82 protein-coding genes, 8 tRNA genes, 3 rRNA genes and 4 pseudogenes (1 of these 97 only partly in view) are annotated in these 115343 nt (G+C 43.5%); 50 read left to right on the top strand and 47 right to left on the bottom strand.

Annotated elements, in window-relative coordinates:
- Positions 1-129: 129 nt before the first annotated feature.
- The gene (gene ala / locus ACSAZL_RS05600) at positions 130-1110 is read right to left on the bottom strand and encodes an alanine dehydrogenase (RefSeq protein WP_440948789.1); all 981 of its coding nucleotides are present in this window, start codon (positions 1108-1110) and stop codon (positions 130-132) included.
- 226 nt (positions 1111-1336) lie between these two features.
- Between ala and ACSAZL_RS05595 the strand changes: the two genes are divergently transcribed.
- Positions 1337-2038: a DUF434 domain-containing protein gene (locus tag ACSAZL_RS05595; RefSeq protein WP_440947726.1), complete on the top strand. Its 702-nt coding sequence runs from the start codon at positions 1337-1339 to the stop codon at positions 2036-2038.
- A gap of 125 nt (positions 2039-2163) precedes the next feature.
- On the opposite strand, the gene ACSAZL_RS05590 is transcribed toward ACSAZL_RS05595, so the two are convergent.
- Positions 2164-3216: a tetratricopeptide repeat protein gene (locus ACSAZL_RS05590; protein WP_440947725.1), complete on the bottom strand. Its 1053-nt coding sequence runs from the start codon at positions 3214-3216 to the stop codon at positions 2164-2166.
- A 190-nt stretch (positions 3217-3406) separates the two neighbouring features.
- Between ACSAZL_RS05590 and ACSAZL_RS05585 the strand changes: the two genes are divergently transcribed.
- Positions 3407-3631 carry a hypothetical protein gene (locus tag ACSAZL_RS05585; RefSeq protein ID WP_440947724.1) on the top strand — a complete coding sequence of 75 codons (225 nt, stop codon included), beginning with the start codon at positions 3407-3409 and terminating at the stop codon, positions 3629-3631.
- A 352-nt stretch (positions 3632-3983) separates the two neighbouring features.
- On the opposite strand, the gene ACSAZL_RS05580 is transcribed toward ACSAZL_RS05585, so the two are convergent.
- From ACSAZL_RS05580 to ACSAZL_RS05570, 3 genes are all read right to left on the bottom strand, one after another.
- Positions 3984-4322, bottom strand: coding sequence for a hypothetical protein (locus tag ACSAZL_RS05580; protein ID WP_440947723.1), 339 nt, complete (start codon positions 4320-4322; stop codon positions 3984-3986).
- Between the two features lie 405 nt (positions 4323-4727).
- Positions 4728-5021 carry a hypothetical protein gene (locus ACSAZL_RS05575; RefSeq protein WP_440947722.1) on the bottom strand — a complete coding sequence of 98 codons (294 nt, stop codon included), beginning with the start codon at positions 5019-5021 and terminating at the stop codon, positions 4728-4730.
- Between the two features lie 233 nt (positions 5022-5254).
- Positions 5255-5644 (bottom strand): hypothetical protein, encoded by a 390-nt coding sequence (locus ACSAZL_RS05570; RefSeq protein WP_440947721.1) that lies wholly within the window; start codon positions 5642-5644, stop codon positions 5255-5257.
- A gap of 420 nt (positions 5645-6064) precedes the next feature.
- On the opposite strand from ACSAZL_RS05570, the gene ACSAZL_RS05565 reads away from it, so the two are divergent.
- Positions 6065-6847 (top strand): metallophosphoesterase, encoded by a 783-nt coding sequence (locus ACSAZL_RS05565; protein ID WP_440947720.1) that lies wholly within the window; start codon positions 6065-6067, stop codon positions 6845-6847.
- A 258-nt stretch (positions 6848-7105) separates the two neighbouring features.
- Here the strand turns inward: ACSAZL_RS05565 and ACSAZL_RS05560 are convergent, their stop codons facing one another.
- Complete coding sequence (locus ACSAZL_RS05560) at positions 7106-8293, bottom strand: tetratricopeptide repeat protein (protein WP_440947719.1); 1188 nt, start codon at positions 8291-8293, stop codon at positions 7106-7108.
- A gap of 921 nt (positions 8294-9214) precedes the next feature.
- On the opposite strand from ACSAZL_RS05560, the gene ACSAZL_RS05555 reads away from it, so the two are divergent.
- Positions 9215-9619, top strand: coding sequence for an FxsA family protein (locus ACSAZL_RS05555; RefSeq protein WP_440947718.1), 405 nt, complete (start codon positions 9215-9217; stop codon positions 9617-9619).
- A gap of 775 nt (positions 9620-10394) precedes the next feature.
- Here ACSAZL_RS05555 and ACSAZL_RS05550 read toward each other — a convergent pair.
- Both ACSAZL_RS05550 and ACSAZL_RS05545 read right to left on the bottom strand, forming a co-directional pair.
- Entirely contained in the window at positions 10395-11111 is a 717-nt protein-coding gene (locus ACSAZL_RS05550) for an LrgB family protein (RefSeq protein ID WP_440947717.1), read from the bottom strand.
- Between the two features lies 1 nt (position 11112).
- Positions 11113-11556 (bottom strand): CidA/LrgA family protein, encoded by a 444-nt coding sequence (locus ACSAZL_RS05545; RefSeq protein ID WP_440947716.1) that lies wholly within the window; start codon positions 11554-11556, stop codon positions 11113-11115.
- A gap of 278 nt (positions 11557-11834) precedes the next feature.
- Between ACSAZL_RS05545 and nifS the strand changes: the two genes are divergently transcribed.
- From nifS to truD, 6 genes are all read left to right on the top strand, one after another.
- Positions 11835-13040 (top strand): cysteine desulfurase NifS, encoded by a 1206-nt coding sequence (nifS, locus tag ACSAZL_RS05540; protein WP_440947715.1) that lies wholly within the window; start codon positions 11835-11837, stop codon positions 13038-13040.
- A 140-nt stretch (positions 13041-13180) separates the two neighbouring features.
- Positions 13181-13570: a Fe-S cluster assembly scaffold protein NifU gene (nifU, locus tag ACSAZL_RS05535; RefSeq protein ID WP_440947714.1), complete on the top strand. Its 390-nt coding sequence runs from the start codon at positions 13181-13183 to the stop codon at positions 13568-13570.
- A gap of 154 nt (positions 13571-13724) precedes the next feature.
- Complete coding sequence (mptN, locus tag ACSAZL_RS05530) at positions 13725-14705, top strand: tetrahydromethanopterin:alpha-L-glutamate ligase (protein ID WP_440947713.1); 981 nt, start codon at positions 13725-13727, stop codon at positions 14703-14705.
- A gap of 261 nt (positions 14706-14966) precedes the next feature.
- Positions 14967-15314, top strand: coding sequence for a peptidyl-tRNA hydrolase Pth2 (pth2, locus tag ACSAZL_RS05525; protein WP_048140301.1), 348 nt, complete (start codon positions 14967-14969; stop codon positions 15312-15314).
- Positions 15315-15463: 149 nt separating this feature from the next.
- Positions 15464-16714: a transglutaminase-like domain-containing protein gene (locus ACSAZL_RS05520; protein ID WP_440947712.1), complete on the top strand. Its 1251-nt coding sequence runs from the start codon at positions 15464-15466 to the stop codon at positions 16712-16714.
- A gap of 181 nt (positions 16715-16895) precedes the next feature.
- Entirely contained in the window at positions 16896-18212 is a 1317-nt protein-coding gene (truD, locus tag ACSAZL_RS05515) for a tRNA pseudouridine(13) synthase TruD (protein WP_440947711.1), read from the top strand.
- Between the two features lie 729 nt (positions 18213-18941).
- Here the strand turns inward: truD and ACSAZL_RS05510 are convergent.
- The 6 genes from ACSAZL_RS05510 to ACSAZL_RS05485 form a co-directional block, all read right to left on the bottom strand.
- Positions 18942-20327 carry an MATE family efflux transporter gene (locus ACSAZL_RS05510; RefSeq protein WP_440947710.1) on the bottom strand — a complete coding sequence of 462 codons (1386 nt, stop codon included), beginning with the start codon at positions 20325-20327 and terminating at the stop codon, positions 18942-18944.
- A 561-nt stretch (positions 20328-20888) separates the two neighbouring features.
- The gene (locus ACSAZL_RS05505; RefSeq protein WP_440947709.1) at positions 20889-21662 is read right to left on the bottom strand and encodes a hypothetical protein; all 774 of its coding nucleotides are present in this window, start codon (positions 21660-21662) and stop codon (positions 20889-20891) included.
- Entirely contained in the window at positions 21655-23931 is a 2277-nt protein-coding gene (locus tag ACSAZL_RS05500) for a M1 family aminopeptidase (RefSeq protein ID WP_440947708.1), read from the bottom strand. The genes ACSAZL_RS05505 and ACSAZL_RS05500 overlap by 8 nt, the downstream gene beginning before the upstream one ends.
- Positions 23932-23942: 11 nt before the next feature.
- Positions 23943-24809 (bottom strand): ABC transporter ATP-binding protein, encoded by an 867-nt coding sequence (locus ACSAZL_RS05495; RefSeq protein ID WP_440947707.1) that lies wholly within the window; start codon positions 24807-24809, stop codon positions 23943-23945.
- Between the two features lie 204 nt (positions 24810-25013).
- A complete protein-coding gene (locus ACSAZL_RS05490) occupies positions 25014-26888 on the bottom strand; it encodes an outer membrane protein assembly factor BamB family protein (protein ID WP_440947706.1) in 1875 nt (624 codons plus the stop codon).
- An 11-nt stretch (positions 26889-26899) separates the two neighbouring features.
- Positions 26900-27385 carry a hypothetical protein gene (locus ACSAZL_RS05485; RefSeq protein WP_440947705.1) on the bottom strand — a complete coding sequence of 162 codons (486 nt, stop codon included), beginning with the start codon at positions 27383-27385 and terminating at the stop codon, positions 26900-26902.
- Between the two features lie 281 nt (positions 27386-27666).
- Between ACSAZL_RS05485 and ACSAZL_RS05480 the strand changes: the two genes are divergently transcribed.
- Entirely contained in the window at positions 27667-28131 is a 465-nt protein-coding gene (locus ACSAZL_RS05480; protein WP_440947704.1) for a hypothetical protein, read from the top strand.
- 77 nt (positions 28132-28208) lie between these two features.
- Here ACSAZL_RS05480 and ACSAZL_RS05475 read toward each other — a convergent pair whose 3' ends face one another.
- From ACSAZL_RS05475 to ACSAZL_RS05450, 6 genes are all read right to left on the bottom strand, one after another.
- Positions 28209-28703, bottom strand: coding sequence for a DUF4013 domain-containing protein (locus ACSAZL_RS05475; RefSeq protein ID WP_440947703.1), 495 nt, complete (start codon positions 28701-28703; stop codon positions 28209-28211).
- Positions 28704-29173: 470 nt separating this feature from the next.
- Positions 29174-29311, bottom strand: a complete 138-nt coding sequence (locus ACSAZL_RS05470) for a hypothetical protein (protein ID WP_440947702.1) — start codon at positions 29309-29311, stop codon at positions 29174-29176.
- 389 nt (positions 29312-29700) lie between these two features.
- Complete coding sequence (locus ACSAZL_RS05465; protein WP_440947701.1) at positions 29701-29835, bottom strand: hypothetical protein; 135 nt, start codon at positions 29833-29835, stop codon at positions 29701-29703.
- A 309-nt stretch (positions 29836-30144) separates the two neighbouring features.
- Positions 30145-31749 (bottom strand): glutamine hydrolyzing CTP synthase, encoded by a 1605-nt coding sequence (pyrG, locus tag ACSAZL_RS05460; protein WP_440947700.1) that lies wholly within the window; start codon positions 31747-31749, stop codon positions 30145-30147.
- A 416-nt stretch (positions 31750-32165) separates the two neighbouring features.
- Entirely contained in the window at positions 32166-32918 is a 753-nt protein-coding gene (locus ACSAZL_RS05455) for a DUF7524 family protein (protein WP_440947699.1), read from the bottom strand.
- A 14-nt stretch (positions 32919-32932) separates the two neighbouring features.
- The gene (locus ACSAZL_RS05450; protein WP_292391131.1) at positions 32933-33115 is read right to left on the bottom strand and encodes a methytransferase partner Trm112; all 183 of its coding nucleotides are present in this window, start codon (positions 33113-33115) and stop codon (positions 32933-32935) included.
- 851 nt (positions 33116-33966) lie between these two features.
- Here ACSAZL_RS05450 and cooS point away from each other — a divergent pair.
- The 6 genes from cooS to ACSAZL_RS05420 all read left to right on the top strand — a co-directional run bounded on the left by cooS (position 33967) and on the right by ACSAZL_RS05420 (position 40183).
- The gene (cooS, locus tag ACSAZL_RS05445) at positions 33967-35841 is read left to right on the top strand and encodes an anaerobic carbon-monoxide dehydrogenase catalytic subunit (RefSeq protein WP_440947698.1); all 1875 of its coding nucleotides are present in this window, start codon (positions 33967-33969) and stop codon (positions 35839-35841) included.
- Positions 35842-35855: 14 nt separating this feature from the next.
- On the top strand, positions 35856-36371 hold the full coding sequence (locus tag ACSAZL_RS05440; protein ID WP_440947697.1) for a 4Fe-4S dicluster domain-containing protein: 516 nt from the start codon (positions 35856-35858) through the stop codon (positions 36369-36371).
- 627 nt (positions 36372-36998) lie between these two features.
- Positions 36999-37457, top strand: a complete 459-nt coding sequence (locus ACSAZL_RS05435; RefSeq protein ID WP_440947696.1) for a universal stress protein — start codon at positions 36999-37001, stop codon at positions 37455-37457.
- Positions 37458-37698: 241 nt separating this feature from the next.
- Complete coding sequence (locus tag ACSAZL_RS05430; RefSeq protein WP_440947695.1) at positions 37699-38637, top strand: nucleoside recognition domain-containing protein; 939 nt, start codon at positions 37699-37701, stop codon at positions 38635-38637.
- A 627-nt stretch (positions 38638-39264) separates the two neighbouring features.
- Complete coding sequence (locus ACSAZL_RS05425; RefSeq protein ID WP_440947694.1) at positions 39265-39459, top strand: hypothetical protein; 195 nt, start codon at positions 39265-39267, stop codon at positions 39457-39459.
- A gap of 271 nt (positions 39460-39730) precedes the next feature.
- Entirely contained in the window at positions 39731-40183 is a 453-nt protein-coding gene (locus ACSAZL_RS05420; RefSeq protein ID WP_440947693.1) for a universal stress protein, read from the top strand.
- A 245-nt stretch (positions 40184-40428) separates the two neighbouring features.
- Here ACSAZL_RS05420 and ACSAZL_RS05415 read toward each other — a convergent pair whose 3' ends face one another.
- The 3 genes from ACSAZL_RS05415 to lonB are packed head-to-tail and all read right to left on the bottom strand — an operon-like array spanning position 40429 to position 45204.
- A complete protein-coding gene (locus tag ACSAZL_RS05415) occupies positions 40429-41739 on the bottom strand; it encodes a TldD/PmbA family protein (protein WP_440947692.1) in 1311 nt (436 codons plus the stop codon).
- Position 41740: 1 nt separating this feature from the next.
- Positions 41741-43081 (bottom strand): TldD/PmbA family protein, encoded by a 1341-nt coding sequence (locus ACSAZL_RS05410; protein WP_440947691.1) that lies wholly within the window; start codon positions 43079-43081, stop codon positions 41741-41743.
- Between the two features lie 2 nt (positions 43082-43083).
- Positions 43084-45204 carry an ATP-dependent protease LonB gene (lonB, locus tag ACSAZL_RS05405; protein ID WP_440947690.1) on the bottom strand — a complete coding sequence of 707 codons (2121 nt, stop codon included), beginning with the start codon at positions 45202-45204 and terminating at the stop codon, positions 43084-43086.
- Between the two features lie 463 nt (positions 45205-45667).
- On the opposite strand from lonB, the gene ACSAZL_RS05400 reads away from it, so the two are divergent.
- Complete coding sequence (locus ACSAZL_RS05400; RefSeq protein WP_440947689.1) at positions 45668-46432, top strand: tetratricopeptide repeat protein; 765 nt, start codon at positions 45668-45670, stop codon at positions 46430-46432.
- Positions 46433-46523: 91 nt separating this feature from the next.
- Here ACSAZL_RS05400 and ACSAZL_RS05395 read toward each other — a convergent pair whose 3' ends face one another.
- Positions 46524-46964, bottom strand: a complete 441-nt coding sequence (locus ACSAZL_RS05395) for a hypothetical protein (protein WP_440947688.1) — start codon at positions 46962-46964, stop codon at positions 46524-46526.
- Between the two features lie 191 nt (positions 46965-47155).
- On the opposite strand from ACSAZL_RS05395, the gene ACSAZL_RS05390 reads away from it, so the two are divergent.
- Positions 47156-47353 carry a hypothetical protein gene (locus tag ACSAZL_RS05390; RefSeq protein WP_440947687.1) on the top strand — a complete coding sequence of 66 codons (198 nt, stop codon included), beginning with the start codon at positions 47156-47158 and terminating at the stop codon, positions 47351-47353.
- 320 nt (positions 47354-47673) lie between these two features.
- On the opposite strand, the gene ACSAZL_RS05385 is transcribed toward ACSAZL_RS05390, so the two are convergent.
- Both ACSAZL_RS05385 and ACSAZL_RS05380 read right to left on the bottom strand, forming a co-directional pair.
- Positions 47674-47928, bottom strand: a complete 255-nt coding sequence (locus ACSAZL_RS05385; RefSeq protein ID WP_440947686.1) for a hypothetical protein — start codon at positions 47926-47928, stop codon at positions 47674-47676.
- Between the two features lie 51 nt (positions 47929-47979).
- A complete protein-coding gene (locus ACSAZL_RS05380) occupies positions 47980-48189 on the bottom strand; it encodes a zinc ribbon domain-containing protein (protein WP_440947685.1) in 210 nt (69 codons plus the stop codon).
- 328 nt (positions 48190-48517) lie between these two features.
- On the opposite strand from ACSAZL_RS05380, the gene ACSAZL_RS05375 reads away from it, so the two are divergent.
- The 3 genes from ACSAZL_RS05375 to comE all read left to right on the top strand — a co-directional run bounded on the left by ACSAZL_RS05375 (position 48518) and on the right by comE (position 51883).
- The gene (locus tag ACSAZL_RS05375; protein WP_440947684.1) at positions 48518-48982 is read left to right on the top strand and encodes a hypothetical protein; all 465 of its coding nucleotides are present in this window, start codon (positions 48518-48520) and stop codon (positions 48980-48982) included.
- A 325-nt stretch (positions 48983-49307) separates the two neighbouring features.
- Entirely contained in the window at positions 49308-50558 is a 1251-nt protein-coding gene (locus ACSAZL_RS05370) for a cysteate synthase (RefSeq protein ID WP_440947683.1), read from the top strand.
- 161 nt (positions 50559-50719) lie between these two features.
- The gene (gene comE / locus ACSAZL_RS05365; protein WP_440948788.1) at positions 50720-51883 is read left to right on the top strand and encodes a sulfopyruvate decarboxylase subunit beta; all 1164 of its coding nucleotides are present in this window, start codon (positions 50720-50722) and stop codon (positions 51881-51883) included.
- A gap of 797 nt (positions 51884-52680) precedes the next feature.
- Here comE and ACSAZL_RS05360 read toward each other — a convergent pair.
- A complete protein-coding gene (locus ACSAZL_RS05360) occupies positions 52681-53997 on the bottom strand; it encodes a methanogenesis marker 16 metalloprotein (protein WP_440947682.1) in 1317 nt (438 codons plus the stop codon).
- A 415-nt stretch (positions 53998-54412) separates the two neighbouring features.
- Here ACSAZL_RS05360 and ACSAZL_RS05355 point away from each other — a divergent pair.
- From ACSAZL_RS05355 to ACSAZL_RS05320, 8 genes are all read left to right on the top strand, one after another.
- Positions 54413-54486: transfer RNA gene (locus tag ACSAZL_RS05355), tRNA-Val, on the top strand.
- Positions 54487-54632: 146 nt separating this feature from the next.
- Positions 54633-54707, top strand: a tRNA-Phe gene (locus tag ACSAZL_RS05350).
- 22 nt (positions 54708-54729) lie between these two features.
- A tRNA-Gly gene (locus tag ACSAZL_RS05345) sits at positions 54730-54801 on the top strand.
- A gap of 66 nt (positions 54802-54867) precedes the next feature.
- Positions 54868-54941: transfer RNA gene (locus tag ACSAZL_RS05340), tRNA-Val, on the top strand.
- A gap of 146 nt (positions 54942-55087) precedes the next feature.
- Positions 55088-55162, top strand: a tRNA-Phe gene (locus ACSAZL_RS05335).
- Between the two features lie 22 nt (positions 55163-55184).
- Positions 55185-55256 (top strand) — tRNA-Gly (locus ACSAZL_RS05330).
- Positions 55257-55795: 539 nt separating this feature from the next.
- Complete coding sequence (locus ACSAZL_RS05325; RefSeq protein ID WP_440947681.1) at positions 55796-55924, top strand: hypothetical protein; 129 nt, start codon at positions 55796-55798, stop codon at positions 55922-55924.
- Positions 55921-56133, top strand: a complete 213-nt coding sequence (locus tag ACSAZL_RS05320) for a MoaD/ThiS family protein (RefSeq protein ID WP_440947680.1) — start codon at positions 55921-55923, stop codon at positions 56131-56133. Before ACSAZL_RS05325 ends, ACSAZL_RS05320 begins: the two co-directional genes overlap by 4 nt.
- Before the next feature lie 505 nt (positions 56134-56638).
- Here ACSAZL_RS05320 and ACSAZL_RS05315 read toward each other — a convergent pair.
- The 3 genes from ACSAZL_RS05315 to ACSAZL_RS05305 all read right to left on the bottom strand — a co-directional run bounded on the left by ACSAZL_RS05315 (position 56639) and on the right by ACSAZL_RS05305 (position 60108).
- Positions 56639-57037 carry a transcriptional regulator protein gene (locus tag ACSAZL_RS05315; protein WP_048065665.1) on the bottom strand — a complete coding sequence of 133 codons (399 nt, stop codon included), beginning with the start codon at positions 57035-57037 and terminating at the stop codon, positions 56639-56641.
- A gap of 965 nt (positions 57038-58002) precedes the next feature.
- Positions 58003-59064, bottom strand: coding sequence for a cytochrome c biogenesis protein CcsA (gene ccsA, locus ACSAZL_RS05310; protein WP_440947679.1), 1062 nt, complete (start codon positions 59062-59064; stop codon positions 58003-58005).
- 24 nt (positions 59065-59088) lie between these two features.
- Entirely contained in the window at positions 59089-60108 is a 1020-nt protein-coding gene (locus ACSAZL_RS05305; protein WP_440947678.1) for a cytochrome c-type biogenesis CcmF C-terminal domain-containing protein, read from the bottom strand.
- A 313-nt stretch (positions 60109-60421) separates the two neighbouring features.
- Between ACSAZL_RS05305 and ACSAZL_RS05300 the strand changes: the two genes are divergently transcribed.
- Together ACSAZL_RS05300 and pyrE are read left to right on the top strand one after the other, a co-directional pair.
- Positions 60422-60949 (top strand): CDP-2,3-bis-(O-geranylgeranyl)-sn-glycerol synthase, encoded by a 528-nt coding sequence (locus tag ACSAZL_RS05300; protein ID WP_440948787.1) that lies wholly within the window; start codon positions 60422-60424, stop codon positions 60947-60949.
- A gap of 127 nt (positions 60950-61076) precedes the next feature.
- The gene (gene pyrE / locus ACSAZL_RS05295; RefSeq protein WP_440947677.1) at positions 61077-61640 is read left to right on the top strand and encodes an orotate phosphoribosyltransferase; all 564 of its coding nucleotides are present in this window, start codon (positions 61077-61079) and stop codon (positions 61638-61640) included.
- A 41-nt stretch (positions 61641-61681) separates the two neighbouring features.
- Here the strand turns inward: pyrE and ACSAZL_RS05290 are convergent, their stop codons facing one another.
- Positions 61682-61993: a carboxymuconolactone decarboxylase family protein gene (locus ACSAZL_RS05290; protein ID WP_440947676.1), complete on the bottom strand. Its 312-nt coding sequence runs from the start codon at positions 61991-61993 to the stop codon at positions 61682-61684.
- Positions 61994-63042: 1049 nt separating this feature from the next.
- Between ACSAZL_RS05290 and purD the strand changes: the two genes are divergently transcribed.
- The 3 genes from purD to ACSAZL_RS05275 all read left to right on the top strand — a co-directional run bounded on the left by purD (position 63043) and on the right by ACSAZL_RS05275 (position 65666).
- Positions 63043-64344 carry a phosphoribosylamine--glycine ligase gene (gene purD / locus ACSAZL_RS05285; RefSeq protein ID WP_440947675.1) on the top strand — a complete coding sequence of 434 codons (1302 nt, stop codon included), beginning with the start codon at positions 63043-63045 and terminating at the stop codon, positions 64342-64344.
- 123 nt (positions 64345-64467) lie between these two features.
- A complete protein-coding gene (argF, locus tag ACSAZL_RS05280; protein ID WP_440947674.1) occupies positions 64468-65376 on the top strand; it encodes an ornithine carbamoyltransferase in 909 nt (302 codons plus the stop codon).
- A 205-nt stretch (positions 65377-65581) separates the two neighbouring features.
- Positions 65582-65666, top strand: a tRNA-Leu gene (locus ACSAZL_RS05275).
- A 328-nt stretch (positions 65667-65994) separates the two neighbouring features.
- Here ACSAZL_RS05275 and ACSAZL_RS05270 read toward each other — a convergent pair.
- The 4 genes from ACSAZL_RS05270 to ACSAZL_RS05255 form a co-directional block, all read right to left on the bottom strand.
- The gene (locus ACSAZL_RS05270; protein WP_440947673.1) at positions 65995-67365 is read right to left on the bottom strand and encodes a monomethylamine:corrinoid methyltransferase; all 1371 of its coding nucleotides are present in this window, start codon (positions 67363-67365) and stop codon (positions 65995-65997) included.
- A gap of 770 nt (positions 67366-68135) precedes the next feature.
- Complete coding sequence (locus tag ACSAZL_RS05265; protein WP_440947672.1) at positions 68136-69236, bottom strand: hypothetical protein; 1101 nt, start codon at positions 69234-69236, stop codon at positions 68136-68138.
- Positions 69237-69440: 204 nt separating this feature from the next.
- Positions 69441-69728, bottom strand: coding sequence for a hypothetical protein (locus tag ACSAZL_RS05260; protein WP_440947671.1), 288 nt, complete (start codon positions 69726-69728; stop codon positions 69441-69443).
- A gap of 26 nt (positions 69729-69754) precedes the next feature.
- A complete protein-coding gene (locus ACSAZL_RS05255; RefSeq protein ID WP_440947670.1) occupies positions 69755-70822 on the bottom strand; it encodes a hypothetical protein in 1068 nt (355 codons plus the stop codon).
- A gap of 508 nt (positions 70823-71330) precedes the next feature.
- On the opposite strand from ACSAZL_RS05255, the gene ACSAZL_RS05250 reads away from it, so the two are divergent.
- The 6 genes and pseudogenes from ACSAZL_RS05250 to ACSAZL_RS05225 all read left to right on the top strand — a co-directional run bounded on the left by ACSAZL_RS05250 (position 71331) and on the right by ACSAZL_RS05225 (position 77549).
- Entirely contained in the window at positions 71331-72035 is a 705-nt protein-coding gene (locus tag ACSAZL_RS05250; protein WP_440947669.1) for a cobalamin B12-binding domain-containing protein, read from the top strand.
- Between the two features lie 22 nt (positions 72036-72057).
- Positions 72058-73446: pseudogene (gene mtbB, locus ACSAZL_RS05245) on the top strand ([dimethylamine--corrinoid protein] Co-methyltransferase).
- Positions 73447-73680: 234 nt separating this feature from the next.
- Positions 73681-75141: pseudogene (gene mttB, locus ACSAZL_RS05240) on the top strand ([trimethylamine--corrinoid protein] Co-methyltransferase).
- 32 nt (positions 75142-75173) lie between these two features.
- Complete coding sequence (locus ACSAZL_RS05235) at positions 75174-75821, top strand: methyltransferase cognate corrinoid protein (protein ID WP_440947668.1); 648 nt, start codon at positions 75174-75176, stop codon at positions 75819-75821.
- 610 nt (positions 75822-76431) lie between these two features.
- The gene (locus tag ACSAZL_RS05230) at positions 76432-76896 is read left to right on the top strand and encodes an NUDIX domain-containing protein (protein WP_440947667.1); all 465 of its coding nucleotides are present in this window, start codon (positions 76432-76434) and stop codon (positions 76894-76896) included.
- Entirely contained in the window at positions 76884-77549 is a 666-nt protein-coding gene (locus ACSAZL_RS05225; protein ID WP_440947666.1) for a nucleotidyltransferase domain-containing protein, read from the top strand. Before ACSAZL_RS05230 ends, ACSAZL_RS05225 begins: the two co-directional genes overlap by 13 nt.
- A 124-nt stretch (positions 77550-77673) precedes the next feature.
- Here ACSAZL_RS05225 and ACSAZL_RS05220 read toward each other — a convergent pair whose 3' ends face one another.
- Positions 77674-80832 (bottom strand): PAS domain S-box protein, encoded by a 3159-nt coding sequence (locus ACSAZL_RS05220; RefSeq protein ID WP_440947665.1) that lies wholly within the window; start codon positions 80830-80832, stop codon positions 77674-77676.
- 512 nt (positions 80833-81344) lie between these two features.
- A complete protein-coding gene (locus ACSAZL_RS05215) occupies positions 81345-84005 on the bottom strand; it encodes a PAS domain S-box protein (RefSeq protein ID WP_440947664.1) in 2661 nt (886 codons plus the stop codon).
- Positions 84006-84484: 479 nt separating this feature from the next.
- Between ACSAZL_RS05215 and ACSAZL_RS05210 the strand changes: the two genes are divergently transcribed.
- Both ACSAZL_RS05210 and ACSAZL_RS05205 read left to right on the top strand, forming a co-directional pair.
- Positions 84485-85291: an IS5 family transposase gene (locus ACSAZL_RS05210; protein ID WP_440945022.1), complete on the top strand. Its 807-nt coding sequence runs from the start codon at positions 84485-84487 to the stop codon at positions 85289-85291.
- Between the two features lie 227 nt (positions 85292-85518).
- Positions 85519-85812, top strand: a complete 294-nt coding sequence (locus tag ACSAZL_RS05205) for an antibiotic biosynthesis monooxygenase family protein (protein ID WP_440947663.1) — start codon at positions 85519-85521, stop codon at positions 85810-85812.
- A 159-nt stretch (positions 85813-85971) separates the two neighbouring features.
- On the opposite strand, the pseudogene ACSAZL_RS05200 reads toward ACSAZL_RS05205, so the two are convergent.
- Positions 85972-86130 (bottom strand): annotated as a pseudogene (locus tag ACSAZL_RS05200) (transposase); the annotation flags it as partial.
- A 148-nt stretch (positions 86131-86278) separates the two neighbouring features.
- Here ACSAZL_RS05200 and ACSAZL_RS05195 point away from each other — a divergent pair.
- Positions 86279-86461, top strand: a pseudogene (locus tag ACSAZL_RS05195) (IS630-like element ISMba10 family transposase); the annotation flags it as partial.
- A gap of 509 nt (positions 86462-86970) precedes the next feature.
- Positions 86971-88419: a saccharopine dehydrogenase C-terminal domain-containing protein gene (locus ACSAZL_RS05190; protein WP_440947662.1), complete on the top strand. Its 1449-nt coding sequence runs from the start codon at positions 86971-86973 to the stop codon at positions 88417-88419.
- Between the two features lie 99 nt (positions 88420-88518).
- Here ACSAZL_RS05190 and ACSAZL_RS05185 read toward each other — a convergent pair whose 3' ends face one another.
- The 4 genes from ACSAZL_RS05185 to ACSAZL_RS05170 all read right to left on the bottom strand — a co-directional run bounded on the left by ACSAZL_RS05185 (position 88519) and on the right by ACSAZL_RS05170 (position 101270).
- Entirely contained in the window at positions 88519-92070 is a 3552-nt protein-coding gene (locus ACSAZL_RS05185) for a PAS domain S-box protein (protein WP_440947661.1), read from the bottom strand.
- Between the two features lie 215 nt (positions 92071-92285).
- Positions 92286-94997 (bottom strand): PAS domain S-box protein, encoded by a 2712-nt coding sequence (locus ACSAZL_RS05180; RefSeq protein WP_440947660.1) that lies wholly within the window; start codon positions 94995-94997, stop codon positions 92286-92288.
- Positions 94998-95047: 50 nt separating this feature from the next.
- Positions 95048-98626 carry a PAS domain S-box protein gene (locus tag ACSAZL_RS05175; RefSeq protein ID WP_440947659.1) on the bottom strand — a complete coding sequence of 1193 codons (3579 nt, stop codon included), beginning with the start codon at positions 98624-98626 and terminating at the stop codon, positions 95048-95050.
- Positions 98627-99245: 619 nt separating this feature from the next.
- A complete protein-coding gene (locus ACSAZL_RS05170) occupies positions 99246-101270 on the bottom strand; it encodes a cache domain-containing protein (RefSeq protein WP_440947658.1) in 2025 nt (674 codons plus the stop codon).
- Between the two features lie 1517 nt (positions 101271-102787).
- On the opposite strand from ACSAZL_RS05170, the gene ACSAZL_RS05165 reads away from it, so the two are divergent.
- Positions 102788-103390 (top strand): adenosylcobinamide amidohydrolase, encoded by a 603-nt coding sequence (locus ACSAZL_RS05165; protein WP_440947657.1) that lies wholly within the window; start codon positions 102788-102790, stop codon positions 103388-103390.
- Between the two features lie 298 nt (positions 103391-103688).
- On the opposite strand, the gene rrf is transcribed toward ACSAZL_RS05165, so the two are convergent.
- The 4 genes from rrf to ACSAZL_RS05145 all read right to left on the bottom strand — a co-directional run bounded on the left by rrf (position 103689) and on the right by ACSAZL_RS05145 (position 108542).
- Positions 103689-103810 (bottom strand): 5S ribosomal RNA (gene rrf, locus ACSAZL_RS05160).
- 74 nt (positions 103811-103884) lie between these two features.
- A 23S ribosomal RNA gene (locus ACSAZL_RS05155) occupies positions 103885-106788 on the bottom strand.
- A 118-nt stretch (positions 106789-106906) separates the two neighbouring features.
- Positions 106907-106979 (bottom strand) — tRNA-Ala (locus ACSAZL_RS05150).
- Between the two features lie 85 nt (positions 106980-107064).
- Positions 107065-108542, bottom strand: a 16S ribosomal RNA gene (locus tag ACSAZL_RS05145).
- Together the 16S, 23S and 5S rRNA genes with 1 tRNA gene alongside form the textbook arrangement of a ribosomal RNA operon.
- Before the next feature lie 1137 nt (positions 108543-109679).
- On the opposite strand from ACSAZL_RS05145, the gene mtaC reads away from it, so the two are divergent.
- Together mtaC and mtaB are read left to right on the top strand one after the other, a co-directional pair.
- Positions 109680-110462: a methanol--corrinoid protein MtaC gene (gene mtaC, locus ACSAZL_RS05140; RefSeq protein ID WP_440947656.1), complete on the top strand. Its 783-nt coding sequence runs from the start codon at positions 109680-109682 to the stop codon at positions 110460-110462.
- A gap of 13 nt (positions 110463-110475) precedes the next feature.
- Entirely contained in the window at positions 110476-111861 is a 1386-nt protein-coding gene (mtaB, locus tag ACSAZL_RS05135; protein WP_440947655.1) for a methanol--corrinoid protein co-methyltransferase MtaB, read from the top strand.
- 331 nt (positions 111862-112192) lie between these two features.
- Here mtaB and mtaA read toward each other — a convergent pair whose 3' ends face one another.
- Positions 112193-113212, bottom strand: coding sequence for a methylcobamide:CoM methyltransferase MtaA (mtaA, locus tag ACSAZL_RS05130; protein WP_440947654.1), 1020 nt, complete (start codon positions 113210-113212; stop codon positions 112193-112195).
- Positions 113213-113556: 344 nt separating this feature from the next.
- Here mtaA and ACSAZL_RS05125 point away from each other — a divergent pair, with 344 nt between their 5' ends.
- The gene (locus tag ACSAZL_RS05125) at positions 113557-114081 is read left to right on the top strand and encodes an O-acetyl-ADP-ribose deacetylase (protein WP_440947653.1); all 525 of its coding nucleotides are present in this window, start codon (positions 113557-113559) and stop codon (positions 114079-114081) included.
- Positions 114082-114703: 622 nt separating this feature from the next.
- Positions 114704-115343, top strand: the 5' portion of a protein-coding gene (locus ACSAZL_RS05120) for a tetratricopeptide repeat protein (protein ID WP_440948786.1). It continues 4988 nt past the right edge of the window; 640 of the gene's 5628 nt are visible here — the first part of the coding sequence; the start codon lies at positions 114704-114706; the stop codon falls past the right edge of the window.

Raw genomic sequence — 115343 nt, 5'->3', positions numbered from 1 at the left:
TGGGTCCCGGAATAGATCAAACAGTCATCATACGCCATCCAAAAGTAGAAAGTGAAAGAAATCAGGGTCCGAAAAAATGGGAAATGTAAAAGGGAAACAGAAAAAGTAGAAATGGAAATAAAACAGGTTTCAGAACATCCGGACCTGCCTGCCAAGCCCTTCCCGGACTGCTCTCTCATAAACCATATGCGCGGTTGCTACATCCTGAATTGCAAGCCCCGTAGAGTCGAAGATCGTAATCTCTTCCTCGCTTGTCCTGCCGGGTTTGAGGCCGGCTATGACTTCTCCGAGCTGGGCGTGAATGTCATTTTCCGATATATAGTGTTTGGAGAGAGGTACGTTTACTTCCCCGGAATGGAGCGCCTGCACCATATCGTCGACAATGATCTTGGAGCGAAGGAGAAGTTCGGGGTCCAGTTCTTCTTTTCCCACAGCATCTGCACCTATTGCATTGATATGGGTCCCTTCCTTGACCCAGCTGGCTTTTACGATCGGTTTTCTGGTAGGGGTTGTCGTGACAAGGATATCACAGTCGCATACCTTTTCGATGCTTTCCTCATAAAGGATTTCACCGGGCACGAAGTCTGCCATTTCCTGGATAAACTGGTCACAGCTTTTCTTTGTCCTTGAAGTGATTTTCACAGTTTCGGGCTCAAAAACCTCACAGAGGGCTTCAAGCTGCGTCCTTGCCTGGTTTCCCGCTCCTATTAGCCCGATGACTTTTGAGTCCTTTCTTGCAAGGTATTTTGCAGCGGTTCCTCCGGCAGCTCCCGTTCGGATGTCGGTCAGGTAGGTCCCGTCCATAATTGCTACAGGAGCTCCGGTTTCAGGGGAGATGAGTATGATTAGCGCCATTACGGTAGGGAGGTTGCGCATGGGATTTCCGGGGTGGACGTTTACGATTTTTACGCCTGTAATGTCTTCTTCTTCAAGATATGCAGGCATAGTCCTCAGGTCGCCGTTGTAAGCCGTATAGTAAAGATAGGATTTGGGAGGCATCTGCACCTTACCAAGCCCATGCTGTCTGAAAGCTCTTTCCACTACCTGCATATCAGAATGCATATCAACAACGCTCTTTACCTCCTCCTGAGCCAGCCACAACACTTCCATACCAGAATCCTCCACCGGAGCCATAGACCTTCCTCACAACCGAAACGTAAGCTGGCTTTCAGCTGAAAACCAAGCTTAAATCGAATAAAACCGGAATAAAAACCGGCAAACAAACAGCCACATCGACTGCCGGACAGCACAAATTGCCGTTTTTATTCGCGCAAATAGGTATATATAACATATATCTTCACTCATTTAAAGAACTTCCTTCCTGAAAGGAGAAATTATGCAAGAGAGTTCTGATGCTTTTTCCGAGCCCACCCCGAAAGAAAAATTGCTGAAGCCTGCCAGAGACATCAGAAGCATTCTGCGCTGGGGTTATCCTAAATTTGCAACCATCCGCTTTGTGGCTGACCACTCCCAGCTCAGTGCCGAAGAACGGCATATTCTCACAAGGGTGATCATGCCCCCGGACAAAATCGTTTCCAGAATCAGGAAAAAAATAGCCTGCAACGGCATAAGGGACAGGGACCTCCTTCTGGACGGGTACAATGTCCTCCTCAGCGTGGATAGCCTGCTGAAAAAAGAGCCCATGTGGTTCTGCGACGATGGATATATCCGGGACACCCGCTACTATTTCAGCAAGGCGAAGCAGGCTGAAGATATAGAGGAAGCTCTGGACCTGATTCTTGAATTTTTCTCCGAAGCTCGTCCGAAGTCAGTAACCTTCCTGCTTGATGCCCAGATCAGCCGGAGCGGAGAACTTGCCGGCTTCATCCGCCGCAAACTTAAAGAACAGGGAATTCCGGGAGATGCACATACCTCAAAAACTGCGGATTTCGATCTGAAAACAGAAGGGGAAAACCCCGAAAGACAGCTTGTTGTCGCAACCTCCGACGGGATCGTAATCGACTCGGTCCTTCAGGTCCTGGATATTCCTGCCTGCCTCATGGAAAAAAAAGGAATTGAGCCCGTGAGGCTATACTGAATCAGGGATCTGTTAACCTGAAACCGTACAAACCGGGCTCCGTACCGGCCCGGAGCTGGACCTGACCGAACAGGTAAGCTCATTAATTTACTATCGACATTTAATTTGTTATCAAAAATAATTTATTACCAGGCATGTCGCCTGGAATACTCGGCTTGCCTGTAGATTTCTTCGGCTTCTGCGTACTGCCCTTTTTCTTTCAGCAGATCCCCGTATCCGCAGAGGCTTCCGAAATGTCCGGGATCGAGTTCGAGAGCTTTTTTGTACTGGACTTCGGCCTCGTGCCTGTGCCCGAACCTGGCAAGCAGCCCTGCGTATTCGCAGTGGGCTTCCACATCTCCGGGGTCGATTTTAAGGGCATACCTGTAGTGCACCCTTGCCCCATGGACAATCCCGTGTTCTGCAAGCAGACGGGCATAGTACAGGTGAAGTCTGGGGTTTTCCGGATCAGCTTTGAGGGCTACTATGTAGTAGGTTTCAGCTTCAAGTGGCTCCCCTTTTTCTTCAAGAAGGCGAGCGTAGCGGAAATTGGACTCCACATGCCCGGGGTCAAGTTCAAGCGCCCGGGAAAAATGGTAGTTAGCATCATTTATTTGCCCGCGCTTGTAAAGTAAAATCCCGTACCCGCAGTGAGCTCCCACATGCCTCGAGTCAAGGAGAAGGGCTTTTTTATACGCTTCTTCGGCGCCATCTGTGTCCCTGAGCCTGAAAAGCAGGCAGCCGTAATTGCAGAGCGTATCAATATGGAAGGGGTGAATTTCAAGGGCTCTTTCATACTGGGCTCTTGCAGCCTCAAGTTTCCCGAGCCTGGAGAGCATGGCTCCGTACCCGCAGAGAGCTTCTATATTTTCCGGGTTTTCATCAATCACCTCTTCAAATTCCCTGGCCGCAAGATCCCCAAGCCCCAGCAGAGAAGCTGTTTTCCCTGCCTCCATATGGGCATCTTCCCGCATTTTCCCGGAGAAAAGGGAGGCACATGCCCTGGCGAATACGTACTTTTCCCTGTACATCTTATCGTTGCCGAAAATAAAGGAAAGTTTCAGCAGGGTTTCTGGCGAAAGCGAGTGCTCACGGGAAAAAGAAATGACAAACTCAACGACATCATCGAGGGCACATTCATCTTCTGCAACCTTTTCGATTACATGAAAAACCAGCTTGTCTACGGCATCTATCTCCATGCCCAAAAACCTCCTAAATTTTACCTTTACAGTGAATTTATTTGGCAGGCTATAAATAAATACCCTTTTATATTCGTCCTCCACTAAATTTCAAGACATCATATGTCTTATAAATGTTTAATAATATTTATAAGAAAGATAAAAATATAGAAGCCTATGACAAACTGCGAAATGATCCAACCGTAGCACAGTGGCTAAAATAGTTAACAAACGACTAAAGACCGAGAAAGCATATCTGCCCAGCTTCCAGAAGTATGTTAATTTTACTGGCATGCCACCCGAAGAATTGCTTGCAGAAGCGGAAGCAAAAAACAACAAAAATAAGGCTATGCGTAAGCGGGCAATTGTGACCCGGAGGACTGATTCAGGTTTCATCTGGAGAATGAAACTAACTTATCCCCAAATTCTGTCCTGAGTGCAGTGAATGCCGTGAATAGTTTTTGTTCTGTAGTTCATTTTAATGACTCGGAATATGAAGCTTAATTAATTCCCGTTCTTTATTGGAGAAAGTACCGGGATCAGGAAGTCTGATAGATCGTTTTTACATTAAAGAACAATCAGGGTACAGGGGTTATTTGATTTTAAGATCGCTTCTAAGTGTTTCTGAAAGCCTGTAGAACTTATAATAATTCTTCAAAAAACAAACATGAAATATTCGAATTACAGGTACAAAAAATGAAAATGCTTGAGAGCATTTTCATGCCAAAGAGAAAAGGAGTTAAAAATTACGCGTATCATTAATTGTGCTTAACTATTTCGCCACTTGATTAATCAACAGAGTAATAACTTACATGATAATACTCATTATTCAGTTTTATATATTCAGTCCTGTTATCCCACATGATGTTAGCAAACTCCGTCATATTTTCATTATGATCAAAAGGGAGCTTAATATCTTTTCCTGGATTATTTATCGCTTCTTCGACATAGGGATATTTCTCGATATCTGCTAAACTGAATTCCACGTATTTTTCTGGCGTATCTTGAAGTTTATCCGCGCGGACATACATGCCTGCTCCAGGCTGATAAATCATCAAAAAGAAAATAAGGCATATTGCCAGAGCCGCAAAAGAAATAGCTGCTAAAGTTTTTGTCCTTGATTTCATTCAATAAGCTCTCCAAGCACGCTATGAAATAAAGTGCAGGATTTAATCCTGCACAAAATATTTTAAAAATGATTTCTGTTAGTTTCGATAGTTTGGTCACAGATTGTACACCAGTAATCTTCATCCATCAATCTGTCTCTTAGGGCATATTTTATGGAGTTCGGGTTAACTGGAAAATACTCTTGAACTCCATAAATTCCTCTTATCTAACTCCTTATAAGTTTTCTGGCCATTCCATTTAACTATCTGTTTTTCATAATTCTTTCGGGTCTAAAATTATTCCCCAGTCGTTGATTGTTCAATAGTCTGGACAGAAAATACACATATGATTACTCGGCTGTATTCATATTCCGTACTTTTATAAAAAGCAAAAGTAACACAAAATAATATCTACTAAGCCAATACTTACATTGATTTATAGTATTCTTGAACTACTTTGCAGCCCCTGGCTGCGAGATCATGCACAGGCTGGCACGATTCCCCCTTTTCCCCACAGAGCCTGTAAATCATTCCATTCATTGCGTGCATCCAAGTAGATGAAAATGTGACGTTTGCATTCGATGAGGTATCATAGTAGGCATACATCTTGCTTTCATAATTAAACTGCTCAGACGCCTGTGTATGGGGTACTCTGGCATTGACATTATACATGAGATTGTATTTGGGCATAGGAACCATTTCATTGCCCAGCGGGTTCATTGTGTCCATGGTCTGGTTAGAGAATATTAACTATATTAAATTATTTGAATAAATTAGAGAAGATAGTCTCAAAAAATAGGAGCCAGGAGAAGCAGGAAAGACAAAAACAGAAAAACAGTCCGGAAAGTTATCTTCCATTATTCTCGTCCTGTACCTCGCGGATTCCGGACAGACATGTCAGCCAGATGAAGCAACAAATTGAAAGCCAATGCAGCAAAGGTCCGATCACTAACTTAAACTCTGCTCACATGTAAACTGTACCTTGTTTCCACATCATACATGCCCTCAAGCTCCTCTTCGGTCAGGAAACCTTTCTCTATAAGTGTGCTGAGCGTCTTCCTGTCAACCGATTCAACAATATCCCAGAGTTCACGCTCCATAAGATAAGGCTTTAACTTCCTGATGTGCCAGAGTTTCCAATCAACCCTCTGCCGCTTTAGCTCCACATGCCCCACTCTCAGGACATCAATTTCCTTTTCTGCAAAGGTATTCATAATGCGGGTCCTGAGTTCTTCCCGCCTCTTTTCAAGAATAGATATTGCAGAAACAAGTTCTTCGTACTCAAGCGCAACATCGGCAAGATCCATCTCTTCAGGGTCCTGCTCACTGATATCAAGTTCCATTTTCCCGTACCCCCGTTCGATCCTTAAACTTAGTATATCTCTTTATCTTGCTCTTTATTCTTTACCGTTTTTTCCTGCTTTCTGTTTTTCTTCTTAAACTGACTTTTTTGCTTGCTGCCATCTCTACTTACTGGCTTTTCCTGTTTCAGTATATGCGGGTAATCAGGTTTATAGCTGCACATTCATGCGGGAATTTATTATAGGATAAAAATTACAGACTGACCTTTCGGTATCTTGACCTGGCTCAGAAATACTTATCGAGTAAAAATCCATCTTAGTTGATAGAAAAGCTTCTTTAGAAAAACTTCCGACAGGCGGGCTTTGAAGCCTCCGGGAAGTCTTTAGAGCTTCTGCAAATTTTATCAGAGAATTTATCGGGGTGGTTCCGTAACATCAGCAAATAACCTTGAGAAAGCAAAAATGAAAGAAGAACTTAGCCTTATCCTCCCGAAGATAAATAACGTACTTGAGTCCGAACCTGCTGTGCTCTGGATTGACCCGAAGCCTGAGGAGTCGATTATGCTTATCGGGGATATCCACGGAGACCTTGATGCCCTTGACTTTGTAATGGGAATGAGAGAAGAACTGGGCTGCAGACAAATGCTTTTTCTGGGAGACTATGTGGACCGCGGGATGCAGGGGACAGAAGTCCTGATAATACTTTTCCGGTTGAAACTTGAAGAGCCGCAAAACATTTTCCTGCTCAGAGGAAACCACGAAACCGTGGATATGAACCTCTATTACGGCTTTTTCGAGGAAATTGGTTTTGACCGGGGTTTTCTCCTGGATATTAGCAGGACATATGACAGGCTGCCGGTAGCAGCGGTGATCTCTGGACAGACCTTCTGCGTACACGGAGGAATCAATGGTACCGAAAGTATCGATACCATCACAAAAGAAGGGGCTTTTCCTTATCTGTGGAATGACCCCTCAAAACGTCCGGGGATGAGCTCTTCATCAAGAGGTTCTACAGTTAAAGAATTCGGGCCGGATATCGTTGATGGCTTTTTGGAAACTAATGGTTTGAAAAGGATTGTACGAGGGCACACAGCCCTCAGGACAGGATACGAATGGTGGTTCGATGGGAAACTGCTTTCCCTTTTTTCCTGCCCGGATTATGTGGGGTTCGGAAATGCTGCTGCTTTTGCTTATATCGAGAAAGGAGAAATAAAAATTATTACCTTTATAAACCGGGACCGATAAGACAGAAATTTCAGCCGGTACAGGTAAAGACACAATCTGATTAAAGCAAAAAAGTCGGGAAAAATAAAAATCGCTCCAGCTGAGTCACTACTTCAAACTGGAGTCTTATAATGCCGGATTGTTAATCGTTTTTGTCTGGATACCAAGATAATAAATTGTTTTGTTCGGTTGAATCAGCCTATTAAATTGAAACTATTAAGTCGAAACATCTGTCAAGTTAAAATATCCTGTTAAGTTGAAACATTTTCCTGATCATCCTTAGTCCAGAATAATCCAGGTCTCGGTCATTTTGCTCCCGATATCCGGATCAAGCTGCATTGCTTTTGTATACTGCACCTTGGCTTCGTCAAAGCGCCTCATTTTTCTCATGAGCAGACCGTAGTTGTAGTGGAGAGGGGGATAATAAGGGTTGAGAGCAAGGGCTTTTTTGTATTCTTCCTCCGCTTCGGGGAAGCGCCCGAGTTCCGAGAGAAGATTGCCGTAACTGTAATGCCCTTCGGCACTTTCAGGGTCAAGACTGAGAGCTTTTTTGTATTCCAGTTCAGCCTCGTACCTTCTTCCGAAGCGGGCAAGAAGGTTTGCATAATTGGAATGAACTTTTGCATCGTTCTGGTCAAGGGCAAGGGCTTCCATATACTGTTCTTCGGCTTCCGAGACTCTGCCTTCCCTTGCGAGGAGGTTCCCGTAGTTGAAAAGAGTTCTCCTGTGCCTGGGGTTAAGGGAAAGAGCCTTCCTGTACTCGACCTCGGCTTCCGAAGAGCGTCCAAGGAAAGAGAGTAAAACACCGAAGTTGTGGTGGAGGCTTGGGTCTTCAGGATCCAGCTTCATGGCAAGCCTGTACTCTTTCTCGGCGTCCCTGAGTCTTCCAAGCTCAAAGAGCAGGTTTGCATATCCGCCTCTGGCAGGGACATAGTCCGGGTTACCGGTAAGGGCTCGCAGGTAACACTCTTCGGCTTCAACTCCATATCCGTATTCGGTAAGGAGGTAAGCGTACCCGGCGTTTGCCTTTACATTTTCAGGCGAGGTTTCAAGTACGGTTTTATACTCATTTTCTGCATCCCGAATCCTTCCGAGCTCTAAAAGAAGTTCAGCATAAGCGCATCTTACATCTGCATTTTCAGGGTTTTCGCTCAGAATTTCACAGTAGCTTGCTTCGGCTTCAGGGGAAAAGCCCAGTACATGTGCTGCAATGCCCAGCGCATAGCAGGAATCTTCGCGGAGTTTCCCGGAAGCCTGCATTAAGCAGACCTTTGCTAAAACGTATTCTTCCATATGCATTTTTTGCTGCCTGCATGCCCTGGAGAGGTCAAGTAAGAGTTGTGGGGAAAAAGCTTTTTCTTTTGAGCTTTCCAGAGCAAAATCGACTGCATAGGAGAGGTTTTTCTGATCGGATCCGATTGTTCCAATTACTTCGTATACGAAATCGTCAATTGCTTCAAAGTCCATTATCCGGCACCTCAGAAAACTGAGTGTTAATTGATTTAGGGGGGTTGTCAGTGTAACATCCGGAGTATAGTTTTCCAATTAATTGAATATATTAGTGAGTGAATAGTGCGTAAGACTATCCGACATAATATTAGTGTTTGAATAGTGCATATGAGAACCAGTATAATATTACAATTATCATATAACACCTTATCCCTTTGAAACCCAAAATAAAACAGTCGATTGCATTGAACGACAGCGTTTTCGTAAAAAAATAGATTTCGCAGGATAAAAAACAAGGATTCAGGACAGGAGAAACGATAAAAATATATAAAGATATATAAAAACATAAAAAATGATACGATGAACCAGATTGAAAAATTGAAGAAGAGATAAATAAAAATACGAATGGAAAAGAAAAGCATATCGAATGATAGTATTGTCTCGATGAGAAGGGACTTAAAAAATTTCGAATAAAGCATAAATCAAACACTGAAAAATTACCGCTTCGTATTAAATTAGGGATAAAATTCGTTTTATATTCAGGTTACATTGCAAGTTACATTGCAGGTTAATTGCTTAGATTGCAGCTTACTTTGTGGGTCAAAAAGTTAATTTCAAAATTACAGGTTTTCAAAAGAGGAAATGTAAAAGCAAAAAACAGGAAAAAACTCTCCGGTCAACCCGAAGTAAATTCAATTGCTTTAAGGGTGGGAAGGCATTAGTCTCAAAAAAGCCTTAATTAGATTCTTATTTTCGATTCTTTTTGCCTATAAAGTCTCGAAGCTACAGGATTAAGCTCCAAAAAACATAGGCTCCAAAAAAACAATATATGAGAACTATACTCTCTTTACTACTTAGAAACTTAAGATGAAATGCTCAGTACTGAAAAAAACAAATAAACGCTTAATAACCATTTAAGGATCTCTGAAACTGACCACCATGTTTCTCAAACTCTTTTCCCTTTTTCTGATTATTCCCCTTGTGGAGATTTATCTCCTGGTTAAGATAGGCGGCATAATCGGAGCTTTTAACACCGTGCTTGTTATTTTGATTACTGCAAGCCTTGGAGCTTACCTGACAAAAAGCCAGGGCTTTCGGGTACTCAACCAGATCCAGGATGCAACAAGACAGGGATATATGCCGGGAAACGAACTCCTGCATGGGCTTTTTGTCCTGATCGGGGGCTTTGCCCTCCTGACCCCCGGTTTTCTAACCGATGCCATAGGTTTTTCCATGTTAATTCCCCCAATCAGAGAAATCTATGTGGGAATTGCAAAAGGAATCATCAGGAAAAAAATAGAGCAGGGCAGCTTCCAGATGCGGGTGTACACGGATTTCAGGTAACCCAGAATTGCGCCTCGGGACAGAAAAACCATAGATTTTTCCTGTAGTTGCGATGTAATCGCAACAGTACGCGGTTCTTTTCGCTGCGCTCAAGAGAACTACGTGTGGATTTTTTATAGACATTCGTACTCAAGAGGGCTAATTTGTAGTTTGAATAGTAAAATTCGCTCAGGCGAACTAAAATAACAGGTCTATCTGACCCTTGCAACATTATTCGCTATCCTGAACCGTTCTTGTCCCGGCAGAGTTGCGGCTCTGCAGTACGCGGTCCTTTTCGCTATGCTCAAGAGGACTAACTTAAAAACAATGGTAAAATAAAGAGACGCAGGAGAGAGGTCTTCCCCAGGAAGAGAAAAAAAGAAGAATAAAGAAGGATAACAGGCCATCAGCTAAAAAAGACTGATGACATCTGCAAGGAAGTAATATGTAAAAGTAATAGGTAAAAGTAACATGGAAAATCGATAACTATCTGCTTCTTTTGCCTTCTTTTGTTCAGGGCCGCCAGACAAGCTGGCGGAGTCATCCTATAAAGCAGAGATTAAAAAACTGTTCCGTGGTCAGAAGAAGTATTTCTTAACCCCATGGCAGACTTCGTCTAGCTTTCGATTACTACATATCGTACCATTATTGAGCTCAGGTTTTCTTTTTTTGCAGCTAGCCGGAAGGCCAAGTTCGATTCTGTTCAGCACATTATAAAAAGAGGGAAAAGACCGGGATATTAAGAAATAATATCTTCCTTTAATAAGAGGCACCCTTACGATTCACATTGCGAATCTTAGAACGCGAATGAGAAAACATAAAGCAACAGCGGTGCCAGAAAAACTGTAATCAAGCCGGCAATTCCTATTGCAAGCCCGCTCATTGCTCCTTCGGTTTCCCCGAGTTCTATTGCCCTCGTTGTCCCGAGAGCGTGGGAAGCTGTGCCGATTGCAATGCCGACTGCAACACTATCGTTTATGCGGAAGCAGCGGCAGATGAATGGGCCAAGCACAGCCCCTATGATTCCCGTTACTATAATTGCAGCCACGGTTATTGCAGGCAGGCCTCCGATCTGTTTTGATATCTCCATTCCAATGGGAGTGGTCACGGATTTCGGGACAAGGGAATTGGTTATCACATCATCAAGCCCGAAAAGGCTGGAGAAGATAAAGATGCTTGAGATACCCGCAATGCAGCCTGCACTTATGCCCGTAATTATGGGAAGAGCATCGCTTTTCAGGAGCCGGATTTTCTTGTAGAGGGGCACGGCAAGGACAACGGTTGCAGGCCCGAGGAAGAAGGAAATATACTCTCCGCCCATGTTGTAGGTTTCAAAATCTATCCCGAAATACAGCAGGAAAAAAATCACGAGTACAAAGCCTATAAGGAGAGGATTGAAGACCGAAGAACGGGCTTTTTTATAGAGCAGAGTCCCTATCTGAAAAGCGGCCAGAGAAAGGAGAATTCCAAAAAGGGGAGTACTGAGAAACTCATTCAGGAAACCGGCCTGCATTTCAGCTCACCTCTTTCATTTGTCTCTCGCATACCTGTGAATTTTCAGGAACTTTCCCTACCTTATTTTCTCCTTTTCCGGAGAAAGAAACATTCTCAGACCTTTTTTGGAGGAACTTTTTGACAAACTCTACTGTCAGCCCGGTTACTCCCAGAATAATCACCGTCGAGATAACGGAAACCCCGATGACTGCGGTCAATTTTCCTTCAAGCACAGCAAAGCAGGTTATAAGGCTGACTCCTGCCGGAAGGAAGAAAAAAGCCAGGTTTTCGAGCAGAAAATCGCTGATCCTGTCTATCATTTCAAGTTTGATAACACCCGAATACAGGCCGAAAAAAAGGATTAACATGCCCAGGATATTGCCCGGAACAGGCAATCCGAAGACCTTTTGAAGGAACTCGCCCAGAAAATATATGCCAAGAATAATCGAAAATTGTTTTAGCAAAACCTTTTTTGCCTCCTGTTGACTGGAACTGGACTAAAGAAATCGGAATATAAATACCTTCTTAGTGATTGGAAAATTATTTGCAGTGTGATCCGGACAGCTGGCACAACCGGGATACACGGACTTCAAATATTTCCTTCGGATACTTCCCCATGTACTTTCCTTCATAACTTTCACATTTCCGATATCTTCGGCACCTTCATGGTACCAACTGACGTTTTCAAAGGGCGCACAATAAATTCATATCGAGCAAACTCCTATTTTCATTGGGTGTTCTGATGGGAGAAAAGCGCTTAGTATACATGGATCACGCCGCTACCACTTTCACAAAACCGGAAGTGGTTGAAACTATGCTGCCTTTTTTGAAAGAACATTTCGGCAATCCTTCTTCCCTCTACTCGATCGGGAGAGAAGCCAGGGAAGCTGTGGAAACTGTAAGGGAAAAGCTTGCAAAGGCTCTTGGGGCCAGGCCCGAAGAGATATATTTTACTTCAGGGGGAACCGAATCGGACAACTGGGCTGTCAAAGGCACTGCTTTTGCCAGGCAGAAGAAAGGAAAGCACATAATCACCACGCCAATCGAACACCATGCAGTGCTTTACCCCTGCGAGTATCTGGAAACAAAGGGCTTTGACGTAACCTATCTGCCTGTGGACCGATACGGGCTTGTGGATCCTGCAGAGGTGGAAGCCGCAATAAGAAAGGATACCATCCTTATCTCGGTCATGTATGCCAATAATGAAATCGGGACAATCGAGCCTATTTTAGAGGCAGGGAAGGTTGCCAGGGAACACGGGATTCCCTTTCATACCGACGCCGTACAGGTAATAGGGAAGGTCCCCCTTGACCTGCAGGGAGAACATAAGGATGTGGACATGCTCTCCCTTTCCTCGCATAAATTTTACGGGCCAAAAGGGATCGGAGCCCTCTACATAAGAGAAGGGACAGAAATTGACAATTACATGCACGGGGGCGCGCAGGAGAGGGGAAAACGCGCGGGGACGGAGAATGTTGCAGGGATCGTAGGCATGGGAAAGGCGATAGAACTTGCAACTGCAAACATCGAAACACATAATGAAAAGCTCAGGAAAATGAGAGCCCGTCTCATGGCCGGAATCCTTGAAATTCCTTACTGCAGGCTCAACGGGCATCCGGAAAAACGTCTTCCTGGGAACCTGAACTTCAGTTTTGAACATATCGAAGGAGAGTCCTTGCTGCTTATGCTTGACCAGATGGGGATCTGCTGTTCAACAGGCAGCGCCTGCTCTTCGGGTTCCTCTGAGCCTTCGCATGTGTTAAGGGCAATAGGCATACCTCCGAAAACCGCCCAGGGCACGCTGCGCCTGACCCTTGGGGATGCAAATTCCGAAGAAGATATCGACTATGTCCTCGAAGTGCTGCCTGAGGTCGTTGGAAAATTGAGGGCCATATCTCCATTCTACAGGCCGGAAAGCGAATGTGAAAAACAATATAGAGGCACGTAAGCATATGGAAACGACATAGAGTTTTGACTGACGAAAGTCGGGAATACAGCTCATGAAAATTGAAAATACGGCTGATGGAAACCGAGAATTCTTAGAAAACGACAGCAATTCAGGAAATCAGGGAAAAGCGAGGGAGTTTTATGTACAATAAAAAGGTGATGGACCATTTTATGAATCCGAGAAACGTGGGGGAAATAGAGGATGCCGACGGCATCGGAGAAGCCGGAAACCCTCATGGGGACCAGATGAAAATTTTCCTGAAAATCCGGGACAACAGGATTGAAGATGTAAAGTTCAAGACATTTGGCTGTGCAGCAGCAATCGCATCCAGCAGCATGGCAACCGAATTGATAAAAGGCAAAACCCTTGAAGAAGCCTGGGAGCTTACAAACGAAGACGTGGCTGAAGCGCTTGAGGGCCTGCCTCCGGGAAAACTGGAGTGTTCGGTAGTGTCCAGGGAAGCTACCCACAGGGCAATCAATGACTACCGCAAAAAGCAGGGGCTTGAACCTCTTCCGGAGCAGGCCTGAAAGAAACGCAGAAACTCATGTAAAGTCTACTTAATACCTTTCAGGTAAAGTCTCCTTAGTATCTTTAATCTAAAGTCCCCTGAATATATTTCATGAAACGTCTCCCGAGGATCTTTATCGTAAACTTGATCATAAGGGTACCAGATCATACCCTATGAAAAAAATAGGGATCGCGATCACCGACCCGGAAGACTGGACAGCCCGGGCACTCATCAATGCAGCGAAGGAAAAAGGCTTTTTTCCTTTTGTTCTTGACCTCAGGACAGCAGAGGTCAGTATAAGTTCAAAAACTTCCGGGACGGCAGCTTTTTTTAAAGCAGGAGAAATACTGCTCTCGGACCTTGATGCCCTTATTGTCAGAGATGTGGGAGCAGGGGCTTTTGAAGGAGTGTCTTTCAGGTTTGATATCATGAGGGAACTGGAGGCAGGAGGAGTTCCGGTTATAAACTCTCCGGAAGCAGTCCAGAATGCGGCAAACAAGTACCATACTTCTTATCTTCTGGCAAAAGCCGGGTTGCCAGTACCTGAAACTGTAGCCGTACAGAGTGTTGAGGCAGCCTTAAGGGTAGCATCCCGTTTTGGAGATGCCGTCATAAAACCTGTTTTTGGGTACAAGGGAAAAGATATTGCAAGGATAAAGGACGGAGAAATCCGGTTTTCAGACCGAAAAACGGAGCCTATGCCTGTGGAAGCGACTCTTGAAAAACTGCTTGAAGAGCGGGGAATGCTGTATATACAGGAGTTTATAGAAAATCCGGGGAGGGACATAAGGGCTTTTGTTGTGGGAGGCACTTCCATAGGTGCAATTTACAGAAAAGCTGCTGCGGGTTCCTGGGTAAATAACCTCAGCCAGGGAGGAAGTGCGGACCGATGTGTACTTACAGGGGAACAGAAAGAAATTGCGGAAAAAGCTGCCCTTGCAGTAGGCACGACATTTGCAGGTATTGATATAATAGAAGGGGCCGAAGTTCAAACGGACAGTGAAAATAAAAAAACTGAAGATGGAAGCACTGACAATAAACAGGGTTTCAGGATACTTGAAGTCAACGGAACGCCTTCAGGAAAAGGGATTTTTGATGCATGGGGAATTAACCCCGCCGAATATATCCTGGAATACCTGCAAAATATTTTATGAAATAGCTATAAATGTTAAGGAAGATAGTATAACATATTTTAGAAAGATGTTAAATAGAGGTATTCTCAAGTCTGTTAAGCATCCCAACATCTGCAAACTATTCCAGATCTGCAAACTATTCCAGATCTGTAGGCTATCCGAGATCCGTAAATCTTAGAAAGACTCTGAGGAAACCTGAAAGAAACTCTCAAACTCGGCCCGGAAAGGCTGCACAGAAAACATTTAAGATATAGGTTGACCTTGATATGCCCGAGGAAAAGGATGAGCGAATACAAACAGTGTATAGTTACCCGGGACGACCTGAAACTTTCCAAAGGTAAATTTGCCGTACAGGTGGCTCATGCCGCTCTTTCTGCGGCTGAATGGGCTAGCAAGAGCGACCTTGAAAAATGGAAGGAAGGAGGACAAAAAAAAGTTGTCCTGAAAGTTCCCACCCTTAAGGACCTGTATGAGCTTAAGGAAAAAGCAAGGCGGGAAGGGCTTCCGACAGCCCTGATACAGGACGCGGGCCTTACTGAAATTCCCCCCGGGACAGTCACGGTGCTCGGAATCGGTCCGGCAAAAGAAGAGATTATAGACAAGGTTACGCGGGATCTCAAACTTGTTTAATTGCCCTGCAAAAAGGATTGAACCCGTTATAGAAAAGAGAGTAGAACCCATTATAAAACCATTATAAAAAAGAGAGTAGAGGATACCTGAAGAGATATTTTCACGGACAGAAAAAAGTTCTGCCTGTTATTCTATTCAGGAGGGTGTCAATGAATAACCCGGAGTTTTCAGAAAAAAACGCACCAGAAAAAAATATACCCTCGATAATTGCGGTCCTATTTATTTGTCTTGTACTTGTTACAATTACCGGGTTTCTCTTTTCGGACTCGGTTGGCAATTTTACGAATGAGTTAAAAGGTTATCTTGGACTGGGTGCAGAGTCCGAAATCTCTGAAGAGGCATTCATACCTGACATAGCTTCTTTTACTTTTCCTGCGGTCCCTTCGTACTCCACTTCAAATAAAGAACTTACTCCAGTCCTGAGAACCCCGCTGCAACCCGGTTTTTCTCTGAGTAGCAATTATCAGACCTCGGAGTTTTACCAGGGAGGGGTAAGTTATGTTAAAATCGGCATTAAAAACGAAGGCCGAAACCCGATCTTTATTGACAGGTACGGAGTTTCGGTTAACGCCTCCACAAGCCGGATTTATTCCGAAGACTGCGGAGTTTTGATTGTTCCGGGGGAAGAGCGAAATCTCGGAGTAATTGCAGTTCAGGTCCCTGAAGAAGAAAAAGCCAGCATCAGCATAGTCCTCTGGCTACTCGCCTCGACCTCGGAAGGGAAATGGCACGAATATGAGCCCTATTTTATGAACGGAATAGTAACCGATCTAAAGCCGATGCCCGAAAAAATTACTCCGAAATACAGATACAATCCTGATTATTACTTTAAAACAATAAATCGACTTGTAGAGCCGTCCGAACCGGACGTAAGGGCCAGAGCAGCCGAAGTAGCCCGCTCATATCCCGGAGCCTACAATATATATCAGGTCTGCGCCCTCTTTGACATGGTAAAGGAAGATATCGAATATGTGAGTGACCCGAGGGGTAATGACATATGGGAGCCAGCCAATGTCACTCTGAGGATAGGAGCCGGAGACTGTGAGGATCAGGCAATTCTTCTTTCATCCCTGATCGAAGCTGTGGGAGGTACTACCCGGGTCTACCTGACAGACAACCATGCCTTTGCAGCGGCTTACATCGGGAACGGATCCAGCGCAGTTGAAGCCGAAGTTAAAGGAGTAAGAGCTTATTACGGAAATGTTGACGTAAACTACCTGACCGACGAATATGGCTCCTGGCTTATGCTCGACCCGACTTCCAGCCTTTATGCAGGCGGACTTCCCGGAAAAACAGCCCAGACAAAGGTCAAGGCAGTCGGGGAAAATGAAACTTACAGGAGCTGGACCTTCATAAACACGAGCAGCGTAAAAGTGATTGATATCAGTCCCGGGGATTGAGATAAGTTAAAGATGTTAAGAATCTTCTCCCGCTGTCAGGAAGAAAATATATATGGGGAGGGGGTCTGCATCAGATAATCATCCAATTACCTTTTAATCAGCAGCTCTTACCTTTTTAATTCATGTTCAAAAAATCCAGCCTTAAATTTTACCTGTTTATAAAGAGGAGTGTTTGCAACCCATGGAAGTTCCAGAAATTGAAAAACAGATTGGAATAAATCTGTACTCCACTGATACCGAAGGCCTCGGAGGGCAACTCCGCCAGGAAGTGGAGGATTTTATTGTCAAAGAGATCACGAATAGAGAGGAAGGAAAGGATGGGAAGTACCTGATCCTCGAACTCACAAAACGCGACTGGGATACCCACCACTTTACCCGGACCCTGGCGAAAATCCTGCAGATAAGCCAGAAGCGGATAAGTGTTGCAGGCACAAAAGACAAGCGAGCTCTCACCACCCAGAAGATCAGCATTTTTGATGTTGATGCCCCGGAAATTGAAAAAATCCACTTAAAAGACGTGGAGCTGAAAGTCCTGGGCCGCTCCCGGAAGTCCGTGGAACTGGGGGACCTGTGGGGAAATGAGTTCGTAATTACAATCCGGGACATAGCCAGTTCTCCCGAAAAGACCGGAGCCATGCTCGAGAAAACAAATAGTGAAGTCCTGGCCCAGGGAGGAGTCCCGAACTTCTTCGGGATTCAGCGTTTCGGTTCTGTCCGCCCCGTGACTCACCTGGTAGGAAAAGCCATTGTTGAAGGAGACTTTGAAAAAGCTGCCATGCTCTACATTGCCGAACCCTTCCCGGAAGAACCCGAGGAGACAAAAGCAGCCCGCCAGTTCGTGAAGGAGACCCGCGACTTCAGGGAAGGCCTCAAAACCTATCCCCTCCGCCTGGGCCATGAAAGGGCAATGATGAACCACCTGATCTCAAACCCGGAAGACTATTCCGGAGCCTTCGGCGTGCTCCCTAAAAACCTGTACAGGATGTTCGTACACGCCTACCAGTCTTATATTTATAATATGATCCTCTGCCGCAGGATCGAAAGCGGCATCCCCTTAAATAAGGCAGTGGAAGGGGATATCGTCTGCTTCAGGAACGAAGCCGGGCTTCCGGACTCTTCAAAGACTGAAAAAGTCAGCTCTGAAACCGTAAACGCAATGAACCGCCTGATAAAGCACGGAAGAGCCTTCATAACCGCTCCTCTTCCGGGTTTTAATACTGAATTTGCATCCGGGGTTCCCGGAGAAATCGAAAGTAAAGTCCTTAAAGAACTTGGAGTTTCTCTTGAGGGCTTTAATGTAGAAGAGTTCCCGGAAATGAGTTCGAAAGGCACCCGCAGGGAAGTCCTCCTGCAGGTTGAACCGAAGTTTGAGGTTGCAGAGGACGAGCTGAACCCCGGAAAATCAAAGGCAGTTCTGGAATTCATGCTCCCCAAGGGAAGTTATGCTACAACCGTGCTGCGGGAATACATGAAAGTAGACCCGCTGCAGATGAGCTGATATACTTAGAACTCAAAACAAACCAGACTAAAGAAAAATCAGCCCGCAGAAAAAAAGGCTGCTAAGTAGAGCAGCTTTCTACTCTTTTTATCAGGCAAGCAGCCGGTTTCCAAAAACCGTGCCCACCAAAACTCAACGAAATTGAGATACCGTTTTTGCCCCTTGAAGTTTGGGTTCTTGAACTCCATATTCCGGGAGATATTTAAACCTTTATCCAGGAGAATTGCAGGTTAAAAATCAAACTGTTTGAGAATACGGAACTAAAACTTCTTTTGTTGTTTTTCCAAATACCGTCTTTGATGCGCTTTCTATTCCCTTCTCTTCTGATGTCTCTTCTTCTGATGTGTCATCAAATACCTCCTCTGCTTCTTCCTCTAATATGTCATGTAATTTAAAACATTTGAAATTTTTAGACTGTAATATGACAGCAACGTTTTTGTCATAAAACGTTGCTATTTCTCTGTTTTTTAGCTTGCGTGCCTGAACAATTTAATTTTGTGAGGCCTTTTTACATTGATGATTTTCTAAATTATAGCCATCAGGCAGATATCCGTGATCAACCCCTGATGTATCTATGCCCGCAATGAGAATGTCTGGTTATGATGGACTCGGAAAAAGGGTGATGTAGTTTTTGTCCCTTTTTGACACCGTGATCCCTAACTTCCTTATTCAGGGAGTCCTGAGGCAAGGTTCACAGGGGCATGAAAGCCCATTTTAGTTGTTGGGAGTTTATGCAACCTCAGAAGCAAGGCAGTTATCTTCCTTACTTACATGTTTTCCATTCCTGAGAAAAACAAACTCCTTCCAGAGCAATCCCATTACGGCCATAAACATCAGGAATTCCGCAGCAGGGGTTGCGAGCCAGACTCCTTCAAGGCCCAGTAAAGTGGGTAAAATCCAGAGCAGGGGAAGGAGGAAGAGAAAAACCGTTCCGAGCTGGATGAAAAGAGCCTGCCTGACTTTATTTATCGACTGGAAATATACGGAACCCAGCATAACCGTCCCGTGGGTAAGAAGGGCAAACACAAAAATCTTCATGCCGTTAAGAGTAATTTCCAGGAGTTCGGGGCTGTCGCGGTTGAAAATGAGGATAAATGGTTCCGGATACATGAAAAGAAGCACGAAACCAATCACTCCGGCTGCGAGGCAGGAGATTACAGCTATCTTCAAGATTTCTGCAACCCGGGAATAACAACGGGCCCCGTAATTAAAACCGATTATGGGCTGGGCACCTACTGCTATTCCTTCAAAGATAAGGGAGAAGATCGAGAAAATATAACCGATAATTCCATAGCCTGAAACTGCGAGTTCCGAGCCATAACTGAGCAGCATGTACTCGTTCGCAATGAGCAGGACGAAAGTTGAAAACTGCATTGCAAAGGAAGGAAGGCCTGTTTTCATGATTCTGAGAATTATTCTCGACTCCAGAGAGAGGGACCGGAGTTTTAGCCTTATCCCGGCCCATCCGCTGAAAAAATATAGGGCTAGCAGAATTCCGGAAAAGGAAAAAGCAATTACTGTGGCTACGGCAGCCCCTGTGACCCCCATTTCCATCCGCATGACAAATATGTAGTCAAGAACCATGTTTATGAGAACACTCGCCACGACAGATATCATAGCAAGTCTTGGTTTCCCATCATTTCGTACCAGGGGATCGAGAGCAATGGAAAGAATCAGGAGTACCGAGCCTGAGAATAGGACTCTAAGGTAACTATTTGCCATGTCAAAGGCCGGGCCAGAAGCTCCCAGGAGGCGAAGATAAGAACCCGAGAAGACAAGCCCGATGGCGGTGAGACCTATTCCCGCAAGCAGGAGCAGGGGAAAAGCATTATGTATGAGCTTGAGGGCTTCCTGCCGATTAGCCCTGCCAAGGGCCAGGGCCACAAGGCTTGAAGTCCCGATCCCGATCAGCTGTCCCACAGCAATTATGGCCAGAAGTGCAGGAAACGCAAGAGTTATACCTGCAAGCCCCTGGCTGCCCACAGCATTCCCGACAAAAAAACCGTCAATAACTCCCTGGATCCCGGCAACAATCAACCCGATGATTGCCGGGAGAACGAATTTCAGGAAAAGCTTTCCGAGACTTTCAGACCTCATTTCCCGTTCATCGGTCATACTTTTTCCTCATCAATCCCACCAGCGATTTTCTCAAAGATTCTCACCAAAACTTTAAATTTATCTCCATCCAGAACTTTCCGTGTCATTTCAAAAAACCTCATATCGGTTCAGTATTTGGTCCAAACTACCTTTTTTCCTTTATCGGCGAGCTCAAGCAGGTAGACTCTTCCGTCCTTTTGGGAAGCTTTTGCTTTCAACAGGGCTTATTCCACAATTTTAGAAACCATGTTGCTGGCAAGGGGTTTTCCATGGCCTTTGCCAGTTGGAAAATCGTGTAATTGCTCAGGAAATTAATTTTCCTGACATAGAGGAAACATTACAGCTGATATCGCTGCATCCCTCTGAAAATTTATATTCTTTAATTTTTTTGATATAACGGTCCACAATTTCAAGAAACCTGAAATATTCCGTTTTTGCTCACCATAAATAAAAAAAGGGGTGGTTATTTAGGCTAACTACTATATAAGATCTTCTTTAACTAAAAAATAAAATTGGTAAATTCTCCTCGAATTCAGGGATAAGTTCCATAGAAAGAGACTGGGAAAAAGACGACGGGACTCAGGTTTTAGACTTTCTACAGGCGAATGCAAACATAAAAACGCCCATAAATGTGAAAATCAATCTGCTATAGAGGAAATCATCGGGCAGAATATAAGGTATTGGACCCTCCTGGACCCCTAGATGCCAGCGTAGTGGCCACGAAAGGAAATTATTTCCGAAAAGATCAAACCATGAAGGGAGCCTCGGATTAAAAAATCCAAGAAACAGCACAAGAGGCAAAAGAGGGTAAAGCAGTCTGGAATGGATTCTCCCGACCGCCAGAGAAAGCCCCAATACAAAGATCTGGGAAGGTAACAGGAATAACAGCAAGGGCAGCATGAACTCAGCATAATCATAGAAATTAAAGTACCGGACATAATATACAAAACTCAATAAAAGAGGAAAAAAAGCAGCAAATACGAAAACAACCGTGATTGCCAAGGCTTTTAGCAGATAATATTCTGGCTCGGAAAGCGGGGTAGAGAATATGATATTTCGAACCGCAACTTCCTTTTCCGAAAAAACGGACATGCAGAGAAGGACAAGGATAACGGATAAAAGTGGTCCTATAAGGGAGAGGAATTCCGAATACGTCCATTTTGAGAAAGGAGCGGTCCCGTCTGTTCCCCCGGATACAAAACTCGTCAGGATGTAAGAGGCAAACAGCGACTCGATGAGGACCATGTAAAAATATTTTTTATTATATGCCAGTCTCAAAACTTCATATTTCAAGACTCTCAACAGCTTATGGAAAGTATTGTTGGGGAAATTATTTGTTGTGAGCTTATTCATCTAAAACCACCCCCTCTTCTGCAGTTATTTCTGCTTCCGTTCCTCCCCCTTTTACCGGATTCTCATCAAGCTCGGCTTCACTCAACCCTATTGAAGAAAGGAATTCCTCATAAGAGAGGGGTTTAAACCTGTACTCCGCATAAACATCCGATAACTCTATAAAAAATGACTCTTCCCCGAGTAGCTCTTCAGCTCTCAACAGGAGCAGAGGCATCTTAGAATATAGCTCTACTTTTCGAGCTTCCATCTCATACTTTTGTCTCTGCTTCTCAGGCAGGTTTTCCAGCATTTTCGGATTCGCATAATAATAACTGTTTTCCATAGAGTCGACCCCACCTCTCCACATTGCCAGGAAATACGCCGATGCATAGGAACCAAACTCATCTGTTACGTATTTGTAGGCCAGGTAATCTGCAAGCCCTTCCGAAGACCAGGGAGAGTTTTCCTCCACGAGAACTCCCGTCCCCCACCACTGATGAGCAATTTCATGGGCTAACAGGTCCATATCCCCAACAAAGGTGATGTCTTCAAGAAAGGTGGGATCGGGAGAAAGGCTGTCGGAATCTCCTCCAATTTTCCTATCCAGTTCTCTGTTAAACACATATTCTGAAACCGTTACGATATTCAGGGTTGAATGCCCACCGGTCTTGTAGATAGAACTTTCTACTATTTTTAAAGGGTATTCCTGATACGGATAACTGCCTATGTTTTTTTCATAATAAGAAACAATATTTATTAAATAGTTTTCAATTCCCAGGGCTTCTATATACGCCCTGTGTTTCGGACTGTAATAGAACTCAATCTCAGTATTGCCAGCCAGCAGCTTTTTTACTGCGTAGTTCCCTGCAAAGACTCCGGGAGAAAAATCATTGGAAAGAGCACTGTATTCCCAGGTTTTTCGGTCATGCTCTTCCAGAACTCCGGTTAACTTCCCGGGAACGACCATTACCAGGTTCTTCGGAGCCGTGACAGAACCCTCGATCCCTATCATCTCATTTGAACCGGTCAGGGGTTCAAAAATCCAATGGGAGTTTTCCAGCAGGTATATACTCTCCTCCGAAATATAACCCGGAAAGCCAGGTACAAAAGGAGATTTGAGGCTGCCTGCGTAGCTGATATCTATGGTAACGTTTCTGGATTCGGCAGGGACTCCCAAACGTATCCTGTCCGTTCCTTCTATAATCTTATAGGAAGCGGGAGCTTCAACTCCATTTACAATCAGTCTATTTATATGAAGCCCTGGATTTGTGACGAAATCAATATATTCAGTACCCGCTTCTTTTTCAAATTCATAGAGTACCCTGGCCGAAAGGCTCTGGTTTACAGGGAAGAACTGAACATTAGAGGAAACATGAGTTAGTTTTACGTTTTCGTTTACCTTAAGTTCGGTTTCGAACACACTGTCATTTCGGCTAATATAAGGTTCGTTGATATAGACCAGCAGAGAAGCGCCCAGAAGCAGCAGGACCAGAAAAGGAATCCAGAACTGCTTTGCATTGAGCTTCAAAGACAAAACCAGATTTGATTCATATCGTCTTCTGCACAGCAGCCCTAAAGTAAAAATTCCGGTAGAAACAAAAATCCAGAGAAGACGGTTGTAGAGTACAAACTTAAAAACCGGGAGGAGCCCTCCGAAGTCCGAATACATCACTGCCGAAGTCTGAACCCATTTTAACAGGTAATTTGAGCTGCCTATACTCATGAAAAAAAGAATACAGTATACAAGAAAAGAAATATCCAGGTTTTCCGTAATCAGGTAAAGTCCACTGCAGATCAGGACTGTAAAAAAGATTCCTGCAAGCGTAATTACCAGCAGACTGGACAGAGAAACTCCGGGATCAAATGGAATTTCCAGGACAAAAACCTGGACTGCATATAAGGCAATTGACCCCAGCACTACCGTAAAAATCCCCAAAGAGAGAATTGCTGCCGTACGGAACACCAGCAACTGAGAATAATTACAGGAAGTATTCAAAAGGCTCGTGCTGTTCTGCCGGTGGTCTTTGCTGAGCAGCATAAGCGTCAGCACTGCAAAGAGGAGGGATCCGGCTATTGCTGCGTATTGTGCAGGTCCGAGAGCTACGGTAAAAGAGGTTTTTGCAAGCCCCATCAGGCTCCGCTCATTCGTATAATCGATAGCATTCAGTCCCAGAACTGTAGCCAGAACGGGTAAGAATATGGATATCAGTGCCAGCTTTGATCTGGAAGTCAGCATGATTTCATTGAAAAGAAAGAAGAAACCTGACAAAAAAGGAATTCGATTTGCCATTTTACGCCCTCTCATCCGCTCTGTGTAATCAAATACATATAAGCATCTTCAAGCGAAGGGGGCACGGGCTTTATGCCGGAAGGAAGCTTATCTCCGACAATTCTGTACTGGGATCCGATTTCTGTTATAAGCCTTGAAGTCACTATGAAACCCTTTTCAATATCCGGACCAGCTTCACAGTCCGAGTCGAGCACACCTACATGCCCTGCAGCTTTTTTTATCAGTTCTACAGGATTTCCGTCAAAGAGGATTTCACCCCTGTTCAGGATAATCAGCCGGTTGCAAATCGATTCCACATCTTCAATAATATGAGTTGAGAGAAGTACAAGCCTGTGATTTGCATTTTCGGTCAGAAGGTTTCGGAACTTTACTCGCTCGGCCGGGTCAAGGCCCACAGTAGGCTCATCAACGATAAGAAGTTCGGGATCGTTCAAAAGAGCCTGGGCAATCCCAACCCTCTGTTTCTGTCCTCCTGAGAGAGTTTTTATTCTTGCATTTTGTTTTTCGGAAAGCCCGGTTTTGTCGATGCAACTTTCAATCCGCTCTTTTTTTCCTGAAGTCAGACCTTTTAAAAGCGCCATATAATTCAGGAACTGGTATACGGTCAGTTCTTCATAAAGGCCAAATTCCTGGGGAAGGTACCCAAGACGGTTCTTAAGGTAGTTCTCATTTTTGCCTATATCCACTCCGTCAATTTTTATTGCCCCGGTAGACGCAAGGAGCTGGAGGACAAGGATTTTCATAAAAGTAGTCTTTCCTGCCCCGTTTGGTCCAATTAATCCAACAATGGAAGGAGGTCGAAAATCGAGATTGATTCCTGAAAGCACGGATTTCTCCGGTCCGTATGCCTTTGACAGATTTTTAATTTCAATTTTCATTATTTATTCACCGTTTCCCCGAATCAGATAAGTGAACTACTCAAACACCGACAAAAATGAAAGAGAAAATAATGGAGGACAGTCTTTTCTCAGATTATAAATAAATGGCGATAAAAAATCATATTCAGTAAAAAAATCAAAAGCACCTGACAATCAATTGCAACTCTAATTTTGCTATCCTATTCCACATTGTTTATTTCTCTTTCACCTCTTCCTCTTCCGGATTCCGGAGACAAGGAACGCAATGCCAGCTAGAAGAGCTAAAGGCACGAAGAAAAAGAAGACCAGAATAGCCAGAAACCCAAGTAAACTCCAGGCACAGGTATAAGGGTCAAGAACTTTAAGCGAGAGCAAAAGAACTCCTGCTAAAACTATCAGCCAAGAGCCAAGGACAAGAGACCTGTTATCGCTCTTTCTCAGAAGTACTGCCAGCAGGAGAAGCATCACAGCAAGAGCAATAGGAGGGAGATAAAGAGTAGCAGAATTTTCGAGCCCCCGGGTAAAGAGCAAACCTTCTTTCCCATGCTCGAAGGCATACAATACCCCCTCGGTTGAAACCAGGTATAGTTTGTCTTTGTAGAGGGTTGTATCCGAGACAGCCGTGCCTTTTATTCTACTGCTGCTCCATACAGGTTCTCCTGCGATGGAATCAAAAATATTTATTTTGTATCCATCTGTGGAATATACATATTTCTCAGTAATCACGGATGACGAAACCGGAAATTGTGAATAGGGGAGTTCTTTCAAAATGTCTCCGTTACTTGCATTTAACAGGACAGAGTTGCCGGAATTAACGAGCATTTCGCCATCTTTTACTTCAACAATATCAGCCCATTCACCAACGTTTGTTTTCCAGACGATCTTACCCGACTCAGCGGATAAAGCAAGAATAGTCCCCTCATCCTCAATATAGATAAGGTCTTTGTAAATGAAGGGATCGTAGGAGTACGTGCCTAAATTTGGGTACCTCCATATCTCTTTTCCCGTTTTTGCATCGAGGGCAACCAAACCCACTTCGACTACAGGCTCCTCAATTTCCGGTTCTGGTTCAGCAGGATCTATCGCGATTGGTTCTGTATAGATGGAATGTGAAGCATAATATCTGGATACAAGGATATTTCCATTCACCAGAGGATTTGACATCCGATAATAGGTACTCCCCCCAGTTTCAAATGAAGTAATGTTGAATTCATATCTCCATTTCAAAGTACCGTTTTCAGCATAAATGGCAGTTACATACCTGTCCTCAGGCGTGCTGAAAAACAATATATCTCCAAAAATAACGGGAGTACTCCACCATACGTCTGAATACTCCTTACTCCAGAACAGTTCACCGGTTTTTGCGTCCAGTGCATCAATATTTGAAGAGTGCACAGCAAACAGAACCCCGTCCTTATACACCAGTCTGGCACTCCATTCCTTATCCCATAACGGTTCCCCTGTTTCTGCATCCACAGCTATAAGGCCTTCTTCATACTCTCCGCTAAGGAGGAGAATTCCGTCCTTAACAAGTGTTTCCACAATTGGTTTCTCGCACACATATTTCCAGGGCAGCCTGTAAGTCCAGGCAACTTTCAAAGGCGGGTTAAGGGTTATGGGGTCTGCTTCACTCAGATGGAGCGTAAGGTCGTAAAACTCAAAGTCGTCGTAATTACTGCCTTCCGTGCTATTCCCGGAGCTGATTCTGATGTTATTGTTTCCGGGATTGAAAAATGCAGGATGTACAGGAATTGTGATGTTTACTACCTCGGAATCCGAAGTATTTTCCGGGATATAGTCGTTAAGGATTCCTATTTCTAGTCCGTTGAGATACACCTTATCTAAAAATTCGTCTGTTGGCCCGGGAACAACACTTTTGACTGTCAATGTGAGTTCCGCATCTCTTATATCCATTGAATCCAGAGTGAAAGTCGCCGTATAAGACAGCCCATCAGGTTCAGCCGGAGTTAAGTCTTCTTTAAAACCATCCCCAAGGTGGTGGTGTTCAATATCAAAAATAATCTCGGTTGCTGAAGCAGCTGAGACAGAAGCAAATAAAAAAGTAAACAAAAATAGTGTAATACATAGCAATTTTTTCATCACGGCTTCCCTCAAATTAATTCCGTTTCCCCCAGCATATTAAGAAACACGAGTTTTCTTGCTTCCTGTACAGGAATAAGGTAGCCATCGACCTCGTCTATTTTAGGATTTGCAGGGTCTACCCCGTATTTTTCGAGATAGGCTTCCCTTGCCTCCTCCATTATTTTTGACATTTCCTGTTCGCTCATTACCACATCATAATCTACGCCTTCTTTCGAGCCCTCCGGAGGTTCGCCTGTCTCGGTGACCAGAACGCTGGAGTTACTTTTAAAAACCGTGCCTTCAAGATAATTTGGAAGTTCTCCCCTGGCAAATTTGAGGTCATTTTCAGTAATATCGTATTTTTCATATAGCTCCTCCAGTTCCTCGTCCGTATAACTCAGATGGCCGGTAAGAACCAGATCAGCAGCTGCCTCAACCTGGTTTTCGTAAAATGTTCCGAGAATTCCTAGAATAAATAAGAAAAATACGATTACTGCTACCCATGTTTTATTCATGAAAGCCTCTCCGATGGTCAATGTCGAATACAAGAAATCAAGTACATTACAAAATAGAAAAGAAATTTTAAATCATATAATGTTTCTGTAAAAAAATCAAATTTTTCAAAATTATAAAATAATTTAGTGAAATAAAATTTAAATTTTCTATTTAGTTAGATAGTATGGAGAGAAAAAGACAAATAGACCCTATATTCAAAAATTGATGAAGTAGAGGGTTAAAGTATGCAAAAGGGAAAAGAAAAATGGGAAGCGAATAGCAGAAGAAAACAGGTAAGAATATGAAACATGGAACAGCTGCGCTGGTCTTAGTGTTCTTCCTGGTAATTGTCTTCTTTATACCGACTGAGGATACACAAGAAGCTGCAGGTAGCGGAAGAGAAGAAGAGGCTGGTGAAAGAACTGCCAGTACACCCTGGTTTAATGAAGGCGATCCCTGGTTTGTTGAAGGTGACGAATTAAACCGGATGAGCGGTGAAGAACTCCGTGCCCTTGCCGAACAGAACGAGACGGTAAGGAAAATGCTCGAAGAAGACCAGAAGCTTGATCCCGTCCGGATCGAAAGTCTTGAGGACCTGGAACACCCTCCGGAAAACTATCCAGAAGAATTAAAAAGACAGATGATTGAAGATTATCTTGCGAGACAGAATATCTCGGAAGAAACAGCAAACAATTCTGATAATATCTCGGAGTCAACAATGAATGAAGAAAACGACTCAACAACAGGTAAAAACGAATCAATGTAAAAAACCATGTATTCAGATTAGAGAAAAAAATCAGGCCAGAAAATCCGGCCTGAAATGGAGATAAAATACTTATAAGGTTACAGACTGGGACCTGCTCTCTTTTCCACCAATCTTCCGTACATGTTTGCAAAGAATATTGAACTTGTGAAGGACGCTGCAGGTATACCTACAAGTACAATTGAGAGGACCAGAAATACAATAATAAGAGCGTACTGTTTCAGTAAAGTAATGATATATTCTCCAAGGTTATCCCTGAGGATGCTCAGTATGCCAAACTCAAAGAAAGATTCAATGGTCTGTTTCCTATAAAAGTTTACAACAAGCATTGGGATCACAAAGAACCCTAACATCAAGTTGATAAGACTCCCCAGAGTTTCGCTGACATACATTGCAGCAGACAATAGAATAAAGTACACGATATAGAAAGGAAGTGATTTCAGGAGAATCATGAACCCGAGTTTCATGTCTTCCATAAAATCGAGTTTTATAAGTCCTTCATATCTGCCCTCAATAAATTCATTAACAAGCCTTGCAGTATAGCCAAAAAGTGCAAGCCAGCCTATAATCGGCACGAATAACAATAGTATATAGAGAAGCCTTTGCGGTATTTTGAATGGATATTTCAAAGCCTCAGAAAAACTTATGGTTTCTATAATAATCACCAGATATATCCCTATTTTCCATGTATATAAAACTTTGTAAAAATAAATTTAGAGATATACATAAAGATTAATATATAAATTTACACAGATAATCAAGCCATTAAATGGAAAAAACAGTTGATCAACAATCTGACAGGGCGTGAAATAAGAACTCTGAAACGCGGGATATTACAAAATGAAAATACTGCCATCGAAAAAATCCAAATAGTAAACAAGAATAAAAATGAAATAAAGTATTTTGCTAAATGGAGGTTAACACTTTAATGGCTGTTTGTAAGCAGTCTGAATGTTATTTTTGAAATGAAAAGCTTTCAGGCAAGGGTTTTTTTCTAACCTCTCCGCATTTTCCTTAGAATTTAATGAAAGAAAATCTACTCCGGTTATTTTTTCTCTTTATCTTTTTCGAGCATTTTCTTTGCCTGCTTGTCCCCGGAGGAAGCTTTCTTCTGCAATTTATCCATTTCTTTTCGTGCTTTGGAAGTAGAGATCTGTTCCATGTCTTTCTTAACCATTGCCATATAACAAACCTTCACGAGATTGCTTAAGCAACCTCATTGTAATGTTTCTGCAGCCCAAACTTTACAATATATTGCTGCAAGTAGAAATCATAAGTGTCAAAAATATTTAACAGTTTTGTTTAGGGAAAAACCAGAGAAGAAGAAAATTGAAGAAGAAAATTGAAGAAGAAAATGAAGAAGAGAATGAAGAAGGGATCCAAAAACAAATGAAGGAGAGAAGAAACATAAGAAAAGTGCTCAGCGATGTTGTGACCTCAAAAAAGTCAAAAAAGCCGGAATTAAAAGTTTTTAAAATTGAACAGGAACTGAGAAGAAATGTCCGGGACCGGGTGTTATCAACCCCGGACCCTCTCACGAATGTAAGACAAAAAGGAGAAAAGTATCAAAGGTTATTTTTTCTTCATTTCCTTTGCAAGTTTCTTCTTTGCGTCCTTGCTGCCTGCGGAAGCCAGTTTTTCCAGCTCCTGCATCTTTTCTTTCTTAGCACTCTTTTTCTTATCCATATCTTTTTTAGACATTGCCATGTTGCATACCTTCGTAGAATTTAATGAAATCAAGAATATCCGTGCAGATACCACTTCAATACAGTACCTCAACAGATATCAGATTAATCCCTTACTTTCATTTTTTAAAACTATTTATCATTTTCCCGCAAGAGAAATCCTCAGCTCCCGTATGAATGATATAAGGAGCTTAAAAATCGATTTTTCAGAGATTTCAGTTAAAAAATTTCAGTTAGGGAATCTCAGTTAGGAAATCGAAAAAACAGAAAAAAAGAGAATAGAGAGCAAATTCTCTCTAATCACGCAGATAGGGTTCATTGTTCCCTTATGTTACTGGCCTTCCCTTTCCTTCCTGTATTTGCACATTGCCCTGACAAGGCCTCCGAACGGGGGAGACGGCCTGCCCGGTCTTGACCTGAATTCGGGGTGGAACTGAGAGGCAAAGAAGAAACGCTTGCCGGGAATCTCGGCGATCTCCATCCTGTTTTTGTTTTTACCGGAAAAGACTATGCCAAAGGATTCAAGCCTGTCCACAAACTCGGGGTTCACCTCATACCTGTGGCGGTGGCGCTCGACAATGTAATTGGTGCCGTAGAGCTTTGTAGCAAGGGAACCCTCTTTGAGGATGGCATCGTAGTCTCCAAGGCGCATTGTGCCGCCCATATCCGCAATTCCGGTCTGCTCCGGGAGGATGTCAATGACCGGGTAAGGAGTGTCTTCATCAAACTCCGTACTGTTTGCATTCTCCAGATTTACAACGTTCCGGGCAAATTCGATAACAGCAAGCTGCATACCCAGGCAGATCCCCAGGAATGGGACATTATTTTCCCTGGCAAATTTGATTGCAAGCATCTTGCCTTCAGTCCCGCGCCCTCCAAAACCTCCGGGAATCAGGATGCCGTCAAACTGTCTGAGCTTCTCAATCTCTGCAGGGTTTTCTTCAAGAGTTTCAGCCTCAACCATGTTGACTTCAACCTTGCACCCATTATCAATTCCGCCGTGCTTGACAGCCTCAAGGATACTGAGGTAAGAGTCTTCCAGGTTTGTATATTTGCCTACAATTGCCAGTCTGACTTCATCGGTTGTGGACTTCATCCTTGCAACCATTTCCCTCCATCCATTGTCCTCGACGCTGGACTCCAGTTTCAGGTGCTTCATGAGCCTGGTGGTCAGTCCTTGCTCCTCGATCTCAAGAGGCACTTCATAAATATCAGCGGCATCATGAGCGCTGATAACCAGTTCCTGAGGCACATCACAGAATAAGGCGATTTTTTCTTTGGCGCTTTCCTGAAGAGGAGTCTTTGACCTCGTAACTATCACTTCAGGGCTCAGACCCAGTGCCCGGAGTTCTTTTACTGAGTGCTGAGAAGGCTTGGTTTTCTGCTCGCCCTGAAGATCTTCCATTACAAGGGTAACGTGAATAAAGACAATATTTTCGGAAGGTTCTTCCCTGTGCATCTGGCGGACAGCTTCAAGGAAAGGCATGCTCTCGATGTCTCCGACAGTCCCTCCAATCTCGATAAGGCAGATATCAGCCCCGCTTCGAGCTGCAACCTTTCTTATTCTATTCTTGATCTCATTTGTTATATGGGGAATGATCTGAACGGTCTTTCCGAGGTAGTCCCCTCTCCTCTCCTTGGCGATCACTTCCTGGTAAACTTTGCCTGTGGTGAGGTTGTGGTCTCGGGTAAGTTCCGTGTCAAGGAACCTCTCGTAGTTTCCGAGGTCCAGGTCAACTTCGCCCCCATCCCTTAGCACAAAAACTTCCCCGTGCTGGTAGGGGCTCATGGTGCCTGCATCAATATTGATGTAAGGGTCGATCTTGATAGCCGTAACTTTATAACCTTTATTTTTAAGGTTCCTGCCGATGGACGCGATGGTGATGCCTTTCCCAAGCCCGCTCATCACCCCACCGGTAACTACGATATATTTCATGGGTAAGCTTCCTCGATAATTTTTCTAATAAGGGTTTTAGACCAAAAGATTCCTGTAACTTTAGACTAAAAAACAATCAAATGTAATATATACAAATTCTTTACTTCAATGCTTGCGTACGAACACAATACCAATATCTTCATGATATAAAAAATACTCTCTAATTCCCTGAAAGAACAATCTCAAATAGTAAACGAAAACCAGAGACAGCTTGCAAAAAAGCTGAAAAAAGAACCGGAAAAACTCGAATCTGGAAAACTGAATTAAGAATTAAAACAGGAAAGAAATTCAGATAAGCGAGCTTATCCGAAAATCCCGGCTAATTAAGAATTTTACTTTCCTGGAAGTCTGATTCTGGTCAAATATATTCCATTCGGCCTGCAAAATAAGATATAAACCCGGTTTCCCGAACTTTCTCAACCCTCTTCCATGATTCTCAGCAGGATGTAAGTAGTACAGGTTACAAACAGGATTGAAAATAAAAGGGCCTGAAAAAAACTAACACTGAACTGGAGTCCTGCTGGCAGAACGAAGTAAAGGAAGAATAAGGACACGAGCAGCAAAAAACCTCCGAAAGCCAGCGCAAGCGGAAGCCTTTCGTTATGCCCCATGCCTCTTTGAGTCCTTTTTCCCTGGGAAGAAGGAAAACCCCCTTTAAAACCCCTCAGGACGGATGATGAAATCCCGCCAGAGCCACCTCCTGTCCTCGGACGTGAGGCTTTTTTTACAGGTTCTGACACGGAAGGCCTTGAGGGTATAAATTCTTCCGTATCTTCTTCCCATTTCTTAGGCTCATCCTTTGAAGGTTCCTGTGGCTTTGCCTCGACCTTTCCGAGCTGGACCGGAAACCCTTTCCTTTTCGAGCCGTACCCTGCAGTGATGAAGATCTGACCTTTTGTAAGTACCCTGCCTTCCTGCGGTATTCTTGCAACTGCGGAAACGTATTCCTTCTGGAGGACATAGGGGTTGTCCCGCAAAAAAGTGATCTGACCTTTTAGTTCTTCACTAACGGAAAGGTGGATATGGGTTGGAGACCCGTGGTTTGTAACAAGGATTTCGAAAGTCTCCTCTCCACCGGGATAGAGAGGGATCTCAATGCTTTCTTTTTCAAACTCGATGGAGTTTATTTCCTGCCGGTTGATAATAACATTCTGGAATATCTGCTCCAAGTTCAACCCTCACATCAGTTCCTGAGGTCCGGAGGAAGCAAATTCGGAATCCCCTCATCTATGGGATAATGCTCTTTACAGACAGGGCAGTAGAGGGTTCCGGATATGACCTCTTCTTCATTTTCTTCAACAACGTTCAAAATCAGGTCGCCCTTACATACAGGGCAGGCCAGGATATCCATAAGATCTTTTTTCACAAAAATTCACCAACAAAGCCACTTTTGCGATAGGGGAGACAGAATTTAACATTTCGCAGGAGTGTTTTAAGGCTCCGTACCATAATGTCCTGCTTCTTATTTTTCCATGTACTGCTTCTTATTTCTTCAGCCTCAGATATAAGAACCTGATAATGCTATTTACAGTTAATTCTCGTATATTCGCCAGGGTTTTGTTTACTGATACTTTTTGAAGATCCCATAGTCTTTGAAGATCCCATAGTCTTTGAAGATCCCATAGTCTTTGAAGATCTCGTATTCTTTTGAAGATTCCATAGTCTTTGAAGATTCCATAGTCTTTGAAGATCTCGTATTCTTTTGAAGACCTCTTCTTCCATATCCTGATATTCGACTTTATGAGATCCTTATCTCCAGGCACCAATATATTCCTGACGATTCCTGTTCACTGAATATTTATGTATTCCATTGACTTCTCTTATCTGTATCCTTTGATCTACGTCATTCCGGATATTTAACATATTCAGTTAATCTTTCTTCAATTCATCTTCCTATTTTAATGTGATCTATGTACTTACAGATAACCTATTATTTTACGGACTACTTATTATTTGAGTTTTTAACATTTCAAGCTGAGAAAACAACTTTAAATAGATATTAACAAATTGCTTTTTTTTAAAAAGGTTTATAAAATAATAACATTTGATAATCATAAATAATTTTTATCCAAACTGAACAAGTTGAGCTTCGGGAACAGGATAAGATTAGCTCAATTTATTTAAGGATCACGAGTTTCGGAAAAACCCTCTGATTCAGGAAGTGGAACCTGAATTCCGGATATTAGTAAAAAACATAGTAAAAGTGTGGGAAAAGAAATGAAACAGACAGCATTTGAGAAAAGCATCGATTCTGCCAGCCGGACGATGCTCCAGAAAGCAGAAAACGAAGGTATAGAAACTGCCTGGGACCGGTATGAACAACAACTTCCCCAGTGCAGTTTCGGGCAACTCGGAGTCTGCTGCCGGAACTGTAACATGGGCCCCTGCAGGATAGACCCCTTCGGAGAAGGAACCGAGAAGGGGATATGCGGAGCTACTGCAGACATCATAGTTGCAAGAAACCTCCTGAGAATGATTGCCGCAGGCGCAGCAGCTCATTCCGACCATGCAAGGGATGCAGTATTAACCTTCAAAAAAATGAGCGAAGGGGAAGCCGGAAGCTACAGGATAAAAGACGAAGCAAAATTGTTCGCCCTTGCCTCGGAGTATGGGATTTCCGCAGAAGGAAAGAGCCGGGAAGAAGTGGCAGTCGGACTTGCCAGTGCGATGCTCCAGGAGTTCGGAAAACAGAACGGACCAATTTTATGTACGAAACGGGCGCCGGGGTCAAGGCTCAAGCTCTGGTCGGAACTCGGGATCGAGCCAAGGGGAATCGACCGGGAAATTGTAGAATGTATGCACAGGACTCACATGGGTGTGGACAATAATGCAACTCATATCCTGCTGCAGGGCCTGCGTACAGGGCTTTCGGACGGCTGGGGAGGCTCCATGATTGCAACCGATGTCCAGGATATACTCTTCGGGACCCCGGAACCGAAGAAGAGCACCGTGAACCTTGGAGTGCTCGCTCTTGATAAGGTAAACATAATTGTCCACGGGCATGAGCCAATTCTTTCGGAAATGATTGTTGAAGCTGCGGAAGACCCCGGACTTCTTGAACTTGCGCAGGAGAAAGGGGCAGCAGGTATCAATGTTGCCGGGATTTGCTGTACAGGAAATGAAAACCTGATGCGTCACGGAACCCCCATAGCGGGCACTTTCCTCCAGCAGGAACTCGCAGTAATTACAGGGGCTGTGGAAGCTATGGTCGTGGATGTCCAGTGCATTATGCCGTCTCTTGGAAATCTTACCGGCTGCTACCATACAAAATTCATATCCACATCTTCAAAAGCCGATTTCCCCGGAACCGTGAGAATGGAATTTCATGAAGAGGAAGCTTATGAAACCGCAAAAGAGATCGTAAAGGCAGCCGTAGAAAATTTCCCGAACCGGAATCGTGAAAAGGTAAGTATCCCGGAAGAAAAGCAGGATTGCATGGTCGGGTTCAGTGCCGAAGCTATCCTCAAAGCCCTTGGAGGAAGCCCTGACCCTCTCATTGAGGCGATTGCCGGAGGGGCGGTGAAGGGGATCGGAGCGGTTGTTGGATGCAATAACGTAAAGATCCAGCACAATTACGGGCATGTGAACCTTGTAAAGGAACTGATTAAAAATAATGTGCTGGTAGTCACCACCGGATGCAATGCGATTGCCTGTGCCGAAGCCGGGCTTCTTGTGCCGGAAGCTGCCGTGCTGGCAGGAGACGGGCTTAAAGGTGTCTGCGAAGCCCTTGGCATTCCGCCTGTCCTTCATATGGGTTCCTGTGTTGATATCAGCCGCATCCTGGTGCTTGCCTCGGCAATTGCAAACCGCCTGGGTGTGGATATAAGCGCCCTTCCCGCTGCAGGGGCAGCCCCGGAATGGATGAGTGAAAAAGCAGTAAGTATAGGAACTTACGTTGTTTCCTCCGGAGTGTTTACCGTACTTGGTACAATCCCACCTGTCCTTGGCAGCCAGGCAGTTACGGCTCTCCTGACAAAAGGCCTGGACGGCGTTATCGGAGCAAGTTTTGCCGTTGAACCTGACCCCTTCAAAGCTGCAGACCTGATGCTTGAGCATATTGAAGGAAAAAGAAAGGCACTGGGCTTGAAATAAAGGAGGCTTTTCATATGAAAGACGTGATAATCCGGCCCGAACGCTGCATGAGCTGCCATTCCTGCGAAGTTGCCTGTGCTGTTGCACATTCAAAGAGCAAAACCCTCTTTTCGGCAGTCGGAGAAGACCCCGTTCCAAGAAAACGCATCTCTGTTGAGTACCTTCCTGCCCTTGGAGCTTCCATGCCGATCACCTGCCGCCACTGCAAGGATGCGCCCTGTGTTTCGGTTTGCCCCACAAAAGCCCTTTCCCAGGACACAGATACAGGCACGGTAATCCGCAACCTTGAACGCTGTGTTGACTGCTGGACCTGTTCGACTGTTTGCACCCGTTTTTCTTCTCTGTACCGGTTAATACTTGCTACAGGATGCTGGAACTCTTCCATGCTCTGCAATCACAAAATAATCGATAGTCGGACAGAAAACGGGATCGCGATAAAATGCGATCTCTGCGAGGGGAGAGAACTCCCTGCCTGCGTGGAAGCCTGCCCCACCCATGCCCTTGTGTTTGCGGAAATAGAAGGGCGTTAAAGAATAAATGCAGCGAGAATCCTCTGAAACCTGCAACTGAATCAAAACTTCACTTGCAGACCCCGCTGCGGGCAAAGGGGATTTTTCACACCATAATTAAATTCCGCAAAATGAGACAGAGACTGGACACTGGTTGTAATTTTGAGGTTAAATAGCTGGTGCGTTCCTCCCACAGCTAATTGTTATATTATTCCAGAGCTGCCGAGCTTGCTTATTCTGGCCTCTCTTCTTCACCGCTTAGGGCTGGGACCAGCCTTCCGTGATAAAAAAATAACCTGAAAACAGTGCCGTAATTAAGAGATAAAATATTGAAGAACTGCCTCCCGGTTCAGGAGAATATTTTTCCTGAACTCTGCAACCCTTTATTTCAATTCTCAGGCAAACAGAAGCACTTCCGCCAGCGACAGCTTTCCTGGCATTCAATCTTCCTGAGCGTAGCTCACTGTTATAACCCGTAAATTAAGCCACTTGAGAAAACCCGATCAACAACTCTAACTCATAAATTATTCCGTTTGAGCGCAGCGAGAACCCGTTAATAGTTCTCTTTGCCTCTCCCAGGCTGATACTATATAAAGGATTATTGCCCTATTAACATAAAGAACTTGAAAAGAAAAAAGGGAGTAAGGCATGAATAGCAATATCTACAGGAAAATAATGGTTGCAACTGACGGTTCGGAACCCGTCAAAAAAGCGGTTGATACGGCGATTGAGATCTCAAGGCTGGGCGGGGCAAAGCTTTATGCAGTATACGTGATGGCATCCGGAGGGCTTTCTCTAACCCATCCGAGAGAAGTTGGATGGGATAAAGCAATGAAAGAGCACATGACTACCGAAGGAAAGGAAGCGACAGCTTATGTAGAAACCGCGGGAAAAGCTACGAATGTTGAGGTCGAACCCGTTATCCTTGAAGGGAACCCGGCGCATGAAATCGTCGAGTTTGCAGAAGAAAACGATATAGACCTGATCGTGATGGGAACACACGGCAGGACAGGAGTCCAGAGGTTTTTACTGGGAAGCGTGGCCCAGAATGTAGTGAGGCATTCCGGAAAAGCCGTACTCGTCGTAAGAGGGGCTGAAGCCGAATAATACTGAATGCAGTGAAAATACTGAGTGCAGTACCAGACGTAAAGTACCAGCCATAAATGCAGAAATAAAGAAAAGGCCCGATACAGACAAAGGTAAAAGACCAGATACATACAAGGTAAAACGCTGTGTGCAAATGCTGAATGTTAAAAACATTAACTTTAAAAACGGGGAGTTTTCAGGGCAGGAGTCCCGAACTTTTTCGGGATAGATTGATTTACCTGCCCGACCCAAATAAGCTTCAATGATAGAACTTTTCCTCAGTGTACTGGATTTTGCGCTCCCGATACTTGTAATGATTTTTGTGGGGCTTATAGGCACCAGCGTGCTTGTGGAACTGGGCCTGATGCAGAAGTTTTCAAAACTTGTAAGTCCTATTTTTGCCTATACGAACCTGCCAGAAACCTGTGCTTCAGCCTTCGTTGTGGCAATAGGATCTGCGGTTGCCGCAAACAGTATGCTTTTTCAGGCAAAAAAGGAAAACTGCCTTAACGACAGGGAAACCGTGCTCTGTTCAATGATGAACGCAACCCCTGCATACTTTCGTGAACTCTTCACCTACCAGATCCCCATAGTTCTGCCTGCGCTCGGACTCGTGGTAGGAGGATTTTACTCTCTTGTATTCGTAGTCACTGCAGTGTTCAAGATTCTGGTAATTGCTGTTGCAAGCAAGATTTTTCTTAAAGGGGACTCCTGCAAGGCTCCCGAGACCAGGAGCACGGAAAAAGTGTCTCTGAAGACCGCTTTAAAACGGGCATTTAAAAAAGAGTTCAGGGTCTTTCTGAAGATTGCAGGAGTTTATCTTATAGCAACCACTATCATCTTTTTCCTTCAGGAGCAGGGGGCATTCGAAATATTCAGTGTGCTTCCCCTTGCCGAGCTTTTTAAAATCCCCCCGGAGACAATTGTTCCTCTGACAAGTTACGTTGCAAGCCCCATACTCGGGATTTCACTTCTAGGGCCCATGATCCATTCGGGAGAGATTACAAATGTGCAGGCAATGATCGTGCTTATGCTAGGTAGCATGTTCATGCTCCCCATCTTTGCCGTCCGCAGCCAGCTCCCAAGAAAAGTAGCTATTTTCGGGACACGCCTTGGAGTCCAGATTGTTGCGTATTCTACGGCAATAAGCATATTTGTAAGGCTTGTAGTTTTGTTAGTACTGCTTGGCATGGCTTCCTGAACCCGAATCTTTTAAATTTCTACCGGCATGTCTTGTAGACTCCTACTGACATGCTTTTTGGTTTTTTTCACTTTTTGGCTTTTTGCTTGCAATTTTTGGCCCTTCTTTTTATCCCGAGATCGGAGTGATTTCCAGGACAAAAAATAGGGGAAATCTGAAACTAGGGGAAATCTGAAACCTGCCGCTTTCCAGAATGGCATGAGTTCTCAAAACAGTAGAAGCCCTGAGAATAGAAGGTGAGAAAAGAAAAGGTAGAGAATAATACAGGGTGTACAAAATATACAGTATACAAACTATACAAGTTATCTGAAAAAACAACAAAAACAACAAAAACTTTCCCACACAGTAAATATTCCCGACAGCGGGAAAGTATTTCCCGAAAAAGCCTTTTTCATAGGTTAATGTTTAAAAAAATACGAGAAGAAAACTTCAAAGGAAAGATAAATAGACAAAACTGAACTAAATTTTACTTGTATAAACTTTCAAAAAATATAATGAGCAATTTAGTGAACGGGGATTTCTGGAGGAGGTTAAAATATGTTGGATTTGATTATGATCAATAATATTTGATTTTGAGCTTTACCCGTTCACTAAACTCTTCTGACGATTAAGCTATATATAAACGTTTTGGTGCATAAAAAGGGCAACACCCTTTTGTGCAAGAAAAGGAAAAAAAATACTGAACTTAAAGAGTTTTTATCCGGAAATGGCAAGTTAATAGAACAATTAGCGCATAAAACACCGGAAGGAGATTTCCGCTCAAAGAATAAAAAGCCAGGAATAGGGACAAAAAGGGTAAAAATATCTGCCAAAGATATGTAAATCAACTGTATTTCAGTTCCAATACCGGAAGAGAGTATAAATTGCTCAGAAATATATGAAAAAACAGCATATAATAATTGGCAGGACATAACGTGGAGCAGGGATGCACTTACATGCAAGCGTAAACTTACATACAGATGTGGGTTTACATGCATATTACATGCATATTTACACCGATAAGGGGAACCGTACCGGATAAGCTTCAGAAAACGGAGCTGATCCAGGGGTGAGAGAAAAAGAACCAACAGGAGAATAAACGAGAGGGTAAGGTATGAGAGAAAGAACATATAAAAAAATAATGGTTGCGACCGATGGTTCGGTCCTTGTCAAAAAAGCTGTTGATACGGCGATTGAAATTTCAAGGCTTAGCAAAGCCAAACTTTATGCTGTATATGTGTTGGTCCCGATGACCCATTCCGTCAGGGGCTTTGGCTGGGAACAGGCTGCAATAGACCATTTCAGAAGGGAAGGGGAGACAGCTACATTTTTCGTGAAAGAGGCTGCTGAAGCTGCCGGAGTGGAAGTGGAACCCGTACTGCTGGAAGGACACCCCGCAGATAAAATAATAGAATTTGCGGAACAGAACGAAATTGAAATGATCGTTATGGGTACACTGGGGAAAACCGGACTTGACAGGTTCCTTCTCGGGAGCGTAGCTGAAAACGTTGTGAGGCATTCAAAAATACCTGTACTCGTGGTAAGAGGCGAAGTCCCGGAGGAATGAAACTAAAGCCGGTAGACAAAAAGCGGAAATGCAAACCTCAGGTTACTATTTACATTTTTTGAAAAAAGAAAATTGACCTCAGGAGCTTATCAAAGGAAATATTCTCAACAACAGAGCCCTTGAGGTCAAAAACCTAGCTGCGATGACTTTAGAGATTAACGCTTACCTCGGTGACTTTTGAGGTTAACGCTTACCTCGGTGACTTTTGAGGTTAACGCTTACCTCGGTGACTTTAGAGATTAACATTACCCTATTACACTCATGCCGGAAACCCGGATTGAAGGCGTGATTATGCCTCCGACTTTCCTGACGTCAAAGCCTGCGCCTGTAATGTTCTTCATGAGTTCGAAAGCGTTGCCCGAAATCATGAGAGATTTTATGGGTTTATCCAGGGCTCCGTCCTTGATTGTGAAGGCGTTTCTGGCTTCTACGGAGAAATCCCCGGAGATTGAGTTTGCAGTATGGGCACCGATAATCGTATTTACGAAAACCCCTGAGGTAGTATTTGCAATAATGTCTTCCTGAGGGTAGTCGATAACGAAGTTCCTGAGCCCTACCGAAGGAGGGCTTGTATAGGAGGACCTTGAGCCGTTACCTGTGCTTTTCACACCTGCTTTGCCTGCAGTATAGCTGTCATAGAGATAGGTTTCAAGCACACCGTTTTTAATGACCGTGGTATGCTGGGAAGGAACACCTTCATCATCCGAAGCCGCAGTCTCTATGCCTGCTTCAACCAGCCCGTCATCGTAAATGCAAAGTTCAGGGACAGCAATTTCTCCCCCTACCTTGTCTATCAGGCCTGACCTTCCTTTTTGCACGTTGTCAGCATCGATCGAAGGAGCAAGGGCTTCTTCGAGAATGTCGGAGAAGGCAAACGGATGGAAGACGACGTCAGTTTTCTGCGGCTCGATTTTTATTCCGCCTCTGGATTTCAGGGCAAGGTCGGAAGCATTCTTTCCGAGAGAAAAAAAGTCAATGTCAAGGGAGCGAGAAACAGCGAAGTCGTAGGCTGTTGAGGTATCTCCATTTACGGTGATTACATCGACAAAACCTGATACTGTTGTTGATTCCTCTTCAATTTCTATCCCGTTTGTATTCAGGATTAAACGCCTGCTCCTTGAACGGGTAAAGCCTCCAGAAGTAGGGAGCGTACCAGGCATCTCTTTTGTCCCGTCAACGAGTTCTACGGCATAGCCAATGCACTCTTCAAGTTCAAGAGCCTCGACTTTTTTGTCAAAGATACCTGAGACCCCAGGATACTTCCCGTTAGAGGGAAGAGCTACCCAATCCGGATCATTTTCCCGGACCCGGGCTTCCGCGACCGCAATCTTTACGGCATTTTCGAGTTCTCGGGCAGAGTTGGTGCTGGCAAAACCCACCGCACCGTTTACAATAGCACGGATTCCCAGTCCTTCCGAGAAACGGTCTTTAGCGTTCTCAAGGGAATCCTTTTTGAAATTGATACCCGTGGAGTGGTTTGCAGCGTAATAAATTTCAGCTTCTTCAGCCCCTGCTTCTTCTGTTAGTTTCAGGGCTTTTTTTGCAAGCTCGTACACTTCAGGCACCTCCTACAAGGGCTTTTGAGATTGCAATATGAGGAGAACCATCGGATACGGGGACAAGCTGTCCGGCTTTTCCGCATCTTCCGGCAGTCATTTTCAGGTCATTGCCCACATGGGTTACATGGTTAAGGATCTCAAGGGTTTTGCCTGAGAGAGAGACATCCCTTACGAGCCCGGTAAGCTCTCCGTTCCTTATAAGGTACCCTTTTTCGGCATTGAACTGGAAGATGCCTTCTCCGGTATTTACCTGCCCGCCTCTTGACCCCACAAGATACATGCCGTCCCTGACTTCTTCCAGCATCTCTTCAAATTTTGAATCCCCGTTGTCAATGAAGGTATTGCTCATCCTGACAACAGGCATGGAATAGCCCTGAGCCCTGCAGTTTCCTGGGGTACCCCCCAGTTTGGCTGCGGTTTCCCTGGAGTGGAGATAGGAATTAAAAATTCCGTCCCTGATAATCTCGGTCCTTTTTGATTCGGAACCTTCGGCATCAAAGGGATAATACCCGAACTCGTGAAGAGTAGGGTCATCGATAATCGTAACAAGCGGGGATGCAATCTGTTCTCCTATCCTGTTTTCAAGAATGGAATCCCCTTCAAGCACAAGGTCGGCTTCCGAAGCATGGCCTACAGCTTCATGGGCAAAGACTCCCGCAAGTTCCTGGTCAAGCACTACAGGCATTTCTCCGCCTTTAGGAGTCTTAGCTTTCAAGAGTTCAATTGCGGTCTTTCCTGCTTTTCCGGCAAGCTCGAGGACGTTTTCTTTCTTAAAAAGCTCATAACCATATCCGAAACGGCTTTCTCTACCTGCCTGGTAGACGCCGTTTTCCGAAGCAACCGCAGAAACTGCAAAACCGACATTCAAAAGTTCATATTCACATTCCAGCCCTTCGGAACTCCGGTACTGGACTTTAAATTCGGACTCGAGATACATTACCTTGGTACTGTGAACGCCTGCAAGCTTTGCATGTTCTTCAATACTTTTCAAAAGGTCTACTTTTTCTTCAATTGCAACGTCTCTCGGGTCGATCCTGATTTCAGGAAGGTCTTTTACATCGGGAGAACTTATGGCTGCAAGTTCGACTTCTTCTTTAGGGGTGCTCGCATTCATAGAAAAAGCAAGTTTTGAGGCAGCTTCGACCCCGCGTTTGAGGTCTATATCCCCTTCAACAGCCGTATAGCCCCAGGAACCCCCGCAGAGGGCTCGTACTCCGGCCCCCTTTGTGAAGTTTCTGGATATTTCTTCGATCTTTCCGTTATCCAGAATGACAGAAGTGGAACTGCCTTCTATCACCCTGCAGTCATAAAATTTAATGTCCTGCATAATACTATTCATGATCAGTTCCTGCACCCGAAGATATTCATAGCCTGTACGGAAGCGGGTGATACTTCCGGGATATCGAAACTTAGTTTTGTAATATTTTTGAGTTTTTCGATAATTGTGTTCTTCCTGGGGCCCACAAGGCTGTGTTCCATCACTTCCGCAATAGAGGAAACAGGAATAATCTGGATCTTTTCCCTGTATGCCCTTTCAACAAGAACATCTGCCTCATTGGCTTTTGGTATAATGACTTTCTTCATGCCGGCCTGGGCTGCAGCCTCTATCTTGTAGGTGACCCCGCCAACAGGCAGGACGTCTCCCCTGACAGAAAGCGAACCAGTCATTGCAACAGTCTGGTCCACAGGGATCCTTTCAATAGCAGATATTACGGCAGTTGCTATGGAAACCGATGCACTGTCTCCTTCTACGCCTTCATATGTCCCTACGAACTGGATGTGGACATCGTGACGGGAAATGTCCGTGCCGGTCATGTTTTTGATCACTGCGGATACATTCTGCACTGCTTCTTTTGCAATGGTTTTGAGTTTACCGGTTGCAATAATTCGCCCTTCGGCTCCCGAGAGGGAGGGTGTAACTTCGGAGACAATGGGGAGCACGATTCCCGAATCTCCACCCATAACTGCAAGCCCGTTGACTCTGCCCACGGCGGAGCCTTTCCTCAGGAAGGACTCGTATTCCTTGCGCTGTTCGAGGTAGCTGTCTGCAAGCTGCTGTTCGATGGACCTTGCGATTCTCTTTGCCGCAAGCACATGCTCGGCAGTTGTGACCGGAGCCCCTTCGGAGTGGGCGATATCTCCTGCCACACGCACAAGCCCGCCAAGGTCGCGGAGCTTCAGGGTAAGGTGGCCTTTCCTGCCTGCACGCCTTCTGGCTTCCCTGATTACTTCTTCCACTGCCCCTTCGTCAAAGTGAGGGATATGCCCGTCCCTGACAACTTCCTGGGCAACGAAGCGGACCAGTTTCTTCCGGTTGTCGGGAGTGTCTTCCATGGAATCTCTCATGTAGACCTCGTACCCGTAACCTTTTATTCTTGACCTGAGCGCAGGGTGCATTTTCTGCACGGCGTCCAGGTTCCCTGCAGAGACCATGATAAAGTCGCAGGGCACAGGCTCGGTCTTGACAAGAGCTCCCGAGCTTCTCTCGGACTGCCCGGTAATCGGGTACTCCTTTTCCTGAAGCGCAGTCAGAAGGCTCTGCTGGGACTCAAGCTTCAGAGTATTGATTTCGTCAATGAAAAGCACACCCTTGTGGGCTTTGTGGATGTCTCCGGCTTCTACCCTGTCGTGGGCGGGAGTCTCAAGCCCTCCGGACTGGAATGGGTCATGCCTGACATCCCCAAGCAGAGCTCCTGCGTGAGCTCCGGTTGCATCGATATATGGAGCGTGCTCTTTGTCGTAATTCGAAACCGCCATTTTCGGGATCATCATTTCCTCTTTGGGAAGGAACTGGCGGGTTAACATGAGAATCATAATGCCTGCAATGATACCCCAGAGCAGCTGGGCGACAAAGTAAGAATAGATGATAATACCCACAACAAAGAGCATCATAAGCATGTTCCTGGCCTGGGCTTTCTTTCTTGCCTCCATCTTGTGAGCCATGACAATTTCTCTACCCTTCCCGGCGGGAACCTCCCGTATCTTGGGATTGTTGAGGTCCTCCAGATTAGGATATACAAGGATATCCTTGAGCTCTTCTTTAGGAAGAAGTTCTGCCATTGCCTTTGCAAGCAGGGACTTTCCTGTACCTGGCGTCCCTATCATCATGATGTGCCGTCTCTGACTGGCGGCCTTCTTTACGACTTCCACTGCATGTTCCTGTCCCAGTACCTGGTCGATAAGAAGTTTTGGGACCTCAATGTTCGAAGTGTCTTCAAACCGGAAGCCGATGTCCATATCTTCATCTATTTCTTCACTTAACTCAGACTCGGCCGTGACCTGAGCAGATTCATGAGCAGACTCATCCGCAGATTCATGAGCAGATTCATGAGCAGATTCATCCTTCGTCTGGTCGGCCGCAGACGGATCTACTTCCGGAACAGCCTCCTCCATTGCTTCATGGGCTTGCCTGTCCATATTCTCTGAAGACCCGTCTATGTTCTGACTATTATTATACACCATGGTTAGCTCACATATTCGAACGTTATTTGATAGACGTTATCTGATCGAGATTATATACTTGACGCTTTTGAAAAAATAACAAACTTAATGGTAGAATAATGGGCAAAAACGGCTGCTACAATAACAATCTCCTGCAGACTCCTGACGTTACTGTAACCCCATCCATACTTCGGCTAATTATATAGACTTGCGGTATATAAAATTAACCTACCACTATATATACAGTATATAGAAACCTTTTGTTATAACTATTTGCTGGCAGCATTAGAGTCGAAAACTTGATCAGAAAATCAATTACAAAATTAACCTGCAAGAGGTTTTTAGAGATTTTTTACATACCTATGCCACATCTCCTATATATAATTAAACATCGTCTTTAAAGAAATTTGTGTTGAAGAAATCATCCTGTGCCTGCAAATCGATATCGACAGCTATTTAAAAAAACAAAGGGGATTTTTCTCATATGGCCAGAAGCAAGGTAAGAAATCTTCTCCTCCTGAAGCAGATTCATAGTGCTGTAACCCAGATCAAGAAAGGAAAACTGGATAAAGCCCTTGATACCCTGGACAAGGCCGAAAAATCTGCAAGGCAGGCGAAATCCACGGACGCCCTTTACTATATTCTCTTTACTCGCGGAGGGATCCTCTATTCGGCAAAGGAGTATGATCGAGCCCTTGAGACCTATGAGAGGGCTCTTGAAGTAGGCTCCGAACTCCTGAAAACCGACCCGGAAAACACCGATTACCAGCATTACATGGGCACAACCCTGAGCAATACAGGAAATCTCCTCCGGAAAAGAGGTGAAGTGGACAGGGCTGCCAAATCCTATTCCTCCGCCCGCAATATCTATTCGGACCTCATTGCAAAGGACCCTGAAAATACTGTTTTCCGCGCTTACGCCGGAGAAAACCTGAATAACTACGGCACCCTCCTCATGGAATCCGACTCCCCCGATACAGCCTGTAAAATCCTGAAAGAAGCCGTAGAAATCTACGAAAAACTTTTTGAGGAAAAGCCCGACAACCTGGGGTACCAGGCCGAACTCTCAGTCGCGCTCAGTCAGTTAGGAAGTAGCCTCAAGCAGCAGGGACCGGAAGAAGCCGAAAACGCAAAAAAAACTCTGGAAAGAGCCCTCGAAATGCAGGAAAACCTGCTTACCCAGCAACCTGAAAACGAAAAAATCAAAGAGGCCATCATCCTAACAGGGGAAAGACTGGAAGGACTTTGAAAGGACTTCGAGGGCTCTGAAAGGACTTCGAGGGCTTTGAAAGAGCTTAGAGTGTACTTTGAGGATACTTTAAGAGTGCCTAAAGGGCGCTTTACAGGTTTTTCTCCGAATACAGTAGCATGTGAATATAGAGAAGGATCATCAGCCCGACTACTAGCCCCCAGATGAACTGAAAAGAAAAATATGAGTAGACGATAATCCCGAGCACAAATAAAGTGAGCAGGACATTTGCCAGCCTGACCCTCCGATTCATCCCGGGGTCATGAGAGGTTCCGGCTTCTTCTTCGTTCAGGGCGCACTCCCTGAAGTAACGCCTTTCCTGCTGCATGAGGAAGTAAAGCCTCAGGATCAGGATATCTATTACTACGCCCCAGAGAAGCTGGCCTATGTAAAAGGTGTAGAAAAAGACAGTTGCGAGGAAGACACCGACAAGTATCACGTACAGTTTTTCATATTTGCTTTTTCCAGCAGCTTTACCGTTACCCCTGTCTGAACTTTGACCCTTTTTTTCTTTCTCTGCTTCCCTGTCCATGCTGACCCCCTACCCGTGCATTTCCTTTTCTGATATCGATAAGCAGCAAGATGTCCAGAAAATGTGGATTAAAGAAAGGTATAGAACTTCGAACATCTATAATTAAGCTTTTAATAATATATAAAGGAGTTGGGGAAAAGCAGAACACGGAGGAGAAACAAGGCTGAAGCATAACATACACTACCAATACTATGCTCAACAAAAGCTATGATACAACTTATGTTACAATAGAATCCGTACTGCAACAGAACCTGCTTGCTTTCCATCCGGAAAACGAATTCCACCGGACATATGCCGGAAACACACTCAACAACCTCGAAACCCTCTATTCTGAAAAAGGGCAAAAAGCAGAGGCAAAAGAAAACTTCGAAAAACGCTTGATATCCTGAAAAACTGGAGTGAAAAAGAGCCGGGGAATAAAAAGTTCAAAGAAGAAATCAGACTCGCAAGGGAAAAGCTCGAAGCAAGTTGAAACTTGGTTTCAGGAAAATGAAAATAACTAGCTTCATAAGAATAAGCTCTTTTTCAGGACTTTTTTTGAAGGATGTTCTCCGCATTCAGTATGGAATGTTAAGCCTGAATCACCAAAAAGCTGAAAACTACTGCTTCTTTTATTTCATTTTCACGGACAGGCCGCTCTCCTGCGTCGAGCGTGACAAGAACGGTCTGATGTGACGAATATGGTTGTATGGGTCAGATTATAAGTAATTCAGTCCTCTTGAGCGCAGCGAAAAGGACATCGTGCTCCCGAAGCGAAACTCGGGTAGGACATCGTGCTCCCGAAGCGAAACTCGGGTAGGACATCGTGCTCCCGAAGCGAAACTCGGGTAGGACATCGTGCTCCCGAAGCGAAACTCGGGTAGGACATCGTGCTCCCGAAGCGAAACTCGGGTAGGACATCGTGCTCCCGAAGCGAAACTCGGGTAGGACATCGTGCTCCCGAAGCGAAACTCGGGTAGGACACCGTCCTCCCGAGACGGGACTCGGGCGCTGAAAAAGGCCTGATTCGCTGATTTCAGGTGAACAGGTCGAAAATGTTTCCCAGCATGCCGCTGTCTGCCTGGTAGAATTCGGTGTATTTGCAGCGTTTGCAGGTGATATGAGTGAATTTTTTGTTCTGGACGTCGAGGACTTTGCTGATGAAACCGCCTGTTGTGCGGATCTCCCCGAGAACGTAGGAGTTGTTTCCGCATTTTGGGCAGACAAAATTAATATCTTTGCTCATATTTTTTAGCCTCACTCTTGTTTTTTAGATAGTTAAAAGAATAAAATAGCTTTATTCTTGCACTATTTAATCTTATTGCAGAAATTGGGATAGAAAAGGCTAATCCGGGACAAATAAAAAGGATGCAAAAATAAGAGGGATGATTATGGATGATTATTTCTTCATTGGATAAGGTTACATATCATTATAAATTCCATACCTTCATTATGAACTCAGATAAAAAGTTAAGCTGGACATAAGGAATATTAACCGGACTTTTTCCATCCGGGATCAAAGCCGTGCAGGAAATAAATATATTAGAAAAGAATACCAATACAGCGTTAGACACATGAAAATAAAAGCTATAATTACGATCGCCCTGATCATCTCGGCTGCTTTGATGGCTGCAAGAGTCACGCCCGGAATTAATACAAATCAGTTCAGGGAAGGAAAATATATTCATCTTGACAATATGGTAATTGAATTTGATAAGACTGATGCGGATGTCCAGATAAGTTACCACCTCAGTCCCTTCGCCCAGGTTTACATGTTCATGTTTGGGAGCAAGCACCTTGAGCCCAAAATAGAGGAGATTTTCTTTGATTTTGAAAACATAGAGATCCAGAGAATGGGGATAAACAGTGCTTTGATTCATGTAAATGATATTTCCAGACAAAAAGATGAAGATTACCTCCATGACTCGAGAGAGTTAGGAATGCAGCCAGATGTGCTTACCCTTGTTTACCCCGACGGTAAAAGGAAGAATATTGAGCACGCTAAAAGCACTTCAGATATTTTTTATGAGGACCCGTAAAAATATGGAACAAGCTAAAGATACTCCAGTATTCTAGTTTTTAATGATAGCTAAAAAGTTTAATCTCAAGCTTCTAAAGGTTTTCTTGATTATTTCTCTGAATGCTTTCATCGGCTTCTCTGCATAATTTATAGCCCGCTCCTGCTCCTGTTAAGCATTCTCAGCGTTCTATATTTAACTTAATTTCATTTCAACGGTCTTCCATTCTTGACAAGCAATTGTCCTTATTCGATTAGTTACTAAAACTAATGTCACATAAAGGAAGTTAAGTTCGGATTTCAGGAACATATATTTAGCAAAAGAAACCCAATTTTCTTTGATAGCAATGGGAAGATTCATATTAAAATGTCTGAAATGCGGCAGAGAATACGACCAGGAATACAGGTTGACCTGTGAGAATGACGACTCCCTCTTGCGGGCGGAATACTTTGAAAAAAGGCTCGAGCTCAGAAACCAACCCGGGATAGGAAGATTTCACTCCTGGCTTCCGGTTCAGGAAGAACTTACTACCGAAGCCGGACCCATCACGTACAAAAGCGCGGCTCTTGCGCGGGAACTGGGGCTTTCGAACCTCTATATAGGGTTCAGCGGGTACTGGCCCGAGAAAGGGGCTCTTATCAAGACCTGCAGTTTCAAAGAACTCGAAGCCAATCCTACGATGCAGCTTCTCAAAGAATCCGGGGGAAAAGCCATAGTCCTTGCCTCTGCAGGGAATACAGGGAGGGCTTTTGCACACGTTTCGGCACTTACGGGAACCGATGTTTATATCGTGGTCCCCGACTCAGGCATCCCGAAGCTCTGGCTGCCCGAAGAACCTACCGATTCCATTCACCTTATCAGCATGACTCCGGGGAACGATTACACCGATGCTATCAACCTTGCAGGAAGAATTTCAAAACTTCCGGGCATGGTCCCTGAAGGAGGAGCCAGGAATGTTGCCAGAAGAGAAGGAATGGGCACTGTAATGCTTGATGCGGCAGTAACCATAGGAAGAATGCCTGACCACTATTTCCAGGCTGTCGGAAGTGGTACTGGAGGAATCTCTGCCTGGGAAGCTTCTCTGCGCCTCAGGGATGACGGGCGTTTCGGTTCCAGGCTTCCAAGGCTCCAGCTTGCCCAGAACCTCCCCTTCGTTCCCATGTATAATGCATGGCAAGCGGGCAGAAGAGAGATCATTCCCGAAATTGACATGAAAGATGCAAAGAAGCAGATCGAAGAGACCTACGCCACTGTGCTTACCAACCGGGCACCTCCGTATTCCGTGAAAGGCGGGCTCTATGACGCACTTGTCGATACGGACGGGATAATGTATGCAGTAACTAAAGAGGAAGCCCTCGAAGCAAAAGCTCTTTTTGAGTCCCTTGAAGGAATAGACATCCTGCCCCCATCCGCAGTTGCAGCTGCCTCCCTCTTAAAAGCCGTGGAAGCCGGAAATGTCGGAAAGGACGACACCATTCTCCTGAATATTGCAGGTGGAGGTTTCAAGCGGTTGAAGGAAGATTTCACACTATTCCAGATCGAACCTGAAATTACTGTCCGGGACCCGGACATTCCGCTTGAGGAACTGAAGCTTTGAGCCCTTCCGGGCTCTTATCGAAATCCTGAAACAGTAAGAAAAAAGAGAAAAATAAGCCCAACAAAGTAAAATAAGCCCAACAAAGTAAAATAAGCCCAACGAAGAAAAAATAAGCTCAAGGAAGAGAAAAATAAGCTTAAGATATGTGCACTGCAAGAGGTATGTACGTGGTAAACCCGGAAGAAGAAGTAATAGAAATTATGAAAAAAACAGGTATTGACCTTGCTGCAACGCTTCCCTGTGACAGGATCAAGAACCTGCTTCCCCTAGTCTCGGAAAATTTTCCTGAAATCAAATTGACAAGGGAAGAAAACGGAGTGGGGATCTGTGCAGGCATCTACCTTGCAGGCGGGAAGCCCATGATGCTTATCCAGAGCACGGGGCTCGGGAATATGATCAACGCCCTTGAGTCCCTGAACGTAATCTGTAAAATCCCTTTGCCGATCCTAACAAGCTGGCGCGGCGTATATAAAGAAGGCATCGAAGCGCAGGTCCCCCTGGGGATCTGTCTCCCTGCCATTCTGGAAGGAGCCGGGCTTGCATACACAATAATTGACGAAGCTGAAAGGCTTCCTCTTCTTGAAAATGTAATTCTTGATGCCTTTGAAAATTCAAGACCACATATTGCTCTGGTCTCTCCTAAAGTGTGGGAAGCTTCGGAATGCTGTGCCTGGCAGGCTGCAGGATTGCCGATAAAACCTGAAATAATGGAGAGGATCTGCAGATTTTCCCTCAAAAGCGAGACTCTCAAGCCGGTCATACTCAGAAATGATGCAATCTGTGCCATAGCCTCCGAGCTTGATGACGAAATTACCGTAACAAATCTCGGGGTCCCCTGCAAGGAGCTTTACGCCTGCAGGGACAGAGAGCTCAACTTCTACATGTTCGGCTCCATGGGGCTTGTTTCTTCCATAGGGCTCGGCCTTGCCCTGCGCTCGGAAAAGACAGTTGTTACGTTTGACGGGGACGGAAGTCTGTTAATGAACCCAAACACCCTCCTTGAAATTGCAAAAGAAGCCCCGAAAAACCTGATAATAATTGCCCTTGATAACGGTGCCTACGGCTCTACAGGCTCTCAGGAAACCTGCGCCCTCCGCTACATTGACCTTGAAATCTTCGCAAACGCCTGCGGGATTCAGAACACCGCCAAAGTAAACAGCAAAGAAGGGTTAATAGAAGCCTTCAGGAAATTTAAAGCCATGAAAGAGCTTTCATTCATCCATGTGATCCTGAAGCCCGGAAACACAAACGCTCCCAATATTCCCATGAGCCCGGAAGAAGCAACAAAACGCTTCAAAGAAGCTCTGGACGCAAAAAAGCTTTAAAACGAAAGTTTTCTTAAAAAAATGGATGGAGTTCCTTAAGTTCCGTATTAATTAGTGTATTTATTCCGGAATCGGGAAGAAGGAATCATTCTTTTTTCTCTCTGCGCTGCACAGGGCTGAGACCATCGTCAGCCATATAAGAAATGACCTAAAAACTTACAGCGCAATTAAAAGAGAAAAATATTGAAAGAAATAGCCCCAGGATTGAAAATACTTTCCTTTCTCCCGGAGTTTTTAATTCACAGGTACATATAAGTGCCTCCGCCAGCCAGTCTGGAGACCCGCAAAAAACAGAAAAAAGAAGCCTGAATGAAAAAACTCGAAAAAAAAGTATTTTTCAGGCAGAATGTGATTTCTTAATTTTTTTGTTGGTGGCTTATGGTTTCTTCTAAAGCTTTTATTTACTTGTTTTCCTCCTTTTTCTTTTCAGCCTTTTTGGGAAAGACCGCTTTCCTGCGTCGAGCGGGACAGAAACGACATAGTATGGCGAATATGGTTGTACGGATCAGAAGACCTGCAATTTTATTCCTCTTGAGCAAAACTAACTGTAAAAGCCCATCAAGTAGTCCGCTTGAGCGCAGCTCACTACCATAACCCAAAATTGGCCCTCTTGAGCAAAGCTTCCGATTTTAACCTGCAAATTAGTCTGCTTGAGCGCAGCGAAACAGACCTCGTGCTCCCGAAGCGAAACTCGGGCTGCAGAGCCGCAACTCTGCCGGGACAATCCCGATATTTATCTTTATCGCCTCTACTCGCCACTTTTAAGCGTTAATTTTGGTTTATTCTCCTAAGCCTCCTTATTCACTCCAGCTTATTTTCTCCACCGGTTCCCGGAGCCTGAATTTGCCTGAAAGGACCTGGGTTTTAAGTTCTTCTGCAGCTTTTACCGCTCTTGCCCGGTCTGACTGGCGTAGGGTTACTTTGATATCTCTAAGGCAGCCTTCGACTGCACAGCTGACAGTCCCGAGCTTTGCGCTGAAGGCTTCTCCTTTGCATCTTGAGATGCAGAGCCCGCAGTTAAAGCAAAGTTCAGGGTGGTGCACAGCGCCATTTTCTCCTTTGCTAATTGCCCCCATAGGACATGCCTCAGCCACACAGCAGACCTTGCAGTCAATACATTTTTCGGGTTTGTATTTTACACTCAGGTCGGTGTTATCCCAGACATCCCCATAGGTGATCTCGCAAAGAGGGAGCCTGCCTGCAAGGTCTACCAGCTTGAGCGGGACCTGGCTGTCCAGCTTAAGGATATTTTCCAGCATCTCCCGGGAAAGGACAGGGATGGGGACCGCCCATGTGTTGATAATTTCGGGACCCGCAGAGGTTGCAAAACCTCCCATATACTCAGGGGTCATGTCATGGAGGTCAGCAAAACCCGTAAGGTTTGGATTATCCAGAGCACTGCGGGTACCCTGACCCGTAACAAACCCTTCGGCCCCATTGATCAGGACCCTTGTTCCAATTCCTATTGTCTCGAGTTTGGGATCATTTTGAATAGGGTTTAACTCGCCGCAGCCGCAGAAGGTCATTTCCCTGAACTCACCTTCAAAGGGGAGGGCATGGAAAATGGTTTTAATAGCCTCTTTTCCTGGGTTCACGAATGCCCGGTAATTTTTGAAGGCGTGCCTTGTCGCATAAAGCCGCGCAAAGGGGATTTCGGAAAGACGGGTCTCAACGGAAAAAAAGTCTCCTCCACTCGTGGTTACGTCCACAGCAATGCTCTTTCCTTCCACCATCTCCCTGAAAAGGTGACCGCCTCCGTAGCGGGGATCTGTTTCACTGTGAGCTGTTCCGAGTACGATAAGGTCCAGGACTCCAAGCCTTTCGTTCGGGCAGGGCCCGACGACTGCCGGCACCCCGTTCAGCAGGACTTTAGAAGCTTTTACAAAAGAATCGGGTTCAGAAACTTTGAAGGAGAGGACTGCATACGTTCCGCTCATGATCCCGCGGGTTGCAGTAGTTACAACATCAATATCCTCAAGCCTGATTTCTTCCCCTGCTCTGACCTTTGCGCCGATTTCCTCAGCTGTAAGGACAACAGCCTCTCCAGCGTCGATTTTTGTCTGGATTTCCGGGATTGTCCGGGGTTTTTCTGTGTTATCCGATGCTCCGTTCATATTACCCTCAGCGGAAGTATTGTATTCATTCTATTTATTTACCCTCAACAGGAGTATTGTATTCATTCACAGAGGCGCGTTCATTATATTTTAGAGGGCAGGTTTTCCGAAGTCAATACCATAAAACTTATGGAAACGGCCAGGAGGCAATAATCCGGAAGCAATAAATTGAGGCAGGACAGAGAATAGACAGGTAATATTTTGAGATATTCATGAAGGAAAGCAGGAGCTATAAGTTGATAACCCGGAAAACTGAAGGAGAACTAAAAATTCTTTACGAAACCTGTAAAATTTTTGCTTTTCGGGAAGCTGATTCAAGTAGGAAAACGCAAACCACCCAAAACTTATATAAATGATGATGCGTACTATGGTGTTGCACTTCGGTGCAAGAAACAGAAGCAATACACATCTTAGAGGGCTCGTGGTCTAGACGGTTATGACGTCGCCTTGACATGGCGGAGGTCCTGAGTTCGAATCTCAGCGGGCCCACTAAAAAACTAAAATAACACTGGATATACCCAAAAACGATCAAAGTCTTTCCTGAGCTCTTTCAGGGAGGAAAAAACTAAAAATACTGGAATCTCTTTTAAAGATCTATTCTTAAAGAGCAATTCAGCAGTAATTCAGATCTGCCTGCCCAGGTAGCTCAGTGGGAGAGCGCTGCCCTGAAGAGGCAGTTGTCCCCGGTTCGAATCCGGGTCTGGGCACCATAAAAGCAAAAAAAAACAGAGAACATCAGTAGTGTAGCGGTCATCACCGGGCGTTGCCAACGCTCGAACCCGGGTTCGAATCCCGGCTGATGTATAACTTTTTTAATACCTTATTTCAAACACGTTTTTTGTAATAAGGAGTGAAAATACACATCTTAGAGGGCTCGTGGTCTAGACGGTTATGACGTCGCCTTGACATGGCGGAGGTCCTGAGTTCGAATCTCAGCGGGCCCACTAAAAAACTAAAATAACACTGGATATACCCAAAAACGATCAAAATCTTTCCTGAGCTCTTTCAGGGAGGAAAAAACTAAAAATACTGGAATCTCTTTTAAAAATCTATTCTTAAAAAGCAATTCAGCAGTAATTCAGATCTGCCTGCCCAGGTAGCTCAGTGGGAGAGCGCTGCCCTGAAGAGGCAGTTGTCCCCGGTTCGAATCCGGGTCTGGGCACCATAAAAGCAAAAAAAAACAGAGAACATCAGTAGTGTAGCGGTCATCACCGGGCGTTGCCAACGCTCGAACCCGGGTTCGAATCCCGGCTGATGTATAACTTTTTTGATTGATTTTTGATTGATTTTTGATTGATTTTTGATTGATTTTTGATTGATTTTTGATTTATCAATCGGTCCATTTTCCTTACTATTTAACCTTTCCCTTATCAACGAGTTCTTTATCAGACCCATTTCTTTAAATCTATAATTATTACCAAATACCTTGGATTGTTTGAAACATCAGTATAAATGAAAATAGTTTTCGTGATATAATCAGCCTATGAAATAATATTCTCAAATTTAATTTTAAAAATAGAGACATTGAATTTATTCGGTCGACAATTCAAACGAGATCAGTTACAATGTTAACAACTACATTTTATCAGAAATAAAGGTGCGTTGCACTTCCAATAGCTGAAAACAGGGTAATGTTAACCAAAGGATCGTTAACCAAAAGGTTAATTAAAACAGAAAATCATTATATTATTGGATATAAGTCTCTAAAAGATAACAGATTCTTGAAAGATACAGAGTCTGCCTGGAGAGATTATACCCACTATGTTGCAAACCTGAAAAATCGTAAGGAGACTAGAACATGACGGGAAAGTTCCAGAAAAGAAATGCAGAAAGGAAAGGCATCAGAAAAGAATATGAACTGGAGCGGAAGTTAATAAAGGAAATCGTAGACGAAATTCAGGTAAGCGGCGGTGGAACACTAGAGTGAGTAAAAGGTTACACATAACAATTCAAGCTGGAGAAATTTCTGAGCAGACCGTAGAAGTAGCCGAGAACGCTACCTACGAAGACCTGCTTGATGAGCTGAACATAAATCAGGAAACGGTACTTGTATTAAACGGAGGGAATGCGGTTCCCCTTGACGGGGCTATAAATTCCGATAGGCTTACAATCCTTAAAGTTGTTACAGGTGGCTGACCTGCCCCCAAAGGGCAGGGTCCCTTCTTTATTACAACTCATTTTCCCCCTTTTTTGAGAGATTCTAAAGTTTTTGAAGTTTTAATAGATTTGAAGGTTACTTTTCTATCTGGTGTGTTACTTTTCTATCTGGTATTTATGAATAGTGCTTATTCTCAACGGGTCATCCTCAACAATTATCATTCTTCAATAACCAAGATATTTTTCATCAGGTTTTTTCATAGTTTAACAGGACTGTTCTGATTCAGACTTCCGGCCTGTTCAAATATAAATCCCAGAATATTCCTGGACGGCTAGTGTGCCGAAATTCCAGACAAACGTCAGGTACAAAGAAGTCCAGAAAGCAAAAACTGGAAAATGAAGGGAAAAACAGGAGAAGAACAAAAGGAAAAAAGAACCTGAAAGAGGCAAAATTAGAGGTATGAATTAAGAAGATTTGATTCCATAATGGTGAGTTCCGGAAAAGACCGTCAACCATTATGGAGTTAACCCTTTTGTAGGGTCTTTACTTTGTTGGTGTTAAAGGCACCTTTTTGCTCATAACCTTCAGTTTTTTAATTGCTGAGATCGTTGCCTGAGATTCCTTGTAGATCTTATCTTCATAATAGCTTATGATCTCATCAACAGGAGCTGCAAGGGAATAGATTTTTATCGGGCGTCCTTTACCAGGTTTCTTTTCAGAGCGTACATTAACCCAGGACTGATTTCGCATCAACCTCATTGCAAGACTTACTTCGGGCTGCCTCAGTCCAGTACTGATTTCAATTTCACGAGATGACGCTTCGTCGACATTCATAAGATATGCCATAGTTGTAGCAACATTTCTTGACATCCCGAGGTTCCTTAACGTTTCAATAAAAATGTGGTCGTTTTCGTCCAGCACTTTTACTTCATAGTCTTTCATGATAACCCCTTCATTTTCCAATTTTTGTAATTTAATCTGCCAGCTAAAGAATATCACGGCAATTATGTCCAGACCTTGAAAGGTAGCTTTCATAAACACCGGGTAAAGCCAACAACAACTTCCAAAATTTAACACCGCATATATATTTATATGGTGCCCTGTCCCGTTTTAAAACTTTGAGTTAAATAAAAAGCGTTTTTTCACAATCTAGCGGATTGTTTACGTTTTAAGCTCAACAACCGGTTATCAAAAACAAATGTAACATATTTTCATAACCGATTACCAGAGAACCGTTTTGTTAAATTGATGGGAAGAGACGTATAGGTTCAGCAATTAAACCTGTATACGTATATAATTAGAAGGTTATTCATCTCCAACAATTAATAATGTACTCATACTATTTAAAGTTGTATATATTAAAAGGGAATTGAAAAACTTTCAACCACACCTGACATTAGCAGTTGTAAAAAAATAATCAAACATAAGAGGCATAATAATCCTGTTATCCTGATAAAAACCTGAAGGAATCACAACAAAAATATTATAATTGTACAGATCAAAGAAATTATAGAAAGATACCCTGCCAATAAAACGTCAAGGATAATTTAGAAATGTTTATATCCTGATTCCGACGCAGACCAAAAAATTGTCCTGAAAAACCGGAGAAATCTATGGCATTCTTCCCAATTTACGTGAGATTTCTCCTTAAAGTATTCAACCAGGGCAAAAATAGAAAAAAACGGAAAAAACGGAAAAAAACTAAAAACCCGGAAAAGATAAAACCCGGGAAGGGCTGAAATTTCATGCCGCCTCTGAAATTCCATGTAGCGCTTTTTCCCCAGGCCTGTAGTTTTTGCCAAACTCATTTCATTGATAATTTATCTAAACTCACCCATCACTTAAACTCACCCATCACTTAAACTCACCCATCACTTAAACTCACCCATCACTCATCTTTGCCAAACTTATTCCTCGCTAAAATACTTCCTGACAAGAAGAACCGCACTCGAACCGGTAAGGACAAGCAGGAAGAAAGCAATTATCATCCCTTCCATTGTAAAGTCCTGCCAGGAATGCACAGATACCCACAACCCGCTTCTTGTAACAAAGGTCGAGAAAATAACCAGAATAAAGGATACAAGTGCAAGCATAGGGAGCAGGAAACCATACTCACCCTGCCGAGCCCTGATCTTTGCGTGCAGGTAAGCCGTTGCCGTAAGCCAGGGAATCAGGGAAGAAGTCTCGACAGGGTCCCAGGTCCAGTACCAGGCTCCCCAGCCAAGCACCTCATATGCCCAGAAAGCCCCAAAGCCGATCCCAAGGGTAAGAAAGAGCCAGGAGACGCGCATCCAGCCTGTTGCAAGTTCGGACCACCGGCTGTCCTTTAGGACAAGGCCTCCAATTGCAGCAGAGAACGGAAGGGTAAAAGCTGCATAGCCGAGGAACAGGAGAGGAGGGTGGATAGCCATCCAGGGGTTCCTGAGGAGAGGGTTCATGCCCTGCCCGTAAGAAACAACGAAAGGTTCCGCAAAGAGGTTCCAGTTTGTAACATCAGGCACTCCCGTACCTGTGTAATAGTACATGGAGAACGGGTTTTTCAACGCAAGAAGCAGCAGGAATACCGAGGCTATAAAGAGGGAAACCGACCTCATAAGTGAAAAGAGCTCTGTCTCCCGTAGAACTTTTCCGGTGCCTGTAAAACGCGTTATTGCAAGCATTATGAAGATAAAACCTGTCCAGATCAAAAATGAACCTTCCTGCCCTGCCCAGAGCGCAGACAGCCTGTAGTGCCAGGCAAGGTCGGTGCTTGAGTGCTGAAAGACGTAGCTGTATTGCGTATCCACACCAAGCAGGTGAGAAGCAAGCAGGAATATCGCTATTAACAGTCCTGTTCCTGCAATAAGTTCCAGTTTTTCGGAGAGGACCAGAAATTTCCTGTCCTGCCTGAGGAAGTAAAACAGGGAGGTTAAAAAAGCAAACAGTCCGGAAGCTCCTGCTATCCAGATCAGCCCCATTCCAGTATTCATACGATCACCATCTGCACACCCGTCTCATACATTTTTTTTGCTAACGTGCTTCTTTTTACTGTCATTTTTGATCCCGTTTGCCTGAGTCTCTTTTTCAGAAGCAAGGATTCCGGAAAGGCCGTTTCCGGGGGAACCTTTTTCCCCTGCAAGAGAATCCGAGAGGAAAAGCATCAGGATGCCCAGCACCATCAGATAAAACCCTCCCCAGAGAGAAGTCATGAAAGGTACCTTCCTCACATAAAGTTCCACGGTCTGGGCCTTTGTATCCACGGATTTGGGGGCGATAAAGAGTTCTTCCAGAAGCCCTCTGTAAATATAGGTCTCGGTGTAGGACTGTTCCCATTTAAAGTCGCTTATGTACCTGACCTGTCCGCTGTCAAAGGGCTGGCCCCACCTGTACACATCAAAATATACGGTACTTACGTAAGACGAGCCCGGATAGCTTCCATAAGGAGCCCCTTCGATTCCTGACGTGATGTTGGTAACATGAACGCTGTACCCCATGGTCTTGAAAGTGCCCACCTCTCCCACAGGGACGACAGCAGAATCTTCAAGCTTCATATTGGTGCTGAAGATAATGCCAACAAGGAGCAGGACTACCCCAAGATGGATGACATGAGAGCCTGCCCTCCGGAGAGTTCTTTTCAGGGTCTTTTCCTTCGAAGAAAGCAGCCTGTACATAACCGCAAAGAGCGCCACTGCAAGGAGCGAAAAAGAGATATTAACAGGCAGACTTGAAAACGGGGAAAAAACAACCGAAAGGGCAGAACCTGCAACTCCGAGCCCGAGTGCCAGAAGGGCTTCCTTTTTCCCTGCACTTCCGAGCAGGAGACACAGGGTCAAAAGTATTACGAGGGCAAGGGTAGGCAGGGCTGCCCGCAGATTGAAATAGGAAGCGTCAAGCAGGATTTCTTCTCCTGTACTGACTCTCACGATAAAAGGGGTTAAAAGCCCCATCGTTATCAGAGCGGCAAGCAACACCAGCACGGAGACTGTAGCAAATATGGTGCTGCGAACTGTGAGAACATCGTCTAGCTTTTTCATAAAAAACCTTGAGAAAGTGAATAAAAAATAAAACTTCATAAAATAAATACAATTAAATAGGGACTAATATTTACTTAAACGCCCATTATTTAAAAGTACCTGAAAAAGTTGCAGGATGCGGGGAAAGTAGAGCGGAAAATAATCATATGACTCACCCTCCAGGCAGGTCATACAAAAAAATAAAAAGAATAAGGATATGGAAGGAGTTAACTTCTGCCTCAGAGAGAATGAACCAGAAATTAGAGAGCTAGTAAAAATTAGAAAGGTGAGAGTTGATACCACGATCGAGCTGATAATCAAGGCATTCTGGCTGATGCTTCCGGCCTACCTCTCCAACCCCTTCGCAGCTGTCTTCGGGGGAGGAAAGCCTATTGACGGGGGCAGGACTTATAAGGACGGGAGAAGAATTCTTGGAGACGGGAAGACCTACAGAGGGCTCTTTTCAGGCATATTTTGCGGGTTTCTTGCAGGATGCATTGAGATCTGGTTGAGTATGAAGGGTTTTGAGATCATGGGAATCAAAATGCCTACCTTTGGCCCGGACTATGCAAGCGCTCTGGTTGTTGTTCTCGCCCTCGCCTCCGGCGCCCTGTTCGGGGATATGTTCAAGAGCTTTTTCAAGCGCAGGATGGGCCTGAAAAGGGGAGCGTCCCTGCCTCTTGTAGACCAGCTGGACTTCGTTGTTGGAGCCTGGGTTTTCACATACCTTGCAGCCCCGGAATGGTTTGTGGAAAATTTCACAACCGGGATCATACTTACAGTCCTCATAATGACGCCCCTGCTCCATCTTACGACAAACATAATCGGATACATAATAGGGGTCAAGAAAGAACCCTGGTAAAAATTCCCCGGGAAAAAATAATGAAGCCCCGCATGAGAAGAAGACCCCGTATAAGGAAGACCCTGTATAAGGAAGACCCTGTATAAGAGAAAAACTTGAGAAAATGGGAAAAACTCCTGGTGAAAGAATGAATCAATCAAAACCAGAAATAGGAAACGAAATCGAGACACAGAAACAGGAACTGATCGCAGCCCTCAAAGCCTGCGGAGCTGTCCGCTATGGGGACTTCACGCTCGCCTCGGGAAAGAAAAGCAAGTACTACATCGACATCAAGAAAGCCAGCACCGATCCCAAAACCCTGAAAATTATTGCCAGGCAGGCAGCCCTCAGGGTAAGGGAAATGGATGTGGACACGGTTGCAGGTGTCGAACTTGGGGGAGTTCCTCTGGCAACCGCTGTTTCCCTGGAAACCGAGCTCCCCCTGCTGATAGTCAGAAAATCCGTTAAGGAATACGGCACAAAAAGCAGGTTTGTAGGAGACCTCAGACCCGAAGACAGGCTGGTAATGCTCGAAGACGTAACAACCAGCGGGGGCTCGGTCCGGGACGCAATCGAAGTAGTCAGGGAAACAGGAGCCCGGGTCAAATACGTCATCACCGTGGTGGACCGGGAAGAAGGTGCAGGGGAAAAACTGAAAGAAGTAGATGCCGAACTTGTGCCTCTGGTAACTGCAAGTGACCTCCTAAAGTAAGGGAAGTGCCTGGGCACTTTCCCGAACCTCTATTTCAACAATTAGAATTCACCTTCGAATCCTTTAATCGCGGCAGGAAGGCACTCGAGGACTTTAGAAAAACCGGAATGGTGGAGATTTAAGACAACCGCACCGACAATCTCTTCACGGGTAGCACCCTCATTTTTTGCCATCATTGCATGCATCTGCACGCCTCTCGGATTTCGATTCGCAGTCTGGATAGCAATGTTGATTAACTGCTTTGATTTGGCATCCAGTCCTTTTAAAGCCTTTTGAGCTTCAACGAGGTCATTAAAACGTGCTGCGACTTCGGGACATTCGTTCTGGAAGATTTCAAATGGATTTTGAGTCATGGATTTCATCTCCTAAAATGACTTTACTCGCTTTGTTTGTTCCTTACTAACAGTTGATACAATTGATACTATTCAGAATAGCCGAAACCGGATCATTTATTTTTTCCTTCCCCTCTTTGCAGGGCTGAAGCCGGTTAATCTGCCACTCAAGAAAAAATAACATGTGAGTTCAGGTGTTAAGAGAAATCAATAATTCTGGAAAAAGACCTTCCTGGCCTGAAGAATCCTTTCCTCTACCTGGGAAGCCACTTTGTAATCCAACTTTCATAAGATGCCTCCGCCAGCTTGTCTGGCGGCCATTCCCAAAAAGTAGAAAAAAGAAGTTTGAATGAAAAAGAAACACAGGAGAAGAGTATTTTTTAATATAATTTGATTTGTTCTTTTTTTGTTTGTATTTACAGCTTTTTTGATAGTATTGATAGTATTTATTCACTCGTTTCTCTTCTTCATTTTAGTCTTTTTGAGAAAGACTCCTCTCCTGTGTCTCTCTATTTATCCGTCGTTTTTAAGTTGGTCCTCTTGAGCGCAGCGAAACAGACCGCGTACTCCCGAGGCGAAACTCGGCGAATCGCAATTAGGGTGGCGCAATCAGGACAGCCGTAGCAACTTATAAAAAACATAAATTCAAGCTCCACAGTTAAATTCTTTTTAGAAACATCTTCGTTTGAAATTCTACGCTTGTTTGGTTTAAATGCGTTTAAAGTATGACTGTTCAGGAGCCTTTTTTGATAAAAAGTGTTTAAAATGAAGCTTTGAAGCAGGCTGGAAAGCTAAACTTCAAAAAAAAGTTAAAACTAACTGAATTTTTATATAAATTTGAAGCTTAACAATGAGAAGATATTTATCAGAAGAAATAGAGAATTAGGAAATCCTTTATTGTGTTATTGGCTAAAAATATCATTCATAAAGATAAAAATACTTTTGAAGTCGAAAGAAAGGTCTTGCGAGCCCCCAGAATCCATCACCTTTTCTTTACCGAATTTCCCCCTCAGATATCAAGAACAAATTTCAGGTTAAAAAATAAATTTTTTTGAACAAGGAGAATGAAAATGAAGATTTTGCTTATCGGCGGCGGCGGAAGGGAACACGCAATCGCCGAAGGAATTAAAAAAAGCAAGCATAACCCCATCCTTTATGCGTTAATGGCAAAGAAAAACCCCGGAATTGCCGCCCTCTGTGAGGATTTCCTGCTTGAAAAGGAAACCGAGGTTGCAAAAATCGTTGAATATGCAAAAGCCAAGAATATTGAGATGGCTTTTGTGGGGCCTGAAGCACCGCTTGCTGCCGGAGTTGCAGATGCCCTCTGGGAAGCCGGGATCCCTGTCGTAGGCCCTAAAAAAGCCTGTGCGGTTATTGAGTTTGATAAGGCATGGGCAAGGAATTTCATGAAGAAATACGGAATCGAAGGCTGCCCTGCCTATGAGGTTTTCACGAAAGAGGCTCCCGCACATGCGTTCATTGAAAAGCTGGGCGATGTTGCAGTCAAACCCTCGGGGCTTACAGGCGGGAAAGGCGTAAAGGTGATGGGGGACCAGCTCCCTGACCTCAAAGCTGCCAAGGAATATACAAGCGAGCTTCTGGAGAAAGGACCCGTAGTTATTGAGGAACGTTTCATAGGAGAAGAATTTACCCTCCAGGCTTTTGTGGACGGAAAAAACCTTGCCTTTTTCCCTGCAGTACAGGACCATAAGAGAGCTTATGAAGGGGATCTTGGCCCTAACACGGGCGGGATGGGATCATACACCGATGCGGGAGAAATTCTTCCTTTTATGCTTGCCGGAGATATTGAACAGGCAAAAAAGATCATGCAGCATACCGTAACAGCACTGCGTGAGGAAACGGAGACGGGATACCAGGGCGTTCTTTACGGCCAGTTCATCCTTACAGCCAGCGGGCCCAAAGTCGTGGAGTTCAATGCACGGTTCGGAGACCCTGAAGCTATGAATGTTATCCCTCTTATTGATACCGATTTTGTAGAGATTATGTCGGCTGTGGTAAAAGGCACCCTCGAAAACCTGCCAGTAAAGTTCAGCAGGAAAGCGACGGTCTGCAAATATGCAGTTCCGGCAGGCTACCCGGACAATCCTGAAAAAGACAGTGAAGTGCTTGTAGGAGACGTGGGAGAAGCTTCAGTCTACTATGCAAGCGTGTATGAAAAAGATGGAAAAATTTACACCACCGGCTCCCGCGCCGTTGCTGTCGTAGGGCGTGCAGAAACAATAGAAGCTGCAGAAAAAATCGCCCAGAATGCTCTTGAAAATATTCAGGGTAAACTCTTCTTCCGGAAAGACATCGGCACTACCAGTCTTATCCAGAAAAGAATCGACCATATGAAAGAACTCAGAGGCTGACTGTTTCAAAAGCTATGCAGGAGTACTGCGAGTAATATTGTGAATATAATACTGAGTGTAATAAGTACTATGCAGTAGTATAAAAATTCAAATTCGGCCAGAACGAAGTCGGGGTTTGAGACAATGAAGAGAGATGTACTTTCAATAACTGACCTGTCGAAGGAGGAGATTTACGAACTCCTTGAATCGGCAGCGGACCTGAAAGCAAAGCGCAAAGCAGGAGAATCTACCGAGTACCTGAAAAACAAAAGTCTCGGGATGATTTTCGAGAAATCCTCCACAAGGACCCGGGTATCTTTCGAAGTTGCAATGGCAGACTTCGGAGGGCATGCCCTTTACCTGAACTCCAGGGATATCCAGGTCGGCAGAGGCGAAACCATTGAAGATACAGCCAGGACCCTTTCAGGTTACCTGCACGGGCTGATGGCAAGGGTCATGAGCCACGATACCGTGGAAAAGCTTGCCAAATATTCAACCATGCCCGTGATCAATGCCCTCTCAGACCGGGAACACCCCTGCCAGATCCTCGGGGACTTCATGACCATCATGGAGTTCAAGAAAAAGTTCGAAGGCCTGAAGTTCGCCTGGGTAGGAGACGGAAACAATGTCTGCAACTCAGCTCTGCTGGGCTCGGCTATCATGGGAATGGAGTTTGCCGTTGCCTGCCCGAAAGGCTATGAACCCAAAGCCGAGTTCCTCGAACAGGCAAAAGCTCTCGGAGGCAAGTTTACAATCACGGACGACCCGAAAGTTGCAGCCAAAGACGCCGACGTCATCTATACCGACGTCTGGGTCTCCATGGGAGACGAAGCCGAACAGGAGAAGCGCCTGAGAGAATTTGCTTCCTTCCAGGTCAACACCGAACTCCTCGGCGTTGCAAAGCCGGACGTAATAGTGATGCACTGCCTACCCGCCAGACGAGGCCTTGAAATTACGGACGAGGTAATGGACGGCCCGAACTCCGTAATCTTCGAGGAGGCAGAAAACCGCCTGCATGCCCAGAAGGCCCTTATCCTGAAATTGATGAAATGAATTTTCATCAATTTCCACCCTTACCTTCAAAAGCCCATATCCGAATGGGTCCCGAACCTGAAAGGAAACATTATTACCTTCTTTCCTTACAAAGTAAAAGCCTTAAAAAAGTAACCCGGATTTTCATATCCCGAAAAGGATTTCAAGGAAAAAGTATAAAAACAAAGAGCACTACTATGTGCTGCTGAAACACGAGCTACATTGTGCGAGAGTTGCCCAGCCAGGTCAAAGGCGCTGGATTCAGAGTCCAGTTTCGTAGGAATTCGTGCGTTCGAATCGCACCTCTCGCATTTATCCTTTTTTAATTATTCTATGCTTAATTTGATTCTTTACGTTTCATTTAAGTTGTGGCAAGATGTTTTCTAAGGCAACGGACTTAACATTAGGTTGAAAAGTTTGATAGATTTGAATACCTTTTCCTGCAGTTAATTTAGCAGTATAACGCTTTAAAAATATTCTTTTATTATCGGTTTTTTCTTATCTAGGTCGTGGGGGGTGGTCATTGATCAAATCTGAAAAAACGAGCACACATCCCATGTTTGAAAAAAACGTGGAGAGATTCGTAAGCTTATGGTTTTCAGTAACTCGCCCCCACTACCCTTATCTAAATAGAATAGTTTACCTGAGCCCATTGCTCAGGAGTTCAAATATTTCTTTAATTACACTCGAATACTTGTTCCTGTATTCTATCGAAGGTGTAAGTGTAGTAAGATCATAGCACTCTGGGAAGCTCTTTCCAGTTTCCGGCATCTTGACCTTATTCCTGTATTTCTCATACAGCTGCATGCAGAGGAAGTTGCTATCTTCTATCGATAAAGTCCTTGCCAGTTCTGCAATTTCTGCCATAAATTGCGATTCAAGCCCGGCTGCATGGTCAACCATGCTTCCATTATTCAAAACCGGACCTGAAATAATATCATCTCCGCAAACAGTGCACCCTATAGTCTGTACTGCTGTCTCATAAAAAGACATTTTTGTGCACGGGCCTGCAAAATTATTAACCACTGTTCCCGATATACAGTGAGTATTTCTCGAGATAGCAATGGAAGCTAGAGAGGAAGCCCACAAAGTATCTGCGGAAGTAGAAGTCGGCATTTTTACATTTGTTGGAACCTTGAAAAATATCCCGGAGTATAGTGTATTTGACTTCAGGGCTTCTGCAACAATCTGAATTGCAAATTGTTCCGCACTGCCATTTGTCATCCCCCCCATAACCATTGTATGAGTACAAATGTAGTTTGAACCTATCAGCTTATAATGAGAAGCCTTTAAAATCTCGTCGACTTTTGCTGTAAGGTCTGGTAAAGGATACATTTCCTGAAAATCCCCCTGTCCCATAATCTTGGAGTTGGCAATAGACAGAGCAGTCCTGACATCTTCAACAAAGGGAGGGCTAACACAGCAGAGTCCAGGTCTGCCCTCAAGTTCACAGGCCTGCTTTAAGCCACTTATTGCTTCATGAGCAGAGTACAGGCTGACAAGGGGCTTGATAAGATCATTACCAGGTAATCTATGGATAGTAGCAGGACCAATAGAATCGATTGTACCTACTTTTGAATATGACCTGTGAATAGGCACATACATTTCACTGGATACAGGTACTGCAGTTGGACCTCCCATTATAACTGGCATTCTATCGTCCAGTACATCCCTGAAGCGCAATTGTGTTGTGTCAATCCCCTGCCCAATCATGAATGAACGACGCTTGGACTGAATAGCAGTCCATATATCGTCCTTGGTTAATTCCAACACCTTCTCTTCATCACTAAAAAAAATGCCTACCCTTTCCAGAAGCTCAATGGCAGCATTATATACTCTGTCTGCCATTTTAAAATCTGAAGGTATCAGTTCTCTTCTATTAAATACGACATCATAACTTTTGACAAGCTCTAGAGTGGTCTCATAGATAAGCAGTTCATGCTCTCTCTGCGTTAATTTCTGTCGCTTATCAAACTTCTGGCTTGTTGGAAGATACATATTATTCAACATAAATTCTCAGCCTATATATAAATAAACTTCTTCAGTAAATGTAACTTGAACTGTAAAACCTGCATCTGTCATCCATGACTAAAGAGTAGCAAGTTTTCACGATAATTTCATTTGAAATCCTACTTATGTTCTCATATAAAACTCTTTCTGATTAAATAATATAAATAATTTTCGTATTTGGCGGAAATTATATATAACAATAATAAAGATATAAGTGTGCCAGGGAGAATATTATGATACTCCAGATAACTCACTTACATAAAAAGAAATGGCATAGAAGATCGCTCACAACTCTGTAAAGCTAAGTTAATTGAACCTCCAAAATCTAAGAGCGTCTTTACAAGGTATCTCCTCATTGCTCAAGAACGTGAGATGAGAAAACTGGAAGGTCTGAGAGAGGCAGACCTTATTAAAATTGGCAGTCAAATGGTAACAAATAACAAGTTAATATCCTGGCGATTGAGCACATGAGGAGATAGCATAAAGCATTATATTCATAATGTGTCAATCGGAGATACTTTTTTAAGTGGTTCATGAATTCCGATCCAACATATTGTGAAAGAGGAAAAAGGTTCGCCATTCCTTCTTCCTCTTACCTCCGTTCCTTTAGCACCAAGTCTAATCTATTATTTTTTTAGACTTGACAGACATGAGAAGAATTTACGCAGAAAACGGAAGTGATACTGTTGTAAAATTGAAGGCGCTTTTAGATTGAGATACTTTAAGTCAGGTATTAGTAAACAAAAGTTCATTTCTCATTCGCTTTTTTATCATCCGCTACCTCCTTCTATTTCCACAATCACTGGTTTACAGCCACGCGTGCACTCTAGAAACGAATCACTGCTTTCCCAATACATGACAAAAGTACCAATAACTGCAATAGATGCACCAAGAATAAGCCACCATTTAATTGGCTCACCTAAAAATACATACAATGCAATAATTGAAAAAATAACGTAAAGGGTAGATATACTCAGACCGCGACCTACACCGATAAGAGGATAGGCTTTATACAAAGCCACATAGCATATACCTAGAGACATAGCGGCAATCACCATCCACAATATAAAAGAGGAACTGGAGAAAGTAGCTACCAAGGCAGATGCCATTGTATTGACTCCAAATATAACCATGGAAGCCGGCCATATCAATGTAATCCATATGAATGATTCAGCAATATATCGAGTTACTACACCGGTGTCTGCATCTGTAATATCCAGTGCGTGTGCAGCAATAGCACCTTCCATGCCCCAGCCAATTGCAGACATTAAACCACCAAAGTAACCTATCCATATTCCTTCTGGTGCCGCTGGATTAGCAATCTCAGCAATCATTTGTATAGGATTCCATATGAATATACCACCCAGAACAATAAGGCAAATTCCAATCCAAGCTTTTCTTGAGATATTTTCACCATACCAGAATTTGGCAACGATAGCGCCTACTACGCTGCAGAGAAGAGCAGATGAAGCGGCAAAAGCAGCACCGATGTAACCTATTGCAATTGTAGATCCAAATATTGCAATTGGACCACCAAATACCGCACCAAAAGCATACCACTTGGATGCCTTAAAAAAGAGAACTGTCCTCGGAAGATCTGAAAGTTTTCCAGTATTGGTAACCCAAACAACACTTAATACGAGTGCAAAAATTATAGCCATGGCAGAAGTTATACTGATAGTTGCAACCGTCATTCCAGCAGATCCTTTAGGAAATATTACAAAATCACTATATGGAGGGACACGCCACAGAATAGTGAGGGCTACGTATCCCATGCCCCAGAGAACTGCACAAATAAAAGCCCAAATGAAACCCCATTTAACTCTTTTTTTGTTCTCAGCCTTAACAACGGCTTCTAATTCTGAATTCATCTCAACACCTCAATAAAAGAAGAATAGTCCCGGAAAAAGAAGTATGTCCGGGAATGTAGCTCAAGTCTGAGCCTATTTTTTAGATGTTTTTCACAAAAGTTCGGCCTATGTACAAAGCCAGCAAATCCAGTGATAATATCAGGACAAGATAAACATAGTCCGCATTCTGAAATGCCCAAACTCCATCAATGTGAAAAAGCATATTCAGGCCTCCAGAAGTTCTTCTACGCGAGATTTTCCGAATTCAGATATACTATACCTGTATAGTACCTTGCCTTTAGCAAACTGGCTGCCATCGTCAGCTTTTGCATCTACTATATCAAAGATACCACCGCAGGAAAGTTCAGTCATCCAGAATCGGGCCATCCACTTCCAATAGTCACTGTTTTTTCCGTATTCTGCTAGAAGATTTCCTGTCAGTTCATAATCCCAGGCTTCCTTCTGATGATAGAGGATCTGGACAAGTCTGGATTTCATAGGTAATTTTGCCATTTTATCATCTCATAATTTTAAAGTACTTATTCAGATGAACGGGTAGATTCAAGCAGAGAATCACCACTGTCCCAATACATAACAAAAATTCCGACTACCGCAATAGCTGCACCGAGAACGACCCACCAAGCAGTAGGCGATCCCATAAACACATACAGTGCAATTATCGCAAATAGAACATAAAGTGTTGAAACGCTCATTCCTCTGCCTACACCGATAAGCGGATAAGTTTTCCACATGAAAACATAAGACAAATTGGCTGTCAAAACTGCCAGCGTAGTCCAAATAAGGAAGGAGGGGCTTGAAAATGCTGCTTTAAGAGCAGTAACCACAATATCTGGTCCCAGAAGCATAAGGAAGATAGGCCAAATAACGACAATCCAGATCAAAAGTTCAGCAAAGAACCGAGCGTGAAGGCCGGTATCCGAGTCTGTAAGATCAATAACCCTTCCGGCAACAGCACCTTCAATACCCCAACCGATAAAGGATACGATAGCGCCTAGATATCCAAGCCAGAGTCCATCTGGTGCTGTAGGATTTGTAATTTCTGCAATAGTCTGGACAGGATTTAGTATAAAAATACCTCCAAAAATCATAATTCCAATTCCCATCCATGCCCTTTTTGTGATATTTTCGCCATACCATAACTTGGCAACAAAAGCACCGACTACAGCCGTCAAAATTGCAGCAGACGCGGCAAATGCAGCGCCAATATAACCTATTGCAAGTGTGGTGCCATAGACTGCAATTGGACCTCCAAAAGCTGCAGCCAGAGCATACCATTTAGAAATTTTATAAGTAAGAATTGTTCTTGGTAAATCTGCGAGTTTTCCAGTTCCACCAAGATAAAAAATACTCAATATGACAATTGCAATAGATGCCTGGACTGTAAGCATTGTGGCAGTAGCCACCATCATCCCTGTAGCACCTTCAGGAAAGGCTGATAGGTCATTAAATGGCGGAACGAGCCATTGCATGGCAAAAGCTATATAAGCAAAACCCCATAAAATGGCACAAAGTAATCCAATTATAAAGCCCCATTTCACGCGATTTTTGCTTTCATTTTTGATTATGTTTTTTAGATCAGAATCCATCTAAACACTCCATAAATACTCCATTTTAAATTGCAGCTTGAAGCCTTATTTAGAACTTCCAAAACTTTCATCCTATACTAATAATTTCAGATCTTAGATCTGATTCCTATCCATACTTGTTCTGAACAGTAATTCTGCGTACGAAGATTTTAAAAAACAGAGTATGGGAGGAAACAAAATTTCTTAGGGTGAGTAGTTCCGGGTTGGAACATTACATATTGGGGAAATTTTACAGGTATGTGCTACAAGCTCGCTGTTTAACTTGATTTTTATGGATGAAATTCTATATCGAATAAATCGGTATATATATCTTCCTCTGTATGGGAAAAATTTATATAGTATAACTAGAAAAAAACTTATATATTAGAAAAATACCCAAGATCTGTAATCTTAAAGTCATCTTCACTATTTAAAGTAAATTAATGGGGCAAATAAACTAGTATAAATAAGTTCCCATCTTTCAGAAAAGTATATATAGCTATTCAAGAAAAAAATTTAAATATTAGAAATGCAGACAGGAGAATGCAAAAAAAATAGAACTAAATCAATAAAAAAGGCGACAAAAATGAGCAAGCAAGTACTTTTGGAACAGCTTAGCCTGGCAGTCTTAAACATCGACGAAACAGCAGGTGTAACTGCAATTGAAAACGCCCTGTCTGAAGGTTTGAGCCCTGTTGAAATTATAGAAAAAGGACTTTCTGTAGGAATGTTAGAGATAGGAAGCAGGTTTGAGAATGGGGAAATATTTTTACCTCAGGTAATGATGGCAGCATCCGTTATGAACAAGCTTGTAGACAAGGTTAAAAAGGATATTCCGGCAACAGAAAAAAAAGAAGGAATTGCAAAAGTTGTCCTTGGAACTGTTGAAGGAGACGTACATGACATAGGGAAAAATATTGTAAAAATTCTCCTTCAGGCAAATGGATTCGAAGTATATGATCTCGGAAGAGATGCACTTCTAACTTCGTTTGTTGAGAAAGTAAAAGAAATCGATGCAGATATTGTAGCATCCTCAGCTTTGATGACAGGAACCATGCAGGGACAGGCAGCACTTGAAGAAATGCTGAAAGAAGCAGGTATTCGTGACAAAGTGAAGACAATGGTTGGCGGTGCACCATGTACTGAACACTGGGCAAAGAAGATAGGAGCAGATGCCTATGCAGAGAACGCCAGTGAAGCTGTCACTAAAGCCCGTGAAATGCTAAAAGCATAAAACCAAAAAAGGAGTTCAGAGAATGGGTTCTAGATATTATACGAGAATGGGAGACGGCAGACGTGTAGAGATGACACGGGAAGAGCTCAAAAAAGAGATCGAAGCCGGTGCAAGCGAAGCTGCTCAAAGAGCTAAGGTTCCAGATATTACAGATGACGAAAAAGACCATCTTCTGGAAATCTTCACTGCCCCTGAAAGAGTTGTAAGTGTATGTCCCGAAGATTTGATTGTCATGAGCACAGATGTTGCTCCAGACACCATATTAATGAACTACAGTGAATATGGTGGGGTAGGGATTCCTACAAGCACCACAACCGCAAACATGGTTGCTGAGAGAGCTGTTGGTCTGGATTGTGTTATGAACGCATTCAGAGGCGGCAACTCAAAAGGTACAAGCGTCTCTATTATACAAGTCCAACAAGAGATTGAAGCATTACTTATGAACTCAATTGCTCCCCTTATCGCTGTTACGATGCCAAATATGGGAGCTTATTATAAACCGGACGGCCCGTTCGAGAACTGTGGGGACCTTATGGCTGCCGGAAAAATCGAAGAAGGACTAAAGACATATGAGGAGATAATCCCATCTTCCATAAAAGACGTATATTTTATTGCAGAGATGGCATCCAGAGTTGGAGCAGATGCTATAAATATTGACACTGCAGCAGCAGCTGGAGATGCTGAGTTTCTTGCTGTACTCAATGCTACAGAAAAAATAACTAAAGAAACCGGAATGGCTGTAGCTATCAATATGGCAAATCACTTTGTCATGGGCATGCATGGAGGGCTTAAATATGACGGAAAAACCCTTGGAGGAATGATGCCTCATGAACAGGTAAAAGTTGCAGCAAAATCCGGAGCTACTATTTTTGGCCCTGTTGTAAATACAAACACCAAAAAGTCCGTTGCATGGACCGTAGCAAAGACCGTTGCAATAATGAAAGAATGCTCCAGAGTAGCGGATATCCCCATACATCCAAATCTCGGAATGGGTGTTTGCGGAGCACCTATGGTTGAAATTGCTCCAATTGATGCTGTATCAAGAGCTGCAAAAGCCTTGGTGGAAGTAGGCCGTGCTGATGGCATATAGTGCGGGCTCGGGGATCCTGTAGGGTTCCTGATTACCAATGAGATGTCAGTAGGAATGCATGGAATAAGAACAGCAGGTGACCTTGTGCTTAGAATGCAGATGAAAGGCATGAGGCTAAAAGAAGCAAAAGAATACGTTGCACAGAAACTTGGAACCGATGTATTTACACTCTCTGATGAATATGCGATGAAGGAAATTAGAGAAGAACTTGGAATAGGAACGATCAATGCAGTTCCTGGTCAGGCAAAGGGATTAAAGGCAAAAGCCAAGATTGCAGAATTGCTTGATATAAAAATTCCTTGTGTTGATCTGCTAAGATAAGAATAGAAAAATAAACATTACTAGTAACTCTGTTGAAATGGATCTACCACAGAGTCACAATGTTTACATTATTAATGAGTATCCAAGCCATCTTTACCCAGTTAATGGTGGCTTGGTCTAGTTCAGCTATTGCAATTCAAAATATTTTAGCTTAACCTAAAAAGTTAGAATTTTCTGCTTGAATCTATGTGTAACTGCTAGCGGAGCTTATCATTAAAATAACTGAGGCAAAACATGACAAATGGATTTAAATTTGAACTCTTTGGCAAAGAGGGAATAGAAGCCATTCATCAGGCCACACTGAAGGTACTGGCCGATCCTGGAATAAGGGTTTCACACGACTATGCTAGAAAAGTTCTCAGGGACAATGGCTGTGATGTCAATGATGAAACGGGTGTTGTAAAGATTCCTGAAGAGCTTGTTCTAAAAGCAATTAAAACTGCTCCTTCATCATACACTATTTATGGTCGTGATGAAAAGAACATTGTCAATCTGACAAGTGATGGGAAGGAAGTAAACTGGACCAATTTTGGTATTGGAACCAAGATGGCTGATTACAGGGGACCCATCGACTATCACGTGAGAGACAGCACTTTGCAGGATCTTGCAAACATAACCAAAGTTGTGGACTGGGCACCCAATATAAGTTACCTTTGTTCTCCTGTTTCTGCAATAGATTTGGCTACTGAACCTGTTTCCAGGACCATGCATGAAGTGATGACTCTTATGGAGAACACTTCAAAACATATTATGGTAGACCCTGAACCCGATAAAATGCCATATTACTTTGAATTGGTCAAGGCAGTTTATGGAGGGGATGAAGAAGAAGCTCTAAATAAACCACTGCTTACGGTAGGTTCTTGCCCAACAAGTCCTCTGGAACTGGACTATGCGATATGTGAAATGGCGCTTCAGGCTACGAAATACGGCATACCAATGATGGTTCTGAGCATGGCTATGAGTGCAGCATCATCACCAGTGCATCTTGCAGGGACACTTGTAACCCATAATGCTGAAGTACTTGCCGGTTTGGTCGTAACCCAACTTTTCAAACCTGGACATCCTACTCAATACGGTAGTTCTACCACTGCATTTGACATAAAGGGAGGGACAGCACCTGTAGGGTCTCCAGAACTTGGAATGATAAGCGCAGGAGTTGCAAAGCTGGCACAGTATTATGGTCTGCCATGTATTGTAGCAGGTTCTTAGGGAGACGCAAAGGTACCTGATGCCCAAGCAGGGCATGAGAAAACCATTACTGGACTTATCCCTGCATATGCAGGTGCCAGTGTAATATATGGCGCAGGTATGCTTGAGCTTGGTATGACCTTTTCGCTTGAACAACTTGTGATGGACAATGATTTCATTGGCATGATAATGAAATCCAGAGACGGCATCCCTGTAACAGAAGACACGCTTGCATATAAAGCTATCAAAGATACAGGGTTTGGCGGTCACTTCCTTTCACACAAAACCACATTGAAGAATATCAATCTCCCTTCGCATCCTTCTATCATGAACAGGCAGATGTTTGGAGATTGGCAGAGAGCAGGCTCAAAAGATCTCGCAAGTGCAGCACACGATAAAGTGCTGAATATTCTGCAGAGCCACCAGGTAAAGCCAATTGATGCTGATATCCTCAAGGATATGAAGGCAATTGTAGCTAAAGTTGACAAAATTGTTGCAGAAAACTAATAAAGGTAAATTGATAAAAACGAGGTAAATTCATGGTCACAAAAACAAAAATTATTGCAAAGGCAAAAGAAGCAATCCTAGATTTTGATGATGAAGCTGCAGGGGAGGTGGCTAAGGAAGCTCTTGCTGCAGGCGTCAGCCCTGCAGAACTTATAGAAGAGGGTTTCACAGCAGCAATGTTAGAGGTAGGAGAGAAGTTTGGAACTGGTGAATTATTTCTCCCTCATGTTATTGCAGCAGCAGATGCAATGCAGGCAGCTATCAATATACTGACTCCTGAACTTGAAAGGACCAGTACTCAAACAAAATCCAAGGCTACTGTTGTCATTGGTACTATTGAAGGAGACATCCATTCTATAGGAAAGGACATTGTAGCGACTATGCTCAAGATTGCTGGATATAAGGTTGTAGACCTTGGAAGAGATGTACACATCAAAACCTATGTAGAGAAAGCAAAAGAAGTCAAAGCAGATATAGTGGCTTCATCTGCACTTATGACCACTACAATGGTAAACCAGATCCAGATTGAAGAACAGCTCAAGGAATCAGGTATTCGCGCAGACCTTAAAACCATGATTGGTGGTGCACCTGTTACCCAAGCATGGGCTGATAAGATTGGTGCAGATATTTATGCTGAAAATGCGGAAGATGCAGTAGCGAAGCTCAATGCTTTATTCTAATTTCTGCTTGTAACAGGAGCTTAAGAGCCTATCCGAAAAGTCAGCAATAAATACTTAAAAGTCACAGAGATCGGGTAGCCATCCGGTTTTGTATTGCATATTATGAAAGTTAGCAGGCAACCACTTTTTGGATAGGCTCTAAATTACACAGAGATATGTTTTTCAGAGTCCAGTTTCGTAGGAATTCGTGCGTTCGAATCGCACCTCTCGCACTCTTTCTTTTTTTAAAAGACATATTATCAGCCATTACAGCATTTATGATCTATTGGGTATTAACAGAACCTTATAAAACAAAACTTAAATCTGTGATCATTTATAATGCATTGTTACAAAACTTCGCTGTTTATCAACTATATCAATAGATAGCTAATCGAGGATATAGTGTACGATTGTATATTTTTAGCGATTCTGCGACTCAGTTCCAAAATCTAGTGATTTTTACATTTTTGGATTAAAATCTTGAATTCCCAAGCAAAATTCAATTTTCGATCAAACTCAATATTCGAACTCTTCTGGCACAGGTCAATATTTCATGTTCAAAGGATTGTAGCCATATTTAAAATCCAGTGATTTTGCCAGTGAGATTATTATACAATAGGGAGAGCAGCTTATGGGTCGATTGATAAGAAATTCTGCAAAAGCTTTGATAATTAAAAACGGTAAGATGCTTGCAATAAAATTGCAGGAGAATGGTGAAGTTTGGTATATCATGCCTGGCGGAGGGCAGGAAACAGAGGAACTGCTCCCTGATGCCGCTTGTCGTGAGGTTTCCGAAGAATTGGGAATCAGTGTTACTCCGAAAGAACTGGTTTTTGCTGTTGAAGGTGTTCATGGTGAGAGGTTTCATCGGGTGGATTTAGTATTCCTGTGTGAATATGTCGCCGAGATTCCCAACATAGCCTTACACGGTGACACAAATCAAATTGGATATGATTGGTTGGATATAAAAACGCTCAATACTCAGCCTCTGTATCCTTCAAAGCTGCGTAGGCAGATTATGAACCTTTATGAGGGAAAACCGCACAAAGTATATTTGGGAAATGAAGAAGCGGGGGATCCGGAATGCTTAGAATAGATACTTATTTTAAAGAGCTGATCGACTTATTAAAGCAAAATTACAGTTCACGGTTATTATATGTCGGATTGCAGGGAAGTTATTTTAGAGGAGAGGCCGACGAAATCAGTGATATTGACGTAATGGTTATTCTTGATAGATTATCAATTAATGATATGGAGACTTATCGGGAAATAATTGACGAATGTGGAAATGGCGATAAATCGTGCGGTTTCATATGCGGAGAATCGGATATCAAAAATTGGAACCCATGTGAAATATGCCAGCTTGTTCATACCACAAAGGATTATTATGGGAGGTTGTCAGAGTTTGTCCCCACATATACGGTGGAAGATGAAAGAACTTATATAAAAATGAGTCTTAATAATTTGTACCACGAATTATGTCACCGATATATTCATGATTCAAGAGAAAAAAATATAATGAAGCTTCCAAGTGCATATAAATCCGTCTTTTTTATTTTGCAGAACATTCACTTTCAGAACACAGGAAATTTTATACTGACAAAACGAGAGCTGCTTTCTCAATTACCAGATGAAGATAAAAAAGTTCTGCTTAAAGCTATGGAATTGAAAAATCAAAAGGAGTATCATTTTGACGAGTATTTTAGTGCATTATTTGAATGGTGCCAAAATTCAATATTCAAATCTTAAAAAAAAGGCATACTCTGTGTGTTGCTAAATTTCATTTTTATAGATATAACTATGCCCCCTGCTACGTAAATCTTTTTTGCCTCATAACTCCAAATTTTTGTACTCATTTTCCTGTGGTTTAAAGTTAACTTGAGCCAGATTTATCTTTTTCTATCACTGAAAATCCCATAGTGAACTCTGTGCCATTGTTCCTTTTCAGTTCAAAGTCCCCATCCAACTGGTCTACAAGAGAAGTTACAAGCTGAAATCCAAGACTATTAAGGTCTTTGATATTAAGATTTTCAGGAATGCCTATACCGTCATCTGAAACTGTCAGAACGAAGTCGGCACACTTACAGCCATTGATTTTGCATTTTCCTTTTTCTTCTCTACGAAGTTTGATTCGGATTTCTCCTTTATCCCTGTCAGGAAATGCATATTTGAAGGAGTTTGAAACCAGTTCATTGACGATTATCCCTAATGGAATAGCAGTATCCATATATAAGAAAATGTTCTCTTCCATATCGAAATTTAAACTAACATCGTTCTTGAGGCTGTATGTTAGAAGTAGATTATTAGCTAATTCCTTTATATACTGCGAAAAGTTAAGCAGATCAATATTTTTACCTTTGTACAATTCCTCGTGTACAAGAGCAATAGAAAGAACTCTGTCAATGCTTTCTTTGAAAGCTTTCAACACTTCTGAATCTGTGATAGTCTTTTTGCCTTTAAACAAATCAGCCTGAAGATCCAGAAGAGAGGAGATTACCTGAAGATTGTTCTTGATTCTGTGATGTAATTCCTTCTTACTGGCAAGCTCAAAATTTCTCAGAGCTTCTTCAGCTTTTTTGCGTTCGGTTATATTTCTGGAAATGAACGAGACAGCTGACAGCTTTCCGTTAGTATCAAAAACCGGAGAAAGAGTTATTGAGACATATATTTCCTCTCCGTCCTTTTTTAGTCGTGAAGTCTCATATTGACGGATATTTTCTCCCTGTTTAATCAGTTCAATTAATTTCAGTGTTTCTTTATCTAAATGGGATGGAGCCAGAGTGGATACATGCTTTCCGAGAATTTCTTCCGCGGAATAACCATAAACCTGCTCTGCTCCTTTATTCCAGCTGAGAATAATGCCATCAAGGGATGAAGTTCCTACAGCGTCCAGTGATGATTCTACAATATTCGCCAAAGTCTTAATTTTCTCTTCAACGATTCTAAGGTCTGTTATATCTTGCGTTGTCCCTCTAATCCGGACAGGATTATTTTCCTTATCGAAAACAGTTTCACCTTTAGAATTGGCTATGCGCTCTTCTCCGTTGGCTAGAATTAGCCTATGATCAATACTAAAGGGTTTTCCGCTTAAAGCTCCTTTAACAGTATTATCAACATAGTCTTGATCATCTGGATGTAAGTGACTTAAAAATAAGCCATAATTTACTTCAGACTCTTGAGGCTTAAGTCCGAAAATCCGATACATTTCATCAGACCAGTTTAATTTACCAGTTACAAAGTTCCGTTCCCAATTTCCAATATGAGCCATTTCCTGAGCATCAGAAAGAAGTTCTTCTTTTTCTTTCAATGTGCTGTAAGCTTTTTCGAGCTCTACGGTACGTTCTTTAACTTTTTCCTCCAGTGTTTCATTTGCTATTTTAAGGGCATCCTCTGTATTCTTGAGTTGTGTAATGTCTGTAAAAGTACAAACTATAATGTTAATACTACCATCGGGATTTAACAGAGGCTCGGAGTTAGCAAGCGTCCACACCCAATCTTCGTGCGAATAACGACGTACACCGATAACCTGATTCTTTACCGGCTTGCGATTAATCCTGGCGTACTGTACGGGGTGAGACTCAAACCGCAGAGCATTACCATCCTTATCGACGACATCCCACATATCCCAGCTAAGGTCCTGAATCTTCATATGCTCGAGTTCCTGTTCAGAGATATTGAAAATTTGCAGAAATGCAGGATTATATATTGCAAATTTACCTTCGCCATCAATGAGAACAACACCGGATTCCAGATCCTGCACCAGTGCCTTAAACCGCAACTCGCTCGCCTTTAATTCTTGTTCAGCAAGTTTGCGCTCCTGTTCAACCTTTCTCCTCTGCAGAACTTGCGTTACCGCCGGCGCGATAGCTTCGAGATCCTCCTGTTGCTCGTAGCTATAGCCACCTTCACGGTTTGCTACAGCAATCAAACCTATCGTTTTTCCGTCCAGGACAAGAGGAACGCCAAGAAACGATTTGATTGGCGGATGTCCTTCCGGCAAGCCTCTGCTGTCCGGGTGTGACTGCGGATTATTGGTAAAGAAGCTTTTCTCATCGATTATGACACTGCCATACAAACCATGGACAGCATAATCTCTCGGAAGATTAAGATGCCCTGTCCTGTCGTACATACGACACTGTTCCCATGCCAGCACGCTTTTTGCAACATCGTGCAGTAGCCCGTCAGCGCCCATTTCAACAATGAAACCAAACTCACTGTCGGTCACTTCTAGGGCTACGGATAGACATGCTTCCCCCAGTTCTTCTTCTGTTTTTGCCTGCACCACATTGCTGAAGATCCAGTTGATTCCCTCAAGAATACGGTTGTATCTGTGAGTCCGGTGCTCTTCTTGCTTGCGCTCGGTGATATCGCGATTGCTGCCCCGGTTTCCAGCGTAGTATCCCTTACCGTCGTAGACGGGCTGGCACAGGTGATGAAGCCATCTTATTTCGCCACCTTTTGATATAATGCGAAACTCGATATCACTATGAAGACTCGGTAACATATCGTGCTTGTGCTGGAGAAATGCCTGCCGATCGTCCGAATGTATTATTTCCTGGAGCAGATCAGGGTTGTCAATGAATTCCCGGACCGCATATCCTGTGGCCCGCTCGCAAGAAGGCGATATGTACAGGAAACGACCATCAGGGCCCTGCCAAAATTCCCAGTCGAAGGTGTTATCTGCTACGATACAATGTTTCTTCTCACTCTCCCGAAGTTTTTCTTCAAGCACTTTCTGATCACTTATATCGAATCCATAAATGTTCACACATTCTTCTTCGGGTAAGGGTTGAAACGTGACCAGGTATACTTTTTTTCCCACTTTAATTTCCATTTTTTCGGGTCTATTCCGGCAAAGTACCCCTTCCACAATATCTCCGATATGGGAAGGCAGTTTTTCTCCGATTTCCACGCCCCATTTGATTAATAAAGGCTTAGCTGCCTCATTTGAATAATGAACAGTATCATCCTTTTCAACACAAAGTACAGGATTAGGGTTTTTAGCAGAAAAGTGTTTCATTCTCGTTTTCATTTTCCCATATGGCTCCATCTCTTTAGTTGCACTATGCCTTCTCGTTACTAATTGTGACCCGCTCACAGCAAAAGACATTTTTAATTCAAAATAATTATATAATTGAATTAAATTTAAGACTTTATATTAAAACGTATCGTCAACGGCAAAAAATAATTGACATAAGTAATTTCTAAAGAACTTAGAGCACGAGAATAAACATAATTACTGTAAAAAAGTTTAAAATCTTTATTAAGATTAAAACTTAATAATTTATTAAATCATTATAATAAATATTCGATTATATGTACTAAAAAAAGCAAATATAAATGTAAATATAAAGAAGCAAATTTGTGTTCATTTTATTTATGCTTCACATAAATAAAAGGAGATTAATTAATCTTTGTTTGTACTTCATTTCACTAGCTTATCAGCTAAAGTCAAAAGAGCTAAGATAGATACGAATCCAGGTGAACTTCAGAGTATAGTCTCGTAGGAATTCGTGCTTTCGAATACCACCTCTCGCACTAATTTTATCCATTTTCTTGTGATTTTAAGCCTACTTGAGCCAGATTATCTTTTTCCGCCACTGTAAATTTCATAGTAAATGCTGTGCCATTGTTCCTTTTCAGTTCGAGCTCACCATTCATTTGATCGATAAGGGAAACTACCAGTTGCATACCAAGACTACCGAGATCTTCAATATCAAGATTGTCAGGAATGCCTACGCCGTTGTCTGAAACGGTTAGAACGTAATTTGTGCTCTTACGGTTTTCGCTTTCAAATTCTGTGGATTCTTCCCTGTAAAGTTCGATTCGAATTTCTCCTTTGTCTCTCCCTATAAATGCATGTTTGAAGGAATTGGAAACAAGCTCATTAACAATCATTCCTAACGGAACAGCAATATCCATATCAAAGAAAACATTCTCTTCAAGATCGATGTTTAAGCTGATGTCGATATCTCCAAGCCTGTATGTCTGGAAAAGGTTCTCAACAAGTTCCTTAATATATGGCGAGAAGTTTAGTGTCTCAAACCCTCCACCTTTGTATAATTCTTCATGGATAAGAGCCATGGATACCACTCTATCCTGGCTTTCCCTGAAAGCCTCCAGAACTTCCGAATCCTTAATGTTCTCCCGGTTTTTGAACTGTTCAGCCTGCAGGTCCAGAAGGGAAGAAATTACCTGAAGGTTATTCTTAATTCTGTGATGGATTTCCTTTTTACGGGCAATTTCGATAATATTGAGAGCTTCTTCAGCTTTTTTGCGCTCGGTGATGTCTGTTAGCATACTCATAGCGCCTATATACTTACCTTCCTTATCAAAAAGAGGTTTAGCATTTAGAAATGTCCAGAGGGATGAGCCATCTTTACGTATTAATTTTAATTCATAACTCTCACTTATTCCCTGCACCCTCTTTTCCAGGTTCATTTTGACAACAGGTTTACATTCTTCACTGATGAAGTTCCATATTGGTCTACCAACAAATTCTCCCAAAGTATACCCGAGCATGTCTACCATTTTCTTGTTAACATAAGTGATTATGGATTCTTTGTCAGTTATGAGTATAATTTCGTTTGCGGTCTCAACAATATTTCTGTACTTTTCCTCACTGTCCCGAAGTTTTTCTTCTGCTTTCCTGCGCTCGGTAATGTCAATGTCCATCTTGAGGATCATGGGAGAACCGTCAACATCAGTAAAGGGGAAACTGTAGACATCAATCACGCTTCCTTCCGGGATGGTAACTTCCCAATGATGGGGCTGATCGGTTTCAAGTACTTTGTATGATTCACAGAACTCACAAGGCTGTGTACTCCCAAAACAATGTTCATAACAATGCCGACCTCCTGACTCGCCGAACTTTTCACGGAAACTGCGGTTGGCAAAGGCAATATAATGGTCAAGTGTTAACAGGCATATCATTACCGGCAGTGTCTCCAGCACATCAAAGAACCGCTGCCGTTCGGACTCGACAGCTTCGGCAATCTTACAACTCAATTCGGTCTCGCGCAGCATCTCCTCAGCCCGTTTAAGCTCAGTGACATCAGTTTGCACGCCATCCCATACCGTTCGGCCATCAGGCAGCCGGCGAGGACGGGAGTGCAATCGCATCCACTTCACCTGGCCATCAGGCAGCTGCATAGGCATTTCCATGTTAAAGTCAGACAGCTCGCGGGCACTGCACGCCTCGGCTTCGACGAGTCGTTCGAAATACGTCTGCGGGATTTGCCTATGTAGCGTGCCCGGGTCACGAAGCACATCTGATACTTTAATGCCGTTGAGCTTCTCGATACCTGCGCTGAAGTATAAGAAACGGACACTGCCATCGGGCTCATGGGCATACTGATATACCGCACTGTCCGGTAGGTTATCGCCCAAAAGGCGTAGTTTTTCCTCGCTCTCCCGCAATGTGTTTTCAGCCTTCTTTCGCTCAGAGATGTCCCTGATGACCATGACAACTTTTGTAAGGCCGTTCTTATCTTTGAACAATGCACTCGATATCTCACTTGGGAAGATAGTACCATCTTTCCGCCTGTGATTGAGTTCTCCCCTGAACCTGCCAGTCCTGGCTCTTTCATCCAGTACAGACTTAAGTCTTGGATCGGACGTATCCACAGTACCGTTTCTTCCAGCCCGGATAAGCTCCTCTTCTGTCATCCCAAACATTTGGCAAGCGGCTGGATTGGCTGCAAGAATAGTTCCGTCCGGAACTGTAACAAAAATGCCATCAAGACTATTATCAAATATTGCCTTATATCGGTTCTCACTCTCCAGCAACGCCTCTGCAGCCTGCTTGCGATCAGTGATATCCCGGATGATGGCGACTGTTCGAGGTTCTCCGTTGCTATCCGTAAAGAAGGTAGTGCTTACCTCTCCGAGGAATGTAGTTCCATCCTTGCGCCTGTAAGTAAGCTGAGCTCTTGCTGATCCAGAGTGAGTATGTTCATCTGATAAAGCTGATAACATCGGTTCTTGCAGATCTGAAATTACATCGCATTCTTTGCCGACAAGCTCTTCTTCCGTCCATCCGAGCATACGGCAAGCTGCTGGATTAGCTGATAGGATTTTCCCATCATCTCCTGGATCGGTCAGGATAATACCATCCACGCTGTGATCGAATATCATCCTGTAGAGCTTTTCACTCCCCTGCGATTTCTGATCTATACTACCATTTCTCATATTCTTCTCTGGCATGGATAAAGAGTCAAAATCTACCACAATATTTTCGCTTTATCTGAGCATTCAAACTTTACCAGTTTTAATCTATTCATAAAAGCAAATATTATAATTTGATATGTATATACGGGCTTTTTTATATAGAAACGATGTGATAAATATCTTATCTGCTAGATTTACTGGAATAAGTCCGTATTTCATTTTTTATGCCTGAGAATCTTCTTCAAAGAAAGTTCAAAAAATGAAACAATTTTTTGGATGAATTAATATGCAAAAGGTGGAATCGACTGTTTTCCATTTTTCATGCATTATATACATCTTTTCCATATCTTCAATTTTAAAACGAGTGTTTTATCCTAAAATTATTTCGCGTTAACTATTCAGGACAAAACAAGTGTGTAAATCCTATCCCGATTATAGAACCAAACTTAATTTTAAGACACGCTCTAAGAGGCTGTCTTAAAATTAAATAATCCTTTTCTCTTGGTTTTTCTTCGATGTCAAAACGATCTATAAGGCTTCCTTATCCCAGTGATTTATCCAACAGAGAATGGAAAATAATTAATCCTTATTTTCCTGATCTCAAAACAAATCGAGGTAGAAAACGTGTTCATTCTTATCGAGAAATATTGAATGCTATCTTCTATTTGTTACGTTCTGGTTGTGCTTGGCGAATGCTACCTCACGAATTTCCACCCTGGAAAACTGTTTACCATTACTTTCGTCTTTGGCGTATTTATGGAATTTGGGAACATATCAATACTGTTCTGAGAATAGAACTGAGAATTGCATATGGTAGAGAACCAGAGCCAAGTGCTGCAATTTTAGATAGCCAATCTGTTAAAACCACAGAAACTCCAGGAGTCCGTGGGTATGATGCTGGCAAGAAAGTGAAAGGGAGAAAGCGTCACATTCTGGTAGATACAATAGGGTTACTGTTGATGGTTGTGGTTCATACAGCAGATATCCAGGATCGAGATGGTGCTAGACTTGTTCTGGAACAAGTTAATGGAGCATTCCCTCGATTACAGCTTATTTGGGCTGACGCTGGTTATTCAGGTAAACTGATTGAGTGGGTCAAGATAACATGTGGATGGGTACTAGAAATAGTTAAGCGTAGAGATAATATCAAAGAATTTCAAGTACTTCCACATAGATGGATAGTAGAGCGGACGTTTGGATGGCTAGGTAGATATCGAAGGTTAAGTAAAGACTACGAAGGATTAACAGAATCAAGTCAAGCATTGATATATGCGGCTATGATCAGAATAATGATTAAAAGAATCGCTAATATCAAGAATTAAAGAGAAGGAGAATAATTTTAAGACACGCTCTAAGATTATTATCTTTTTTCGCTTGTTTTCGAATTAGCGCAGCAAGAAAATTTCTCAACCGATGATCAATAAAAAGATTTATACTAAAATATTAATATATACCTTTACAAAACATCCGTTTTTGTACTAAACTTGTGAAGAGGCGAAAAAGTAAAGAAATTCACGCGTTCGATTCACCGGTATGAAGGGGGTAAAAGATGACTGTAATTCTGATCAATCCGTTTGATGTTCCCAAGGGTAAGGAAGACGAAGCACTGGCATTTTGGGATAGGGCAGCTGATTACATGAGGAAGCAGCCAGGCTTTATCTCGACTCGGTTGCATAGAACGGTTGTCCCGTGGGCTCGTTTTTACCTCATCAATGTTGCGGAGTGGGAATCAATAACACATTTCGAGGCTGCCATCAATAGTGAAGAGTTCAAGAAGCTCACTGAGCCTTACATGGAGGTATTTCCACACTATCCGGGTCTGTATGAGATAGTGAGAAACTAACCGAAAAAATTGATACTACGCGATTATATCCGTTTAAATCCGTTTAAATCCATTGTTCAAGATCCTTAACATTCAGGTTTTAACTTAAAATATAACCTTCCTTAACTATCTTTTCTCAACTATGCAACTCATCTATTCCTTATTTTCTTAGGTTTGGCATACACGCTCCCATAATCCATTAAGTCCCCAAACACAGAAATAATGGTAAACAATTTTCCAATGCGGAAATTCGTGGGGTACCATCCGTCATGAACAACCGGAACGTAATAAATAGAAGATGGCATTCAAAATTTCTCGATAAGAATGAATGTGTTTTCGAGCCTCTTAGCAAATTACTTTTTATCAAGAATTATTCTTGTATCGTGAATTACCGACATGTCTGGCAAAACAAGGCTTTTGCTTCTTTAACAAATATCTGATCTTAATGATTTAGTTTTAAAGCTCTAACAGGTTTGATCTACTTTAAAAATCTTTAATGTTTGAAAATAAAGATGATATAAAAGCAAATGCATTTTCCTTTTGCTCAATTAATGGAAATGGATTTTAAAGAAATTCAAAGGCAGAAAATGTATGTGAGTTTTTTGAAAAAATAGCGGAAGAAAATAGAGGAAAAATCATAGTACTTATACTGGATAATTCGAAAGCACATAAGGCAGAAAGAAAAAAATAATTAAAACTGATTTTGTCATCTGTTGGCATGTTATTAAGATATTATAGGCCTTTTCCTAACACTTTTATGAGAAGCAGGAAATTATAAATAGCTACCCTATTGGTTAATTTGCACCAATATTCTCGATCAAAATTTTTAGCTTATGATTTATTCCTTTTCATGAAAAGTCATTTTCATCACATCCAGCATATATGTATTAAGTCGGGACTTTACTTTTCATATTTGCACCCTATCTGTATTATAAAGAATGTCTTTTAACCAGTGGTCCAATTTGGATGCAGTCCTGAAAAGCCTTTAAAACTTCATCAGGATTGGAATAAAAACAAAAAGTTTTAATAAGATGTATTATGACCGGGATAAATCTTGTTCAAATTTTTTAAGAATGTATAGGATGACTATCTTTTCAGTCACACACTTACATATATATTTCTAAAAGTTTGGTCGTTTTTGGGAGAAAAGTTATATCTATGCCTTGCGTTTACGAAACCATGAAAAAAAAGTTTTCCAATAAAATCCTCGTTATTGGTTATGGATCAGTTTCGCAATGCACCCTCCCCCTTTTGCTGGATAAACTCGATGTTCCGCTGGAAAACATTACCCTGATTGATTTTGAAGACAAATCAAAGGCTCTGAAAAAGTATACTAATCAGGGATTAAAATTTGTCTGTGAAAAGATTTCCCCGAAAAATTTGGATCTAGTTTTGTCACAATACATGGAAGATGAAGGTTTGATCATTGATCTTTCATGGAATATCGATGCCAATGAGATCCTTACGTGGTGCCATAATCATAATGTACTGTACGTTAACACTTCGGTTGAAGTATGGAACCCTACAGAGGATTTTTTGACCAGGAGTCTATTGGAAAAATCGCTTTATTTAAGGCAAATGAGATTGCGTGAACTTTCCCGTGATTGGAAAGATTCCCCGACTGCTGTTGTTGACCATGGCGCAAATCCTGGCCTGATAACTCATTTTGTGAAGCAGGGCTTGCTGGATATTGCCGCCAGGACCTGTGAAGATAAGAAAGTCTCTCCCGAGGATGAACAGGAAATTACCCACCTTGCAGAAAACAGGGACTTTGCCCGCCTAGCTCAGAAACTGGGAGTCAGAGTGATCCATTGTAGCGAGCGGGATACTCAGGTCGCAAACCGGGCAAAGGAGGTCAATGAATTTGTAGGGACATGGAGCATTGAAGGCTTGAGGGAAGAAGGAACCGCTCCTGTTGAAATAGCCTGGGGAACGCATGAAAACAAATTTCCTCCTCTCGCGCATACACCTCCGTACGGACCGAAAAATGTGATTTTCTTGCCCCAGATGGGCATGAATACATGGGTCAGATCGTGGATACCGGATGAAGAAATCGTAGGTATGGTGATCCGTCACGGCGAATCGTATGGCCTTTCAAAACTGTTAACCGTTCGGGAAGATGGCGAGGCGGTCTACAGGCCTACCGTTCATTATGCTTATATGCCCTGTCATGATACCCTTTCTTCTCTTTTCGAATTGCGAGGCCGAAATTATAAGCTTCAACCCAAACTCAGGATAATGACAAATGAGATCGTTTCCGGCGAGGATATAATGGGGGCACTCTTGATGGGCCATTCCTATAATTCCTGGTGGACCGGAAGCGCATTGAGCATTGAAGAGACCAGGTCCCTTGCTCCAGGTCAGAATGCAACTACTCTTCAGGTAGCTGCAGGCGTTGTTGCTGCTGTACTCTGGATGCTTGATAATCCGCGAGAAGGCATTAAAACCCCTGAGGACCTGCCTCATGATTTTGTCCTGGATATTGCCAGACCGTACCTTGGAAAATTTATTTCCACACCGTCGGACTGGACACCGCTTAAAAATCGCAAAATATGTTTCAAAGAAAATCCGGCCGTGAATCACGATCCTGATCCGTGGCAATTAGAAAATTTCCTTTTCGTAGGTTGATTAAACTGCTGGATACCTGTAAGTCTCTATGGGAAGATTCAGAGTCTGGTTGCGCAGGAGTTCATGCGTTCGAATCGCATCCTTCGCATCCAGACTTTTTCATCCATTTGCTTGTGATTTCGAATCGACTTGAGTCAGATTATCCTTTTCTACTTTAAACTTGATAGTGAATTCTATACCCTGCGCCCGCTTAAGTTCGAGTTCTCCATCAAGCTGGTCAACAAGGATATTTACTAACTGCAGGCCGAGTGACTCGGCACTTTCTAGTTCCAAATCTTCAGGCAGTCCTTTTCCGTCATCAGAAATTGTTAGGCTGAAAAAGGATTTATGCGTGTCACAATTCCTTTCTTCTCTGTAGAGTTCGATTCGGATTTTCCCTTCTTTGTCTTCGGTAAATGCATGCTTGAGGGAATTCGAAACTAACTCATTAACAATTATTCCTAACGGAACAGCAGTATCCATATCAAGGAAAGTGTCTTCTTCCAGATCCATGCTCAGGCTGATATTTTTACTGCTGAGGTTGTAAGTCTTGAAAAGGTTTTCAGTTAACTTTTTAAGGTATGCCGAAAAGTCCAGTGTATCTGCGCCTTCTCCTTTATAGAGTTCCTCATGTATGAGGGACATTGAGATTACCCTGTTCTGACCTTCCCTGAAAGCCTCTATAACGTTTTCGTCCTCGAACTTCTCAGCCTGGAGATCCAGCAGAGAAGAGATTATCTGCAAATTGTTCTTAATTCTGTGATGAATCTCTTTTATCCGGACTTTGTCCATTCTTTCCAGAGCTTCTTCAGCCATTTTACGCTCAGTTATATCCTGTAGTGTTCCCCTCATCCGGACAGGATTGTTTCTCTCACCAAAAATAACTTCTCTTTCTGAATGGACTATGCGTTCTTCTCCGTCAGGCCTGACTATCCTATAATCAGTAGCATGGACTTTTCCATTAAAAGCTTCCATAGTTGAGTTATATACATAGTCCCTATCGTCCGGATGTACATAACTTAAAAATTTATAATAAGTTATGCCTTCTTGAGGGTTATGCCCAAAAATACGGTACATCTCCTCAGACCAGTGTAATTCACCAATTACAAGATCATTATCCCAATTTCCAATATGGGCCATTCGTTGAGCGTCAGCAAGACCTTTTTCGCTTTCTTTTAAAGAGATATAAGCCTCTTCAAGTTCGGCTGTACGTTCTTTAACTTTTTCTTCTAAAGTTTCATGTGCTTTTTTAAGGGCTTCTTCTGCCTGCTTGCGCTTAGTGATATCGATTTGCACGCCGTTCCAGATTATCCGGCTGTCGGGCATCTGGCGTGGACGGGAGTGCAATCGCATCCACTTCACCTGGCCGTCGGGAAGCTGCATAGGTAGTTCCATATCAAAATCCGAAAATTCTCTGGCACTACATGCCTCGGCTTTGATGAGCTGCTCAAGATACTCCGGAGGAACTTGCCTGTACAGCGTGTCGGGATCACGCAGCACGTCCTGGACGTTTACGCCATTAAGCCTCTCGATGCCTGTGCTGAAGTACAGGAACCGGGAACTGCCGTCGGGCTCATGGACATACTGATAGATTGCACTGTCCGGTAAGTTGTCGCCCAGGAGGCGCAGTCGCTCTTCGCTTTCCCGCAGAGCCTCCTCAACCTGTTTGTATTTTGTCGTCTCACGTAGTGAGAAGACCAGACCCTCAACGTCTCCGCAGGAATCCTTGACTGGTGCCAAACTCCAGTCCCAATAGGTCACTCCGCGTTCCGGCTGATCCTGGAAGACAAACGGCTTGTCTTTATAGAAAACTCCTTTGCCGGTGTCTCTAACTGTCCGAAAGATCGCCTCGTTTTCTGCGTTAGGATACAGGGCAAAATGATTCTTGCCGACCATCTCCTCCGGCTTCAACTTGCACGTCTCGGCATAGGCCGGGTTGACCCATACAAAATTGAATTGCGGATCGAGAAGAACCAGCATAACGTCAGTAGTCTGTATGACACTCTCCAGCAAGCTTCGCTCACGGCTAAGCGCCTTTTCTACCTTCATTCGCTCTTTTTCTTCCCTTTTTCTCTGCAGTACCTGCATCACTGCCGGTGCGATAGCTTCGAGATCCTCCAGTTGCTCGCAGCTGTAGCCGTTTTCACGGTTTGCAACCGCAATCAAGCCCACCGCTTTCCCGTTCTGGACAAGGGGTACTCCAAGAAATGACATTAGCGGTGGATGACCAGGTGGCAAGCCAATACTTTCCGGGTGTGACTGTGGATCATTGGTAAAGAAGCTTTTCTTGTTGACAATGACACTGCCGTACAAGCCATGGACAACAAAATCTCTCGGGGGACGCCGATGCCCTGTCTTGTCGTACATAATGCACTGTTCCCATCCCATATCACTGATAGCTATATCGTGTAATAGCCCGTCAACGCCTATTTCATCAACAAACCCGAATTGGCTGCTGGTCAATTTCAGGGCGACAGATAGACATGCATTTCCCAGCTCTTCTTCTGTTTTTGCCTGTACTACATTGCTGAAGATAAGGTTGATTCCTTCAAGGATGCGATTGTATCTGAGCATCCTGTGTTCTTCTTGTTTGCGTTCGGTGATATCATCAAACAGGGTGTATACCTGGAAGGGCTTGTCTTCTCCGGGCAGGAAAATGGGCACGGCATTGATGTTGATCCAGCGATAGCAGTTCTCCCGAGGATTGTAAACTCCCATCACCACATCCTGCACCTTCTGCCCTGTTCGCAGGGATACCATAGCCGGATGCTCGAGTCCCGGGAACGGAGAACCATCTTCACGGATAGTAAGGTGTTCTTCACCCACAGAAGAACTGCCCAGGAACTCAGCTGGAGTTTTGCCAAGAATTCTCTCAGCTGCGGGATTCATGGAGATTATCCTACCGCTGGCATCCTGGTAGACCACACCTTGAAGCATGGTCTCATGTAAAAGTCGATAATGTTGTTCTGACTTGAGAAGAGCCTCTTCTGCCTGCTTACGCTCTGTAATGTCGCTAAAGATCGCAATGAAACGGTTACCTCCTATCGGGCTTGCAAATACTTCAAACCATTTTTCAAGAGAAGAATTATATTCTTCGAAGTGCATTTCCATACCTGTGCGAACAACCTCTCCATAGCGATCTATCCATGTCTGCTCAAAGATAGGGAGTAGCTCTTTGAAACCCCGACCGATAACCTGTTCTCTTCTGAGACCTGAATGCTCCTCATACGCGAAATTAACATCAAGAATTATATTGTCGATGGGCTGACCTTTTTCATTAAAGACGATCTCACCAATCTGTACTGCCTGTTCAATCAGATTAAAGAGCTCTTTGTATTTCTCTTTGCTCTCCAGAGGCTTTTCTTCAAGTTCTTTCTGACCACTTATATCGAATGCAGAAATGTTTACGCATTCTTGTTGAAGTAAGGGGTGAAAAACAACCAGATATACACTTTTTCCCACTTCGACTTCGATTTTTTCCGGGCTATTCCGAGAAATTACCCTTCGCACAATATCCCCGATTCTCGAAGGCAGTTTTTCTCCTATTTCGACACTCCACTCATTTAATAAGAACTTCCCTGCCTTATTGGAGTTAAGAATAGTACCATTCTTTTCAACACTGAGCACAGGATTCTGGTTTATTGCTGGAGAGTGCTCTATTTTAGCTTTCATTTTTCCCCTCAGGCCCCTTTTACCTTTTTTAAAAACAATACGCCTACTTTCAATGAGCATATATTGCTAAAAAATTATTCTTAACTGCTAAGCGTTACTCTTTATAAATTCTGTAATATAATAGGGCGTCATTGAATAATTAAATCATTTATTATAAAATTATCTTAATAATGCTATTTCTTCTGTTTGCGTTATCAAATTTGGTCTTTCTTCACTTATATTGCTGGATGTGATGCCTGATTATTTTTTTCTGCTACTGTAAACTTGATAGTGATCTCAGTCCCATTTTCTTTTTTCACTTCAAGTTCCCCATCTAACTGGTCAACGAGAGAAGTTACAAGCTGAAGCCCCAGACTGGCGAGGTCTTCAATATCAAGGTTTTCAGGAATGCCTATGCCATCATCTGAAACTGTCAAAACGAAATCAGCGCTCTTACAGCCATTGCTTTTGCATTCTCCTTTTTCTTCTCTACGGAGTTTGATTCGGATTTCTCCTTTATCCCTGCCAGGAAATGCATGTTTGAGAGAGTTGGAAACCAGTTCGTTGATTATTATCCCTAATGGAATAGCAGCATCCATATCTAAAAAAAGGTTCTCTTCCAGATCGAGATTTAGGTTAACATCGGTTTCAAGTCTGTATGTTATGAGTAGATTATCAGCTAATTCCTTTATATACTGCGAAAAGTTAAGCACATCGATATTTTCACCTTTGTACAATTCCTCATGTATAAGAGCAATAGAAAGAACCCGGTCCATGCTTACAGTGAAAGCGTTCAGCACTTCTGAATCTCTGATATTACTTCTGCCTTTAAACATCTCAGCCTGCAGGTCCAGAAGAGAAGAGATTATCTGGAGGTTATTCTTAATTCTATGATGGATTTCCTTTTTACGGGCAATTTCGAACTTCCTGAGAGCTTCTTCAGCTTCTTTTCGCCTGGTGATGTCAGTGTGAAGGTTCAGAGTTCCAAAAAACTTTCCATCCTTATCAAAAAGAGATTTGGAATTTATATGCGTCCAGATAGGGTAGCCATCTTTACGTATAAATTTAATTTCAAAGCTCTCATTGACGTTTTTCCACCCTTTTTCTAACATTTGTTTGATAATAACCTTACTTTCATCACTGAGAAAGTCCCACATCGATCTGCCAATGAGTTCTTCTGAACTGTAACCAAACATATCTTCAATTTTCTTATTGACGAAAGTAATTCTTTCATCAGCATCAATTATGCTTATGCCTTCATTTGCTGTCTCTACGATATTGCGGTACTTTTCTTCGCTTTCACGAAGTTTTTCTTCTATTTTTTTTCTTTCTGTTATATCTCTGGAAATGAAGGAGACAGCAATCATCTTTCCATAGGAATCAAAAACCGGAGAAAGAGTTATCGAAACGTATATTGTCATACCATCCTTTCTTAACCGTAAGGTCTCATAATGCTGGACCTTTTTCCCATGTTTGATCTCTTCAATTAGTTTTATGGTTTCTTTATCCAAATGAGGTGGAGCTAAGATTGATACAGGCTTTCCCAGAACTTCTTCTGCCGAATAACCATAAACATGCTCCGCTTCTTGATTCCAGCTTGTAATGCTGCCGTTCAGGGACATAGTTCCAATAGCATCGTGTGATGATTCCACAATATTTGCCAGGATCTTGAGTTGTTCTTCTACCCTTTTTACCTCAGTGATGTCCTGGACTGTTCCTTTCATTTGAATAGGGATATTTTCCTCATAAAAAACAATCTCAACTTCCGTATGGACTATGCGTTCTTCTCCGTTAGCTAAAATTATTCTATAGTCACCTGCAACAGATTCTCTATTTAAACTCTTTTTTATGGCATTATTCACACGGTCCCGGTCATCGGGATGTACATAATTTAGAAATTCGTCGTAAGTTGCGCCTGGTTCTTGAGGGGAACGTCCAAAAATGCGATATAGCTCGTCAGACCAGCATACTTCGCCAGTTACAAGATTCCAGTCCCAATTTCCAATATGAGCCAATCTTTGAGCTTCAGTAAGGCTACTTTCACTTTCCTTTAACGAAGTGTAAGATTTCTCAAGCTCTGCGGTACGTTCTTTAACTGTTTCTTCTAAACTGTCGTATGCCTCTTTCAAGGCTTCTTCTGCTTTTTTACGTTCGATTACCTGTGCAATGAAAAAAGCTATTGAACTGAGAAAGTAAGTGTCGTCTGATGTAAACTTCCTTTTTTTCCTGGAATGAACCCCAAGTACTCCATATGTTTTTCCAGTGCTTCCGATTATAACACTTACTCCGCTATTAACTTCGTGCATTCTCAGTATTTCTGGTTTCCTAAAGCGGCTTTCCTCTTCAAAATCTTCCACGACCACAGGCGCCCTCGAAAGCAAGGTGTACCCTGCCTGCGACTCCTTTTCCCCTTCAACAATAGCTTTTCCTACAAGTCCATGTTTCCATCCGAACCCAGCCCTTAACAGGAAATTTCCGTCGGGCATAAATTCCAAAATTTTACAGTATTCCACTTCAAGTATACTTGCAATCAGCTTTACACTCTCATCTAGAAAGTTTTGTAGGTTCTCGTATTCAAGAGCGTTTTTTCCCATCTTGTAGAGAATGTCGCTCTGTTTTTCCTTGATACGGAGCCTTTCTTCAAGCTCTTTCTGGTCAGTTATATCGAACCCGTAAATGTTTACATGTTTTTCTTCAGTTAAGGGATGAAACGTGACCAAGTATACTTTTTTCTCTGTTTTTACTTCCGTTTTTTCAGGTCTGTTTAGGGAAATTACCCTTTGCACAAGATCTCCGAAAGTTGAAGGTAGTTTTCCTCCTATTCCCACGCCCCACTCATGCAATAAAGGCTCACCGGCCCTATTTGAGTAAAGAACAGTACCATCCTTTCCAACACTCAGAACAGGATTAGGGTTATTTGTCGGAAATTGCTCCACTTTTGTGTTCATGTTCCCCTTAGGCTCTCTCTTAGGCGGCAATATGCCTAACCTTTATTCTTTTATATTGCTGGATTTGATGCCTGATTATTTTTTTCTGTTACTGCAAACTTGATAGTAAATTCAGTCCCGTTGCCCCTTGTAAGTTCAAGTTCGCCATCTAACTGATCTACAAGGGTATTTATCAGCTGTATGCCAAGACTATCAATATTTTCAATATTGAGATTTTCAGGAATGCCTATACCATTGTCTGAAACAATCAGAATAAAACTGGTAGCCTTATCATCTTCCTTTTTGCGCTTTCCATTTTTTTCTCTACATAGTTTAATCAGGATTTCCCCCCTGTCTTTGCCGGAAAATGCATGTTTGAGGGAGTTGGAAACGAGCTCATTGACAATTATTCCTAAAGGAACACCAGAATCCATATTAAGAAACACATTTTCTTCCATATCCATGCGCAGGCAGATATTTTTACTAGTAAGGCTGTAAGTCCGGAAAAGGTTTTCAGCTAACTCTCTGATGTACGTCGAAAAGTCTAGCGTATCGTTTCCTTTTCCCTTATAAAGTTCTTCGTGGATGAGAGCCATAGATATAACCCGGTTCTGGCTTTCCCTGAAAGCCTCAATAACTCTCGGGTTATCGAACTTATCAGCCTGAAGGTCAAGCAAAGAAGAAATTACCTGCAGATTATTCTTAATTCTGTGATGGATTTCCTTTTTACGGGCAGTTTCGATATTTGCCAGGGCTTCTTCTGCTTCCTTACGCTCTGTAATATCCTGAATTATTCCTTTCGCTCGGATGGGAATATTATTCGGATTAAAAGTAACTTCGCTTTCCGCATGGACTGTGCGCTCTTCTCCGCTGACTGTAATAATCCTGTAATCAATGCCAAAGGGATTTTCGTTTAAAGCTTTCTTGATAGCGTTATCCACAAAATCTCGATCATCGGGATGGACATAACCTAAAAAATCGTTGTAAGTTGTAGATAATTGTTGAGGATTTAGCCCAAAAATACGATACAGTCCCTGAGACCAGTATGTTTCACCGGTTACAATATCCCAGCTCCAATTTCCGATATGAGCCATTTTTTGAGCTTCAGCAAGTCCTTCTTCGCTTTCTTTCAACGAACTGTAAGCTTTTTCAAGCTGGGTTGTTCTTTCCTCAACTAGTTTTTCTAAATTGCCATGTACTTTTTTTAGATCTTCTTCTGCTTTTTTTCGTTCAGTAATATCACGTGCAGCAGCAAAAACCCCAATAACCTCGCCATTCTCGTCTCTATAAACTGAAGCATTGTATAAAACAGGAGTTATATGCCCATCTTTATGTCGAATCTCCAGAGGATAATTCCTAACTTCGCCATCCGTGAATACCTGCTGATAGCCTGCACGGGCTTTCTCAGGCTCAGTAAAGTAATCTGAAAAATCAGTCCCAACCAAATCATTTCTGGAATATCCAGTAACCTGTTCTGTAGCGCCATTCACATCCGTGATCTTACCATTACGCCCGATAGTTACTAAAGGATCCAAACCGGCTTCAATCAGACTGCGATTATAAAGATTTGACAATCTGATGGCTTCTTCTGCCTTTTTATTATCAGTAATATCCCTGGCAATAGTAGAGATAGCCACAAGTTTTCCAGAAGCGTCAAAAACCGGAGAAAGAGTGATTGAAATATTTATTATTGTTCCATCCTTTTTCATCCTCAAAGTTTCGTAGTGCCGAACCCTTTCTCCCTGCCTGATCTTTTCAATTAAATGCTTTGTTTCTCCTTTAGTATTGTCCGGTTCAAGTGTGGATATGTTTTTTCCCAGAACTTCTTCAGCCAGATATCCATAAACTTTCTCTGCCCCTTTGTTCCAACTAGCAATAATACCATCAAGAGACTTGGTTATAATTGCATCATTAGATGACTCCACAGCATTCGCCAGTATCTGAATTTTCTCCTCTGCCTTTTTAACGGCAGCAATATCACGTGCAGCAGCAAAGACCCCTATAACCTTGCCATTTTCATCTCTATAAACTGAAGCATTGTATAAAACTGGAGTTACATGCCCATCTTTATGTTGGATTTCGAGTGAATAGTCGCGCACCAACCCTTCCTTGAACGCACGTTGATAACCTTCTCTGGCTTTTTCAGGCTCGGTGAAATAGTCTGAAAAGTCAGCGCCTATAAGCTCGTCTCTGGAAAGGCCGGTAATTGTTTCAGTGGAGTTATTGACATCAGTTATTTTTCCGTCTGGCCCAATGGTTACCAAAGGATCAAGGCTGGCTTCGATAAGGCTGCGATTATAAAGATTTGATAATCTTATAGCTTCCTCAGCCTTCTCGCGTTCGGTAATATCAATGAATGCCGAAACAGATCCGCGCGGGTTGCCCTGCTCGTCAAGCAGGGGTCTGGCGTTGCCCAGTACGTGTCGAATCTCACCATCAGCAGATACAATATCCAGTTCGCAGTTGTTTACCTCTCTACCTGCAGCTGCCATCTGCGACGGCATATTTTCAGGAGGGATCTCCCTTCCGTCCTTGAATAACTCAAACATTTCGGGCCTCTCTCCTTCAGGAGCAGACTTGGAAAAGTTTGTACCCACGGGAACCCGTAGCCATTCATAGGAGAGACGGTTACCGGTTAGCTGAAGCGCCCGGGGATCGTGTGCTATAAACACGGCAACAGGCACGGCATCCAATACTGCTGTTAGTTCCTCCGAGCGAGCTCGCTCACGTTTCTCGCTTCCCTGCAGTGCATCTACCACGGCATCATGCTCCGCCAGCGATTGAGATAGCTTGATATTGCTGTAGCTTAGCTGTGAGATCATATTAGCAAAAGTCATGAAGAAAGCCATGCTTGTATCCACAGCTTCCCTGCTTAGCCGGGGAACTTTTTCAAGCGCTGCTATATATTCCTCTTCATTGAAGCCGTATTTTCTGGCCTGGGCCCGAAAAAGCTCGTAGTCAAGAGGCTCATTATTAAAAAGGAATTGTCCTGAGAAGACGTTGCCTATGTATTGCCCTTCCACAATAATGGGAGTCACTACGTCCCACATATTGTTCTTGCACTTGTACAGCTTATATCCTCCGGGAACAGCGCCAGCAGTTAGATTTATGTCGCTTTCTACGCAGTACTTGCAGGTTTCAGGATTAACCCTGTGGAATCTGGTACAAATTTCCTGCCATCCAGCACTTACCAGAATATTGCCGTTAAGATCAAGCAGAGCTATGGGGATATGAGCAAGCCTATAAAAATCATTCATAAGGGACTGAACCGCCTTAGCATTAATAATATTGGCAAGTTCCAGGTTCGCCTTTTCCTGAGTTTCACTTTCCCTAAGGTTTCCCTCAGGCTCTTTCCGATCAGTTATATCGAATCCGTAAATGTTTGTGCATTCTTGTTCGGGCAGGGGATGAAAAATGATCAGGTATATTCTTTTCCCCACTTTGAGTTCTATTTTTTCAATCCCTTCCCGGGAAATTGCCCTTTGAACAAAAATTTCGATGTGCGGAGGCAATTTTTCTCCTGTCTTCAGGCCCCACTCATGCAATAAAGGCTCACTAGCCTCATTTGAGTAAAGAACTGTGCCATCCTTTCCAACATTGAACAAAGGATTCGAGTTTATTGCCGGGAATTGATCCATTTTGGCTGTCATTATTCCCTTGGTCTCCCTCTCTTAGGCGACAAAATACCTACAACCTTCAATGATTATCGAGCAAATTATTATTTTAATTTTTATACTCCCTATATAATAAAAGATCATTTGCATTTGGTTGTTGATAACCTTAAGGTATATGCTAGTGCCACTTGCCCTGGTTTGCATTATTATATTTGAACTTCTTTCTTTCAGATTGCCACAACAACTTATAACCCAAATATAATTTTGAGTTTATAAAATATACTGTTGGAGTCATCAATTGCGAGCTCCGTATTTATAAAATGTAGTCAAGTTTGATAATAAAAAAAATGGAGAATGAGTTAAATGGATACGTATGTTTTTCAGAGTCCAGTTTCATAGGAATTCATGCGTTCGAATTTCACCCGTCGCATCCAGAATCTTTTTTCATTTATGTTTCTTCGCATTTCATGTTTTGTGCAAACTTAGTAATTTCTGCGTAAGCTTCGGAATCCATGTACCTGTTACTGGCTATTATACCAAACAGACCCGTCCTGGCAGATCCAGACCTGCCGGATCCTGACTTGCAAAAATTGAGCAGATGCCGCATTAATGTGTTGACCAGGCAGCAGCATTAACCTCCTTAAAAATTGGCTCCTCAATAGAAATTCAGGAGTGTTATCAACAACAGACACCCCAGGATGACAGGCCAGTACAGCAACTTAACATACAGGTTGTCCTTTGCAGTAATAAAACGGATATTCATACCGGATCCGAAAACTATCGAATTCAAGGACACAGCCAGGATTGCCAGATACATTATAAAGTAGAAATATTCAAGGTAGATTATATCGTGCATGGAGGCTCTGGTCCTCAGGGAAGCGTGAGCAACGATAAGAACAAAAAAGAGGGAGGAACAGTAACTCAGTACTCCGGAAGAACTGAAACTGAAAAGGGTTTTCTTCTCATCCCGGGTCGTCATCGTGAGCACTGCAAACAAAAGGATGGATATCACCATTACGGACAAAAGGTTGGAAACAAAGGGGTCCTTAAAGTTCCTTTTGATTTCGACATTGAAGTAGAGTTCGGATACATTGGAGTGTGAAAAATTACCTGCTCCGAAATCGGTGTTATAGGAATTTACCCTGTAACTGAAAAAAGTTTTTTGCGGTTCCCAGCCTTCAAGCACAAGAGAACGTTCCAGACCGGGAAGGTTTTCCGGCATCAGGCTGTCATAGGAATCGAAGTCCGGGATCAGGATGTTTCCTTCAGAAGCGTTGCCCCAGAACCTGATCCATACATATTCTCTATCAAAAGGGTATCTGGAATAGTCGAACTGCTGGCGCAGAGTAGTCTTAAAATGCCAGCCTACAACACCTTCATTCTCGTTCACATAGGCTTTTTCGATCGTGACCTCTTTTGATTCAGGAAAACTAAAGCCCGGAGAAGCCTTATCAGCGCTCGGCTCGGAGAGGTTTTGCCAGACATATCCGGTCAAAATGATATCATTGGAGCTCGAAAACTCCATAGTCTCGAGAAAAACCCCTGTCGGAACCCTGGGAGTTTCCGGGTCGGTACCGGAGTGCTGCAGCACGGTTTCAACATCAACCATATCAAAAACAACAAGGTCCCCGTTCCCGCAGGGAGGGGAAGAATAATTTAAAGCGAAGTACCAGATGAAACCCATTCCCATGACGCAGAGAAATGAGAAAATAAATGCGAGGATCCAGAGCCCGCCAAGGTCATGCCTGTAAAGGGAGATAAAAAGCAGGGACAGGGAAAAAGAAAAAGCAAACGCTGCGAGCATGATCAGGATAACGGCACGGTTTTTCTCCGTCTTTTTTTCCATCAGAGTTTCTTCCAGAGGAAGAACAATTCCCAGAGTCCAGTCTGTAGAAGGTATACTTTCGTGAAATACCCAGAAAGATTGTCCTGTACGAGAATTTGTTACTCTGTACCCTCCATCTGTCACATTCTGACTTATGAGGTCAAAATCGGAGTATTCTTTTGCCAGTTCACTAATATTTCCGCACAGATACTTCTGGAAAGGACAGGAAATGACCACTCCTTTCCCGGAGAGAATGAAACCGTAACCCGTGTTTCCCAGATCAAGATCCCCTACCTCCGCTCTTATCCCTTCAAGGGAATGGCTCACACCCACTATTCCTGCAATTTCGTCCCTGTTTCCGGATTCTGCAAGATAAAAAGGAACCGAGTAATCGATCAGATATTTCCTGTCTGCAGTCCCGAAATAGGGAGAGTTCCATAAACCAGACCCTTTTTTAAGGGGATTGTTGTACCATGCCGTATTTTCACTGTCACTGGTGTAGTTGTACTGAATCGGAGAGTAATCTTTGACATAAGAACCGTCCCTTTTGAAATGAAACGAATGAAGCTGCCCTGCATTGACAGACGGGGAATATGCAACGACTATACTGAAAATGCCGGGATTGTTTTCCATTTCAGAAAGAAGGCGAGCCTTGATCATGGAATCATTTTTCAGTTTTCCGGAACTAAGATCCGTTGAAATCTCTTCGGCAATGAGGCGGGTAGAATCAAGCTCTTCCACAATCTTTTTCAGAGCAAAATGGGCCTGTTTATGTGCATCTTCCTCTGCCTCTTCCAGAATAATTTCATTCGTCTTGCTACTTTTGTATTCGTATACGGTCTGTATCAGCAGCAAAAAACTGAGCAAACAGAGTAGTAATGCAATACAAACTGCCCGTCTTCTACACCTATTCGATGAAGCCATTTCCATCTCTCAAGTAACAATTGAAATATCCATCCCACACAGGTAAATGTAAAAACTTGACCAGAAAATTCAGGATAATTCCGGTAAAACAATATAATTAAATTTCATATGTAAAAAAGTTTTTGTCAAAACCGGATAATATCGGAATAGAATTAAGCAAATAGAATAAGTGATTAAAAAAATCATTGTTGGAACTATTTTACTTCATACATCTCCTTCTCTAATCTGATGCTTGTATACATGTCTCTTTTTTCAGAATTTGGGATCGTCAAAACCTGCATGTTGTACGAAAACATTTGTTTGAATGATTTCAGCAAAGAGTAGTAAATTATTTATAATATTAAATAGGAAATAGGTTACCGTATTCCTACTAATAAATAGTGAGGAACTATAAATCGGGATAGGAGAAGTAAAAGATGGAAAACACAAGCGAGGAAAAGTCTTCAAAGCCATTTTTACATGGTTTTCTGGCAATGTTATGATTCGGACCCGTAATGAAGTGAAATATTCTGTTCAACTGCGAAAGTACTATGAAAGAATTTCGAACATCATAACTCTAAACGGAGGGATAAAATGGAATACGAACTTGAAGAGGTTGAGAGGGATTACATAGAATTCAGAAAAGAAATAGGTGAGGAATAACACAGACAAGTGAACAACGGCACAGTTAAAGATAGAAAATCAAAAATCGCTCACTTAAAAGCAGAATGATAAAAATGACATACTTAAAATGGTATTCAAAAATAAAGTATTAAAATGGCGCCCAAAAAAAGAATATAGATCGTGTCCGTGAGTTATTGAGCAAATCTCAAAACGGCCACATTATCTATGTTCTAATAATTCATAAAGTAAGCCTTCATTTACTATTTTCAGTTACTGATTACACGACCAGAAGATGATCGTGCCTTTGCTGAATTGTACTCATTTTGCAGTGGCTATTCAATACCTTGTTCATCGTCTTTCTATTGTACGAATAGCTTTATTCACCTTAAACGATTTTTTTACCCGTTACCACAGAAGAGGCACTTTCAGAAAAAGAGTTCGGGTCATTCATGGTGTAGAGATGGTGGTAACGGGATAATGTTTTTGGTACAAACATACTAAGATCGCCTCCTATATATATTTAATCCAAATATCTATATATTGTAACAATATTCCCATATATGCACACATAATATATGAAGGCTAAAGAGATATCATTTAGACCTTCCAAAGTTGCGGCTTTGAAATGTAATACAAAATCCGGGAATTGGCTCCAGAGAGCAGACAAAACCGTTCGAAAGTAAAAGAAAAAGAAAAAATATGATACACCACTCAGCCAACTTCTTACCCTTTTGCTTCATGGTCAAGACATGCCGTCCCATATTTAATTAATAAGCACCATCTTGACAGGGACCATAAGCATAAGACAATAAGCATATATCCTCTGGAAAAAACGTGATCACCATATGCGATACTATGTAAAGGACAATACCCTTGTCATTGAGGGCGATTTCGAAGCCGTAAGCACGGGCTTAAACGGCGGCCGAGCACAGGTAAACTATTTTTTCAACAAACAGGTTCCAAGAACCTTCAACCCTCCTGACCCGCAGGGGTTCGTAAAAGAAGAGGCTTTGAAACTGGGCTTTGATGCAGCCTACTTCGGCCTTCTGACAGCTGTCAAAATGGAGTACCTCCAGGTCATTGAAGACGATTATCTAACCGTTTTCATAACCGCCGGCGTAAGCAACGGCTCGGAATTCAGGGCAAAAATAGGAACCATAAACATAATATTAATCTCAAAAACAAGACTATCAGAAACAGCTCTCCTTGGAGCGATTATCACAGCTACCGAAGCTAAAGGGCTTGCACTTCTTGAAAAAGGCTACACTTTCCTGGGCACCAATACGGATGCTGTGATTGTTGCCTATGAGAAAGACTCAAAACCTGACCCGCAAAATAAGGAAAAGCAGGAAATACCTTATGCAGGCTCGAGTACGGAGTTTGGAAAAAAGATTACTGAAGCTGTTATGAGAGGAGTAAAGGCAGGACTTGAGCTGAGAGGAGAATAAGCCATAAAACTCTTTTTGCAGCGTCCGATATGAATCAAGCTAATTTTTCACCACTCAGGTCTTCTCTAAGACACTTAGCGACGCACCCTTTTCGAATCTGAAACGGCAGGCGGGGATAAAAAGAACAGAAAATTAAAAAATAGTCTCTTCGTGTTCAAAAATATCAGGATATAATGAACAATTACGAAAAATATCAGGGTATGAAATTAAAGAATTCTTAAAAACATATCAAAAATTCACAAAAACAACAGTAACACAATTCAAAATCAGTTTTAAAATTGAAAGTAATATAGGGTGAATTTGGCAGCGATCCAGAGTTCCCGAAGGCTCGCACACTTCAGTACAGTAAGGAACGCGGGCAGGCTTATCTGCTGTGTTCGGGATGGGTACAGGAGTTGCCCTGCCGCTATGGCCGCCAAACTCGACCTATAAATGGGATATGGGAAAAGTCATGTATAGATGTGCTGCATACCGGATTTCGCCTGGACCTGAATTAAGTGAAAGGAACGAATGGTTAGTTAACGCGGACTGAACACCTCGTTGCCTTGGTGCTTACATCCCGTTTCTATCAAACCGGTCTTTTACCGGAATCCTTAAAGAGGTCTCTTTTTAGGTCAGATTTCGAGCTTAGATGCATTCAGCTCTTATTCCTTAGCGCGTAGCTGCCCGGCGATGCCCTGTCGGACAACCGGTACACCAGTGGCGCCGCTGCTTGGTTCCTCTCGTACTAAAAGCAGCTTACCCGCAGACCTCTGGCACCTCTAGTAGATAGTAACCGACCTGTCTCACGACGGTCTAAACCCAGCTCACGATCTCCTTTAATAGGCGAACAACCTCACCCTTGGCCGCTGCTGCACGGCCAGGATGGAAAGAACCGACATCGAGGTAGCAAGCTGCCGGGTCGATATGTACTCTTGCCGGCAACGACTCAATTATCCCCGGGGTAACTTTTCTGTCATTTTTGGCCCCCACCAAGGAGGCTCAAAAGTTCGCTAGAGCCGACTTTCGTCTCGTCATCCACTGCTGTGCTGAATAACGTCAGGCTGACTTATGCTCTTGCACTCTTCAGCGAGTTTCCGACCCGCTTGAGTCAACCATTGCGCGCCCTTGATATCTTTTCAAGGGCGTCCCGCCCCAGGCAAACTGCCCACCTATCGGGGTCCTCTTCTCAGAGTTAGGGTCGTAGTCCCGGAAGGGTAGTGTCCCAATTGCGACTCCACGAATGCTGGCGCACCCGCTTCGACGTCTCCTACCTACACTGTACATCCAGAACCACAACCCAACGACAGGCTGCAGTAAAGCTCCACGGGGTCTTCACTTCCCCCTAGAGGTCTCTAGACTGTGCACTAGAATGTAAGCTTCACCGGACTCCAGTTAGGGACAGTAGGGCTCTCATTGATCCATTCATGCAAGTCGCCAATTAAGCGACAAGGTACTACGCTACCTTAAGAGGGTCATAGTTACCCCCGCTGTTTACAGGCCCTTCTTCCCGTTGAACCGGGGTTTCAGGTACCTGCACTGAGCAGGATTCAGAGATTGTACTAGCCCTTACGGGTTTGCAATCTCCTATGTTGGTATTAGACAGTTAGAGCCCCCTGGTCACTGCGACCTGCTGTCTACACAGCAGGCACTCCTTATCCCGAAGTTACGGAGCTAATTTGCCGAATTCCCTTAACTGAATTACTCCGACACGCCTTAGCCTTTTCAGCTAGGGGCACCTGTGTCAGTTCTCGGTACGGACATTTAGCTGTCCTTTTCACGGGTCCCTGGGTGCAGCCGACTTTAGCCATAACAGATTCGCCCGATTCTCGCCATTACGGCTCTCCACGGGATTCGCTGCTTAGACGGCGCGACGACGCCGCTCGGCCTGCCCTGAGACGTCAGACTAAACGCTAAATGGTACAGGAATATTAACCTGTTTCCCTTTCGGCGTACTCGAATTACGGTACGTCTTAGGACCGACTAACCCTCGGCTGACGATCATTGCCGAGGAAACCTGGCCCCTTCGGCGGCAGGGATTCTCACCCTGCTTTGCTGCTACTATTACCAGGATTTTCGTTTGTGAACGGTCCACAGGACTTTACAGCCCTGCTTCTGCCCGAACACAACGCCTTCCTACGAGATTACCTTGCGGTACTCCGTGGTATCGGTGGTCGACTTGAGCCCCGTCAATTTTCGGGGCCCCAAACCTCGACTGGTGAGCTGTTACGCACTCTTTGAAGGGTAGCTGCTTCTAAGCTAACCTTCCAGCTGTCTTGGGCTTGGGACGCCCTTTAGCGTTTACACTTAGTCGACACTTGGGGACCTTAACCACGGGCTGGGTTGTCTCCCTTACGGACTACAAGCTTACCCCAGCAGTCCGGACTCCGACTTTCTCAGATGACGGTGGGTTTGGAGTTTGACAAGCGGGCGAGGGGTTTCCCCCCCGGAACCGCCAATCAGTGCTCTACTCCACCGACGGTCTCCAGTCAGGTCATGCTGCGACATGTTTCGGAAGGAACCAGCGGATGCCGGGTTAGATTAGCATTTCACTACGAGACGCAGGTCACACGAATGATTTGCAGATCAACACCGCTTGCGGTCCTCCACGTAGCTTTCGCCACGCTTCAACCTGCCCACGCCTAGATCACCCGGCTTCGGGTCGTACCCCGGTGACTCCACGCACTTGTATACGTCGTGCCTCGCCCAAAGGCTGCGCACATGTTGCTTTCGCTTCGGCTGCCCAAGTAAAAGGTTAGCCATTGCCACCAAGATACACTCCCTGGCCCGTTCTTCAAAACGTAAGATACGACACTGGCAGTGACATTCGTACAACATCCTCGCGAATGATTCCTTCATGTCAAAGATCCTTTCATGCCGTATCGTTCCATCACTATCAGGTTTCAGGCACTTTGCACCTCCCTTCTCGGGGTACTTTTCAGCGTTCGGTCACCCTACTATTTCGCTATCGGTCTCAAGGAGTATTTAGTTTTGGAGGTTGGTGCCCCCCAGATTCCCGCACGATATCCGACGCACGGTACTCAGGGACATGTTCCGGTCTTTTGGCGTACATCTAAGTGACTGTCACACTCTATGGTCTGCCGTTCCAGGCAAGTTCGATTTTGCCGCCAGACGTTTGAACAGCCCTACAACACCACATGTCCCCGAAGGGATTCGGTTTGAACTGTGCCGGTTTCACTCGCCGTTACTTACGGCATCTCAATTGATTTCTTTTCCCGCTCCTACTGAGATGTTTCAATTCGGAGCGTTCCCGATCATGACTGATCACTAGGGAGAGGTCCCATTCGGAAATCCCGGGTTCATTGGCTCCATGCACCTACCCCGGGCTTATCGCAGCTTGGCACGTCCTTCATCAGCTCTTGAGCCGAGCCATCCACCTGATAGCATAATTCCTAATTACCTAACCAGGTCCAGTAAGCGTCCAGTATACAGCACCTATACACGACTTCATATGCCTGCGGTTCCGCGCAGGCTATCCATCCTTCCCCGAAAAACTACTTTCCGGGTGCACAAAAATGGACTTGCTGGGACTCGAACCCAGGGCCTCTGCCTTGCAAAGGCAGCGATCTTCCAGCTGATCTACAAGCCCGAGAGAGACGAGAGATCCACAAAGGATCTCAGGTTTGAGGATTTGTTCGGTTTATCGGCATCTGGGTGATAGTGCTTTTCGGCTTAGGAGGTGATCCAGCCGCAGATTCCCCTACGGCTACCTTGTTACGACTTAACCCCCCTTGCAAAATTCAGGTTCGAACACGGCACTGAGTCCGTGCCCTCACCCATACCTCACTCGGGTGGTTTGACGGGCGGTGTGTGCAAGGAGCAGGGACGTATTCACCGCGCTATATTGAAACGCGATTACTACGGATTCCAGCTTCACGAGGGCGAGTTACAGCCCTCGATCCGAACTACGGATGGGTTTGTGAGATTACCAGCCCCTTTCGGGGTAGGGACCCATTGTCCCATTCATTGTAGCCCGCGTGTAGCCCGGGAAATTCGGGGCATACTGACCTACCGTGGCCCGCACCTTCCTCCGATTTAACACCGGCGGTCCCCACAGAGTACCCATCATCCCGGAGGACATGCTGGTAACAGTGGGCACGGGTCTCGCTCGTTGCCTGACTTAACAGGATGCTTCACAGTACGAACTGGCGACGGCCATGCACCTCCTCTCAGCGATTCAGGCAAGGTCTTCAGCCTGGCCTACATATTGCTGTCGTCCCCGGTGAGTTGTCCGGCGTTGAGTCCAATTAAACCGCAGGCTCCACCCGTTGTTGTGCTCCCCCGCCAATTCCTTTAAGTTTCAGCCTTGCGGCCGTACTTCCCAGGTGGCTCGCTTCACGGCTTCCCTGCGGCACCAGACACGGTCGCGCCATGCCTGACACCTAGCGAGCATCGTTTACGGCTGGGACTACCCGGGTATCTAATCCGGTTCGTGCCCCCAGCTTTCGTCCCTCACCGTCGAACCCGTTCTGGTAAGACGCCTTCGCCACAGGTGGTCCCACAGGGATTACAAGATTTCACTCCTACCCCTGTAGTACCTCTTACCTCTCCCGGTTCCAAGCCTGGCAGTATCCCCCGAAAGCCTAATAGTTGAGCTATCAGATTTCCCGGAGGACTGACCAAACCGGCTACGGACCCTTTAGACCCAATAATCACGATCACCACTCGGGCCGCCGGTGTTACCGCGGCGGCTGGCACCGGTCTTGCCCGGCCCTTGCTAACAGGTGTATTTTACACACCCGGACAGCCAGCATATGATGCTGGCACTCGGTGTCCCCTTATCACGGTTTCCCGCATTGTAAAGTTTTCGCGCCTGCTGCGCCCCGTAGGGCCTGGATTCATGTCTCAGAATCCATCTCCGGGCTCTTGCTCTCACAACCCGTACCCGTTGTCGGCTAGTAGGTACATTACACCCACTACTACCTGATAGGCCGCAGACCCATCCTTGGGCAGACGAATCCGTTTTACGCATAAAGCATTCCAGCACATATGCGTTATCCGGTATTATCCCCAGTTTCCCGGGGTTATCCCGAACCCAAGGGCAGGTTATCCACGTGTTACTGAGCAGTACGCCATGTTCACGAAGAACATATGACTCGCATGGCTTAGGCGAACACCGATAGCAGTAACCTCTGGCAGGATCAACCAGAATTGTTAATGTATCGCACACTTCAAAATTAAAGGTCTTGGTCGCAGAAACTTGCACTAACAACTATCAATTCAGTTAGTTCATTTCGCGATAGATATTGTAGAAAACATCAATCACCCAGAATTAACCGAACCGACAAATCCTCGTCAGACAGGAAATAACTCCTGGCTCCATTAAAAGATGAAAGAGAGTTTGTAATTCAACCCACACAATTACTTTGTATGAGGGATACATACAAGACATTTCTTGTATATAAAGATTTGTATTTCACATCTTTAAGCAAATTATTACAGAGATCCGAAACAAAAGACTACTTCTGCTTGAATCAGGTAAAGATTTTGCCATTTAGATCCTTTGAGATCTAAACAGATGCACTCGCTCACACATTCGCTTTGTGTGAGGGATACATACAAGACATTTCTTGTATATAAAGCTTTTTATAGAAGCATTTTATTCCATACGGACGTTTTGCAAAAGAAATTTTTGCTGTAAATCCGCATGAACGCTGCCGCCTGACCACTTAAGATCAGGGGATCATCTAGATGCAGTACTTAAATAAATACATTTCGGTATATTCGTCCGGGAAGGTCAGATGAAATGATTATCCTAAAAAAAATACCAATTGCACTAAATCGAGATTAGTAGCAAATAATTAGTAAAAGGATGTACAAATTATGACTAAAAAATTCAATATTATCATGATAAACATACATATATGAGATATTTTCAGCACATAATAGATTATTTTTGCTACAAAATTGTATCCGAAATTACAATTCTTCAGGAAAAATCCAGGTTCTTGCAGTAAAAGAAGAGTACGAAAACGAGAGAGGAAACATGAATTTCAGGTGGAGAACATATATAGAACCTTTAGCTGGCTCAGTGAATTTTATATATAGCGAATTCCAATTAAATTAAGGGGAGTTAGAAGTCCCTTTAAGAAATTGGGAAGAAATTGGGAATTTACATCCAGTTAGACCTTGAATGGTTGCTTGTGTCTAAAAATGGATAAAGATAGGGCATTAAAATCTTATTAAGGTCTTGTTAGCGGAGATTTTATTTTCGACTCGGCTTTGGCCCTCTAAAAATAGGTAGAAATTCCTGCAAACGACGAGGGATATTTGCTCCTCAAATGCTAAAATGGAGGTTAAATATTTGATAGATATAGACCCCAGTGGTATTCTGGTTCGTTACAACGTTCAAATGGAAAAGGAAATGACACCGGAAGAGGCCGCAGAAGAGCTTTATCCAAAAGACTCTTTAATAAATCCGGTTGCAAAAGCCATCTTCGAGGGAGAAGAAGATGACGTTGTAGAAGGGCTGCAGAAGGCTATCGACTCTGGAAAAGACCCGATTGCCCTCATCAATGATGCCTTAATGGTAGGGATGGGCGTAGTCTCCAAGCTTTACGATGATGGAGTTATTTTCCTGCCAAACGTCATGATGTCTGCTGACGCCATGCTGGAAGGTATCGAATTCCTTAAGCAAAAAGCCGGGAAAGCTCCAGAAGTCAAGGGCAAAGTCGTCTGCCATGTAGCAGAAGGTGACGTCCACGACATAGGCAAGAACATTGTGGTTGCACTGCTAAGAGCAAACGGATATGATGTAATTGATCTCGGAAGGGATGTTCCTGTCGACGAAGTTATAGACGCCGTTGAAAAGGAGAGCCCGTTGATGCTGACAGGTACAGCCCTCATGACCACAACCATGTATGCCTTCAAGGAGATCAATGACAAGCTAATGGAGAAAGGTTACAGGATTCCCTTTGCTTGCGGTGGCGGAGCCGTAAACCAGGATTTCGTATCCCAGTATGAGCTCGGCGTGTATGGTGAAGAAGCATCGGATGCCCCGAAGATGGCTGATTTCGTCAAGGCCCATGGGGACAATATTGTGAAACTGAGGGAGAAATTCCATAAACACTGAGGAGGTGGAGTAGATGGCAGTAACAAGATGTACTAAGATGGCTTATTCTTCAGCAGACGAGATGGTCTTTGGAAAAGCTACGAAACCTGTCAAAGCAGGACTCGGGCTTGAAATCGGTGCTGGCTACACAACCCCTGAAGTGAACTATGCTCCCAGGCCGGAAGCAGGTGCATCCAAGGAGAAGCTTGTAAAAGAATATGAGAGGATTACCACTGACATCATGGCAAGGATGGTCCAGATCGGAGCCCCCTCAGTAGTGCTCGAAACCGAACACGTTCAGCAGATGTCAAACCACCCTGACTGGGGAGCAGCCGTTGCGCATGCCCAGAAAACTATCATGGAAGACTACCATGACGAGTACGGTATAAAGTGCGCCCTCCGACACACAATCGGTGACATCCGTGAAAGCAGAGACTTCCTCCAGCTCAGAGGAGACAAGTACAACACCTTCATGGAAGCCTTTGAACAGTGTGCTCAGAACGGTGCAGACATGCTTTCCGTAGAATCGATGGGTGGGAAAGAAGTCTTTGACTATGCGATTCTCAGGAACGATATGGCGGGTGTACTTTTCGGTATCGGTGTGCTCGGCAGCATGGACATGGAAATGATATGGTCCGACATCGCAGACGTTGCAAAGAAGAACAACGTCGTTGCAGCCGGTGACACCGACTGTGCCCAGGCAAACACTGCAATGTTCATCGCAGGCGGCCTCCTTGACAAGAACCTAGCCCACACAATTGCAATTATTGCAAGGGCAATTTCCGCAGCAAGGTCCCTTGTTGCGTATGAAGCAGGCGCAACCGGCCCTGGAAAGGACTGCGGATACGAAAACACAATCGTCAAGTCCGTCGCAGGCGTCCCGATTGCTCAGGAAGGTAAGACCTCTACCTGTGCCCACTCTGACCTGATGGGTAACCTGACCATGCAGTGCTGTGACCTCTGGTCCAACGAGTCCGTTGAATACCACGGTGAATTCGGCGGTACCACCGTTCAGTGCTGGTCCGAGACTCTTGCATACGACTGTGCTCTGATGAATGTAGCTCTCAATTCAGGCAATGAAAAAGTTCTGAGAGACATGTTCACGGCTTCGGATATGTACAGAGATGCCCAGGGATATGTTCTTTCATATCAGAACGCTTACAGAGTAGGAGAAGCGATAGCTAAGAGCGGAAACGATATTTACGTCCGTGCCAAGAACGCAGCACTCGAGTCTATCGCAATCGTTGAAGAAGGAGCAAAAGGCAAACTTGAACTCTCCAGGTTCGAAACCAAAGCCCTTGCAGATGCAAAAGCTGCTTTTGAGGGCCTCACAGACGACAAGGACAAGTTCATGAGCGACTGCCTGGACAAATATAAGAAGGAAGTCAAAGTCTTCCTGCCGGAGAACTACGGCCTCTAAATGGGCCTGTTCTTTCTTTTTTCTTTTTTTCAGCTATTCCCAACATTCAGGCTTTTTCAAATATTCGGATTTTTTAAAGATTTCTCGAAGATATGAGATACTCCGGGAAGTTTACCGTCCCTGCCAGTACCTGCTCACCATTCCGGCTGACCATTTACCAGAAGAGTCCGAAACGAAAAGAACAGGTAAGAAGGCAGAGCCTCAAATATTTTAGGATTAAAAAACACAAAAGTTTTCACTATTTTGTCTAACTAAACTTAAAAATTAAAAAGTAGATAGTAAAATTAAAAAGTAAAAATTTAAAAAATATATTTCTACTTTTTCAGGCTCTTCAAGCGTAATACTCGTTTCTTGCTTCGACCATTGCCTTGATATTGGCAACCGAGGTCATAGGAGCAATCCCGCAACCAGGGGCGAGCACATCTACTCCGTCTGCAAGAGCCTGCTTGGATTCGGCCTTGATTTTGTCAACAGGGCCGGGGAGCAGAGTGAAGGGGCTTGAGATATTTCCTACCAGCCTTGCCCGGGTTCCGAGGACTTCCTTTGCTTTCTTTATACTGCCGATCTTTTCCTCGACACTGAGCCCTTCAAAGCCGCAGTCTGCCATATAGTTGAGGACAGGGGTCACATTCCCGCAGACGTGGAGGACGGTCACGGAGTTGACACTCCCGGAAAACTTCTGCAGCCGCGGTTCCAGTTCGGTTTTGAAAGTATCAGGGCTCATGAGGTCAGGGGACGCAACCGGGTCTGCAACAGAAATTATGTCAGCTCCCGCTTCAACCATGGCGTTTGCATAGACTACCGTGGCCTCGGCTGCGAAATCCAGAACCTGTTCGAAGAGGTCAGGTTTTTTAATGGACCATTTCATAAAGGATTTTACACTTGAGAGATCCGAGGCAAGGGTTACCGGCCCTTCCATACCCCCGATTACCGGGACATCGGGACCTACCTTTTCCCTGATGATCTTTATGGCTTCAAGCACAACAGGAATCCTGCCCGTCCCCAGCAAATTGTCAGGCATTTTCAAGCCTTCCAGATCCTTGGGATAAGGATGCGCAGTAACCGAAGGCTGCCTGTTCTTGGTACCCATGTTTACTTCACAACCCATGGCTTCAGCAAGCACGGTCAGGCAGTAAGGAACCCTTACGGCTTCAAGCCCACCCAGTTCATGGGTTGCAATTGCCAGCTTTGCCATAAGCCCGGCGTCAGAGTGAGCTTCAGGCCAGGGAGCCCCAACTTCATCCATCAGTTCCACGATCCCGGTCTGGGTCACCGAACAAACAGGCACTTTGTCAACTTTCTTTCCTTCGAGGGCGTTTAATAGCCTCTCCTTAAGTGTCATGTCACTCATCTTCGATCTTCCCCAAATATTCAATTCACAAAATTAAAAATTCTATACGAGCCGTTTTATTTCTTCAAAATGCTTAAGATTTGAGTTCCTGGAATTTATTTGAACTCTCGAATCAGACTCTTATAAAGACCGCCTCAGTGACCCCATGAGGCACAAAAAGTTTTTAGAGCTGTCCGGGCAGTAGAACATCACTACCAGAACAATGGAATCCCCAGGTCAAAATTAACCGGTAAATTGACCAGTATAATCTCTGCTTTATGCTATATCATTGTTTGGGCAAAGAAATCAGGAAATAACCCCACAGAAGCCAGATAAAAAGAAACAGCCAGGAAAGGAGCCTTAACATGTCACAAATTTCAGAAAGAATCAGGATAATTGAAAGCGATATTACAGAACTGAAAGTCGATGCAATCGTAAACGCTGCAAACAATACACTTCTTGGAGGCGGAGGAGTAGACGGAGCTATCCACAGGGCCGCAGGGCCCGGTTTGCTGGCAGAGTGCAGGACTCTGAACGGCTGCCCCACAGGAGAGGCAAAGATTACAAAAGGGTACTTTCTGCCTGCAAAATACGTTATCCACACCGTTGGCCCCGTATGGCAGGGAGGCAGCAAAGGAGAGGACGAACTTCTGGCTTCCTGTTACAGGAAAAGCCTTGAGCTTGCCAGGAAATATAACATAAAAACAATCGCTTTCCCGGCCATAAGCACAGGAGCATACGGCTTTCCTTCCGAAAGAGCAGCCAGGATTGCAGTTTATCAGGCAAAGGAGTTTCTTAAGGAAAATAAGCTGCCTGAAATCACTTTTCTTGTCTGCTATAATAAAGAGGCCTGCAAAAGCATCAAAAAAGCCCTTGAAGAGGATCTTTAAAAGAGGATTCGGATTTAGAATATCCTTTAGATATTATTTTAGATATTATTTTAGATATTATTTTGGATATTATTTTAGATATTATTTTGGATATTATTTTAGATATTATTTTGGATATTATTTTAGATATTATTTTAGATATTTTTAGGTATTTTTAGAAATATCATTTCGTAACGTAAAACTATCTCCGAAGAGATAGCTTAAATTCTCCGTAAACAATTAAAGCAATTGGAAAAGTTTTCTCCCACTCTCACTTCTGACAGATTATTTATATAGTATGTTACAAAAATAGGTTCTAAATAAAAATTATAATGACAGCAAACTTCGAATATCCAGTGACAGCCTGCCCTAACAAAAGATGCCGGGCTTAATAAAACAGATTAAATATAAAAATACTTAATGTAATGAAAATTTATCAGTAAATACGTATTAGTAACATTTATCGGTAACACAGATCAGTAGCATATATCAGTAACACTTATCAGCAAAAGCCTAACAGTAACACTCACCGCAAACACACATCAGTAACGTTTACCGCAAACGTATATCATTAACAATTTATCAGTGCAAGTCTATCGGTGTACATGCCCAAAAAAGAAAAGATACGCACTAGAAAGTAAACATTAACATAACACTCAAACGAACCTGCAGGATTATATCACGAAAAAAAGGGACCGGAGGAATTATTATCATTAACGATGAAGCCTTTCAGAGAGGCCTTGACCTGGTTAAACGCAAAAAGTACGAAAAAGCCATCAACACATTCAATAAAATTCTGGATAAAAATCCAGGCCATAAGGAAGCCCTTTTCTACAGGGGACTTGCTCTCCTCGAAACCGAAAAATCCCGGGAAGCCCTCAATTCCTTTAATGAAGTCCTGCAGCTTGAACCTGGAAACTCCGAAGCCCTCTACAGAAAAGGGACCTGTCTTGCAGTTCTCGAGAGATTTGAAGAAGCCCTGGAAACCTATGAGAGTGCCCTTGAAACTTCCCCGGATTCCCCTGAGATATGGTATATGAGGGGACTTGCTTTTGCCGAGATAGAGAGAACTGAAGCTTCAATCCTCTGTTTTGAAAAAGCCCTGGAACTCAAGCCCGAGTATACAGCCGCCTGGTGTGCAATGGGGACAGTAGCCGGAAAAGCCGACAGGTACGAAGAAGCCCTTGAAGATTTTGGGAGGGCGCTTGAAATAAACCCCGGAAATTCAGAAGCCTGGTATGCAAAGGGCCTGATTCTTGCAAAGCTAGAAAAATACGAAAACG

This window comes from Methanosarcina mangrovi, assembly GCF_052057765.1.
In the GTDB taxonomy this organism is placed as follows: domain Archaea; phylum Halobacteriota; class Methanosarcinia; order Methanosarcinales; family Methanosarcinaceae; genus Methanosarcina.
Note: the sequence above shows the minus strand (reverse complement) of the source record. Positions and strands in the feature narration are given on the sequence as shown.

What these genes read in the sequence shown, in the direction of transcription:
- ala (WP_440948789.1), bottom strand. Translation starts at nt 1,110, where the DNA reads ATGGAAGTGTTGTGGCTGGCTCAGGAGGAGGTAAAGAGCGTTGTTGAT.
- ACSAZL_RS05595 (WP_440947726.1), top strand. Translation starts at nt 1,337, where the DNA reads ATGCAAGAGAGTTCTGATGCTTTTTCCGAGCCCACCCCGAAAGAAAAA.
- ACSAZL_RS05590 (WP_440947725.1), bottom strand. Translation starts at nt 3,216, where the DNA reads ATGGAGATAGATGCCGTAGACAAGCTGGTTTTTCATGTAATCGAAAAG.
- ACSAZL_RS05580 (WP_440947723.1), bottom strand. Translation starts at nt 4,322, where the DNA reads ATGAAATCAAGGACAAAAACTTTAGCAGCTATTTCTTTTGCGGCTCTG.
- ACSAZL_RS05575 (WP_440947722.1), bottom strand. Translation starts at nt 5,021, where the DNA reads ATGAACCCGCTGGGCAATGAAATGGTTCCTATGCCCAAATACAATCTC.
- ACSAZL_RS05570 (WP_440947721.1), bottom strand. Translation starts at nt 5,644, where the DNA reads ATGGAACTTGATATCAGTGAGCAGGACCCTGAAGAGATGGATCTTGCC.
- ACSAZL_RS05565 (WP_440947720.1), top strand. Translation starts at nt 6,065, where the DNA reads ATGAAAGAAGAACTTAGCCTTATCCTCCCGAAGATAAATAACGTACTT.
- ACSAZL_RS05560 (WP_440947719.1), bottom strand. Translation starts at nt 8,293, where the DNA reads ATGGACTTTGAAGCAATTGACGATTTCGTATACGAAGTAATTGGAACA.
- ACSAZL_RS05555 (WP_440947718.1), top strand. Translation starts at nt 9,215, where the DNA reads ATGTTTCTCAAACTCTTTTCCCTTTTTCTGATTATTCCCCTTGTGGAG.
- ACSAZL_RS05550 (WP_440947717.1), bottom strand. Translation starts at nt 11,111, where the DNA reads ATGCAGGCCGGTTTCCTGAATGAGTTTCTCAGTACTCCCCTTTTTGGA.
- nifS (WP_440947715.1), top strand. Translation starts at nt 11,835, where the DNA reads ATGGGAGAAAAGCGCTTAGTATACATGGATCACGCCGCTACCACTTTC.
- nifU (WP_440947714.1), top strand. Translation starts at nt 13,181, where the DNA reads ATGTACAATAAAAAGGTGATGGACCATTTTATGAATCCGAGAAACGTG.
- mptN (WP_440947713.1), top strand. Translation starts at nt 13,725, where the DNA reads ATGAAAAAAATAGGGATCGCGATCACCGACCCGGAAGACTGGACAGCC.
- pth2 (WP_048140301.1), top strand. Translation starts at nt 14,967, where the DNA reads ATGAGCGAATACAAACAGTGTATAGTTACCCGGGACGACCTGAAACTT.
- ACSAZL_RS05520 (WP_440947712.1), top strand. Translation starts at nt 15,464, where the DNA reads ATGAATAACCCGGAGTTTTCAGAAAAAAACGCACCAGAAAAAAATATA.
- truD (WP_440947711.1), top strand. Translation starts at nt 16,896, where the DNA reads ATGGAAGTTCCAGAAATTGAAAAACAGATTGGAATAAATCTGTACTCC.
- ACSAZL_RS05510 (WP_440947710.1), bottom strand. Translation starts at nt 20,327, where the DNA reads ATGACCGATGAACGGGAAATGAGGTCTGAAAGTCTCGGAAAGCTTTTC.
- ACSAZL_RS05505 (WP_440947709.1), bottom strand. Translation starts at nt 21,662, where the DNA reads ATGAATAAGCTCACAACAAATAATTTCCCCAACAATACTTTCCATAAG.
- ACSAZL_RS05500 (WP_440947708.1), bottom strand. Translation starts at nt 23,931, where the DNA reads ATGGCAAATCGAATTCCTTTTTTGTCAGGTTTCTTCTTTCTTTTCAAT.
- ACSAZL_RS05495 (WP_440947707.1), bottom strand. Translation starts at nt 24,809, where the DNA reads ATGAAAATTGAAATTAAAAATCTGTCAAAGGCATACGGACCGGAGAAA.
- ACSAZL_RS05490 (WP_440947706.1), bottom strand. Translation starts at nt 26,888, where the DNA reads ATGAAAAAATTGCTATGTATTACACTATTTTTGTTTACTTTTTTATTT.
- ACSAZL_RS05485 (WP_440947705.1), bottom strand. Translation starts at nt 27,385, where the DNA reads ATGAATAAAACATGGGTAGCAGTAATCGTATTTTTCTTATTTATTCTA.
- ACSAZL_RS05480 (WP_440947704.1), top strand. Translation starts at nt 27,667, where the DNA reads ATGAAACATGGAACAGCTGCGCTGGTCTTAGTGTTCTTCCTGGTAATT.
- ACSAZL_RS05470 (WP_440947702.1), bottom strand. Translation starts at nt 29,311, where the DNA reads ATGGCAATGGTTAAGAAAGACATGGAACAGATCTCTACTTCCAAAGCA.
- ACSAZL_RS05465 (WP_440947701.1), bottom strand. Translation starts at nt 29,835, where the DNA reads ATGGCAATGTCTAAAAAAGATATGGATAAGAAAAAGAGTGCTAAGAAA.
- pyrG (WP_440947700.1), bottom strand. Translation starts at nt 31,749, where the DNA reads ATGAAATATATCGTAGTTACCGGTGGGGTGATGAGCGGGCTTGGGAAA.
- cooS (WP_440947698.1), top strand. Translation starts at nt 33,967, where the DNA reads ATGAAACAGACAGCATTTGAGAAAAGCATCGATTCTGCCAGCCGGACG.
- ACSAZL_RS05440 (WP_440947697.1), top strand. Translation starts at nt 35,856, where the DNA reads ATGAAAGACGTGATAATCCGGCCCGAACGCTGCATGAGCTGCCATTCC.
- ACSAZL_RS05435 (WP_440947696.1), top strand. Translation starts at nt 36,999, where the DNA reads ATGAATAGCAATATCTACAGGAAAATAATGGTTGCAACTGACGGTTCG.
- ACSAZL_RS05430 (WP_440947695.1), top strand. Translation starts at nt 37,699, where the DNA reads ATGATAGAACTTTTCCTCAGTGTACTGGATTTTGCGCTCCCGATACTT.
- ACSAZL_RS05420 (WP_440947693.1), top strand. Translation starts at nt 39,731, where the DNA reads ATGAGAGAAAGAACATATAAAAAAATAATGGTTGCGACCGATGGTTCG.
- ACSAZL_RS05410 (WP_440947691.1), bottom strand. Translation starts at nt 43,081, where the DNA reads ATGAATAGTATTATGCAGGACATTAAATTTTATGACTGCAGGGTGATA.
- lonB (WP_440947690.1), bottom strand. Translation starts at nt 45,204, where the DNA reads ATGGTGTATAATAATAGTCAGAACATAGACGGGTCTTCAGAGAATATG.
- ACSAZL_RS05400 (WP_440947689.1), top strand. Translation starts at nt 45,668, where the DNA reads ATGGCCAGAAGCAAGGTAAGAAATCTTCTCCTCCTGAAGCAGATTCAT.
- ACSAZL_RS05395 (WP_440947688.1), bottom strand. Translation starts at nt 46,964, where the DNA reads ATGGACAGGGAAGCAGAGAAAGAAAAAAAGGGTCAAAGTTCAGACAGG.
- ACSAZL_RS05390 (WP_440947687.1), top strand. Translation starts at nt 47,156, where the DNA reads ATGCTCAACAAAAGCTATGATACAACTTATGTTACAATAGAATCCGTA.
- ACSAZL_RS05380 (WP_440947685.1), bottom strand. Translation starts at nt 48,189, where the DNA reads ATGAGCAAAGATATTAATTTTGTCTGCCCAAAATGCGGAAACAACTCC.
- ACSAZL_RS05375 (WP_440947684.1), top strand. Translation starts at nt 48,518, where the DNA reads ATGAAAATAAAAGCTATAATTACGATCGCCCTGATCATCTCGGCTGCT.
- ACSAZL_RS05370 (WP_440947683.1), top strand. Translation starts at nt 49,308, where the DNA reads ATGGGAAGATTCATATTAAAATGTCTGAAATGCGGCAGAGAATACGAC.
- comE (WP_440948788.1), top strand. Translation starts at nt 50,720, where the DNA reads ATGTACGTGGTAAACCCGGAAGAAGAAGTAATAGAAATTATGAAAAAA.
- ACSAZL_RS05360 (WP_440947682.1), bottom strand. Translation starts at nt 53,997, where the DNA reads ATGAACGGAGCATCGGATAACACAGAAAAACCCCGGACAATCCCGGAA.
- ACSAZL_RS05325 (WP_440947681.1), top strand. Translation starts at nt 55,796, where the DNA reads ATGACGGGAAAGTTCCAGAAAAGAAATGCAGAAAGGAAAGGCATCAGA.
- ACSAZL_RS05315 (WP_048065665.1), bottom strand. Translation starts at nt 57,037, where the DNA reads ATGAAAGACTATGAAGTAAAAGTGCTGGACGAAAACGACCACATTTTT.
- ccsA (WP_440947679.1), bottom strand. Translation starts at nt 59,064, where the DNA reads ATGAATACTGGAATGGGGCTGATCTGGATAGCAGGAGCTTCCGGACTG.
- ACSAZL_RS05305 (WP_440947678.1), bottom strand. Translation starts at nt 60,108, where the DNA reads ATGAAAAAGCTAGACGATGTTCTCACAGTTCGCAGCACCATATTTGCT.
- ACSAZL_RS05300 (WP_440948787.1), top strand. Translation starts at nt 60,422, where the DNA reads ATGCTTCCGGCCTACCTCTCCAACCCCTTCGCAGCTGTCTTCGGGGGA.
- pyrE (WP_440947677.1), top strand. Translation starts at nt 61,077, where the DNA reads ATGAATCAATCAAAACCAGAAATAGGAAACGAAATCGAGACACAGAAA.
- ACSAZL_RS05290 (WP_440947676.1), bottom strand. Translation starts at nt 61,993, where the DNA reads ATGACTCAAAATCCATTTGAAATCTTCCAGAACGAATGTCCCGAAGTC.
- purD (WP_440947675.1), top strand. Translation starts at nt 63,043, where the DNA reads ATGAAGATTTTGCTTATCGGCGGCGGCGGAAGGGAACACGCAATCGCC.
- argF (WP_440947674.1), top strand. Translation starts at nt 64,468, where the DNA reads ATGAAGAGAGATGTACTTTCAATAACTGACCTGTCGAAGGAGGAGATT.
- ACSAZL_RS05270 (WP_440947673.1), bottom strand. Translation starts at nt 67,365, where the DNA reads ATGTTGAATAATATGTATCTTCCAACAAGCCAGAAGTTTGATAAGCGA.
- ACSAZL_RS05265 (WP_440947672.1), bottom strand. Translation starts at nt 69,236, where the DNA reads ATGAATTCAGAATTAGAAGCCGTTGTTAAGGCTGAGAACAAAAAAAGA.
- ACSAZL_RS05260 (WP_440947671.1), bottom strand. Translation starts at nt 69,728, where the DNA reads ATGGCAAAATTACCTATGAAATCCAGACTTGTCCAGATCCTCTATCAT.
- ACSAZL_RS05255 (WP_440947670.1), bottom strand. Translation starts at nt 70,822, where the DNA reads ATGGATTCTGATCTAAAAAACATAATCAAAAATGAAAGCAAAAATCGC.
- ACSAZL_RS05250 (WP_440947669.1), top strand. Translation starts at nt 71,331, where the DNA reads ATGCAGACAGGAGAATGCAAAAAAAATAGAACTAAATCAATAAAAAAG.
- ACSAZL_RS05235 (WP_440947668.1), top strand. Translation starts at nt 75,174, where the DNA reads ATGGTCACAAAAACAAAAATTATTGCAAAGGCAAAAGAAGCAATCCTA.
- ACSAZL_RS05230 (WP_440947667.1), top strand. Translation starts at nt 76,432, where the DNA reads ATGGGTCGATTGATAAGAAATTCTGCAAAAGCTTTGATAATTAAAAAC.
- ACSAZL_RS05225 (WP_440947666.1), top strand. Translation starts at nt 76,884, where the DNA reads ATGCTTAGAATAGATACTTATTTTAAAGAGCTGATCGACTTATTAAAG.
- ACSAZL_RS05220 (WP_440947665.1), bottom strand. Translation starts at nt 80,832, where the DNA reads ATGAAAACGAGAATGAAACACTTTTCTGCTAAAAACCCTAATCCTGTA.
- ACSAZL_RS05215 (WP_440947664.1), bottom strand. Translation starts at nt 84,005, where the DNA reads ATGCCAGAGAAGAATATGAGAAATGGTAGTATAGATCAGAAATCGCAG.
- ACSAZL_RS05210 (WP_440945022.1), top strand. Translation starts at nt 84,485, where the DNA reads ATGTCAAAACGATCTATAAGGCTTCCTTATCCCAGTGATTTATCCAAC.
- ACSAZL_RS05205 (WP_440947663.1), top strand. Translation starts at nt 85,519, where the DNA reads ATGACTGTAATTCTGATCAATCCGTTTGATGTTCCCAAGGGTAAGGAA.
- ACSAZL_RS05190 (WP_440947662.1), top strand. Translation starts at nt 86,971, where the DNA reads ATGAAAAAAAAGTTTTCCAATAAAATCCTCGTTATTGGTTATGGATCA.
- ACSAZL_RS05185 (WP_440947661.1), bottom strand. Translation starts at nt 92,070, where the DNA reads ATGAAAGCTAAAATAGAGCACTCTCCAGCAATAAACCAGAATCCTGTG.
- ACSAZL_RS05180 (WP_440947660.1), bottom strand. Translation starts at nt 94,997, where the DNA reads ATGAACACAAAAGTGGAGCAATTTCCGACAAATAACCCTAATCCTGTT.
- ACSAZL_RS05175 (WP_440947659.1), bottom strand. Translation starts at nt 98,626, where the DNA reads ATGACAGCCAAAATGGATCAATTCCCGGCAATAAACTCGAATCCTTTG.
- ACSAZL_RS05165 (WP_440947657.1), top strand. Translation starts at nt 102,788, where the DNA reads ATGCGATACTATGTAAAGGACAATACCCTTGTCATTGAGGGCGATTTC.
- mtaC (WP_440947656.1), top strand. Translation starts at nt 109,680, where the DNA reads ATGGAGGTTAAATATTTGATAGATATAGACCCCAGTGGTATTCTGGTT.
- mtaB (WP_440947655.1), top strand. Translation starts at nt 110,476, where the DNA reads ATGGCAGTAACAAGATGTACTAAGATGGCTTATTCTTCAGCAGACGAG.
- mtaA (WP_440947654.1), bottom strand. Translation starts at nt 113,212, where the DNA reads ATGAGTGACATGACACTTAAGGAGAGGCTATTAAACGCCCTCGAAGGA.
- ACSAZL_RS05125 (WP_440947653.1), top strand. Translation starts at nt 113,557, where the DNA reads ATGTCACAAATTTCAGAAAGAATCAGGATAATTGAAAGCGATATTACA.